Below are 111,802 nucleotides of genomic sequence, written 5' to 3' on the forward strand. Positions count from 1 at the left end.
GGGAGTCTTTTGCATGGGATGAAATTGACCGCCAACCGCGCAGGCTGTTGGCAGTTCGTAAATTGGAGAGATTCAATAATGCCCGGCTTCCCCTCAGCGCAAGAAAAAGAGCAGGCGCCCGAACCGGCGCCCGTGGGGGTCTATGTGCATGTGCCGTTTTGCGCGACAACTTGTGATTTTTGCGCCTTTTACCAGACCGTGCCGCGAGGCGACGCCGTGGTCCGCTACCTGGAGGGAATTGAGACCGAGGCCGGGTTGGTGAACTGGCCCGCGGCCACCGGTCCGGGGTCGGGCGCCCGACGGGTGACGACGGCGTTTTGGGGTGGGGGCACGCCCGGTCTGCTCAAGGCGTCCGAGCTGGAGCGGCTGGGGCGGACCATGCTGCTGTTTTGCGGTGCCCAGCCCACGGAGTGGAGTGTCGAGATGGCCCCGGCCACGGTCACGGCGGAGCGGCTGGCGGTGCTGAAGGCGCTGGGCGTGACCCGCATTTCGCTGGGGGTGCAGAGTTTCGACGACGCCCTGCTCGACGCGCTCGGCCGGCAGCACACCCCGGCCCAGATTTACCGGGCGTATGATCTGATCCGGGCGGCGGGTTTTGCCACCGTGAGCATGGACCTGATGTTCGCGCTGCCGGGCCAGACCGAGACGCAGTGGCGGGCGGATCTTGACGAGGCTCTGCGGCTCGCACCGGACCACCTGTCGACGTACTGTCTCACTTTCGAGGAGGACACCGCGCTCTGGGTGAAACTTTCGCAGGGCAAGGTGAAGCTCGATGCCGACAAGGAGGCGCTGTTTTACCAGCACACGTGGGACTACCTCGCGACGCGGGGCTATGCCCAGTATGAGGTCTCAAATTTCGCGCGACCCGGGCAGACCTGCCGGCACAATCTGAATACCTGGCACATGATGGAGTGGGTCGGCCTCGGTCCCTCCGCGGCCAGCCAGTATGAAGGCTGGCGCGGGTCGAACCCCGCGGACCTCGCGCGCTGGCTGGACGATGTGGCCGCGGGCCGTCGCGTCACCAGCGACCGGGTGGCGCTCACCCCGGAGCTGCTGGCGGCCGATGCCGTGATCTTTGGCCTGCGCATGAATGACGGGGTGTCGTTGCCGCGCCTGCGCCGGCGGTTCCCTTCCGCGCCTTGGGTCGGGCTCGAGGACTTGATTCCCCGTCTGCTGCTGGATGGTCTGCTCACCGCCACGGCGGAAGGCCGCATCCAACTGACCCCGCGCGGCCGGCTGGTGGCCGACGCGGTGGGAGTGGAGGTCATGGAAGCTTTCGAGGCGGTGCCGAGGGGGGCGGAGAAATGAGGGGGCGGTCCGAATGTCTCGCTCCCACAAAGGGAAGACATCTTATCCTGTTTGCTTTGCTCGCTCTCACCGCCTGCCAGCAGACGACCTCGGCGCCTCCTTATGAACCGCTCGTGGCCCGGCTCTTTCTTGAAACCCGGCCCGGTGAGGCCGGCATCACGGTGCGGCTGCCGGTGAGTGGCGTCGGGATCACGGTCGCGGCCAAGCCAGTGTTCGTCGAATATGATGTGCGCGACGCCGAGGCGGCCCGCGTGGATCTGGGGCCGTGCCTGTGGTTGCAGGTTACGCCCGCGGCGGCGCGCGATCTCTACCGCTTGTCGGTCTCCGCGGTGGGCCGTCGGCTGGTGCTGTTGCTCAACGACGAGCCCGTCGGGGTGCACCGGATCGAGCAGGCGTTGGCGGACGGCAGGTTGCTGGTTTTCGTGGAGCGGCCCGACGCCGAGCTGCCCGCCCTGGTGGAACGGTTGAAACGAACGACCGCCGACATCGCTGTTGCGGCCGCAAACAAATGATCCCAATGCCTGCAGACGGTATGGTCACCCCAAGCAAAAGAAACGCAGATTCCGGTCCGGGCCTGCCCACCGGCATTTTGCCCCGCGCACGCGGCACCCTCCGGGTTTTGATTCTGCTGGTGGGGGCGGGTTTGGCCGTCACGGGTTCCGCCCAGCGGGTCGAGATCAGCTGGCCGACGCCGAATCCCGCGTGGGAGCGCGGGCGCGCCTTCGACGCGTGGGTGCAGCCCACGGTCTCGGGGCAGGCGACCTCCGGGCTCTGGGGTTCGGTGCGGAGCAACGGCACGCAATTTCATGAGGGCCTCGACATCAAGCCGATGGGGCGCGACCGCAACGGCGAGGCGACCGACCCGGTGATGGCGGCGATGGATGGGGTGGTGCGCCACGTGAACACGCGGGCCGGGGACAGCAGCTACGGGAGGTATGTGGTGCTCGAGCATCCGGGCGTTACGCCGGCGGTCTACACGCTTTACGCGCATCTGGCCAAGGTAGAGCCCGGCCTCCGCACGGGCCTGACAGTGCGCCGTGGGCAGACCCTCGGCCTCATGGGGCGCAGCGCCGGTGGTTACGCGATCCCGAAGGACCGGGCGCACCTGCATTTCGAGATCGGACTGCGGCTGACCGACGATTTCAGCTCGTGGTTCACGTGGCGGAAATTCGGGAGTCCCAACCAGCACGGCCTGTACAACGGCATGAACCTGATGGGCATCGACCCGCGGGATTTCCTGGAGCGTTGGCGCAGCCGGCGGGTGGATAATTTCGCCCAGTTTTTCGCCGGCCGCGACTCGGCGGTGCGGCTGCGGGTCGTCACGACGCGCGTGCCGGACTTCATCCGGCGTTACCCGGCGCTGTTGCGCAAGCCGATGGACGGCCTCGTCGGCGGCTGGGAGGTGCAGTGTGATGTGACCGGCCTGCCCTTTGCCTGGACCCCGCTCAGTCCGACCCAGGTGGCGGGCCAGCGCGCCGGCACGGTCGAGATTTTGGACGTGGACAGTGCCGCGCTGCGTTCCTTCCGCGGCAAATCCCTCATCCGCACGCGCGGGGGTAAACCCACGCCGGGGCCGGACCTGACGACCATGCTGCAGCTGGTGTTCGGGTTGCGGTCGTGAGCGGAAGGCCGGGTTTGCGGGGCTCCCCCGCGGTCAGCGGCCGGCCTAAAACGGGATTGAACCTCAGCCGGCGGATCGGGGTATAAAGCCTTCTATTCAAGACAGGCGGGGTTCGGAGACCCCGCGCTACAATTTAGGCGCGGCCGGGGCGATGGGCGTGACGATGAATTCGCTCACCTTGGCGGGGACGTAGTATTGTTGGGCGAGGGCGGAGAGTTCGGCGGCGGTGATGCTTTCGTTGTCGGAGTAGCGGGTGCGGCTCCAGTCGAGGCGCTCGGGGAATTCCTGGGCGGCGGCGAGGACACTGCCGAGCCAGTAGCCGTTGGTGCGGGCGGATTCGCGGAGGGCGGTGAGCACGGGCTGGCGGGCGCGTTCCAGTTCCTCTTCGGTCACGCCGCCGGCGTGGAGGTCGGCGGCGACTTTCTTGATGGCATCCGCGATGAGACGGGTGTCGGCGGGGGCGACGGTGGCGTCGGCGATGAGCCAGCCGTAGCCGGGGTAGGTGTCGCTGAGGTCCGGGGCGGCATTGGGGCTGTAGGTGCCGGCCATTTTCTCGCGGATCTCGACGCGTAGGCGGTCGGCGAACACGTCGTTGAGGAGACGCAGGCGGCGGGAGAGCTTCACGTCGCGGGCGTCGGTGGCGGGCCAGTAGAGGCGCACGAGTGCCTTGGGGATCTCGGAAGTAATGGTGTATGCCTTGGCCAGCGGCTCCGCGGGCGGGGTCAGGCGGCGGGCCTCGGTGTAGGCGGGTTTCTTGTCGCGCTTGGGCAGGGCGCCGAAGGTGCGGGCGACGGCCTCGATCGCGGCGTCGGGTTCGAAGTCACCGACGAGGGTGATCTCAACCGGGCCGCGGGCGAACTGGGGCGCGAGCCAGGCCTTGAGCTCGTCGAGGGAGCGCGCGAGCAGGACCTCGCGGGCGGGCAGGCCGAAACGCGGGTCGCCGCCGGCGAGGAGGCCGGCGACTTCAAGCTGGAGTGGTCCCTCGGGCGTGTGGGGGAGGCGTTGGTAGAGCTGCTCGGCGGCCTTGTGGACCTGGCGGAGGGACTCGGGACGGAAGCCAGGATCGGTGACGTAGGCGCAGAAGAGCTGGAGTTGGAGGAGCAGGTCGGCGCGGTTGGTGGTGGCACCGAAACTGAAGGCGTCGCTTTGGGCCCCGAAGGACAACCCGACGGTACGGCCGGCGAGGAGGCGTTGCAGGTCGTCCACGCTGTGCCGGCCGAGGCCGCCGGTGGTGAACGCGACATTGGCGAGGAGCGGCAGGCCGGGCTGATCGGCGGGCGCGGTGAGCGTGCCGCCGCCGAGGCGGATGTTGAGGCGGATGCGGCCCGCCTCGAAATCGGTGGGCTTGAGGTTGAGGCGGACGCCATTCTTGAACGCCAGGAGGGTGGCGCCGAGGTCCGTGACCTCGGTGCGCTCGTCGACCTTGCCGGGTTTGCCGAAGTCGGTGTAGGCGAACGCGGCCGCCGCGATCTTGGGCGGCGCGGCGACGACGGTGCGGGTGCTGGCGGTGTAGGCGGCGGCGATGTTTTGCGGCGCGCGCGGGATCTGGACGTTGCCGCTGACGAAGAGCTTGCGGCCGGCGGCCTCGGCCCAGGTGGCGCGGAGGTCGGCGGTGCAGGCCTCGGGCGTGAGGGTGGCGAGGGCGGGCTGGTAAAGGCGCTGGTCGGCGATGGGGTGGGTGGGGACCGCGTCGTCGATGAGACTGCCGGTGAGGAAGTCGGCCAGGCCGTTGGAGCGGCGGGTGGGGGCGGTGCGCACGGCCTGCTCCAGGTTGTTGGTCATCTCGGCGACGACCTCGGCCAGTTCCTCGGGTTGGAAACCGTGTTCCAGGGCGCGGCGGAGTTCCTGCTCGGCAACCGCGAGCGCGGCGGTCCACTGGTCAGGCCGGCAGTTGAGCTCGATGGCGGCGTTGCGGAACAGGTCGAACTGTTCGCTGATGCCGACGATGCCGCTGAGGAACGGGGCGTTTTCCGCCTTCGCCAGGATGGAAAGGCGGCGGTTGAGCATGCGGAGGGCCAGCGTGCGGGGGAGGTACTGCAGGCGGTTGGCCGCGGTGTCGGGCTCGAACGCGTAAGGGACGACGGTCTGGATGGAGACGTTGGTGCCGCCGGCCTCCATCTCGGGATGGAGCTGGGCCTCGATCGTCGCACTGGGGTTGACCAGGCCGAGGCGCGGCTCGGGGGCGCGGGAGCGCGGGCGGTGACGGCGCCGAGGATCTCGCGGACGACCGGCTCGACCTGGAGGGGTTCGATGTCGCCGACGAGCACGAGGATCATGCGGTCGGGGCGGTACCAGCTGTCGTAGTACTCGACGAAGCGTTCGCGGCCGGCGGTGCGGAGGACCTCCTCCGTGCCGATGGGGAGGCGCTGCGGGAGGCGGGTCTCGGGCACCAGGAACTCGAGCTCGGCCATGAAGGTGCGGAGGGCGACCGAGTCGCGGGCGCGTTTCTCGCTGAGGATGATGCCGCGCTCCTTGTCGATTTCCTGCGGGTCGAGGAGCAGGCCGTCGGCGACGTCGGCGAACCAGGTTAGGGATTCGCGCAGGGTCTCGGGCTTGGTGTCGGGCAGTTCGAGCTGGTAGATGGTGCGGTCGAAACCGGTGGAGGCGTTGGTGTCGCCGCCAAAGTCCATGCCGAGCTTCTGGAAGAACTCGATGACATTGGCCGCGGGGAAGCGCCGGCTGCCATTGAAGGCCATGTGCTCGAGGAAGTGGGCCACGCCGCGCTGGTTCTCATTCTCGTGGAGCGAACCGGCCTTGATGGCGAGGCGGGCGCTGATGCGGCCCTGGGGCTCGGCGTTGCGGAGGAGGGCATAGCGGAGGCCGTTGTCGAGCCGGCCCCACTTGATGCCGGGATCGGCGGGCAGGTCGCTGGCCTGGTGGGCGAAGTCGGCGGCGGACAGCGTCGCGAGCGGCAGAAGGATCAGGGCAAAGGCCAGACGCGCGGCGCGGGCGGGAAAGGAAAGCAGCTTCATGCGGGGCAAATTGACAGCAGGACGGGCCGGAAGTGCAAGGTCGGGTTGGAAGGAGCGTGCGCCACCCGGTCGGGACGGCGCGGGCTGGCACGGTCCGTCCAAGTGCCGGGACCAGAGCAACATGTTGCCGGCCAAGTCCCGCAAAATACGCCGGGACTTTTGTGTGGCCAAGGGCCGGGGCCGCGACCTTGCTTGGCGGGATGAAGACGAAAGCCAAAGCCCAGCCCAAACCCGAACTCGTCAACGCCAAGCTGGCCCGCAAGAAGGGCCCGGTTTCCCGGTTCATCGCCCACAATTACCGGCACTTCAACAGCGCCGCCCTGCTCGACACGGCGAAGGGTTATGAGACCCACCTGCAGGCGGGGGGCAAGATGCTCGTGACGCTGGCCGGAGCGATGTCCACGGCCGAGCTGGGCATCACGCTTGCCGAGATGATCCGACAGGACAAGGTCCACGCCATCGTCTGCACCGGCGCGAACCTGGAAGAAGACATCTTCAACCTGGTCGCCCACGACTATTATGAGCGCGTGCCGCATTACCGGCACCTGACGGCTGACGACGAACAGGCCCTGCTCGACCGGCACATGAACCGCGTGACCGACACCTGCATCCCCGAGGGCGAGGCCATGCGCCGGATCGAGGCCGCCGTGGCGGAGGAGTGGGTGGCCGCCGACCGCGCGGGCCAGAGCTTTTTCCCGCACGAGTTCATGTTCAAGATCCTGCGTTCCGGGAAACTGAAGAAGTCCTACCAAATCGACCCGAAGAATTCCTGGATGCTCGCCGCCTGCGAGAAGAACCTGCCCATCATCGTGCCCGGCTGGGAGGACTCAACCCTGGGCAACATGTATGCCGGCCGCGTCATCACGGGTGAGATCACGCGGGTGCACACGGTCCGCACCGGCATCGAGTACATGGCGTGGTTCGCCGGCTGGTACACGAAGACGGCGAAGCGGCTGCGCACTGGTGAGGGTTCGATCGGGTTCTTCCAGATCGGCGGCGGCATCGCGGGTGACTTTCCGATCTGCGTCGTGCCGATGCTGCACCAGGACCTGGGCCGCCGGAGCGTGCCGCTCTGGGGCTATTTCGCCCAGATCAGCGACTCGACCACGAGTTACGGCAGTTATTCGGGGGCCGTGCCCAACGAGAAGATCACCTGGGGCAAGCTCGGGGCGAAGACGCCGCAGTTCATCGTCGAGAGCGACGCCACGATCGTGGCGCCGCTGATCTTCAGCTGGGTCCTGGGCCACTAAAGCGACCTGAATTGAACCCCAGAGGCACAGCGTTCATGGAGAAGTCTGGTTTGCGCGGTGACCTCCGTGTCTCGGTGGTTGGATCAAATTGACCGCGCTGCCACCCGTGATCTGGATCTACCGCATCCTTGTCCTGCCGGGGCTGGTGCTTGCGGTGCCGTATTTTCTCTGGCTGATGCGGCGGCGCGGGGGGCATGTGGAAAACCTCGGCCACCGCTTCGGCGGGACCGATCCGTTGCCGCCCAAGGTGGCCGGGCGCAAGCGCGTGTGGCTGCAGGCCGTGAGCGTGGGGGAGATGCTTGCCATCGCCCCGCTGCTGGAAGCCTTCCGGCGCGAGGGGAACGCGGAAGTCTACCTCACCACGACGACCAGCACGGGGTACCGGCTGGCGCAGGAGAAGTACGCCGCGCTGACCATCGGCATCGGCTACTTTCCGTTCGATTTCTGGGCCTTCAGCGAGCGTGCGTGGTGGCGGGTGCGGCCCGACCTGTGCATCCTGATGGAAGGCGAGCGCTGGCCGGAGCACGTGCACCAGGCCGCGCTCCATGGCGTGCCGGTGCTGAGCATCAATGCGCGGCTGTCCGACCGGAGCTACCGGCGCCTGATGCGCTTCCGCTCCGTGGTCGGCCCGCTCTCGCGGGGAATCACCCGCACGCTGTGCGCGGCGCGGCGCGATGAACAGCGGTTCAAGCTGCTGGGTTTCCCGGCGGAACGGCTCGTGACGACGGGCAACATGAAACTCGATGTGGACATCCCGCTGCTCCCGTCCGCCGAGCTGGCGCGCCTGCGGCATGAGCTGGGCCTCGGCGACGGATTGGTGCTGCTCGGTTCCTCCACCTGGCCGGGTGAGGAAGCGGCGCTGCTCGCGGCCCTGCAGTCCGCCCGCCGCCGGGGACTGGTCGCGTCGTTGCTGCTGGTGCCGCGGCACTCGGAGCGGCGGGAGGAGTTGCGGGCCCTGCTGGATGGGAGCGGTTTCACCTTTCACTTCCGTTCCGTCGGTCCGGCGCCCGGTCCCGTGGATGTCGTGGTCGGCGACACGACCGGCGAGTTGCGGAAGTTCACGCAGCTGGCCGACCTGGTCTTCGTGGGCAAGAGCCTCGCCCCGCACGACGGGGGGCAGACGCCGGTCGAGGCGGCGATCCTGGAGAAACCGTTGTTGCACGGCCCGCACATGACCAATTTTCGCCAGATTATCCGCGGCCTGACCGAGGCCGGCGCCGTGCGGAAGGTCGAGACCCACGAAGAACTAACCCGGGTGGCGGTGGACTTGCTGGCCGATGAGGCGCAGCGAAAAGCGCTCACCGCATCCGCCCACGCCTGGCATGAAGCTAACCGCGGCGCGACGGAGCGGACGGTGGCGGTCATCCGGGAAATGCTCAGGCGCTAGGAGGCGCCCGGGCTCACCTAGGGGCACAGCGGCGCACCAGGCCAGATGTTCACCGCACCGTCGCGGCGGCGGCCCGGCTGGGCATAGCGGCCGGCCGGGTGGTGGCGGCGGGCGGGGTGGGCGACGGGAGGCCCGGGCTGTGTTCCAGCACCTGCCGGGCGATGGTCCGAGCCGCGGTGGGTTGGGCGAGGGACTGGAGGTTCCTGCGCCAGTGCCGCCAGAGGGCGGCATCGTGGGCGAAGGCGCGGTGGAGCGTGGCGGCAATCGCGGGCGGCGTGGTGGCGAGGGCGCCGGTGTCGTGCCGGCGCAGGAGCTCGTAGTTGCCCTCCTCCTGTCCGGGGACGATCTGGCTGACGATCATCGGGCAGTGGGCATTGATGGATTCCTGGGTGGTCGCGCCGCCGGCCTTGCTGATGACGACGTGGTGGGTCATCAGCAGCTCGGGAATGCGGTCGGTCCAGCCAAGGATCTGGGCCGACGCCGGGGCATCGGCGACGAGCGCCTCCAGTTCCTGGCGGAGCTTGAGGTCACGACCGGCGGTGAAGGTGATCTGCCAGCCGCGGTGCTGGAGCAGTTCGCGGGCGATGGCGAGGGCCGCGCTCCGGCCGGAGTTTATCATGAAAAGGATCCGGCGCGGGGTTGCCGGCGAGGGCTCGGGCGGCTGCCACAGACCGGGCCGGTCGGCGAAAGCGGAGGCGACGGGAAAGCCGCTGACGTGGACCCGTTCGTCCCGCACCCCGCGGGCACGGAGGAAGGAGGCGGAGTCATGATCGGTCACAAACCAGCCGGCGGAGGGCGGCCGGTACCAGAGCGAGTTGATTGTGAGCGCGTCGGTGATGACGGTGTAATGCGGGCAAAAAACCTGACCATCGGCGCGGAGGCGCGCGAGCAGCCACGCGTAGACCGGGTACGTGGAGACGATCGCCGTGGGTTGCTTTTCCGCGATGAGGCGGCCCAGCAGGTGGCGATGACTGCCGAGCGTACGGAACAGCGCCGGGGCCCGGGACGACTCGTCCAACCACCGGTAGATGCGGCTCCAAAGATCGGGGGCCGTGTTGATGAGCCCGAGGTAGCCGCGGCGGGAGAGGTCATTGAGGCGGGGGGCGCGCAGGGCGAAGAGATCGACCAGTTCAGCGGCGACGCCGGGTTGTTCGTTGAAGGCCGTCTGGAGGGCGCGGGCGGCGCTGTTGTGGCCTTCGCCGTAGCCGGCGGTCAGGATAAGGATGCGTTTCATGGGGGAGAGGCGGGTGCGGCGCTCGTGAACGCAGGGTGCGGGGCACGGCGTTCACGGACTGCCGCTACCGGCCGGGAGGAGATTCAGCGCATGGCCGCCATGATCGCAGCGGGGGCGGCGGCATCGAAGGGGAAGGGCAGGGGCTCTTCCCCTTCAGTTTCCGTCTCCATCGTCTCGCGGGCGGGCATGGGGAACTGGGCGGTGAAATCCTTGAACGTGATGAGTTCGAAGCGGCCGTCGTGGTGCTCGACGATCGCCGTGAGGGATTCAACCCAGTCGCCGGAGTTCAGGTAGTGGATGCCGCCGATCCGTTTGTCGGCCGCGGTGTGGATGTGGCCGCAGATGACGCCGGTGCAGCCGCGCTGGCGGGCGAGGGCGGCGACCTGTTCCTCGAACTTGCCGACAAAGCTCACGGCTTGCTTGACCCGGGCCTTGATGGCCGCGCTGAGCGAGAAGTACTCCTTGCCGCGCAGCTGGCGGAACCAGTTGTAGGCGCGGTTCACCCGGAGCAGCATGGCGTAGCCCATGTCGCCGAGGTGGGCGAGGAAGACCATGTTCTTCACCACCCCGTCGAAGACGTCGCCGTGCAGCACGAGGTAGCGGCCCGAGGCGGATTCGAGCACATAGTCCTCGACCAGGCTCAGGCGGTCGAAGCGCATCGGGAGCAGGCGGGCGAGAAAATCATCGTGGTTGCCGCGGAGGTAGACGACATCCGTATCCTTCTTTTGCACGAGGGTGAGGACGCGGCGCACAAAGCGCGTGTGGGCCTTGGTCCAGCGGCCGTCCCGGCGCAGGCGCCAGCCGTCGATGATGTCGCCGTTGAGCAGGAGGCGCTCGCAACGGACGTGCTTGAGGAAGTGCGTGACCTCGTCGGCCTTGGCGTGGGGGGTGCCGAGGTGAAGGTCGGAGAGGATGACGGTGCGGACCTTGAGGGCGGGTTTGCTCATGAGGAGGAGGCGGAAGGCTGGGGGGCGAGCGTGGCGGGCCCGGTTCCGGCCGGGAGCGTGCGGTGGAATTCCTCGGCGGCCTCCAGGAGGTCGGCGACGAAACGATCCACGATGGCATCCCAGGTCAGGAGGCGCGCGGTGGCGGGGCCGGCGGCGGCACAGCGGGCGCGCAGGGCGGGCTCGCGGGCGAGGCGGTCGGCAGCGGCGAGGTAGGCGGTCTCGTCGCCCACGGGGGCCAGCAGGCCGTTATCCCCGGGGCGGATGAATTCGTGCGCGGCGGCGTAGTCGTAGGCGACGACGGCGAGGCCGCTGCCCAGCGCCTCGGTGACCACGTTGCCGAAGGTTTCGGTGATGCTGGTGTGCAGGTAGATGTCACCCGAGGCATAGTGCCGGGCCAGGCTTACGCCGGTGTAGAACCCGGTGAAAACAGCATCCGGCCGCTCGCGCTGGCAGGCGGAGAGGAGCGGGCCGTCGCCGACGATCACGAGCTTCGCCCGCGGTTGCACGGCCTTGATGGCGTCGAAGGCGCGGAAGAGCAGGGGATAATTTTTTTCGGCGGCGAGGCGGCCGACGTGGATCACGGCGAGTTCGCCCGGACCGACCCCCCAGGCGGCGCGGAGGGCCTCGTCGCGCCGCGCAGGATTGAAGAGGGTGGTGTCCACGCCGCGCGAGAGCAGGCGCAGGTTGCGGTAGCCCTCGTGCTCGAGGCGGGCGGCCAGGTCGCGGGTGGGGACGAAGGTGCGCAGGGTGCGGTTGTGCAGGTGCCGCAGCCAGGCGGCGACGACGGGCTTGAACCAGCCGATGCGGTAGTCGCGGGTGTACTGGTCGAAGTTGGTGTGGAAGCTCGAAGTGACCGGGATGCCCATGCGGCGGGCCGTCGTGATGGCCGAGGCTCCCAGCGGGCCCTCGGTGGCGACGTGCACCAGATCGGGGCGGTTGAGCGTCCAGAGCTTGCGGAGGCGGCGCGCGGCCGGCAGGCCGAGGCGGAGTTGGGGGTAGCCGGGAATGGGCACGCCGGGCAGGCGGATCTGCCGGCAGGCCAGACGCTGAGTGACCGAAAAGCGGGGAGATTCGTGCCGCTGGCGGGGGCGCACGATCGTGATCCGGTGGCCGCGGGCGGCGAGGCCGTCCACCAAGCGGCCGAGCGTCATGGCGACGCCATTGATTTCAGGTGCGTAGGTTTCGGTGACGATGATGAGGTTCAATTGGGTTGGCCCGGACGGCGGCGACCTGCCAGCCGTCGAGCACCCCGCGATCATGAGGGGTTGGTGTGAAGAACCCGTGGCGGAGAGGTGACGATCCGGTTAAACGACCCGTAAAAACAGCCATCGGGAAAATAGGCCAAATAGGTGTTGCACGCCCGTTGGCGGGGTTTCTAGGGTCCCTCTTTTAGTTTGATGCAATCCCACGGTCCCAAACGCATCTACACTCCGCAGTCGCTGGATTTCTGGTTTGGTCGCATGGAAATCGAGTGGGAGGGGCAATTTGACGCGACCCATGTGGAGCGCGGCCATGGCATGTACCGCGACAGCGAGATCCGTGAGGTTGAGCTGGGGGCCAAGGACGCCATCATCCACCGCCGGGTGGACAAGAAGGAGGAATACGCGGTGATCGAGTGGGAAGGGGACAGCATCAAGGTGCGTTCCTCCTCGACCGACCTGGTGCTCGCCAACGCCATCGCCGTGGCGGGGTTGCACGAGATCGAGGAGCTGCTGGTCGATGAGATGTCCGCCCTGCTGCCGGACGGCGCGCCCCGCGGGGGTGCGCGGGTCAGCGGCAACGGCGCCACCCATGCGGCCAACGGCCAGAACGGGCACGCCGCCAAGCCGGACAGCAACCTGCCCGCGCGCGACCTCCTGCTCAGTTTCACGGCCAACGCCGACGGCCTGGTGTTTCTCGCCTACTGGAAGAACGGTCGGAACCGGATCCCCGCCCTGGGCAACACCACGCATCATCCCAGTGCCGCCGAGCGGGCCAAGCTGATCGCGCTGGCCACCTACGCCCGCAAGGCCCACTTCCGGTATAATCAGGCCACGCATGCGTACGCGCTCGACGCGCTGGCCGACATTCCGGGTTTCATCCGTGATCTGCTGCCCCACTGGAAAAAGCAGTTCGCCATCGAGCTCGATGGGAAGGTGGACAACATCAAGCAGGGCGCCCGGGTCATCGAGATCGAGGCCGTGGCCGACAAGCGCAGCGGCTCCGCCGGCGGCTTGAACCTGCGCTGGATCTTCCGGGCTGGCGAGAAGCTGCTCACCGACGAGCAGGCCGCCGCCTTGCTCAAGCACGGCCGCACCCCGATGCTGCTGCCCGACCTCGGCATCGTCACGATGCAGCCCGAGAAGTGGGAGAGCTACCAGCAGTGGAAGCGCAACCTCGAGGAGACCGCGGTGGGCGGCGAGGTCCCGCCCTACCTGATTTTCTCCCTCTTCAACGACCGGCGCATCAAGGTGACGCTCGGGCCCGAGATCGCGGCCTGGCGGCAGAAGGTGCTGACCGCCCCCGCGTCGCCGCCGGTGATGCCGGATTTTCTCCGCAATTACCAGCGCCGCGGCGTCGAGTGGATGCACCACCTGTGCGAGACCGGCTGCCACGGCCTGCTGGCCGACGAGATGGGCCTGGGCAAGACGGCGCAGATGATCGCGCTGCTGCGTTCCCGCCCGATGGGCCGGAACCGGCACATCGTGGTCTGCCCCGCGAGCGTCGTGCCGGTCTGGCGCGAGGAGATCGCGCGGTTCTACCCCGACGCCACGGTCGAGATCCTGAAATCCGGCCATGATTTCAAGCAGCACAAGTCCTACTGCATCTGGCTCGCCAGCTACACGCAGCTGCGCAAGCACCGCGCCCTGCTCGACCAGACCGATTTCGGGTATGCCATCCTCGACGAGGGCCAGTTCATCAAGAACCCCGACGCCAAGGTCACGCAGGCCTGCTTCGCACTCCGGGCCGAGCACCGCCTGGTGATGACCGGCACCCCGCTGGAGAACCGGCAGCTGGACCTGTGGTCCATCTTCCGGTACCTGCTGCCGGGCCTGCTCGGATCGCGCTCCGGCTTCGAGTCGGCCCTGATCCAGGACCGGGACGGCACGATGAACCGCCTGCGCCAGCAGGTCGCGCCCTTCATTCTGCGGCGCACGAAGAACGAGGTCGCCACGGAGCTGCCGCCCAAGGTGGAGATGGACCTGCTCTGCCCGCTGACCGAGGTGCAACGCGCCGAGTACGCGCGGATCTGCACCGAGGGCCTCGCCCGCCTGGGCGAGGACATCGGCCTGGCGCTGCGGGAGAAATCCTTCGGCTTCCTCGCCCTGCTCACGCGCCTGCGGCAGGTGTGCTGCGACCCCGACCTGCTGCCGTGGCTGCACTCGCCGCTGACGGACAGCGGCAAACTCCAGCTGCTCGTCGAGAAGCTCACCGAGATCGTGGCCAGCGGCCACAAGGTCGTCATCTTCTCGCAGTTCGTGACCCTGCTGGACCGCGTGCGCACCGCGCTCGACCAGCATTACCCGGACCTGCCCCGGTACGAGATCACGGGCATGACGGTGGACCGGCAGAAGCCGGTGAAGGATTTCCAGTCGGCCCAGGGCGCGGCGGTCATGTTGGTGAGCCTCAAGGCCGCCGGCACGGGCATCACGCTCCACGCCGCGGACTACGTGTTCCTGCTCGACCCCTGGTGGAATCCCGCGGTCGAGGACCAGGCGATCGACCGCGTGCACCGCATCGGCCAGACGAACACGGTGTTCGTCTACCGCATGGTCACGGCGGGCACGATCGAGGAGCGCATCCAGGCGCTGAAGGGGGAGAAGAAGCAACTCTTCAACCAGGTGGTCGGCGGGCACAGCGGGGACTTCGAGTGGACGACGCATTTCAGCTCCCTCAACAGCCTGATCCAGCTGAGCGCGGCGGACGCCGCCGAAGCGGAGACGACCTACGGCCCGGCGGCCCCGGTGGCGCCCGAGGCGCCACCGGTCGCGGGCGTGCAGGGGTAAGCGTCCCCGGCGAGTCGCCGTGGCGCCGGTGCTTTCCGGGTGGAGCGCGGGCAACGCACCGGCGGGAACGGGTTTCCCCGGGAACAAACCTTGCAGGATCGCGTCAGCTTGGTGACCATTGTCCCGCGTGAAGGAAGTCGTGCCGCAAATCTACCGCCGGTTGCTCCGTCTGCTGCGCTGGCGTTTGTGGATCATCGAGAAGCTGCGGCCCTCGCCCTGGCAGGAGATGCTGGCCTACGCGGCGGTGGCGGGCATTCTCGGGGCGCTGGCAGCGCTGCTGTTCCGGCATGGGGTCGAGATTATCCATTACGTGATGACCGGCACCGGCAGCGGCATGGTGGATTCTTTCCGAGAACTGGAATGGTGGCAGCGGCTGGCGATTCCCGCCGTCGGCGGCCTGATGGCCGGGCTGGTCCTGTTGTTCGGCAAGCGCCTGCACCGGGGCCAGAGCTCGACTGACTACATGGAGGCGATCCTGATTGGCAGCGGGGAGCTGCCGGTGCGCGCGACGCTGGTGAAAAGCACCGCGGCGATGTTTTCCATCGCCTCCGGCGGCTCGATCGGCCGGGAGGGCCCGATGGTGCAGCTCGCCGCCGTGGCGGCCTCGCAATTTGGGCGCTGGCGGCAGCTGTCGGCGCCTCAGTTGCGCCTGCTCGTGGCCTGCGGCGCGGCCTCGGGCATCGCCTCGGCGTACAATGCCCCGATCGCCGGTTCATTCTTCGTGGCGGAGATCATCCTGGGCACGATCGCGATGGAGAGTCTCGGCCCGCTGGCGGTAGCCGCCGTGGCGGCCACGCTTACCGTGCGGACGCTCTCGGATGCGCACACGCTCTACACCGTGCCGGCGTTCACGCTGCATTCGCTTTGGGAGATCGGACCCTTCCTGGTGCTCGGGGCGATGGCAGGCGTGGTGGCGCCGTGGTTTCTCCGTTCGTTGCGGCAGGCCGAGCAGCTGTTCGCCGCGACTAGCCTGCCCGTGCCGCTGCGGCTGGCGCTGGGCGGCCTGGTGGTGGGCGGCCTGGCCGTATGGGTGCCCGAGGTTTGCGGCAACGGCTACAGCGTGGTGCTCGCGATCCTGAACGGGCATCTCATCTGGCAGACGCTGGTGCTGGTCCTCGTCTGCAAGTGGGTCGCGACCGCCGCGTCGTTCGGGTCGGGCGCGCCGGGTGGCGTGTTCACGCCCACGCTCTTCATGGGTGCGGCCATGGGTTATCTCTTCGGGTTCGGCGTCAACCAGGTGTGGCCACAGGGGGCGGCGGACCCCGGCGCCTTCGCCCTCGTGGGCATGGGCGCGCTGCTGGCGGCGGCCAGCCATGCCCCGGTCATGGCCATCATCATGTTGTTCGAGATGACGCTGAGCTATGACATTATCATGCCCCTGATGGTCTGCAGCGTGGTGGCGTACTACACCGCGCGGGGCATCGAGAACCAGTCCCTCTACAGCGAGGCGCTGAAGAAAAAGGCGGCGGAGGCGCCGGAGCCGGTCACGTTGCCCGGGTCGGTGGCGGATCTCACCCGCTCGCCAACCTCGTCCGTCACGCTGACGGCGCGTTTTGAGGACATTGCCCGTCAGTTTCTCTCATCGCGCCACGAGTCGATCTACGTGACCGATGCGGAGGGCAAATACGCGGGCCTGATCTCCTTGCATGACATCAAGCCACACCTCAACGACGAGGCCGTGGCCACACTCGTGATCGCGGAGGACCTGCGCCGGGATGATGTGCCGAGCGTCGCCCCCGCGGCGACCCTGGCTGACGCCCTCCGGCTCTTTGCGCAACAGGCGGGCCAGACACTGCCGGTGGTCGATCCGGCGACGGGCCGGCTGACGGGTGTGTTGGTCAAGAACGACTTGCTGCTCGCGCTGCTGGAAGGCCGCGGGGCGGAGAAGCGCGGCGCCACCCGGTCGCCCTGGCAGGGTAGTTGAAGCAGGCGGGCTGACCACCGGCGGGTTTGGGGCAAGTGGGTGTTGTTTCCCGCTTCGTCACACAGGCGTCACGAAACCGTAACATGGCGCCCCTATGATCCGAACGCGTCCCGGCATTCCGTCGGGCAAATCCAAGCAATACCCAACGAACATGTTCAACCTGAAATCCAAACTGACCGCCGTGCTGGCCGCCCTGCTGTGCGCCGGCACCGCCCTCGCGCAAGACAGCGGCCCGCTCATTGACATCCTGGTCAAGAAGGGCCTGCTCAATGACCAGGAGGCCGAGGATCTGCGCGCCGAACTGGTGAAGGACTTCGCGGCGAACACCTCCGCCGGCAAACTGAATCTCTCCTCGGCCCTCACGGAACTGAAGATCGCCGGTGACGTGCGCATCCGTTACGAAGGCCGCGGTGGCGAACTGGTCAACGGCACCGACCTCGCCCGCGATCGCCTGCGCTATCGCCTGCGCACCGCCCTCACCGGCAAGCTCCTGAATAATTGGGGCTTTGGCCTCCGGCTCGAGACCGGCGGCGGCAACCGCTCCTCGAACGTGACCATGGCGGATGACGGCGGTCCGTATGCCAAGACCAATGACGGCATTTTTGTCGGCCAGGTCTATGCGACCTGGGCTCCGACCTCCGAGTGGACCTTCACGGCCGGCCGCATGGCCAACCCGCTCGTCACGACCTCGATGGTCTGGGACGGTGACATCAATCCCGAGGGTTTCGCGGAGCAGTATCGCACGCGTCGGGGCGACAATGAATTCTTTGTCACCTTGGGTCAGTTCGTCTACGGCACCTCGGGCACCCAGAACCCGTTCCCGGTCATCACCAACGCCAACATCGCCGGCACGGAGGATGTGTTCCTCACCGCCTGGCAGGGCGGCTACAAGCGCTACATCAAGGGCGCGACGACCTTCTTCCAGATTGCCCCCGTGGTTTACAGCTACATTGGCGCCGATCAGCGCGCGAACGTCGCGGCCTTCAACGGCGCGATGAGCGCCACCAATGCCGCGCCGATCAATAACCTTTATGTCGTGGAAGTGCCCATGGAGTACAACTGGGTGGCCCAGAACGGCGTGGCGCTGCGCGCGTTCGCCGATGTGGCCATCAACTTGGACGCTGATTCCCGCGCCCGGAAGTTCGGTCGCGCCGACCTCGATGGCGAGGACAAGGCGTTCCATGTCGGGCTCCAGTACGGCAAGGCCTCCCTCCCGGGCGAATGGGATGCCCGTGTGATCTACCAGTCGGTCGGCGCCTTCGCGCTCGACGCCAACCTCGTGGATTCCGACCTCTTTGACAGCCGGACCAACATGGAAGGCTTCATCGTGGGCGGCAACTATGCCCTCGGCGCGGCCACCCAGCTCAGCCTCACCTATGCGGCGGGTGACCGCAAGACCGACGCGATCATCGCCCCCGGCTCCGGTGATGTGGGCGCCAACAACCTGCTCAAGGACTTCTGGCTCCTGCAGGTCGATCTGAACGTCAAATTCTAACCCGTTACACTCTTACTTCATGAAAAAGACCATCCTACTTCTTACCGCTCTGCTCGCCGCCGGCTCCGTCCAGGCCCAGAAGCTCGTCATCAAGGGCTCCGACACGCTCGGCGCCAAGCTCGTTCCGATGCTCGCCGAGGACTACAAGGCCCGCAATTCCGGCGTGGCATTCGAAATCGCCGCCGAAGGTTCCACCACCGGCATCTCGGCCATCATCGACACCACCGCCCAGATCGGCATGTCCTCCCGCCGCGCCAAGCCGACGGAGTCCTCCGCGGCGCTCGCCAAGGGCGTCACGCTGAAGCCCACGATCGTCGCTTACGACGGCATCGGCGTGATCGTCAACGCCGGCAGCCCGCTCGCCAACCTGACCAAGCGCCAGGTCGAGCAGATCTTCACCGGTGACATCACCGACTGGTCGCAGGTCGGCGGCGCCCCGGGCAAGATCTCGATCTACACCCGCAACACCTCGTCCGGCACCTACGCCGACTTCAAGGAACTGGCCATGAAGAAGCGCGACTATGCCGGTTCTTCCCAGAAGATGGCGGGCAACGAGCAGATCGCCGCCGAGGTGGCCAAGAACCCGAGTGGCATCGGCTACGTCGGCCTGGCCTACCTGCACAGCCCCGGTGTTAAGGTTCTCTCCATCGATGGGGCCACCCCCAGCGAAGATTCCGTGCTGGCTAAGGCTTATCCCTACGCCCGCCCGACGTTCTACTACACAAACGGCGAGCCGACTGGCGAGGCCGCCAAGTTCGTCGATTTCACCCTGAGCGACGAGGGCCAGCAGGTCGTCCGCAAGGTCGGCTTCGTGCCGGTCCGCAAGCTCTGATTCAGGGGTAACTTACGAAGTATCTTGCCGCCCGCAGTCGCAGACCGGCTGCGGGCGTTTCTTTAGCCCGGAAACGGCGCCACGTGCGCCGGAATCCGCCCGGGCGGCCAGGATCGGCCGCTTACGGGCTGCATTGTCACAGAACTGTAACCTAGGCCGGTTGACCGTCTCCCGGCCCGATCGCGACACTCCCGCACGCCCTTTCGCATGCCATCCGAAAACGCCACCGCCACCGCCCCCGGGCGGGTGCCCACCCGCCAGGCCCTGCTCACGAAACGAGGAGGCTGGTTTTTCGGGCTCACCGGCGAGCAGATCGCAAAGCTCCTGTTCCAGGGCAATGCGGCGATCTCGATCGTGGTGCTGGGGCTCATCACTTTCACGATCTTCCGTGATGCGGTCACGTTTCTGCCGCAGAATCAGGACAATCTCCGCATCTACCGCCTGGCCGGCTTGGAATTCGTGGACATCCTGCGCGGGCAAGTCACCGAGCACAGCACACTGTCCCGCTACCTACTGAAGATTCGCTCGGACGAGCAGCAACGCCTGAGCAAGGCGGGACAGGATTTCGCGGCAGTGAACGCCCAGCTGGCCGGATTTGACGCCCTCGCGAACACTTTTGCCGATGCCGCATTGGAGCACGAGACGATCCTCGGCGAAATGACGGACCACGTCAGCGCCGTCAAAGACCGCTACACGGTGGCGTCTGACTTGATGCAGGCGCGGCAAAATCTCCTCGCGGCCGCCGCCCAGGACCCGGCACGCGCCGCCACGTTGCAGAAGCAGGCGGAGGCCTATGAGATCGAGCAGATTGATTTTACGGCGGAGATCGCCCCGCTGGTGGCCCGGCGTCCTGAGGTGCAGGCCGCCAACCAGAAGCTGGAGCTGGCCCTGCAGCAGGCGACTGCCTCGATCGCCCAGCTGACCGACGCGAACCAACGCCTTGCCCTGGCCCGCTTTCAGGAGCACCTGGCCACGTATCGGGCGAGCATCGCCTCGACCGAGGAGCGCATGCTGGCTTGGGACCAGGCCAAGCCGGTTGGCTGGCATGAGTCCCTGAGCGCCTTCCTGTTCGGCCGCCGGTGGCTCACGGCCAGCTTCTGGCAGGACTGGTATGGGGTGATCCCGCTCTTCATGGGCTCGATGATCATCGCGGTGCTGGCCCTTAGCATCGCCATCCCGCTCGGGGTTGCGGCGGCGGTATACGTCAACCAGGTGGCGACCTCGTCTGAGCAAAAATTTATCAAGCCCACGATCGAGTTCATCGCCGCCATCCCCAGTGTGGTGCTCGGATTCTTCGGCATCGCGGTGTTCGGTGAGACGCTGCGTCGGGTCTCCCAGGTGGAGTGGCTCAGCTGGGTCCCCGGCTTCCCGATGCTGGAGCGCCTGAACGCCACGACCGCGGCCTGCCTGCTCGCGCTCATGGCCATCCCCACGATCTTCAGCCTGGCCGAGGATGCGATCAACAACGTGCCCCGTTCCTTCAAGGAGGCGTCGCTCGCCCTCGGTGCCACCCGGCTCCAGACGATCATCCGCATCACGATCCCGGCGGCGCTCTCCGGCATCATGGCCGCCATCCTCCTGGGCTTCGGCCGCGTGGTGGGCGAGACGATGGTGGTCCTGCTTTGTGCCGGCAACCGCATCGAGATTCCTGATTTCTCGGCCGGGCTGGGGGCGATTTTCCAGCCCGTCCACACCATGACTGGCATCATCGCCCAGGAGATGGGTGAGGTGGTGCGCAACAGCATCCACTACCGCGCGCTATTCATGGTCGGCGTCGTGCTTTTCCTGATCTCCCTCCTCATCAACTGGCTGGCGCAGAAGATCGTGCGCCGCTACCGCATCTCCATTGGCTGAGCCCATGAACAAGCCCGCCACCGCCGCCCTGATCTTCGCCCGCCCGACCCCCGCCAAACGGGCGGAAAAAGGGGTCTTCTGGCTCCTCCGGCTGAGCACCTACTTTGTGCTGGCCTGCGCCGTGTTCATCTTTCTGGACATCGGCATCAAGGGCGGAGCGGTGGTCTTCCAGACGAAGGCCCCGTTTATCAACGTGCCCTTCCTGACCCAGTCGCCGGAGACGCTCAACGTGGTCGAACTCGACGGCCAAAAGGTACGCATGGGCGACCACGCCTTCCGTGAGTTCAAGGAGAAGAACCCCGAAAAACTCGCCGGGGTCGCGGTCGAGACCTACGTCTACTCCGCGGGCGGCATCTTTCCCAACATCGTCGGCACGGTGTTGCTGGTCGGTGGCTCCATCCTCATCGCCCTGGTGCTCGGCGTGCTGAGCGCCATCTACCTCAGTGAATACGCGACCGATGGTGCTTTCGTCCGTTTTCTGCGCCTCTCTATCGTGAACCTCGCCGGCGTGCCGTCCATCGTCTACGGCTTGTTTGGCTTCGGCATGTTTGTGATCGCGCTGGATTTCGGCGTCTCGCTCCTCGCGGGCTGGCTCACACTCGCCTTCATGGTGCTGCCGATCATCATCACCGCCTCGGAGGAGGCCCTGAAGGCCGTGCCGAAGGGGTATCGCGAGGGGTCGCTCGCCCTCGGCGCCACCAAGCTGCAGACGATCCTCACCAATGTTCTGCCTTACGCGCTGCCCGGCATCCTGACCTCCTCGGTGCTCTCGATCGCCCGGGTGGCCGGAGAGACGGCGCCCATCATGTTCACGGCGGCGTTTGTCGTGCGCGATGAACTGCCTTGGCAGGTCAAGAATGCAACGGATTTCCTGTTCCAGGGCGTCATGGCGCTGCCGTACCACATCTACGTGGTGGCTTCCAAGATCCCCCAGAACGAGTACACGCGCGATGTCCAGTATGGCACGGCGTTCGTCTTCCTTTTCACCGTGGCGGGCATCGCGATGACTTCCATCGTGCTGCGCGCTCGCCTGCGTAAAAAATACAAATGGTAACCACCCTCATGCCCGAACCCACCGACTCCCCCGTCACCGTCCGCCAGGTTGCCGTGCCGACGCAGATCGGGTTTTCCCCGGCCAAGTCCCCCGCCGCGCCCGGCGTGCCCCGCCCGATGATCGAGATCGACGACGTCGATTTCTTCTACGGGACCAGCCAGGCCTTGCACGACATCACCCTCAACATCGCGGAGAAGGAGGTCACGGCCTTCATCGGACCGTCCGGCTGCGGCAAGAGCACGCTCCTGCGCTGCCTCAACCGCATGAACGACCTGATCGATGGCACGCGCATCGGCACCGGCCAGATCCGCATCGACGGCGTCGATATCTACGACCCGCGCGTGGATGTCATCGAGCTGCGCAAGCGGGTCGGCATGGTCTTCCAGAAGTCCAACCCGTTCCCCAAGTCCATCTACGAGAACATCACCTACGGCCTCCGGATCCAGGGAGAGAAGCGCAAGACGCGGCTGGACGAGGTCGTCGAGAAGAGCCTCCGGGGCGCCGCCCTCTGGGAGGAGGTCAAGGACCGCCTGCACCAGAGCGCGCTCGGTCTTTCCGGCGGCCAGCAGCAGCGGTTGTGCATCGCCCGGGCCATCGCCGTGGAACCCGAGATCATCCTCATGGATGAGCCCTGTTCGGCGCTGGATCCCATCGCGACCGCCAAGGTGGAGGAGCTGATCCACGTCCTGAAAAAGGATTTCACCATCGTGATCGTGACGCACAACATGCAGCAGGCGGCCCGGTGCTCCGACCGAACGGCCTTCTTTTACCTGGGCAAACTGATTGAATACGCCGAGACCCGCACCATCTTCATGAATCCGGGCAACCCGCAGACCGAGGCGTATGTCTCGGGTCGCTTCGGCTAAACCACGATGATCGGAGCGAGCAGTGAGTGTGACTAGCGAACATTCACTTATACGCTGACAATAAAACCAACCGGTCCACCCTAACTGCATCCCGCACCTTCCTTATTTCCCATGAAACGTTTCTTCGATTCCGAGTTGGAAAGCTTCCGGTCCAACCTCCTGCAAATGGGGGAGCGCGCCATCGACCAAACGCGCTTGGCCATGCGTGCGCTGACAGAGTCCGACCTCGCGCTGGCCGACAAAGTCATCGCCGCCGACGACGAGATCGACCGGTTGGAGGTCAAGATCGACGAGGAGGCCATCCGCTACATGACCCTGCGCGGCCCGGTCGCGTCGGAGCTCCGGTTGGTGGTGGTGGGCATGAAGGCCTCGCACGATCTCGAGCGCGTGGGTGACGAGGCCACCAGCATCGCGCGCCGCGCCCGCAAGCTGGCGATCGAGCCCCGCATCGAGCTTTACTCCGATTTTCCGCGCATGACCAACATCGCCCTCGAGATGCTGCGTTCCGCGCTCGATTGCTTTGTGCAGGAGGACCAGCAGAAGGCGCTGGCCGTGATCCGGCGCGACTCCGAGGTCGATAATCTCAACCGCCTGGTCTATCGCCGGCTGACCAGCTACATGCTGGAGAAGCCCGATACGATCGCCCGCGCCCTCGAGCTGATGTTCATTTCCAAGTCCATCGAGCGCATCGCCGACCACGCGACCAACATCGCGGAGGAGATGGTCTTCCTGGCCGGCGGGGAAGACATCCGGCACAGCCACATTGCCAAGGCCTCCGCGCCGTTTCTGGATACGACGCCGCCCATGTGATCCGCCTTCGCCCTCTGGGCGGCAGCAATTTGTAGGGCGGGGTCGCCGAACCCCGCCTCGAACGTGCTATTGCAATCGACGCAAGGCGGGGTTCGGCGACCCCGCCCTACATCAAGGCAGCCTTAGGCTTTCGCCTTGTCCGTGTAGAGCGCGACCAGCGCGGCGCCGATGGCCTGGGACAGCTCGCCGAGGGTGGCGGGCAGGACCTTGAGCTTCTCGGCCTGTTTCGGCCAAAGGTAGGGCAGGGCGCTTTCGCGGATGATCCGGAGGTAGCGCTCGCGGAACTCCGGGGTCGTGGCCTCGGGATCGATCAGGCCGCCGCCGATGACGACGTACTCCGCGTCCACGGCGACGAGCAGCGATGCCATGTGCAGACCCAGGGCCTTGGCCTGGAAGTTGAAGATGTCGATCGCGAGCGGGTCGCCCTTCTGGGCCAGCGTCCGGAGCGAAAAGGCCTTTTCCTTGATCGGGGCGGGCGAGGTGTGGAAAGGGTGGGTGGGATGCTTCGGGAGGAATTCCTGGAGCAGTTGGGGCAGGCCGGAGATCGTGGTGTAGGGCTCGATGCAGCCCCAGTCGCGGCCGCAGCCGCACTTGAGCGGCTTCATGCCGCCGAGCAGTTGGAGGATCGCGGGCATGTGACCGCCTTCCATGCCGTTGAGCGTGTCGCCCTCGAGCGGGAGCCCGTTGGCATCCACATAGGCGACGCCGAGACCGGAGCCGGGGGCGAGCATCAGGACCGTGGCCTTCGAGTCACCGCGGACACGCTGAGCCTCGCCCACGCCGCCGTAGTTGCCGTCATTGCCGACGACCAGCGGCACCGCCCGGCCGGCGGCGGCGGCGATGGCCGCGCTGTAGTCCGCATGAAAATTCCAGCCCTCAAAGCTCTTGGGGAGGTTGGAGGCGCGGCCCATGATGCCATAGCCGAGGTAGGGGCCGGGGATGGCCAGACCGACGCCCTTGACCTGATCCCAGCTGAGCTGGTTGTCGGCGAGGAAGCCAACGACTCCATCCACCCAGCCCTTGATCACCGCGGCCGTGCCGGCCTGGGAGTTGGTCGAGCTCTGGCGGAGCTTGGTCGAAATGATCGTGCCGTCGGCCCAGACGCCGCCGGTCTTGGAGGTGGTGGCGCCGCTGTCGGTGCCGAGAAAGATGCCTTGGGAAGGGGAGCTCATGGAGCGCGGAGGTTCGCTTTTCGCGCACCTCCGCGCAAGTAACAAGTGGCAGGGGGACGAGCTTGGGCCCCGTCGGGGGTCCGCCTCACTTCATGCCGAAGTGCTTGCAGACGATTTCGGTCAGGAAGCCGATGAGGCCGCAGACGGGGAGGGTGAAGATCCAGGCCCAGACGATGCGCTCGACGATGCCCCATTTCACGGCGCCGAAGCGTTTCATCGCGCCCACGCCCATGATGGAGGTGGAGATCGCGTGCGTGGTGGAGAGGGGGATGCCCCAGTGCGAGGCGGTTTGGATGACGAGGGCCGCGGTGGTCTCGGCGGCGAAGCCGTGCACGGGCTGGAGCTTCACCATCTTGTGGCCCATGGTGCGGATGATGCGCCAGCCGCCGGCGGCGGTGCCGGCGGCCATGACAAGGGCGCAGGTGATCATGACCCAGCGGTCGACCGCGAACTCGGGCGTGCGGAGGAACGCGGCCCAGACCGGGAGGCTGTCGAAGGCGCCGCTGCTGGTGCCGGTGAACAGGGCCAGCGCGATGATGCCCATGGTTTTCTGGGCGTCATTGGTGCCATGGCTGAATCCCATCCAGGCGGCGCTCACAAGCTGCAGCTTGCCGAATACCCCGTTGACGATGCGGGGGGTGAAACGGTGGACCACCATGAGGAGCAGGAACATCAGGAACGCCCCGCCGACGAAGCCAACCACGGGCGAGACGAGCATGGGCATCACGACCTTGGGCCAGAGTCCGGTGGCCGCGCCCTTGGCGTTGGTGCTGGCCCAGACGAGGACGTTCCAGTCGCCATCGGCCGAGGCGAGGGCGGCGCCGCACAGGCCGCCGATGAGGGCGTGGCTGGAGCTGGAGGGCAGGCCGAGCCACCAGGTGATGAGATTCCAGATGATGGCGCCGACAAGGGCGGAGAAGATGGTGGCCATCGTCACCACGCTCGTGTCCACGAGGCCCTTGCCGATGGTGGTGGCCACGGCGGTGCCGGCGAGGGCGCCGATCAGGTTGAAGAAGGCCGCGAGCCAGATGGCCTGCCGCGGGGTGAGCACCTTGGTCGAGACAACCGTGGCGATGGCGTTGGCGGCGTCGTGAAAGCCGTTGATGTACTCGAAAATGAGCGCCGTCAGGAGGACGATCAGGAATATGGTCATGGGGCGCGGCGGCGGTCGGCGGCAGGCGGGCTCAGGAGTACTTCAGCATGATCTGAAGCACGATCTGGCCGGCGTCGCGGGCGCGGTCGACGGCGGCCTCCACGAGATCGTAGAGCTCCATGAGAATGACGACTTCCTTGGCCTCGTAGGGGCCGTTGTAGAGGTCCTTGACCAAGGCGAGCATGACCTTGTCGGCCTCGCCCTCGGCAAACTGGAGGCGATTGTTCGCTTCCTGGATCCGCTCGAGGTTCACGCCCTTGCGCAGCTGCTTGACCATGAAGTCGACGGCCTCGACGGCCTCGACCAGCAGCACGATCTGGCGCTGCATGCTCTCGCGCGGCACGCGGGCCGGGCAGATGGTGAGGCGTTCGACGAGCTTCTCGACGGTCTTCGGGATGCGGTAGAGGGCAAGGGAGAGGGCCTCGATGTCCTCGCGTTCAAACGGGGTGACGAAGGTCTTGCAGAGCTCCTCGGTGATCTTCTGGGTGATCCGCTTGTCCTTGCGGCGGGCGTTGATGATGTCGTGGATGTTCGACGCGCTCGCCGAACTGTCTTCCCGCAGGATCTTGGCCAACAACTGCGTGCTGACGCGGGCCTCCTCGGCGCTGGCTTCAAGCAGATCGTAGAATTTCTCTTCCTTCCCCAGGAGCTTCTTGAACGAGATCATGGCCCAAAACCGAAACGGGAACAGCCCGGTGAGGCGAGGTGATATTTAACAAATGTTACAGCGCCTTATTTGTAAAATATTGCGCGTTAGTTGTGACCGTGGGTGGGGGCGCACCCGTTTGTGGGTATCCTTGCCCGATGTCGGGCCGGCGCATGAGTCGCGCGGCGCCATGCCGGACTAAAGTGGGGAGTCGTTCCCCGGGAAAAAGTGGGGCGGTCAACGGGATTCGAACCCGCGACCCCAAGAATCACAATCTTGTGCTCTAACCAGCTGAGCTATGACCGCCGTAAAATGAGGAGCGGCGAACATCCATATGGCCGCGAGGTATGTCAACAATTTCTCCCGCGGGATTCCCATTGCGGACGGGTCCGGGGTGGATTCCCTCCTATCCTTATGGCCCGTCTGCGTTTGGTGACCTTCAATCTAGCCCACGGTCGCGGTCCCCTGCCGGTCCACCAGAGCCTGCGTACGACGGCCCGGATCCGCGCCAACCTGCTGAAAATCGCCGCGCTGATCAAGAAGTTGGGCGCGGACATCGTGGCCGTCCAGGAGGTCGACGAGAACTCGCGCTGGAACGGGAGTTTCAATCACCTGACCTTTCTCAGCGAACATTGCGGCCTGCCCTTCACGGCGATCGGGCTCACCAACCAGCGCAGCGGCCGCTATCCCCTGAATTACGGCAACGGCGTCCTGTCGCGCTGGCCGGTCAAACATGCCGAGACCCAAACCTTTGGCCGCCGTCAGCTGGGCGACAAAGGGTTCCTCTATGCGGAGATCGAGCTTGGGCCCGACCGGCACCTGCCGGTGATCAGTCTGCACCTGCATCATACCTCGCGCCGGCAGCGCCTGCTCCAGGCGGGTATCCTGATGAAGTTCATGACCGAGCGCGCCGTCCGGCGCGGCGGCCGCTGGGTGGCCCCGCCGATCCTGTGCGGGGATTTCAACAACCCGCCGCACCGGCCCGATGCCACGGCCATGCTGCTGGGATTCTGCGAGGCATCGAACAACTACACGCTCCTGCCGAAGCGCGGGCGCACCTTTCCGGCGGCGCTGCCGGCCCTCCTCCTGGACTTTATCCTGCTGCCCGAGGAGTGCCGGCCGGTGCACAGCGAGGTGGTGCGCAGCTACGTGTCGGACCACCGGCCTGTGCTGGTTGATTTCGACCTGGATTAGGAGCGGCTCCGCGCAATTTACACTCGACCCCCGGGGGCGGCCGGCCGACGCTCCGCGTTTCATGGATCGCATCGCCGAGACCTTCGCCCGCCTCCGTCGTGAGCAACGCGCCGCCTTCGTCGCCTACCTCTGTGCGGGTGACCCCGATTTCGACACCTCGCTGGCCGCCTGCCGCGCCGTGATCGAGGCCGGGGCCGATGTGCTGGAGATCGGCGTGCCGTTTTCCGACCCGCTGGCGGACGGGCTCACCAACCAGCTGGCCGCCCAGCGCGCCCTCGACGGGGGCATGACGGCCGCGCGGGTTTTCGAGCTGGTGCGCCGCCTGCGGGAGACCAGCCAGGTGCCCATCGTTTTCTACACCTATTACAACCTGGTGTTCTCGAACGGCGTCGACGCCTATGTGCGCGCCGCGAAGGAGGCCGGCGTGGATGGCATCCTCACGCTCGACCTGCCGCCCGAGGAGGCCGGCGACGTGCAGGCTGCGTGTGCGGCTCATGGCGTGAAGACCGTGTTCATCGTCGCCCCCACCACGCCCGCCGCGCGCCTGGCGGTCATCGGCGCGGCCGCGACCGGTTTCATCTATTACGTGTCGCGCGAGGGCGTGACCGGCGTGCGCGACCAGGTGGCCACCAACATTCCCGAGGCCGTCGCCGCGATCAAGCGGCACACCGCGCTGCCGGTGGTCGTGGGCTTCGGCATTTCGACGCGCGAGCAGGTGCGACAGGTCGCCGGCACGGCCGACGGCGTCGTCGTCGGCAGCGCACTGGTGAACGTCATCAAGGCCGGCCTGGCCGACCGCGCCGCGGTGCCCGCGCGGCTGCGGGCCGTGGCGCAGGACTTGGTTGCCGGAACCCGCTGAGTGTGCTCCAGTCGCCCGTGCGTGAATAAAGTCCTGCTCATCGACGACAACTCGGCCGCCAACGACATGTTGTCGCGGATGGTGCCCCGGTTCGCCGACGGCCCGTGGGTGCTCGAGTGGGCCGACACCTACGCCACCGGCCTCAAGATGCTGCTCTCCGGCCGCTATGTCGTGTGCCTGCTCGACTACCGCCTGGATGACGGGAAGGACGGGTTGCAGCTGCTGCGCGAGGCGCGGGCCGCCGGCAACACCACGCCGACGATCTTTCTCACGGCCGACACCGATCCCACGCTGGATGAGGCGGCGTTGCAGGCCGGGGCGATGGATTTCCTCGTGAAGGCGGAGTTCACCCCGCGCATGCTGGCGCGCTCGGTGCGTTACGCGCGCAAGCTCGGCGACACCCTCGAGCAGCTCCGGTTGCTCGCGACGCATGATGCGCTCACCGGCCTGAAGAACCGCCGCGAGTTCGAACGGCTCATGGCGGAGGAGTGGCAGCGCTGCGCGCGTTTCCAGCGCTCCTTCTCGCTCGTGATCTGCGACATCGATCATTTCAAGCGGATCAACGACACCTACGGCCATGCCGCCGGTGACGCCGTGTTGCAACATGTAGCCGGCCTGCTCCGCGGCCAGCTGCGCACGGTGGATCAGCTCGCCCGCATCGGCGGTGAGGAATTTGCCATCATCATGCTCGAGACCGGGCGCGATGACGCCGTGCAGACGATCCAGCGCCTGCTGGTCCTGTTGGGTGAATCACCCTGCACCCTCGCGGACCATCCGGAGCCGGTGACGGTCACCCTGAGCGCCGGCCTGGCCACGATGCCGGAGGATGCCGACACGCAGCAAGGGTTGTTCGAGGCCGCCGACAAGGCGCTCTACACGGCCAAGCGCACCGGTCGCAACCGGCTCGTCACGGCTGGCGGCAAACTGGCCGTCAAGTGACCGCCTGACCGGCGGGCACCACGATGCGCAGACTGCGCGGGCGGACGGAGATTTCCAGGCGCGAGATCTCGGCGCGGGGTTCGCCATCGGTGTGGATCCAGCCCGGGCGGGCGCGCTCAATCACGAAACGTTCGCCTTCCCAGCGGCGGACCGATGCCGTGCGGTAGAGCGAGCCGTTGAACAGCCGCCACAGCAGCGGCACGGCATTGTGCAGGCCGACCGAGGGCACGGCGGTGACATTGAGCCGGCCGTCGTGCACCGAGGCACCGGGGGCGATGTAGGCGTTGTTGCCGTATTGGGAGGAATTGGAAATCGCCAGGGTGAAGGCCTCGACCTCGTCGCGGCCGCCGGCGTGGTGGATGGTGTAATGCTCGGGGCGGTGGGAGCGCCACGCGGCCACGCCGGTGCGCAGGTAGCCGGAGAACCCGCGGGAGGTCAGGGTGGCGAAGCGGCTGGCGATCACGGCTTCAAAGCCGAGGCCGGCCACGCAGAAGAACGGGTCGGCATTGACCATGCCGGTGTCGATGGCCACCGGCCGGCCGGTCAGCAGGGTGCGGAACGCGCCGCGCCCGGGATCCCGGATGCCGAGGTGACGGCCAAGCCCGTTGCCGGAACCGCAGGGGATGAGGCCGAAGCTAACGGGGGTGTCGATCAGGGCGCAGGCGACCTCGTTCATCGTGCCATCGCCGCCGATGGCCACCACCAGGGTGCAGCCCTCGTCGACCGCCCGCCGGGCCAGCTCCGTGGCATGCCGCGGCCGCTCGGTGTCGACGACGCGGGCATCCCAGCCATGTTCGGCGATAAAGGCCGCGGCGCGGTCGCGGAGATGCGGGTTGCGCCGGTTGCTGCCGGAGTGGGGGTTGAAGATGAACCGGGCTTTCAATCAGGGCGGATGAACCCCGCAGGCTGACAATTCGGGGCGGGATGGCAAAAGGAGTTTTGCAACAATTCGGGGACGCCGTTTCCATGGGCCGATGCCCCGTCCGATCCACGTCCTCACCGGTTGCACCGCCGTCGGCAAGACCGAGCTGGCCCTGCGGTGGGCCGAGGCCCACGGCGCCGAGATCGTGTCCTGTGACTCGCTGTTGTTCTACCGGGGGGCCGACATCGGCACGGCCAAGCCGTCACCGGCCGAGCTCGCGCGGGTGCCGCATCACCTCGTGGACTGCTGCGATCTGGCCGACCGGATGGATGTCACCCAATACGTGATCAGAGCACGGAAGGCGGTGATGGAAATCCTGGCCCGCGGCCGGCAGGTGTTGGTGACCGGGGGGAGTGGATTTTACCTCAAGGCTTTCTTTGCCCCGGTCGCCGATGAGGTGGCGGTGGCTCCGGATATAAGGGAGGGCGTGAGGCAGCGGCTGGCCAGTGCCGGGCTGGCGTCCCTGGTGGAGGAATTGCAGCGGTTGAATCCCGCCGGGCTGGGCGGCTTAGATATCCAGAATCCCCGCCGGGTGACCAGGGCCTTGGAGCGGTGCCTCGCGTCGGGGCGGACGCTGGGTGAACTGCAGGCCGCCTTTGACGCGCTGCCTTCGGCCTTTGCGGATTTGGAGGTCAGGTTGTGCCAACTGGTGCGGGAGCCCGCCGAACTGGACGCACGCATCACGACGCGGGTCGAGCAAATGGTGCGGGCCGGACTGGTGGCGGAAGTCCGCGGACTCCTGGAACGCGGCGGGTTGAAGGAAAATCCGAGCGTAGCGGGGGCGATCGGTTATCGGGAAACCATCGATTTTCTCGAGGGCCGGTTGGCGGAAAGCGACCTGACCGCGGTCATCGCGCGCAATACGCGGGCGCTGGTGAAAAAACAACGCACCTGGTTCAAAACGCAGCTGCCGGTCCACCCACTCGTGCCGGCGGACTCAGCCGACCCGGGGCGGCTCTTTGCGGCGCCAGTTTAACCAGAGGGTGAGCAGGGGGGCGGCGATGAAAGCGAAGAGGAGGTAGACCCCGCCGATGGTCACGGGGAGGCCGACCGGACCGGTGCTCCAGCGGTACGCCCGGGCGACGGCGCGCACCTGTTCCTCGGATTCACCCGCCGCCCGCATCCGCGCGACCTGCCAGTCAAGGTGGAGGTCGGGGTAGTCGCGGTTGATAAATTGCAGGTAGAGGGACAGGAAAATATAAACGCCCATCGCGGCGACGAGCGCGGTGAGCAGGCCGCGGAGCAGGCCCTGCCAGACGGGAAGCCAATAGCGGTTGGCCTCGTGCAGTTGCTGATGCAGGGCGCGCCACAGCGCGACGATCAGGATGACCTCGGCCCCGTAGTTGGCGAGGTGGCCCAGGCCGATGTGCTCGGTGTGGAGACCCAGCGCCCAGGCCAGGAGCAGCCAGAGGCTCGTCGCGACCGCCGCCAGGAGGCCGTATTTCAGCGGAGGCGACACGTCAGGGGTTGGCGGGTTTGGACTGGCCGGCTTGGATCTGGCGCAGGATCAGGTCCTCGGCGGCGGAGGTCTGGGGCGGGGGTGGCGCAGCCGGGAGACCGGCCGGGGCCGACGGGGGCATGACTCCGCCCCCTTGGGTTTGGGCAATGAGCTGGCGGGCGGCGTTGACGTTCTGGCCGGTGGGGAAGCGGGTGATGTATTCCTGCCAGATCTCGACGGCCCGCCCGGGCTGCTTGAAATCGTCGAGAAAGAGACCGCCCTGGTTGAAGAGGCTGAACTCGTGTGTGGGGCTCATCTTCTGGGCCAGGTTATATTGGACGAGGGCGTCATCCGGCTTGCCGGCGAAGCGGTAGGCGTTGCCCAGGTCGGTGCGGATGTCCGCGTCGTCGCTGCCCTGGCGGATGGCGGATTGGTAATGCTCGATGGCCTGGGCCCAGTTCTGGTGGTCGTAATAGAAATTGCCGAGGGTGCGGGCGGCCTGGGGCGGAGTCTGGCCGGCGGTGAGATCCACGGCCGGCCGGTGGGTGGTCGGATCCGGGTTGGCCGGAGCGCTGGTCAGGGACGCCATGGTGCCGGCGGGCGCGGGACGGCGGACAATAAAATAGGTGAGGGTGCCCCCGAAGAGCGCCCCGAACAGGGCGATGATCACAATCGTGGACCACGAAGAGGCCGCGGGGGGAGGAGGGGTCTTTTTGCTCATGCGCACCCGCGAGCTGAAGGTACGGACAAGGTGATGGCAACGCGTGAATCCGGGGGCGGGTGCCCGGATGGGAGGTGGCGGCGGTCCATGACCGCCGCTACAGGCGCCGAAGTTGTTCCGGGGTCAGCGACCCCGGCTACAAGGTATCAGGGAAGCTCAACCGCGTAACGTTGCAGGGAGCTGCCCTCGATGCGGTGGAGGGCGGCGATGGCGGTGTGCAGCGTGGCCTTGGCCTGCAGCTCGTTCACGCGGGCGGATTCCAGATCGTCCTGCGCCTCGAGGACGCGGCGGCTGGTGGAGAGGCCGGCGTCGAACTTGGCCTTCTCGAGCTCGTATTGCTTCTGGCTGAGGGCGGAGGCGAGGGAGGCGATCTTCACGCTCTCCAGGTTGGTCTCGACGGAGCGCACCGCGCTGCGGACCTGGAGCTCGATGGTTTGCTCCGTCTGCCGCAGGCGCGACTGTTCGCGGCTCAGGGCGGCGAGGCTCTGGCGCTCGCGGGCCCGGTCGGATTTCTGGCCCCAGGGATAATTGAAGGCGAAGTCCACCTGCCAGGCCTTGTTCTGCCGGTCAAAGGCGTCGCCGAAGGCGTCGGAGGTGCTGCCGTTGGTGCCGCTGAGACCGAGCGCGGCGCCGACAGTGAGGTCGGGCCGGGCGGCATCCTTGGCGAGTTTCAGGTCGATGCGGAACTGCTCGATGGCGGCCTGGGAGGAGAGATAGTCGGGCTGGTTCTGCTTGGCCATCGCGTAGGAGGAGGCGAAGACGGGGGCGGCGGCGGTGACTTCCTTGAAGCGAACGGTGCCGAGCGCGGCGTCGAGCTCGAACTGGCCGATGAGGGCGAGCAGGCCATCCTGGCGATCCTTGACGGACTGCTCCGCGAGAATGACGCTGCGGTGGGCGTTGGCCACGCCGACCTCCGCCTGGAGGACATCGAGGTCGGTGGCGACGCCGGTGTCGCGGCGGGTCTTGGCCTCATCGAGCAACTTGTTGGCGAGGGTGAGGGAGAAGTTGCGGACGGCGAGCTGCTCGCGGGCGTAGGCCAGGTTGTAGTAGGCGTTCTCGGTGTCCTGGATGATGTCGAGGACACGGGCCTTGTACTCGAGGTTGGCCCGGGCGAAGCCGATCTCGGCGCGCTCGATGCCGGCGCGGTTGATGGCGAGGCCGGCGCCGTTGAGGAGGGACTGGCGGACGGAGAGGGTGAGGTCGGCGGCGTAGGCGGGATTGAGAAGGGGGGCCGGGTCGGAGGAGCTGCGGTTAAGGCGGCTGCTGGCGCTCACGGTGGTGCCGGTCTGGAGGCGCTGGGTGACGCCGACGCGCAGGTCGGTATCCTTGCTCTCGAAGCCCGGGGCGGTGTTTTCCCCGGTGGAGCCGGTGACCGAGAGTTGCGGTTCGAAACCGCCGCGGGCGACGACGATGCTGTCCTGCGCGATCTGCGGGGCGAAGCGGCTGATCTCGAGGTCGAAATTCTTCTGGAGGGCGCGGGCGATGCATTGCTCCAGGGTCAGCTCGGGACCGGCGGCCTCGGTGGTGGCGCCGGGGACCGAGGTGGGCACGCTGTCCTGGGCGCGGGCGGCCGAGCACAGGAGCAGGGCGGCCAATGATGAGGCGGTGAGACGGCGAAGGAGCTGGGTCATGAGAGGGAAAGGCTGGTCAGCGGTACAACACGCGAACGGCGACCAAAGTTTAAGCTTTTTGTGACGGTGGCAAACCACGAAGGTTTCCCGGACAACAAAAAGCCACCGCAGGGAGGCGGTGGCAGTGAGCTCTTATCCGGGCGGTGTTTAGGCGGGATGAGCGGCTTGGGGCGGGCAGGGGGACTTAGGGGGTCGCCGCTTCAGGGCTGTTCTTGGCGAGTTCCGCTTCCACGAGACCGCCGAGGATGGCGTTTTCGTTGCTGCTGGAGGCAAAGCTCATGAGCTGGGTCTGGACCTCCGCGTAACGCGGGTTGGCGGGGGTGAGGTCAGGCAATTTCTTCTCCTGGACATAGACCAGCAGACCCTTGTCCCCCGAACCAATGAGGTCGGAAACCTGGCCGGTTTCCAGGGAACCCAAGGCCCCCATGGCGGGCTGGGGAAAGTCCTGCGGCGGCTGGCGGAGGGTGAAGGAGGCGTAGGTCTTGACCTCAAGTTTTTCGTCCGCGGCCGCGGCGGCGAAGGCCGCCGGGCTCCCGGCCGCCTGCAGGCGGGCCTTGAGGGCGTTGCCGCGCTCGATGAAGAGACGGCGCTTTTCGGTGGTGCGATAATCGGCCAGGGCGCGCTCGCGGACTTCCGCGAAGATGGGCTGGTAGGCGGGCAGGCTTTCCTGCCACAGCATCACCACAAAGCCATCGGGAGTGGGGAGGGCGTCGGAGAAGGGGCGGTCCTTGGTCAGGCGGGCAATGGCCTCGGCGTAGCTGCCGAGCCAGGTGCGGTCGGCCGGGGGGGCATCGGGCGCGAAGGGCGGGATGGCCACGGGGGTCAGGCGCACGCCGGAGAGGAAGGCGGCCAGCTCCGGGGCGTTGGGGGCGAATTTCTTCTCGAAGAGGGCGACCGTCAGGTTGTTGGCGGCCTGGGAGGCGAGCTTGCGGCTGGCGAGGTCGCGGAGGGTGGACTCGACCTCGGCGCGGACCTTGGGGAAGTTGTCGGCCCCGGCGGCGTCGAGGGCGGCGTCGGGTTTGCCGGCCTCGGTCGGCACCGGGAAGCGGCTGGGATTGGCGGTATAGAAGGCGCGGAGCTCCTCCTCGGTCGGGCCGACGGGCGGGGCGAAGGCGGCGGCCTTGAACTCGACGAGGCTCATCCGGGGACGGGCGGGTACGTCATAGCGGAAGGCGTTTTCCTCATGAAATTTTTTCAGGACCTCTTCCGACGGGTTGATGGCCGGGGCGAAGCTGGCGTAGTCGAGGGAAGCCACCTGGACGGTCCAGGTGGAGTCGATGCGGGAAAGCTGCTGTTTCACATCCGACGGGAGCACGTAGCCGGGGCCACCGACGATCTTGACGAGCGCCTCGAGGCGGGTGTCGTCGCGCAGGACGCGGGTGACGCCGGCGGCGGTAAAGGGGCTGCCGCTGGACTTGAGGGAATCGCCGAAGCGGGTGTAGACGGACTGGTCAAACTCGCCCTTCTCGTTCTGGAAGGCGCGGAGGGTGGTGACATATTTCGCCACCTGCTCGGAGGTGGGGACGGGCAGGTGGAGCTCGTCGGCGAGGGCGAGGCCGGCGACACGCTGGAGGGCGTACTGCTGGAGTTGGGCGCCTTGGAGGGCGGGGTAGCCGGCCCGGAGGTAGCCGCTGAGCTCACCATCGGTGAAGACGCGGCTCGCCTGTTCCTGGTTGGCGAGGTTGACGTTGAAGAATTGCTGCTGCCGGACCTTGACGTCGGCCATGCCGATGCCGGAGGACTGGCTGTAGATGAACACCATCGGCAGACCGATGATGATCAACATCACGAACATCACGAGGGGGATGTGCTTCTGAAAGTACTTTTGAATCCAGGAAATCATGGGGGAAAGGGTAAGAGCCAATAGAAGGCCTCCCTCCTCTGTCAACAGGCGAAGCGGCGGGGAGGGGGAGGAGGGTGCGGGTCCCCGCGGCCGGCTCAGTCCAGGGCGGCGCGGATGACCGCGGCCAGGGCGGCATAGTCCCCGTCAGACAGCAAAACCTTCGGGTCTGGCATCATGGTGAAGGTCGTGCCCCACGAGGGACCGTCGACGTACTTTGGCACCAGGTGGACATGCAGGTGGGGGAGCTTGTCGGAGTAGGCCCCGTAATTGATCTTCGCGGCGCCGAGCGACGTGCGCATCGCCTTGGCCGCGCGGGCGACATCGGCGGTGAACCGGGCCAGCTCCGGGGCGGGCAGTTCGTAGAGCTCGTTGACGTGGCCGTGATAGGCCACGACGCAACGGCCGCGGTAAGTCTGCTCCTTGAAGAGGTAGAGGGTTGAGACCGAAAGCGGGGCCAACTCGATCATCAGGTCGTGCAGGCGCTGGTCCTTGCGGCAATAGAAGCAGTCGGGGAGGGTGCTCATGGGGCCAGCGTGGGCCGGGCGTTGCCACCTGTCGAGGCCGGGGCGCGGGGCGCGGAGCGGACCGGCCGTTCGGCCTCAGGCGCGGCTGAGGCCGGCAAACTGCTCGGCCGAGATCGTCAGGGCCCGGCCGAAGCCGGCGACAAAGCGGAAGGTCTGCGGTTCAATGACGACGAGAGAAAAATCCTGAAACGAGAACAGCCCTTCGCTTTGGGGCAATTTGGCCAGATAACAGGACCGGGCCTCCGCATACGCGGGGTCTTCGGGCGGGCACAAGCGGGCGCGGCCTTGCACACTGACGCGAGGGAGGGCGAGGGGAGAGGTGGTGGCGTCGGGCGTGGCTATCACGAGCAGGCCGACGGCCGGGTTGGCGATAAGGTCCCCTGTGTGGGCGGCCAGACGGCTGACATGAATGACAAAGCCGCGGCCCCCGGGCAGGAGGGCGAAAGGCACCATGGAGCCGGCGGGCTCGCCCTGATGGAGCGTGGAGAGCGCCGCGACCGGTTGCTTTTCCAGCAGGGTGAGGAGGAGGTGGGTGTCGGAGGCGTCCATCGGGAAGGGAAACGGGGGCCGGGCGCAAAAAAGCCGGATCTGTGGCAGACCCGGCTTGGTGGGTGGGTATACCGTGGCTCAGGCCAGCTTGGCGCCGCGGGCTTGAGCGGCGCGGATAAGGGCGTCGGCCATATCGCTCGGGGTGATGGCGCACTCGATGCCGCATTCCTTGAAGATCGCGATCTTCGCGGCGGCGGTGTCTTCGGCGCCGCCGACGACGGCGCCGGCGTGGCCCATGCGGCGGCCGGCCGGGGCGGTGGCTCCGGCGATGAAACCTGCGACGGGTTTCTTGCAGTTCGCCTTGATCCAGCGGGCGGCCTCGGCTTCGGCGCTGCCGCCGATCTCACCGATCATGATGATGCCCCAGGTGTCGGGGTCGTCGTTGAAGAGCTTGATGACGTCCAGGTGCGACGTGCCGTTGACCGGATCGCCGCCGATACCGACGGAGGTGGTCTGGCCGAGGCCCTTGGAGGTGAGCTGGAAGACGGCCTCGTAGGTGAGGGTGCCGGAACGGGAAACGACGCCGACGTGGCCCTGCTTGTGGATGTAGCCGGGAGCGATGCCGATGCGGCAGCCGCCGGTGGAGTCCTTGCCTGCGCCGGGGGTGACGATACCGGGGCAATTGGGCCCGATGAGGCGGGTCTTGCGGCCGGCCAGGGCGCGCTTGGCGGAGATCATGTCCTTGATCGGAATGCCCTCGGTGATGGCGACGCAGAGATCGAGCTCGGCGTCGGCGCACTCAAGGATGGCGTCGGCCGCGAACGGCGGCGGCACGAAGACGGTGGAGACGGTGGCACCGGTGGCGGCGACGGCGTCGCGGACGGTGTTGAAGATCGGCACCTTGTGGCCGTTGTGCTCGAAGAACTGGCCGCCCTTGCCGGGGGTGACGCCGGCGGCGATCTGGGTGCCGTAGTCGAGCGAGAGCTTGGTGTGGCGCGCGCCGAATTCGCCGGTGATGCCCTGAACGAGGACCTTGGTTGCGGGAGTGATGAGAATGGACATGGGAGAGGGGCGGTGGACGGTTAGGCGACGAGCTTGACGATCTTCTGGGCGGCGTCGGCCATGGTGTCGGCGGACTCGATCTTGAGGCCGGACTCGGCGAGGGTCTTCTTGCCGGCGGCGACGTTGTTGCCCTCGAGGCGGACGACGAGGGGGATGGTGAGGGCGAGCTCGCGGCTGGCGGCGACGACGCCGGTGGCGATCGTATTGCAGTCCATGATGCCGCCGAAGATGTTGACGAGGATGCCCTTCACGTTCGGGTCGGTGAGGATGATCTTGAAGGCGGCCGTGACCTGGTCCTTGGAGGCGCCGCCGCCGACGTCGAGGAAGTTGGCCGGGCTGCCGCCGAAATGCTTGATGATGTCCATCGTGCTCATGGCGAGGCCGGCGCCGTTGACGAGGCAGGCGATGTTGCCGTCGAGGGCGATGTAGGAGAGCGAGTATTTCGAGGCCTCGATTTCCTTGGGGTCCTCCTCGTTGAGGTCGCGGAGGGCGACGAGCTCGGGGTGGCGGAAGAGGGCGTTGTCGTCGAAGGAGACCTTGGCGTCGAGGGCGAGCACCTGGCCGGTCGGCGTGGTGATGAGCGGGTTGACCTCGACCATGGCGGCGTCGGTTTCCCAGAACATGCGGTACAGCGAGGTGATGAGCTTCACCGCGTTCTTGAAATAATCGCCGGAGAGGCCGAGGCGGAAGGCGAGTTCGCGGGCCTGGTAGCCCTGGAGGCCGACGGCCGGGTCGACGATGATCTTGAAAATCTTGTCGGGGGTCTCGTGCGCGACCTTCTCGATCTCGACGCCACCCTCGGTGGAGGCGACGATGACGGGGCGGGAGGAAACGCGGTCAAGCAGGATGGCGAGGTAGTATTCCTTGGTGATGTCGCTGGCCTGGGTGAAGTAGATGGTCTGGACCTTGCGGCCGGCCGGACCGGTCTGGGCGGTCACGAGGGTGTTGTTGAACATGGCCTTCGCGAAGCCGAGGGCGTCGGCCTTGGTCTTGGCGAACTTAACACCGCCCTTGAAGCCGTCGGTGAACGTACCCTTGCCGCGGCCACCGGCGTGGATCTGGGATTTCACGACGACCGGGGCGTCGGGGAGTTGGGCCAGCGCAGGTTCAAATTCGGCGGCGGTGCGGACGGCGACGCCCTTGGGGACGGCGACACCATATTTCTCGAACAATGCCTTGGCCTGATACTCGTGAATATTCATGGAAAGAAAGGCCCGATTTAGCCACAAAGCCGGGGCAATTGACACAAAAAAGATTCCGCAAGTCTTGGCGGATACATGCCGCAGGGCGGGATTGCCTTCCGGACGGGACCGGGCAGGCTGGCGCCCATGCAATCGCATGAGCTGCTCAAGGAAGTGCTGAAAAAGACCAGCGCGAAACAGGTCGCGGCCGACATGGGCCTGTCCCTCTCGCTCATCTACAAGTGGGCCGAGCCCCCGCAGGACGAGACCGGGAGCGGGGCCAACAATCCGCTCGATCGCATCGAGCAACTCCTGCGCATCACCAACGATGCCCGGATTGCGCAGTGGGTCTGTGAGCGCGCCGGCGGCTTTTTCATCACCAATCCCAAGGCCAAGCCACACCCCTACCAGTTGATTCCTTTCACGAACAATATCGTGCAGGAATTCGCCGACATGCTCGGCGTGATTGCCGTGGCGGCGGCGGACAACACCGTGACGAAGGATGAGGCCAAGGCCATCCGGCGCCGCTGGGAGGACCTGAAATCGGTGACGGAGGGATTTGTACACAGTTGTGAGGAAGGAAATTTCCGCGCGCTGCAATCGGGCATTACGAAGTCTGATGCAGCCCGGACCGCGGATTAGCAGATTATCGATCTGATCCGGCTGGTGAGCGGCAGACCGCGCGCATGAGTCGGATTCATCCGCCGGTTTTCTCCTCTGAAAAAATGAGGAGATGAAAACGATTCATGGATCGGCGATGCGGCCATGAATGGAACAAACCCTTTATGACAATGGCGTGACGGAGGGGTGGCAGGGGAGTTGCTAAATTGGGTGTCTGAACCGCTTCACGGCCTCCGGGCCGGCGGAGCGGGGCAAGACAACACAAACCCAGCAATCAAACCTACAGCACTCATGACCAAGCAATCCCTCAGACTCGCGGGTTGGGCCACCGCCCTCCTGTCCCTGGCCGGCACGGCCGCCGCCGACATCAAGTTGAACGAGAACTTCAGTGTCTCGGGCTACGTCAGCGGCACCGCCTTCTACCAGGATGACGATCTCGCCGCCGGCGGCAGCGCCGACGACTCCTTCATGGACGTCGACGCCGTCAAGCTCAGCAGCATCGCCTCCTTCGAGAAGCTCACCGGCACCGTGAGCCTGCATACCTTCAACACATCGGACCTGGTGGTCCTCGATGCCTTCGCGACTTACTCGCTCGACGGCGGCAGCTCCGTCACGGTCGGCAAATTCCTGAGCTACCTCGGTTACGAAGCCTTCGACTACCCGAACATGCTGCAGATCTCGTACGCCAACAACAGCGGCTTCTCGGGTTACATCCCTGCCTACCACTCCGGCGTGCGCTACGACTTCTCGGGCGAGGGCGTCAGCGGCGGTGTTGCCGTGCTGGACTCCGTGAATCCCGGCGCCGGTTACTGGAAGGGTGACGGCGACCTCGACAATGGCGCCGGCTTCGAGGCCTACCTGAAGTTCTCCAAGGGTGACGCCAGCCTCTTCACCGCCATCGCCTACGATGACGGCGCGAACCTGACGAATGACGACCTGTTCACCTTCGATGTGTGGGCCCAGACCAAGGTCAGCGGCGTCACGCTCGCCGCCGAGTACTGCTACTCGCAGCTCAGCGCCCCGGCCGGCGACACCGACGGCTACTTCTGGCTCCTGCTCGCCATGGGCTCGCTCAATGACAAGTGGACCCTCACGGGCCGTCTCAGCGGCGGCGAGGAAGAAGGCGCCGGCGATGCCGAGTACGTCAAGGCCACCATCTCCCCGGCGGTGACGATCACCCCGAACCTCGGCGTGCTCTTCGAATACAGCTATTTCGACTACAAGAACTACTGGAAGGATTCCTCCAGCTTCTTCGCGACCCAGGTCATCTTCAAGTTCTGAGTCGGGCCTGACCGCCCCTGCGCGGAGCCGCGTCCTCGCGCCGCCCGCTGTTTATTCCTCCCCCCGCCGGTGCTCCGTCCCAACCGGAGCCGGCCGGGTCCTTCCACACCCACATTCGATTCCTGTTTCACCATGCTTAAATCATCCCGTTACCTCCTTGCCGCGGGCGCGCTTCTCGCGACCGCCGTTACCCAGGCTGCCGATACCGTCAAGGTCGGCGTCCTCCACTCCCTTTCCGGCACGATGGCGATCAGCGAGACCTCGCTGCGTGACGTCCTGCTCTTCACCTTCGACGAGATCAACGCCAAGGGCGGCGTGCTCGGCAAGAAGATCGAGCCCGTCGTCGTCGACGGTGCCTCGAACTGGCCGCTCTTCGCCGAGAAGGCCACCCAGCTCCTCGAGCAGGACAAGGTCGCTGTGACCTTCGGTTGCTGGACCTCGGTGTCCCGCAAGTCCGTGCTGCCCGTGTTCGAGAAGAACAACGGCCTGCTCTTCTACCCCGTGCAGTACGAGGGCGAAGAGGAGTCGCAGAACGTAGCCTACACCGCCGAGGCCGTCAACCAGCAGGCCACGCCCGCGGTCGACTACTACCTCGCCGAGGGCAAGAAGAAGTTCTACCTGCTCGGTTCCGACTACGTCTATCCGCAGACCACCAACCTCGTGCTCCTCGAGTACCTCCTCTCCAAGGGCGTGCCGATCGAGAACATCGGCGGCGGTTTCCGCAAGGACGAGTCCGGCAAAATCATCTCCGCCGGCAAGTACACGCCCTTCGGCCACACCGACTACCAGCAGATCGTCGCCGAGATCAAGCAGTTCGCCGCCTCCGGGGACGCCTGCGTGATCTCGACCCTGAACGGCGACACCAACGTCCCGTTCTTCAAGGAATACGCCGCCTCCGGCCTCACCGCCGAGACCTGCCCGGTCGTCTCCTTCTCGATCTCCGAGGATGAGTTCCGCGGCCTGCCCGCCGACCAGCTCGTCGGCCAGCTCGGCTGCTGGACCTACTTCCAGTCGATCGATTCCGCCGCCAACAAGAAGTTCGTCGCGGACTTCCAGGCCTGGCTCGCGAAGACCGACGTCCCCGGCATCGTCAAGGAAGGCCGCGTGACCTGCTCCCCGATGGTGCTCAGCTACGTCGGCGTCTACCTGTGGAAGGCCGCGGTCGAGAAGGCCGGCACGTTCGACGTGGACGCCGTGCGCGCCGCGTTCAAGAGCGGACTCTCCTTCGACGGCCCCGGTGGCACCGTCACCTCCCAGCCCAACATGCACGTCACGAAGAACGTCTTCATCGGCGAGACCAAGGCCGACGGCCAGTTCAAGATCGTGAAGTCCTTCGCCAACGTCTACGGCGAGCCCTGGCTGAAGGGTAAGTTCAAGTAAGCACCAAGCACTTTGTTTGTAGGTATTGGACGCGGGGCGGGTATTCATGCCCGCCCCGCTTGCTTGGCATGAATCTAGCAACGCGAATTGCCCCACGCATGAAATTTTTTCACCGCCTGCTGCTGCTCTCCCTCTGCGTTCTCGGGACGAGCCCGCTGGCGGCCGAATCGGCCCGCGCCATCATCGTCAAGGCCGTGCAGGCCAAGGATGCCGCGGAGCAACGCACCCTGATTTCCTCGCTCCTGGGCGAGCCCGACGAGGCCATTCCCGACCTGCTCGTCGCCTGGCGCAGCGACCAGCTTTTCCTCTACCAGGCGCCCGATGGCACCACCGTCCCGGTCCAGCTCACGGGCGACAAGGACGCCGCCGGCGCCCGGGCCGCACTCAAGATCATCGACGGGCAGCCGCTCACCGATGCCGCGGGCCAGCCACTGCGGCTGACTCCTGCCGGCCTGACCGCCGTCGACCACACCAGCGGCCTGCGCCGCGTGATGAAGACCGTGCTCGATCTGCTCGACGTGGTTTCGCCCGATCCCCGCAAGCGCCTGAAGGCTGTGCAGACCATCGCCCTCGCGCAGGATGCCAGCAAGCTGGAGGTCCTCTCCGCCCGCCAGCCGCTCGAAACGGACGCCCAGGTGCTCCGGGCCTTGCGCGAGGCCGTGGCGCTGATCCGGCTGAAGGATCCGAGCGATGAGGTTAAAATCACCGCCCTCGCGGACCTGAAGCTGTTGTCGACTCTATCCAGCACCGACTTCATCCAGCGCGCCTTGAAGGAGGCGGAGGAGAAGAAAAACGCCCCCGTGGCCGCCGCCGCGCGCTCGGCGCTTACTTCCGTCGAGGCGCACCGTTCCACGGTGGATTTTCTGGGCACCCTGTTTCGCGGCGTCAGCCTTGGCAGCATCCTGCTTGTCGGCGCGCTCGGCCTGGCCATCACCTTCGGCCTGATGCGCGTCATCAACATGGCGCACGGCGAGATGATTGCCGTCGGAGCCTACACGACCTACCTCGTGCAAAACATCTTCGGCACGGGCATCACGATCCCGTTTTTCGGTTTCAGCCTGCCGATCCCCGGCCTGGGGCTGACGGGCGCGGCCTACCAATGGTATTTCCTCGCGGCCATCCCGCTCAGTTTCATCGCCGCGGCGCTGGTGGGCATCGGGCTCGAGCGCAGTGTCATTCGTTTTCTCTACCGGCGCCCGCTCGAGAGCCTGCTGGCCACGTGGGGGGTGTCACTCGTGCTGCAACAGGTTTTCCGACTGATGTTCGGCGCCAACAACGTCCAGGTCTCGAGCCCGGTCTACCTCAGCGGCAACTGGACGGTGAACGACGTCTTGCTCGGCTGGAACCGTGTCTTCGTGATCGGCTTCGCGATCCTGATCGTGTTCGGCATGTGGCTGGTGTTGTCGAAGACCTCCCTAGGCCTGCTGATCCGCGCCTCCATGCAGAACCGCACGATGGCCTCCTGCATGGGCGTGCGGACGGAGCGGGTGAATATGCTCACCTTCGGCCTGGGCAGCGGCTTGGCCGGCCTGGCCGGTGCCTTCCTCAGTCAGATCGGCAACGTCGGCCCCTCTCTGGGGCAGAATTACATCATCGACTCCTTCATGGTCGTGGTGGTCGGCGGGGTGGGGAGCATCGCCGGCACGATCATCAGCGCCTTCACCATCGGCGGCCTCGACCAGGTGCTGCAGCAATACCTCCCGCACTGGGCCCCCGGCCTGGCCTGGGTGCCGGGCATCGGCAGCTTCCTCCAGAACCTCGCGCAGGACGCCGCCGTCTTCGGCAAGATCCTCGTGCTGGGCGGCATCATCCTCTTCCTGCAGTGGAAGCCCGCCGGGCTCTTCGTCACCCGCAGCCGCAACCTCGATGAGTAATCCCGTACCCGCTCCCGCCTCCTGGTTCGCGCGCCACCGGCTCGAGTTGAGCGTGGTCACCGGCGTGGCCGTGGTGATGATCGTGCTCTTCCCGCTGCTCCATGCCTACGGGGTCGTGAGCGATTTCACCATCCGGCTCTGGGGCAAATATCTCTGTTATGCGCTGCTCGCGATCTCGGTGAACCTGCTCTGGGGCTCCACCGGCCTGCTCAGCCTCGGCCAGGCCCTCTTCTTCACCCTCGGTGGCTACATGCACGGGATGTACCTCATGCGCATGATCGGCGATCTCGGCCAGTACAAGAAGCCGATTCCGGACTTCCTCGTCTTCCTCGGCTGGGAGCGGCTGCCGGCCTTCTGGGAGCCGTTTGCCAGCTTCCCCTTCGCCCTGACCATGGTCTTTGTCCTGCCGGGCGTCATCGCGTACATCTTCGGCTACCTGGCCTTCCGCTCCCGCATCAAGGGCGTGTATTTTTCGATCCTCACGCAGGCGCTGACCTATGCGGCCTCGATCATGTTTTTCCGCAACAACCTGCTCCTCGGCGGCAACAACGGTTTCACGGATTTCAAGTTCATCCTCGGCTACGACCTGCTGGCCTCGCCCACGCAACGCGGGCTGTACATCGCCACCGCGGTCACCCTGCTGGTGGTTTACCTCTTCTGCCGCTGGCTCAGCCAGACGAAGTTCGGCCTCGTGCAGCAGGCCATCCGCGACGGCGAGAACCGCGTGCTCTTCAGCGGCTACGCGACGGCCCACTACAAGCTCTTCATCTTTGTCCTCGCCGCGCTCATCGCCGCCGTCGGCGGCGCGCTCTACGTGCCCCAGGTCGGCATTATCAACCCGGGCGAGATGCAGGCGGACAAGTCGCTCGAGGCCGTCGTGTGGGTGGCGGTGGGCGGGCGCGGCACGCTGCTCGGTCCGATCGTCGGCGCGGTCAGCATCAACGCCCTGAAGAGCTGGGCCACGCGCGCCTATCCGGACCTCTGGCTGATCATCCTAGGCGGCCTGTTTATCCTCGTCGTGCTTTTTCTGCCCGGTGGGTTGGTCAGCCTGCCCGCCCGCCTGAAGGCGTTCTGGGCGAAATTCCAGACGCCCAAGGGTGACGCTGGGGCGCCGACGCCGGTGCCGAACTCCAAGACCTGACCTGCCATGCCGCACCCGATTCTCACCGTCGAGGATGTCTCCAAGACCTATGATGGCTTCAAGGCCATCTCGAATCTCAATTTCTACCTCTATGACGGGGAGCTGCGGACGGTCATCGGACCCAACGGCGCGGGGAAATCCACCTTCTTCGACCTGATCACCGGCCGGGCCCAGCCCGACAAGGGCAAGATCGAGTTCGGGGCCGATCCCGCGAGCCATCATGACCTCACCCGGCTGAACGAATATGAGATCAACCGGCTCGGCATCAGCCGCAAGTTTCAGACCCCGAGCGTCTACACCGAACACACGGTGTGGGACAACCTCGTGCTCTCCATGAAGGGACCGCGCGGCGTCTTCGCCTCGCTCTTCAAGCGCATGACCTCCACGGAGCACGACCGGCTCGACGAATTGCTCAAGCTGGTCCGGCTCGATGCCAAGCGCGATTGGAAGGCCGGCCTGCTCGCCCACGGCGAGAAACAGTGGCTGGAAATCGGCATGCTCCTCGCGCAAGAACCCAAGCTGCTCCTCGTGGACGAGCCGGCCGCCGGGATGACCGATGAGGAGACGCACCGCACGGGCGAGTTGCTGATCAGCCTCTCCGGCAAGCACAGCATCATCGTGGTCGAACACGACATGGCCTTCGTCAAGCAGATCGCCCGCGACGGCAACGTCACCGTGCTCCACCAGGGCACCGTCCTCTGCGAGGGCAAGTTCGACGAGGTCCAGTCCAACCAGAAGGTCCGCGAGGTCTACCTCGGCCGCGGCAAACACGGAACGAGATGAAAACAGTCCAGTATATCTTCAGAGACACAGGGGCAGGGAGAAATTCATCCGAGCCATTTGCTTCTCTGTATCTCGGTGCCCCGGTGCTGCAATCATGAGTGCCTTGCTTCAACTCTCATCGGTCGAAACCTACATCGGGGGTTCGCGCATTCTCCGCGGGGTCGATTTGGAGATGAATCCCGGCGAGGTCGTCGCCCTGATGGGGCGCAACGGGGTGGGGAAGACCACCACGCTGCGCTCGATCACCGGGGTGTTGTCGGTGCGCTCGGGCTCGATCCTGTTCGACGGCAAACCGATCGAGAAACTCTCCATCGACGTCCGCGCCCGGGCCGGCATCGGCTACGTGCCGCAGGGGCGCGACATTTTTCCGCACATGACCGTGGAGGAGAATCTACACATCGGCCTCGTGGTGCATGGGCGCAAGGGCGCCGACGCCAAGGCGGCGCTCGAGCGGGTGTATGATCTGTTCCCGGTCCTCAAGGACATGCTCAAGCGCAAGGGCGGCGTCCTATCCGGAGGCCAGCAGCAGCAGCTGGCCATCGGCCGCGCCCTCCTCACGAACCCCAAGCTGCTGATCCTCGATGAGCCGACCGAGGGCATCCAGCCCTCCATCATCGACCAGATCGGCGACACGCTGAAGAAGCTCAAGGCGCCCGCCGCGCCCGCTGCCGTCATCGACCAGGCGTCCAAGGACGTGGCCGAGATCACCTCGGCGGTCAAAAAGCTCAAGGAGACCCACGCCCTGGCCATCCTGCTCGTGGAGCAATACGTGGATTTCTGCCGGGAGGTGGCCGACCGCTTTTATGCCATGGACCGCGGCGTGGTCGTGGTCTCAGGTCCCATCGCCAGCTTGACCGACGAGGTCGTTAAAGAGCATCTTCAGGTCTGACCCGCCGCCCATGCACCTCACCCCCCGCGAACGCGAAAAGCTCCTGATTGTCACCGCGGCCGACTTGGCCCGCCGCCGCCAGGCCCGCGGCCTCAAGCTCAATTATCCCGAGTCCATCGCGATCATCACCTACGAGATCATCGAGGGCGCGCGTGACGGCAAGTCGGTGGCCGAGCTCATGAGCTACGGGACCACCATCCTCAAGGCCAGTGATGTCATGGAAGGCGTGGGTTCCATGATCCACGACGTGCAGGTCGAGGCCACTTTCCCTGACGGCACGAAGCTGGTCACGGTCCACAATCCCATCCGTTGAAGCCATGATTCCCGGCGAGATCATCACCGCGCCCGACGCGCCCGCTTTCGACGCCAATACCGGACTGAAGACCCTGGTGCTCGACATCACCAACACCGGGGACCGGCCGATTCAGGTCGGCTCCCACTACCATTTCTTCGAGACCAACGAGGCGCTGACCTTTGACCGGCCCGCGGCCCGGGGTTTTCGCCTTAACATCCCGGCCGGGACCGCCGTGCGCTTCGAGGCCGGCGACACCAAGCGCGTCGAGCTCGTCGCCCTGGCCGGTCTGCGCGAGGTCTATGGCCTGCAGGCCAAGATCAACGGCAAGCTGGACGCCAAGCCCAAGGCCAAGGCGAAGGCCAAACCCGCCAAGAAACGGAAGTAACTGCCATGCCCCTGAAACTTTCCCGCCGCCAATATGCCGAGATGTTCGGCCCCACCGTCGGCGACCGCGTGCGCCTCGCCGACACCGACCTGTTTGTGCAGGTGGAGCGCGACCTCATCGCCGAGGGCGGCGGTTACGGCAACGAGATCAAGTTCGGCGGCGGCAAGGTCATCCGGGACGGGATGGGCCAGTCCTCCACCGCGACCGACGCCGAGTCCCTCGACCTCGTCATCACCAACGCCACGATCCTCGATCCCATCCTCGGCGTCATCAAGGCGGACATCGGCATCAAGCACGGTCTGATCGTCGGCATCGGCCACGCGGGCAATCCCGGCATCCAGAGCGGCCTGGGTTCGATTTTCGTTGATCCGCGCACGAAGAAGAAAAACCCGATGATCGTCGGCGCCGGCACCGAGGTCATCGCGGGCGAGGGGAGTATCATCACGGCCGGCGGCATCGACACGCACATCCATTTCATCTGCCCGCAGCAGATCGACGAGGCCATCAGCGCCGGCATCACCACCATGCTCGGCGGCGGCACCGGCCCGGCGCACGGCACCTTTGCCACGACCTGCACGCCCGGCATCTGGAACATCCACCGCATGCTCGAGGCCGCCGAGGCCTACCCGATGAACCTCGGTTTCATGGGCAAGGGCAACTGCGGCACCGCCGCCCCGCTGAAGGAGCAGATCCTCGCCGGGGCCATCGGCCTGAAGCTCCACGAGGATTGGGGCACGACCCCGGGCGCGATCGACACCTGTCTCGGCGTGGCGGACGAGCTGGACGTCCAGGTGGCCATCCACACCGATACGCTCAACGAGTCGGGTTACGTGGATGATACGATCAAGGCCTTCAAGGGCCGCACGATCCACACCTTCCACTCGGAGGGGGCCGGCGGCGGTCACGCCCCGGATATCATTCGCGTCTGCAGCGAGCCCAACGTCCTGCCGTCCTCAACTAATCCGACCCGTCCCTTCACGGTCAACACGATCGACGAGCACCTCGACATGCTCATGGTGTGCCACCACCTCGACGCCAAGATCCCCGAGGATGTCGCCTTCGCCGAGTCCCGCATCCGCCCGGAGACCATCGCCGCCGAGGACCGCCTGCACGATTTGGGTGCGATCTCGATGATGTCGTCCGACTCGCAGGCTATGGGTCGCATTGGCGAGGTCATCATTCGCACCTGGCAGACCGCCCACAAGATGAAGCAGCAGTTCGGCGCGCTCTCCGGCAAGTTGCACCCCGCCGCCGACAATTTCCGCGCCCTGCGTTATCTGGCGAAGTACACGATCAACCCCGCCATCGCCCACGGTATCTCGCACATCGTCGGTTCGCTCGAGGTCGGCAAGCTGGCCGATCTCGTGATTTTCAAACCGGCGCTGTTCGGCGTGAAGCCCGAGGTGGTGCTCAAGGGCGGATTCATCGCCTGGGCCAACATGGGTGATCCAAATGCGTCGATCCCCACGCCGCAGCCGACGTTCTACCGTCCGCAATTCGGCGCCGCGGGCAAGGCCCTCACCTCAACCAGCCTCACTTTCGTCAGCGCCGCCTCGCTCCGCAGCAAGATCGGTCCGAAGCAACTCGGCCTCGCCCGGCGCCTGGAACCGGTGAAGTCCTGCCGGAAGGTGGGGAAGAAGGACATGGTGCTCAACGACGCCATGCCGAAAATCGAGGTCGATCCCGAGACCTACACGGTCAAGGCCGACGGCGTCCACCTGACCTGCGAACCCGCCAAGGTGCTGCCGATGGCGCAGCGGTATTTCCTGTTCTGAGGTAACAGCGGCTAGCCAGTCGGGGCCGTCGTGAGTTTCAGCCCGATGATCGAGATGATCAGCAGGCCGAGGAAGAACGTGCGCGCCGGCGTCATGGTTTCACCCAGGAATAAGACGGCGACCAAGGCGGTGCCGGCTGCACCGATGCCGACCCAGACGGCGTAGGCGGTCCCGACGGGCAGCTGTTTCACCGCCAGACTGAGGAGGAACATGCTGCCGGCCAGCGTCGTGATGAAGAACAGCGTGGGCCAGGCGCGGGTGAAACCGGCCGTCGCCTTGAGGCTGCTCGCCCAGCAGACTTCGAGCAGGCCGGCGACGATGAGGATGAGCCACGAATTCATGGGGGTGGAAGGGTTGAGGGTGAATGCCTGAACCCATACGAAGGACCAAGCCCGGCCGGGTGTCGAGCTGCCGGAGCGGCGCAGGTCGGGCTTGCGTGTCTGGCACGGGGGAAGCTTTGATCCGTCCCTCCATGCTGCAGCTGATCCACGCGCCGATAATCGAACCTGACGCCAGCCTGGGTGAGTTCCTGCTCGCCGTGGAGCGCATCACCCTGGCCAAGCGGATCTGGCGGGGCACGGCGGCGGATGGACAGGAATTTGGTTTTGAACTCGAGCGGGCGCTGCAACCCGGCGACACCTTCTGGCAGACGGCCGCGGCGCGGTATGTGGTGCAGCAGATTCCGGAGCCCGTGCTGGAAGTATCGCTGGACGTGGCGCCCTCGGCGGCGGCCGGAATCGGCTGGGCGGTGGGCAACCTGCATCTGGAGCTGCAGGCGGAGCCCGCACGGCTGCTGGCGCCGGATGAACCGGCGGTGCGGCAGTTGTTTGAGCGTCTGAAGGTGCCATTCAAACCGACGACCGCGATTTTCCGCCCGGGGCGATTTGCCCGGGGCGCGGCTTCCACCCATGAACTCGGACCGAGCCACAAGCATTGAAAAAAACGCGCCCGGAGGTCGCGTTCCACCTACGGGGAAACGCGTTCGTGGCACGGCGGTGGAGCGCGTTGCCCCCAACGCGCTGGGCACGCCCGAAGCGCCTTGGGGGCAAGGCGCTCCACCTGATGGGGCCTGGATCGTGGGCCTGTTGCAGGCCGGGGATTCGTTTTATCCGACGGGGAGCTATGCGCACTCGTTCGGGCTGGAGGGGCTGGTGCAGGAAGGTGTGGTCCATGATCGCGCGACGTTGAAGGCATTTTTCGAACTCTCGACACTGCCGGCGTTGCGGCAGGCGGAGTTGCCGCTGGCGGCGCAGGCGTGGCGGGCTCTGGGTGAAGGGGATTGGGCCACGCTGGGGGAGCTTTGTGTGCTTTCGTCGGCGTTGAAGACGGCCAAGGAGGCGCGGCTGGCCTCCGACAACATCGGGCGGCAACGCACCGAGTTGATGGCGACATTGAGGCAGCACCCGCTGGCCGTGGAATTCATGCGGCGCGCGGCCGCAGAGGGGTGGCCCTATTCGGCGGCCGTGGCGTCGGCCTTGGAAGGACGAGTGCTCGGGGCGCCGCTGCCGGCGGTGCTGGGCGGAATTTATTATGCGACAGTGGCCTCGCTGCTCTCGGCGGCGATGAAGCTCCTGCGTCTCGGCCAGAATGCGAGCCAGTCGCTGCTGACCGAGACCCTGGCCGCGGCGCCGGGGATCATCGCGGCGGCGCAGCAGGTGCCGCGCGCAGAGATCGGCTGGTTCAACCCCTGGCTCGACATCGCCGCGGCGCGGCATGAGCGGGCGGACTCGCGGATGTTTATCTCCTGAATATAGGCCCTATAGGTCCCATAGGGCCTATGAGGCACAATATCCAAACCCTCACTTAATTCACGCACTTCCATGAAACGCCCTCCAAGAATCGGCATCGGTGGTCCGGTGGGTTCCGGCAAGACGATGCTTTGTCTCAAACTCTGCCAGCAGATGCGCCAGCGCTGGTCCATGGCGGTTGTCACCAATGACATCTACTGCTCCGAGGACGCGAAGTTCCTCATCCAGCACAGCGCGCTGCCGGCGGAGCGCATCGCCGGCGTCGAGACCGGCGGTTGTCCACACACGGCGATCCGCGACGACACCACCATGAATGAACAGGCCTGCCGGACGCTGGAGGCGACGTTTCCTGATTTGCAGCTTCTGCTGGTAGAGAGCGGCGGGGACAACCTCACGGCGACCTTTTCGCCGGAATTGGTGGATGCCTTCATCTATGTCATCGATGTCGCCGAGGGGGACAAGATCCCGCGCAAGGGCGGACCGGCGATCCGGTTCAGTGATTTGCTCATCATCAACAAAATTGACCTGGCCCCGCTGGTCGGCGCCGACCTCGGCGTGATGGACCGGGATGCGAAGATCCAGCGCGGGGCACGGCCATTCCTGTTTTGCGATTTGAAGCGGGAGCACAACCTGGCTGCGGTGATCGAGTGGATCGAGCGGTCGGTGCTGTTCGGCCAGAAAGCCAAGGCCAAGGCGTGATTGGCCACAAAAAGCACAATAAGCGCAAAAAATGAAACAGCCTGAATCATGAACCGGCCGTTTCATTCAGCTTTCGTGATTTTTGCGCTTTTTGTGGCGACCCGCTGATTGCTCATGGCGATATTTTCCGGACATCTTCGAATCGAGGCGGCGGCCCGCGCGGGCGGAAAGACCGCGCTGGCGGCGCAGTCGTTCCGGGCGCCGTATCATCTGAGCAAACCCTATTGGGATGCGGAGGCGGAGACCTTGCTGGTGCAGGTGGTGAATCCCACGGCGGGCATCCTCGAGGGCGATTCGCTGGAGTCGGCCATCACGGTGGGGCCGGGCGCGGCGGTGCTGGTGACCACGCCGAGTGCGAGCCGGGTGTTCAAGATGCGGGACGGGTCGGCGGTGTGCCGGCAGGCCGTCACCGTGGCCCAGGGCGGCTGGCTGGAGGTGCTGCCCGAGCCATTGGTGCCGCACCGGGGCTGTCGCTACCGCCAGACCACGCAGGCCGCGGTGGAGCCGGGCGGCGGGCTTTTCCTGGTCGACCTCTTGATGCCGGGGCGGATCGCGCACCGCGATGAGGCGTGGGTGTGGGAACGCTTGAATTTGGAAACCGAGGTGCGGCTGGGTGGGGAGCTGATCCTGCGGGAGCGCCTGGACATGGGCGGCGCGGAATTGAAGGCCCTGGCGGCCCTGAGCGGTTCCGGACCGAAGGCCTGTTTTGGCAACGCGGTGTTGATCGCGGAGGGTGCGGCCACCTGGCTCCCGGAGGTGGCGGGCCTGCATGGGGACGGGGTCTGGCTGGGCGTGAGCGCCCTGCGGCGCGGCGGCTGGAGCATCAAGTTCGTGGCCCGCGACAGCATCCGGCTGCGGGCGACGCTGAAGCGACTGCGGGAGGTCCTGGCGGGGTTTTATCCGCGGATGGCGTGTGATCCGCGGAAATTGTAGGGCGGGATTTCCAAATCCCGCCTTGGGTCTAATATGATGCCGCGCCCGAGGCGGGGTTCGGCGACCCCGCCCTACAAAGTGCGGTCAGTCGCGTTTGACGCGCACGGAGCGGGCAGCGGGACGGCCCTTGACGAGGCGGCGGACGCCCCAGGCGGCGGCGACCAGGAGGGAGATGCAGGCGATCGTGGCGAGAGGGTTGGCCGTGAGGTGGCCGAAATCCCAGACGAAATCATGGTCCCCATCATGGCCCGGATGCGCCTGGGCGACGGCCGGGAGCAGAAGGGCGGCGGCGAGCAGGACGGAGGGGAGGCGGAGGGTTTTCATGGGTGGGAAAAAGCAGATTGCGGGCCAAATTTCAAATCGCGGGGGCGGGGAGATGCTTCTGGAGGAAGGCGGCCTGGAGGGCGGTCAGTTCCTGCAGGCCGGACTTGGCGAGGGCGAGGAGGGTTTCGAGCTGCTCGTGGGAGAAGGTGGATTCCTCGCCGCTGCTTTGGACCTCAACGAACTGGCCGCGGCCGGTCATGACGACGTTGGCGTCAACCTCGGCGTCCTTGTCCTCAAGGTAGTTGAGATCGAGCAGGGCCTCGCCCTTGAAGAGGCCGACGCTGACGGCGGCGACGGAATCGACGAGCGGGTTCTCGGCGATTTTGCGGGCGTCGAGGAGCTTCTGGATGGCGAGGCGGGCGGCGAGGTAGGCGCCGGTGATGGAGGCGGTGCGGGTGCCGCCGTCGGCCTGGAGGACATCGCAGTCGATCCAGAGGGTGTGTTCGCCGAGCTTCTGGAGGTCGAGCACGGCGCGGAGGGAGCGGCCGATGAGGCGCTGGATCTCGACGGTGCGGCCGTCGATGCGGCCCTTGGCAATGTCGCGGGGCTTCCGGTCGAGGGTGCTGTAGGGCAGCATCGAGTATTCGGCGGTGAGCCAGCCGCCCTTGACGCCCTGCTGTTTCATCCAGGACGGGACCTTGGACTCGATGGTGGCGGCGCAGATGACGCGGGTCGAACCGAAGCCGATCAAGACGGAGCCGGAGGCGTAGGGGGCGATGCCGGGCTCAAGCGTGAGCGGGCGGAGTTGGGCGGCGAGGCGTTGGTCAGAGCGGAGGGCGGACATGAAAATCAGGGACGCTCGCCGTCGGTCTCGTCGGACTCGACCTCATCGGGGAAGGGGGAGGCGGAGGCGACCTTATGGCTGGTGGTGCCGGCGGCGGCCTGCTCGGCCATGTGGGCGATGAGACGCTCGTTGAAGGTGCGGGCGGGGTCGTGGCCCATGATCTTGAGGGCCTGCACAAGGGCGGCGACCTCGACGAGCCGGGCGATGTCGCGGCCGGGCCGGACGTAGAACTCGATGTGCGGGACCTTTACGCCGAGGATGTTGTAGTAGTTCTCCTCGAGGCCGGTGCGTTCCTCGATGACATCGGCCGACCACTCGCGCAGGGAGACCACAAGGTCGATGCGCTTGTCGAGGCGGATGCTCTTCACGCCGAACATTTCGGCGATGTTGATGATGCCGATGCCGCGGCACTCCATGTAGCCGCGGTTGAGGGGGCGGGAACTGGCGAGGAGCTCGCGCTCGTCCATCAGGCGGATGCAAGTGAGGTCGTCGGCCACGAGGGAGTGGCCGCGCTCGATGAGGGCCAGGGCGCACTCGGACTTGCCGATGCCGGAGTCGCCGCGGATCATCACGCCGATGCCCTTCACGTCGAGCATGGTGGCGTGCTCGGTGGTGGTGGGCGCGAACTCGTTGTCGATGCACAGCGTCGCGGCGTTCACGAAGTTCATCGTGATGAGCGGCGTGCGGAAGATCGGGAGGTTCATCTCCTCCGACACGGCGAGCATGGGGTGGGTGGCCGTGTAGTTGCGGGTGAGGATGATGGCGGGGATGCCGCGCTTGGTCATCTCGCCGAAGATCTCGATTTGTTGGCGCTGGTTGATCGTCTTGAGGTAGGTCATCTCGGCGGCGCCGAAGACCTGGATGCGCTTGTTCGCGAAATATTTGAAGAACCCCGTGAGGGCGAGGGCGGGGCGGTTGATCGAGCCCTCGCGGATGAGGCGGTGGAGGCCGCTGGCGCCGTTGAGCAACTCGAGTTGCAGCTTGTCCCGGTAGGTCTCGAAGAAATGCGCTACGGTGATGCCGTTGATGGCTTTGGCGGGCATGGGGGCGGGGAAGCGATCGGCTTCAGGCGTTAAGCTATAGGCAAGAGTCTGTGGGGCGGAAGCTTAAAGCTTGCGGGTGGGGTCAGGGCCGGGGTCAGAGGTTGAAATCCTTGCCGAGGTAGATCTCGCGGGCCTGGGGGTCGTTGATGAGGAAGTCGTGGGTGCCCTCGGTCATGACCTGGCCCTTGTTGATGATGTAGCCGCGGTCGACGATGCGGAGGGTTTCGCGGACGTTGTGGTCGGTGATCAGCACGCCGATGCCGCGCTGCTTCAGGTCGAGGATGATCTTCTGGACCTCGGCGACGGAGATGGGGTCCACGCCGGCGAAGGGTTCGTCCATGAGGAGGAACTTCGGCCGGGTGACGAGGGCGCGGGCGATCTCGAGCCGGCGGCGTTCGCCGCCGGAGAGGGTGTAGGCCTTTTGCTTCGCGAGGTGGCTGAGGCTGAGTTCCTCGAGGTGGTGCTGGACCAAGGCGGGGCGGTCGGCGGCGGACACGCGCAGGGTCTCGACGATGGCGAGGATGTTCTCGGCGACGGTGAGCTTGCGGAAGATGGAGGCTTCCTGCGGGAGGTAGCCGACGCCGAGGCGGGCGCGGCGGTGCATGCGCAGGTCGGTGGCGTCCGTGTCACCGATGAAGACGTGCCCGGAGGTGGCCGGGACGAGGCCGACCACCATGTAGAACGTGGTGGTCTTGCCGGCGCCGTTGGGGCCGAGGAGGCCGACGACCTCGCCGGCGCGGATGCGGAGGTTGACCCCGTTGACGACGGAGCGGGTGCCGTAGGTTTTGACCAGGCCTTCCGTGCGGATTTCGGTGGCGGTTTCGATGCTCACGGTTGCGCGGGGGGCGGGGTGGCCGGGGCGGGCTCGTTGGCGGGGGCCAGTTTCTTGTCCAGGTCCACGCCGAGATCCTTGATGGGCGGGCCGGTGAACCGGGCGTTCTTGCCCCGGATCTGGCGTTCGCCGCGGAGCATCTCGAGTTCGTCGCCGGTCCAGGTCCAGTTGACGGAGCGGTCGACGACGACGGGCTGGCCGGTGAGGATGATCTTGTTGTCGCCGGGCAGCACCTCGGCGCGGCCGCAGGCGGCCTCGCGGTCGCCCTGGATGATGCGGACGTTGCCGGTGGCGACCATGGACTTGAAGCCCTCGATCTTGCCGATGGTGGCGGTGGGATCGGCCTTGCGCAGGGCGATGATCTCAAGCCGGTCGCAGGAGAGGCGGAGATTGGTGGCGGTCACGACCACGCGGCCGGTGAAGACGGAGGTGGTCTCGGTGTCGGCGCTGCGCCAGTCGAACTGCTCGCTCTCGATGACAGTGTTGGCGGGCTCGACCGACTGGGCGGGGAGCCGCGCGGCGAGCAGGCCGAGGCAGAGGAGGGCGGGAAGCGTTTTCATTGGAGGATATCCTTCAGCTGGGTGTGGAGGACTACGCGCACGTTCCGGGTGATGGAAACTCTTTTCGCGGCGTGATCGTAGGTCCACTGGCTGCCGGAGGCCTCGAAACGGTCGTTGATGATCCGGATCGAATCCTCGCCGCTGACCAGGCGATCGCCGAGCCGGATCCGCGCGGACGGGCTGAGGATGAGGGTCTCGACCTTGTCGTCGGCGTCACCGGTGAAGATCGTGAGGTTGAGCTCACTCAAGTCCACGAGGCCCTCGGCGGCGTAGCGGGCCTCGGAGCCGCGCACCAGCCAGGAGCGGTGGCCCTCGGGGGTGAAGTCGGGGAGGCGGAAATTGATGATCGGTTTGTCCGTGGCGAGCCGCGTGGTGGAGGCGGAGAGCGCGCCGGCGGCGAGCAGGGCCAGGAGAAGGAGGCGGGAAAACGGGGGCATGACGGCCTTAGGGACCCCGGGAAGCGAGGATATGTTCACACACTTCGCGGACGGCGCCGAGGCCGGCGGCGCGGCGCGGGACGAGGTCGGCGACCTTCAGCGCGGCCGGCATGGAGCCCGAGGGGGCGACCCCGATGCCGGCCCAGTTGATGGCGGGGGCGTCGATGTCGTCGTCGCCCATGTAACAGACCTGGCTCGCGGCGAGGCCGAGCTGGCTGGCGAGTTCCTGCAGGGCCATGAGTTTGTCGGTGCGGCCTTGGATGACATGGGGCACTTTGAGCTCGGCCGCGCGGGCGGAGGTTGCCTCAGAGGGACGGCCGGAAATCCACGCGACGGCGAGGCCGGCCTTGTGGAGGCGGACGAGGCCCATGCCATCGAGGATGGAAAACTGTTTGGACTCGGTGCCGTCGGAGTGGATCTCAACCGTGCCGTCGGTCAGCACGCCATCCACATCCATCGCGAAGAGGCGGATGGCGGCCCAGCGGGCGGGGGAGACGCGGGATTTCGTGCGGGGGGATTTGGCCACGGGTGGAGGTGTGCGGGAGGTTGCCGGGTATTTCCGCCTGCGGGAATCCTAAAGCGCGGAAATCGGGGGGGCGATGGTTGAGGTGTGGGAGGGGCTTTATGCCCCGACTTGGCCCGCGAGCTGTCGGGGCATAAAGACCCTCCCACAGTCGAGCCGAGACTGGCTCGGGTTTGCGGGTTAGGCGTGACTTCAGGATTCGGCAGCCAGGAACCCGGCGGCGAGCTGCAGATCCCCCTCCGTCAACTGGTGGCCCGTGTCGAGCCAGTGGAGATCGACCGACGCACCGGCGCGGCGGAACATCTCAGCGAGGCGCGGGGGATGGTCCACGGGCACGATGGGGTCGTGACGGCCGGAGAGCAGGCTGATCCGCTTGCCGGTGAGATCGGGCAGCTGCTTTGGCTCGAGCACGACCATCGGGCGCAGGAGGACGGCGGCGGTGAGCGATTCCGGGCGGAGCAACAGGAGCGAGGCGGCGATGTTGGCGCCGTTCGAGTAGCCGAGCGCGGCCAAGCGGTTGGGATCGAAGCCGTATTCGCGAGCGGCGGCGGCGACGAAGTCGGCGAGGGCCTGGGTCCGTTGGGCGACATCCTTCAGGTCGAACACGCCCTCGGCGAAGCGGCGGAAGAAACGCGGCATGCCGTGTTCGCTGACGTCGCCGCGCGGGCTGAGCAGGGGCGAGCCGGGGGCCAGCTGACGGCCGAGCGGGAGGAGGTCGTTTTCATTGCCGCCGGTGCCGTGGAGGAGGAGCAAGGGCGGGGCCTTGGCGCCGTCGCCCGGCTCAAAGCGGTGGAGGTAGGAGAGGGAGGACATGGTGGTTGGGTGTTCACGTGGGCCAGTCTGCGGGCGGGCGCTGATGGCGCGAGCAAGCTGGCTGGCCCACGGGAAGGGCTCAGGAGAGTTTCGGCAGGGAGGCTTCGATCTCGGCGCGGTGGGGCTCGAGGTGCGGCGGCAGGGATAGTTTCGTGCCGAGGGTCTCGACGGGTTCGTCGATGGCGAAGCCGGGTTGGTCGGTCGCGATCTCGAAGAGCACTCCGCCTGGTTCGCGGTAGTAGATGGATTTGAAGTAGGCGCGGTCGATCACCGGGCTGACCGACAGGGCGCCCTCGAGCAGCGTCTGGCGGGCGGCGACTTGGGAGGCGTCGTCGGGGGTGCGGAAGGCGACGTGGTGGATCGTGCCGGCGCCGTTCAGGCCGCGGGGGATGGCGGGGTCGGTGAGCAGGTCCACGTAGGTACCCGGACCGCCTTCGGCGATGGTGTAGCGGGCGCGGTGGCCGGCTTGCGTCTGCAGACGGTAGCCCATCTGCGCCTCGAGGACGTGCACGGTCGCGCTGGTCTCGGCGAGGGCGAGGGTGGAACTGTGGAACCCACGGATCGCGTGTTCGGCCGGAATTTCGGTCGAGGGGGTGGGCGGACGCGGATCGGCCTCGGTGCTGGCGACGAGTTCGAGGCGCAGGCCGTCGTGATCCTGAAACGGCAGGACCTGATCATTGAAGCGGGTCTCAACCGGGTAGGTCGTGACCTTCAGCCGCGCGAGACGCTCCTGCCAAAACGGCAGGGAGGTGGCGGGCACGGAGAAGGCGGTCGCGTAGGCCTGGCCGCGACCGGGGCGTCCGCGAGGCAGGCCGGCCCAGGGGAAGAAGGTGAGGGCGGTCCCGGGGGCGCCGCTGTAATTGCCGTAGTAGAGATGATAGGTGCCGGTGTCGTCCTGGTTGACGGACTTTTTGACGAACCGCAGACCGAGGACCTGGGTGTAGAAGTGCACGTTGCGCTTCACGTCAGAGGAGATGGCGGTGATATGATGGAGACCAGTGAGGTTGGATTTCATGGCGATTATGGTTTGATGTTAAAGTATAGGCTAAAACGAAATCAGGCTTGGCGGCCGATCTTCTTGCAGAGGCGGCCAAGGTCGGAGAGTTCGGTGGAGGAGAGGGTGGCCATCTCACGGGTGACGTTGGCGACGACCTTGGGGAAGAGGGCGGTGATGAAGGTCTGGCCCTTGGGGGTGAGCTTCACGACCACGAAGCGGCGGTCGGCGGGATCGCGCTCGCGCAGGACGTAGCCAGCCTTCTCCAGGTTGTCCACGACGAGGGTGAGGTTGCCCCCGCTCTTGAGCAGTTTCTCGGCTAGTTCGCTCTGGCAGAGGGGGCCGATGTGGTGGAGGGATTCGAGGACGCCGAACTGGGTGATGGTAAGCTCGGGGGGCAGGACGGCGTGGACCCGGGCAGAGACGGACTCGGCCGCGCGCTGAAGCTTGATGAAAGCGTTCAGGGCGTTGATCTCATCGATCGGGCCGCGGTGTCTTGTTCCCATAGGACAGACAGTCCACTATATTGCTACAATGTCAAATCATTCCTTTAAGCGACTGACTAAATGAAGCTTAAGTCGTTGCCATTGTGAGGTCACTGCCCGCGGCGACCACTCGGCTTAGGTCGGCGCAAGCACCGACCGCTCAGCAGCGAATACCGTGAAAACCTGCGATGCTGGGTCTCAGGCGTCGATCTTGTTGATCCGGGCGAGGTGGCGGCCGCCTTCGAACTCGGTGGCGAGCCAGACTTTGACGATCTTGAAGGCTTCCTCCTCGGTGATGGTGCGCTGGCCGAGGGAGAGGCAGTTGCCGTCGTTGTGGGAGCGGTTCCAGATCGCGACCTGTTCGTTCCAGCAGAGACCGCAGCGCACGCCTTTCACGCGGTTGGCCACGATGGCCTCGCCGTTGCCGGAGCCGCCGAGCACGATACCGCGCTCCACCTCACCGCGGGAGACGGCCAGGGCGACGGGGCGGATGTAATCCGGATAGTCGCAGGGGGCGTCGGAATTCGTGCCGCAATCCCGGACGGTGTGGCCCTCGGCCAGGAGCAGGGCCTTGATCTTCTCCTTGTAGGCGTAACCGGCGTGGTCGGATCCGATGGCGATGGTGAACTTTTTCATGGGGATGGTGCGTCGCGAATGAACCCGGGCGGCTTGCGGCTGTCGAGACTTGGATCACTGTTCTGAGTCACAAAACCATGCCTGCCCTGCGTATCATTTCTGTCTCCGGTTTCATGATTGCCGCGGTCGTTTTCGCGGCGGGCTGCGCGTCCTCGACGCCGCAATCCCGCATCGATGCCAACCGGGGGGCCTATGCCGAATATCCCCCGGAGGTGCGCCGCTTCATCCGCGAGGGTCGGGTGGATGTCGGGTTCACCGCCGAGATGGCGGAGATGGCGCTGGGTCGGCCGGGCCGGAAGCTCAGCCGGCAGGAAGCGGACAACGAGACCTCGGAAATCTGGATCTATTATCGCAACCGCCCGCGCGTTAGCGTGGGCATGGCGGTGGGCAGCGGCGGATACACGGGCTCCAGCACCGGCATCAGCATGAGCACGACCCCGGATCCCGACATGGAGTCCATGCGGCTGATTCTGCAGGATGGGCACGTTACGGCGATCGAGACGGTGACGCGGTGAGGGGGCTTGTAGGGCGGGGTCGCCGAACCCCGCCTTCGATCACTATATTGCAACCGAACCATGGCGGGGTTCGGCGACCCCGCCCTACAGCTTATTCCGCCTCAATCACGCGGAGGAACGCGGCGGTGTCCGAGAAATCGGGGAAGAGCGCGGTGGGGGCGTGGGCGGCGAGTTGCTCGAGGGAGAACGTGCCGGTGGCCACAGCGATGGTGCGGGCGCCGATGACCTTGCCGCAGGCGATGTCATGCGGGGTGTCGCCGATGATGAAGGTGTTCTCCGGCGTGAAATCCACGGCGTGGTGTTCCCGGGCGCGGCGCAGGGCGTGCGGGCCGAGGTCGTTGCGGCGCGGGCTGTCGTCGGCGAAGGCGCCGAATTCGAAATAATGCCAGACCTGATGGTGAGTGAGCTTGAGCTCGGCGCCGCGGCGCAGGTTGCCGGTGAGCAGGCCCTGGGCGATGTCATTGCGGTGATGGATGGTTTCCAGGAGATCCAGCACGCCGGGGAGCACGACCCCAGGTTGGCCGTGGGCCAGTTCCAGGGGCAACTGCGCGAGGTAGGCCTCGAGATAATCGTGGGCGTTCTGCGGCGTGTCCGGCAGCCCGACGTGGCGGAAGACCTCGCCGGTGATCCAGCTGTCGGTGCGGCCGGCCCAGTCGATCGAGCCGAGGTCGACGGTCACGCCGAAGCGTTTGGTCAGCGCCTTCTCCATGGCGCGGACGCCGGCGCCGTGTGATTTGATGAGCGTGCCGTCGATGTCCCAGAGCAGGAGTTTTTTCACGGAGAGCAGGAGACCACGAAACACCCGAAAGACACGAAAAAAGGTGGGGAAACGAGGCGCCGATGGTTGCAGGGGGAAAGTTTGGCTCGAATCAGTCAGCTAAAGTGTTTTCTTCGCGGTTCATGACGATTGCCGAAGCCGCCCGGATTCTGGAAGTGTCCATCGATTCCACCCCGGTGCAGATTGAGGTGCGGTTCCAGCAGCTGCGGACCGCGCTCGAGGACCGGATCGCCAAGGCGCCAACGCCTGGCCTGAAGGCGAAATACCGGGAATCGCTCGACGAGATCACGGCCGCCTTCGAGATACTCACGCTCGCTGCAGATACTTCAGCGCTGCCCGTGCTGAAGAAGGAGTCCGGCGGGAAGCTGGAGGCGGGAGGGCCCGCAGCAAAGGGAGCCGCCTGGGCTGGAGCCGCGGCGATACCGACGGGCGGTTCCGGTAGCCAGTCCCATGCCCCCAGTCACTCGTCCGCGCGGAAGTCGAGCGGACGCGAGTTCCTGATTGTGGTCGTGATCGCCGTGATCGTGCTCGGGGCGGGCGGTTGGTGGGTCATGAAGACCCGCGCCGAGAATGTGGAAATGACGCGGATGGCGGCGGAGGCGAGGGACGCGGCAGAAGCTAGAGTGGCCGCGGAGAAGCGGCAGGCCGAAGAAGTCCGGCTGGTGGCCGAGGCGCAACGGAAGACTGAGGCAGAGGAGAAGGCGCGGGCGACCGCCGCGGCCCAGACCGAGCAGGAGAGGGTCGGCAAGCTGCAGGTTTCCCTGCAGGCGGAATTGGCTGAAATACGCACTCTCTGGGAGATCTTCGAGCGGACAGAGCGTGACGCGGAGAAGGCGGCGAGTGAGGCGAAGAGTGACCTCCGGAGCCTGCGCGACGCCCCGGTGGGCCGTCTGCGTCAGGCGGAACTTCGGGCGGAGTCGACCGCAGACTACGCCCGCTGGCTGGCTGACCGGTTAATGCGGCATCCAGCCCGTACGATCCGGGCACGGGCCGAGCAGTTGGTCTCAGCCAAGGCGGTGGACGAAGCCCTGCCGCTGGTGGAAGCAATCAAGCGCGAACTGGCCAAGCTCGACGATGAGCTCCGGAGTGAGCAAGAACGGCAGCTGACGCTCACAGGGTCGTTACAGCTGGCGTCCAATCCGACCGGCCTGGCTTGGAGCCTAGTCGATGCTTTTGGGCGAAGTCACACTGGGATCACCCCCGCTCGGGTAACCGATCTCGGACTGGGCTTGGCGCGCGTCACCTTCCGCCGGTCCGGCTGGCCGGAGCAAACGCTCACGGCGGAAATAACACGCGGACGAGAGGCCGGCCTCACGGTTGCATTTGAGTCGGGATCACTCCGGCTAGAAAGTGAGCCTGCGAGTGCAGAAGTGCTGAGCGACGGCCTGCTGCTAGGCAAAACCCCTTTAGTCTTAAATGAGGTGCGAACGGGGATTCTCGAACTAAACCTCCGTCTAAAGGGGTATGTGACTAAAACCATTCGGGGTGAGGTACACTCCGGAGAGCGGCTGCTTTTAAAAGAAGTTTTGGCCAGAGTCCCGCGGCCGGTGGAAGGTCAAGCCTTCGTGATTCCTGGTTTGGAACTTACGATTCTCCCGGTGGCTGCAGGCACCTATTTGATGGGTGCAGCCAAGGGTGGAAGTGAGGATGAGAGGCCGGTCACGCGCGTCACCATCAGTCGCCCCTTTTGGCTGGGACGCACGGAGGTGACGCAGGCCCAATGGCGCGCAATTATGGGCAGCAATCCGAGTTTCTTCAAAGGCGACGATCTTCCGGTGGAACAAATAAGCTGGGACGAGGCGATGGAGTTTTGCCGCAAGCTGACAGATCGGGAACAAGCGGCGGACCGACTGCCCGATGGCTTTGCCTACACGCTGCCGATGGAGGCGCAATGGGAGTATGCGGGGCGCGCGGGCATGACGGGGGGTGACATGGGCAATCTCAATGAGATTGCATGGTATTCAGCCAACACTACTCAGACGCAATCTGCCGGTCAGAAGCGAGCCAACGCCTGGGGCTTTTGCGACATGCTTGGCAATGTGATGGAATGGACATGGGGTGAACCCTACGCTTACCCGGGCGGCAGTGTGACCGACCCCATGGGGAATCCTTCGGGCACGATTCGCGTCACCCGTGGCGCAACATGGAGGGCCGATCCCGTCAACTGCCGCTACAGCTTGCGATTTCCCTTACCGCGTGATTACCGCGGCAGTGGAATCGGCTTCCGCATCGCCCTCAGTTCCATTCAGAGATAGACGTGGCCTTTGGCGACGTATTCGACGGCACAGGCAGTAAACTATGAAGCAGCTTTGATGTCGGCTCGGGCGGGCTGGCGGAGGGCGGTGAAGGCGGTGCCGCCGAGGATGAGGGCGGCGCCGACGAGCTCGTGGACGAGGAAGCGCTCATCGAAAAAAGCCACGCCGCCAGCGGCGATGCCCAGGGGGACGGTCATCTGCAGCAGGGAGCCCTCGGCCACGCTCAGGTCGCGGAAGGCGCGGGTCATGGCGAGCTGGCCCACGGCGGCACAGACGCTCGCCACGGCCGTGACCGCGAGGCCCAGGCCGGTGATGGGTTGCAACTGCAGGAACGCAGGGATGCCGCAGAGTACGAGGCCGTAGACACACTGGGCGGCGAAGATCGTGGAGGAGTGTTCCGTGGCATGGAGCTGGCGGATGGTGACGACCACCCATGCGGAAATGAGGGCGGCGACCACGGCGAGTCCATCGTAGAGACCCGGGGGTGTGCCGGTGCTGAGGACGTTGGTGAGCAGGCCCAGGCCGACGAGCGCCAGTACGCCGCCGGTAATGAGGGAGGGCTGGAGCTTTTCCTTCAGGACCCACGCCGCGAGCAGGGCGCCCCAGATGACGTAGGTGTTGTTGATGAAGGTGGCGCGGCCGGCGCCGAGTTTAACGACGCAGAGGTAGGTGAGGTACACGCCGATGCCGCCCATGAGGCCACGCTCGATGAGCTTGCGATTGCGGAACAGGTTAGCGGGCTGCCAGTCGTGCCGGTAGACCACGGCGACGACGCCCAGCCCCACGATGAAGCGGGCGCAGGAGACGAGCCAGATGTTCGCAAAGTGCAGGTCGTTGAGGGCTCGCACGAGCAGGACGTTCGCGGTGAAGGCCGCGGCGGACAGGAGCATCAGGGCCAGGGCACGACGGTGGACGGAGGCGGACATCGGGAGGGCAGGCGGCCGGTCGTGGATGGCCGCCGGACAGCGTCTGGGATCAGAGCGCGTGGAGCGCGGCCTTGTTGACCGCGAGCGCGGCCTCCTTGACCGCCTCGCTCATCGTCGGGTGGGCGTGGATGGTGCGGGCGAGGTCCTCGGCGCTGCCGCCGTATTCCATGTGGGTGACGATCTCGCTGATAAGTTCACCGGCGTTTTTGCCCAGGATCTGGGCGCCGAGGATCTTGTCCGTCTTGGCGTCGGCGATGATCTTGACGAAACCATCGGCGGCGTCGTTGGCGTGGGCGCGGGCGTTGGCGGCGAAGTTGAACTTGCCCACGTTGACCTTGAGGCCCTTGGCCTTGGCGGCGTCCTCGCCGATACCCACGGTCGCGATCTCCGGGTCGGTGTAGATGATGGCGGGCATGAGGTCCCAGTTGATGTGGCCGGCCTTGCCGGCGATCCACTCGGCGACGGCGACGCCGTCCTCCTCGGCCTTGTGCGCGAGCATGGGACCGTCGATGACATCGCCGATGGCGTAGACGCCGGCGGCGTTGGTCTTGAGGTGGGCGTCGACCTTGATGCGCTTCTTGTCGGTGAGCTCGACGCCGGCCTTGGCCAGGTCGAGGCCGTCGGCGTAGGGGCGGCGGCCGACGGAAACGAGGACCTTGTCGGCGGGGAATTCGAGCACTTTGCCGTCGCGCTCGGCGGTGAGCTTGCCTTGGGCGAAGCCGGTGACCTTGGCGTTCACCTCGATCTTCAGGCCCTGGGCCTTGAGGATGCGGGTGTAGTTGCGGATGATGTCGGCGTCGGCCGCGCCGCCGATCTGCGGGAGGAACTCGACGACCGTGACGTCAGCGCCAAGGCGGGCCCAGACGGAACCGAGTTCCAGGCCGATGGCGCCGCCGCCGACGACCACGAGTTTTTTGGGGACGGCCGGGAAGGAGATGGCGTGGTCGGAGGAGACGATTGTTTCCCCGTCAAACTTCAGGAACGGCAGTTCGACCGGCGCGGAGCCGGTGGCGATGACGATGTGCTTTGCCGCGTAGGACTGGTCGCCGACGGCGATCATGCCGGGGGCGGTGAACCGGGCTTCGCCGGTGATCACGGTGATCTTGCGGGCCTTGGCGAGGAGGGCGATGCCGCCGGTCATCTTCTCGACGATGCCGGTCTTCTTTTTGAGCATAGCGGCCACGTCGAGGGAGACGCCCTCGAGCTTGATGCCGTGTTCGGCCGCGTGGTGGCGGGCGAACGCGAAGTGTTCGGAGGAGGCGAGCAGGGCCTTGCTGGGGATGCAGCCGACGTTGAGGCAGGTGCCGCCGAGGGTGGCGCGTTTCTCGACGAGGGCGACCTTGAGGCCGAGCTGCGCGGCGCGGAAGGCGCACACGTAGCCGCCGGGGCCGGCGCCGATGACGATGAGGTCGAAGGAATCCATAATGGGAAGTAGCGAGTAGTGAGTAGCGGGTAACGGGTAGCGGGTAGCGAGTAGAAGAGTGGAGTGGCCCGGTATGCTCGCACCTCACTCCCCACTACTCGCTACTGATTTCAGATCCCGATGGCGAGGCGGGCGGGGTCCTCGATGAGCTGTTTGACCTTCACGAGGAAGGTGACGGCCTGCTTGCCGTCGACGAGGCGGTGGTCGTAGCTGAGGGCGAGGTACATCATCGGGCGGATGACGACCTGGCCGTTGACGGCGACCGGGCGTTCGTTGATGGCGTGGAGGCCGAGGATCGCGCTCTGCGGGGCGTTGAGGATCGGGGTCGAGAGCATCGAGCCGAAGATGCCGCCGTTGGTGATGGTGAAGACGCCGCCCTCGAGGTCGGCGAGCGTGATTTTGCCGTCGCGGGCCTTCTTGGCGGCCTCGCCGATGGCCTTTTCAATGGCGGCCATGTCGAGCGATTCGCAGCCCTTGATGACCGGGACCATCAGGCCCTTGTCGGTCGAGACGGCCATGCCGATATCATAGTAATGGTTTTGGACGATCTCGTCGCCGTCGATCTGGGCATTGATCCCGGGGACGTCCTTGAGGGCCTGGACGACGGCCTTGGTGAAGAAGGACATGAAGCCGAGCTTCACACCGTGGCGCTTGGTGAAATCGTCCTGGTATTTCTTCCGCAGCTCCATGACGGCGGACATGTCGACCTCGTTGAAGGTCGTGAGCATGGCGGCCTGCGACTGGGCCTGCACGAGGCGGGCGGCGATCGTCTGGCGGAGCTTGGACATCTTGGTCCGGGTCTGCCGGGCGGAAGTCGCGAGCGAGCTCGCTCCCACAGGGGCGACTGATTTCGCAGTCTGAGCCTCGCGGGGTGAGGGCACCCCGCCTCCAATTGAGGCGGATGGCGGCGGGGTCGCCGTCGCTCCAGCGGGCGCGGGCGAAGCAGCGAGCATGTCGCCCTTGGTGACGCGGCCGGCCTTGCCGGTGCCGGTGATGTTGGCGGGGTCGATGCCGGTTTCGGCGGCGAGGCGGCGGACGGCGGGGGACCCGCCTTCGCCCTCTGGGCTACGGCGCGGTTCGTCCTGTGGCTTTGCCACAGTCGAAGCGGCGGCAGTGGCGGCCGGGTCGATCGTGGCGACGACCTGGCCGATTTTCACGTCGGTGCCGGCGGTGAGGCTGAACGAGATGCGGCCGGCGGCCTCGGCGGTGCCCTCGGAGGTAATCTTGTCGGTCTCGAGCTCGAAGAGCGGCTGGTCCTTTTTGACGATATCGCCGTTCTGGACGTGCCACTTGGCGAGGACGCCGGAGGTGATGGATTCGCCCATCGGGGGGATTTTGACTTCAATGGCCATAGGGAAAGGAGTGAGTAGTGGGTAGCGAGTAGTGAGTAGGGCGGGTAGCGGGAGGCGGAGAGTGGTTTGCGATGCTCGCTACTCACTACCCGCTACTCGCTAGTTGGGCTTCAGGCGGTGAAGGCGCGGTTCAGGAAGTTGGCGAGCTGGGCGCGGTGGAGGGCGAGCAGGCCGACGGCGGGCGAGGAGGCGGCGTCGCGGCCGGCGTAGACCGGCTTGCGGCCGAAGATCTCCTCGAGCTGGGGGGCGAGGAAGGACCAGGCGCCCATGTTCTGCGGTTCCTCCTGGCACCAGATGAGGCGGGCATCGCGGCCGTACTCGTCGGCCAGCTGGCCGAGGCGGTCGCGGTGCAGCGGGTAGAGCTGCTCGATGCGGATGATCGCGGTGTGCGGAATCTTGTTTTTCTCCCGGTAGTCGACGAGGTCGTAGTAGACCTTGCCGGAGCAGAGGATCAGACGGTCGCACTTTCCAGAGTCGATCGGGTCGTCGATGATTTCCTGGAAGTTGGCCTGGGTGAAGTCCTCGAGCCCGGAGACGGCGGCGGGATGCCGGAGGAGGGACTTGGGCGACATGATGACGAGCGGCTTCTTGAAGTCGCGCATCGTCTGGCGGCGGAGGGCGTGGAAGAGCTGGGCCGGCGTGGTGAGGTTGGCCACCTGGATGTTGTTCTCGGCGCAGGCCTGGAGGAAGCGCTCGAGGCGGGCGGAGGAGTGCTCGGGGCCCTGGCCCTCGTAGCCGTGGGGCAGGAGCAGGGTGATGCCGCTGCAGCGCTGCCACTTGGATTCGCCGCTGGTGATGAACTGGTCGATGACGACCTGGGCGCCGTTGACGAAGTCGCCGAACTGGGCCTCCCAGATGCAGAGCATGTCGGGGTAGTCGAGCGAGTAGCCGTAGTCGAAGCCGAGCACGGCGGCCTCGGAGAGGAGGGAGTTGTAGACGCAGAACTTGCCCTGCTGTTCGGCGATGTGGTTCAGCGGGGTGTATTTCTCGCCGGACTCGGTGTCGTTGAAGACGGCGTGGCGGTGGGTGAAGGTGCCGCGCTCGCAGTCCTGGCCGCTGAGGCGCACGGGGGTGCCGTCGAGCAGGAGGGTGCCGAAGGCGAGAGCCTCGCCCATGCCCCAGTCGTAGGGACCGCCGTTCTGGTGGGCCTCGGCGCGGCCCTCGATGAAGCGCTTGATCTTGGAATGGATCTTGAAGCCGGCGGGCACGGTGGTGAGCGCCTGCACCACGCGGTCGAGCGTGGCCGCGGGGACCGCAGTGGCGACCGGGGTGTGCTTGAAGACGGGTTGGAAGATGGCGTTGGAGCCCTTGAAGGCGTCGGTCGGCGCGCCGCTGGCGGTGGTGGTGCGGCGCTTCTCGGATTTGGCGGACTCGCGGGCGCGGGCCTTGGCGAGGTTCTCCTCGAGGGCGGCGGAGTACTCGGCCTTGATGGCCTCGCCCTCGGCCTCCGAGAGGGCGTCGGCGGCGACGAGGGAGCGGGTATAGAGCGCGGAGACCTGCTTGTGGGCCGCGATCTTGCGGTAGAGCATCGGCTGGGTGAAGGACGGCTCGTCGGTCTCGTTGTGGCCGTGCTTGCGGTAGCAGTACATGTCGACGAAGACGTCGCGCTTGAATTGCACGCGGAAGTCGACGGCGAGCTGGGCGACCAGGCAGACGGCCTCGGGGTCGTCGCCGTTCACGTGGAAGATGGGCGCCTCGACGAGCTTGGCGATGTCGGTGCAGTAGTGGGTGGAGCGGGAGTCGCGAGGGTCGGTGGTGAAGCCGATCTGGTTGTTGATGATGAAGTGGACGGTGCCGCCGGTGCGGTAGCCCGGGAGCTGGGAGAAATTCAGGGTCTCGGCCACGATGCCCTGGCCGGCGACGGCGGCATCGCCGTGGATGAGCAGGGGCATGACCTTGCGGCGTTCCTTGGCGTCGCCGCGGATGCGCTGGCGGGCGCGGGCCTTGCCCTCGACCACGGGGTTGACGATTTCGAGGTGGGAAGGATTGGCGGCGAGGCGGACCTCGACCTTCTTGCCCGAGGTGGTGGTGAGGATGGACTCGTAGCCGAGGTGGTATTTCACGTCGCCGTCGCCGGCGACGGTGTCGGGGATGTAATTCTCGGAGAACTGCTCGAAGAGGAGGTCGAACGACTTGCGCATGACGCTGCACAGGACGTTGAGGCGGCCGCGGTGGGCCATGCCCATGACGATTTCCTCGACGCCGGCGCCGGGGCAGTGGTCGATGACGGCATCGAGCGCGGCGATGATCGTTTCGCCGCCCTCGAGGGAGAAGCGTTTCTGGCCGACGTATTTCGTGTGGAGGAATTTCTCGAAGAGCTCGGCCTTGTGGACGCGGCGAAGGATGCGGACCTTCTGGGGCTTGGTGAACTTGGGCTGCAGGCGGGTGGACTCGATGCGCTCCTGGAGCCAGCGACGCGCGTCGGTGTCCTGGATATGGGCGTACTCGACCCCGATGTGGCCGCAGTAAGTCTGCTGCAGGGTGGCGATGATGTCGCTGAGCTTCATCTGGGCGCCGCCAAGGTAGGTGCCGGTGTCGAAGACCGTGTCGAGGTCGGCCTCAGTGAGGTTGAACTGCGCCAGCTGCAGGCGGGGCTGCGGGGCGGGCGGGCCGCTGAGGGGATCGAGGTGCGCCTGGGTGTGGCCGAGGGCGCGGTAGGCGTTGATGAGGTAGTGGACGTGGGCCTGCTTGAGGCTGTCCACGATGTTGACCTCGCCGACCTTGGCGGCGGCGGTGGGGGTCAGGTGGCCGCCGGCGAGCGTGAAGCCCTGGAAGAAGGCGCGCCAGGTCGGATCGACGGAGTTGGCGTCGTCGAGCCAGCGTTGGTGATATTCCTCGATGAGCGCGGCATTGGCACTTTCGGAAACGGAAAGGTGATTCATGGAAGGTGAAAGGGATCGCCGCTTGCCTATCACGAAATCGGATAGTAGCTGCGGAAGGTGCAAGGAAGCATCCCGCCGAAATCGAGACAAGTGGATTCCCGGTTCCGCGGGGAGGTGATTCCCGCATTGGTATGGATTTAAACGCTTGGTTAAGATAACTTAATAAAGACCTAAGGTCATGGCTGACACTCAGATCAAAGACGCGCTAATCCGGTTCAACGATGCGATAAAGTCCGCTGATGGGGCTGCCCTCTCGGCGGCCCTGAATGACGTGGAGGCACTGCTGGCGGCGCACCGCGAGGGGATGCACCCGCAACTGCGGCATTTTTTGGAAGGACGCAGCTACGCCAAGGCGCTGGCCTGGCTGGGGGCGGGGGATCAGTTGGCGGCCCGGCCGGCGTCGCCTCCGGGAGGCTGCGGGGGAGGGCACGCATGAGCGCGGAAAAGAAGATTTCCACCGATGGAGGTCAGGGTCTCGGGACCAATCCGTTCGCGGCGCTGAGCGGTTCCGGTTTGCCCCAGGCGGTTCCGGGGCGGGTTGAATCCGGCAAACCGGGGTCAGTGACCCCGGCGACGGCGCCGGCCAAGAATCGCGGGCGCGTGGACATCAAGCGCACGACCGCGGGGCGCGGCGGCAAGACCGTGACGCTCGTCACCGGGTTTGTCGGCATCGGCCTGCCGGAGAAGGAGTCCTTGGCGAAGAAGATGCGTAACGCCTGCGGGTGCGGGGGGACAGTCAAGGACGGCGAGATCGAGATCCAAGGGGACCAGCGCGAGAAGATCGCGCAGATCCTGACCGAGGCCGGATTCCGGCCGGTGTTTGCGGGCGGCTAAGGGCTGGTCGGGCGGGGCCGGATTCGTCTCAGACCACGTCAGGAATGACCCAAGGCGCCCGCTGGGTTTCCTTAAGGTGAAAGCGGGCTCGTTCCAGCACCGTTTCCTGGTCGGCGCCCTCGACCGCAGCGATACCTTCTTGCGCGGCATCGATCTGCAGCCAGGGGCCCAGGGTCAGCGCGTGCTGCTCGAGATCGAGGCCATGCACGCTGAGATGACGTTGCAGGTCGGTGAGCGCATCAAGGGCGGACGGGAATTCCGCCAGCGCCGCGCGGGCGGCGGCGGCGGTGGCGGGCCGACCGACGCGGTGTGAGATGTTGCCGAGATGACACAGCCGGGTGGATTCGTGCCCCGTCAGGATCGGCGCGGCGAGGTCCGCCGTGCGCTGGGAGCGGACAGCGGCCAGGAAATTGGCCAGGTGGGCTTCGCCGCCATCACCGGTGAAGCGCCGGATCTGTTTGCCGTTGGTATCGTAGGCGGCGCTGCCGGTATACCCGCTGAGGAAGCCGCCCTCGCAGATCACGGCGATGCCGTTGGGTCCGCTCATTTTGCGGAACGGGTCCATGTAGTTCACCCCAGGGCGGGCAGGCAGCCCGCGGCCCTCGAAGAGGATGGGCACGCCGGCGCCAAAATCATAGACGGCGAGATGGGTGTTGGGGGTGGTGGCGACATCGTCCACCAGGACATGGCCGCCGAAGCTCATCACGCGCTCCGGGAGTCCGCCCTGGCCGGTGAGGCGGCGGGCGAGGTCGATGACGTGCGGGCCGTTGTTGCCGAGCTCCCCGTTGCCCGTGCGCCAGTCCCAATGCCAGTCGTAGTCGAGGCGGCGGCGCTCGAGCGGCACCATCGGGGTCGGCCCGCAGAACATGTCGTAGTCGAGCCAGTCCGGATACCAGGGCAGGCGCCGGCCGATCGACTCGCGGCGCTTGTAGCAGATTGTGTGGACGTATTTCAGCGCGCCGAGGTGGCCGGCCTGCAGCCAGGCGATGGCCTCGGGCCAGCCGGTGTCGGAGCGGTACTGGGTGCCGGCTTGGACGATGCGGTTGTAGCGGGCCGCGGCCTCGACCATCTTGCGGCCCTCCCAGACCGTGCGGGACACGGGTTTCTCCACGTAAACGTGCTTGCCGGCCTGGCAGGCCCAGATGGTGAGCAGGGCATGCCAGTGGTTGCTGGTCGCGATGACGACGGCGTCGACATCGGAGCGCTCCAGCAGGCGTCGGGCATCGGTGGTGGCGAAGACCGTGATTTCCCGGGCCTTCAGTTTCTCGACCTCGCGGGCCAAGGTGCGGGGATCGACATCGCACAAGGCCACCACGCGCACCCCGGGGAGCGTGAGCAACTGTTTGATGTGCTCGGCGCCCTTGTCGTTGATGCCGATGACGCCGACGCGAATGGCCTCGTTGGCGCCGGCTGGCTGTGACCAAGTCGAGGCGAGCAGGCGGTGGCCCAGCCCGGCCCCAAGGGCCAGCGCGCTGGATTTCAGGAAGTGGCGGCGATCCAGGGTGGGCATGCCGTCATAATTATAATCCAAGTGACCCAAGCAAGAGCGGAGAACCGGCCCGGCGGAATGACGAGGGCGGGCGGCGCCGCAGGCTCAGGCGGCCAGGCCGGCGGCGAGGGCCAGGGCGCTCTTCGCCCGATTCATGATGTAGAGGTGGTAACCCGGAGCGCCGTGGGCGAGGAGATCGCGGATCTGGGACACGGCCCATTCGTTGCCGACTGATTCGAGGATCTCGGGGACCTCATGGGCGGCCTCGAGGCGCTTGATGAGGGTCGCGGGCAGGGTGGCGCCGCACATCTCGGTGAAGCGCTTGATCTGCTTGAGGGACAGCACGGGCATGATGCCGGGCACGATCGGGATGGTGATGCCGCGGGCGCGGCACCGGTCGACAAAGCGGTAATAGACGGCGTTGTCGAAGAAGAGCTGCGTCGTGATGAAAGCCGCGCCGGCATCGACCTTGTGTTTCAGGTTGTCGAGATCGACTTCGAGGGACGGGGCCTCCGGATGTTTTTCCGGGTAGCCGCCGACGCCGAGGCAGAAGTCAGGATGGCGGGCCATGAGCAGGGCAACGAGGTCGCTGCCGTAGCGCAGGCCATCCTGATAGGGTACGAACTCCGTCTGGCCCTTCGGCGGGTCGCCGCGCAGGGTCATGATGTTGCGGTAGCCGCCGGCGTGGAGTTGGTCGGCGACGGCGTGCAACTCGTCGCGCGTGTGCCCGACGCAGGTCAGGTGGGGCATGACGGTGAAGCCGATTTCCTCGCGCAGCAGGCGGCTGACTTGGGCGGTGCGTTCGCGGGTGCTGCCGCCGGCACCATAGGTTACGGAGACAAAGTCGGGCGCGATGCGTTTCAGGGTCAGGGCCGTCTCACGCAGGGCGATGACGCCGGCCTCATCCTTGGGCGGGAAAAACTCCAGGGACCGCAACGGGCGTTGCAGGGAGAACAGGGTGGAGATGGAGGTATCCGGCAGCATGAGAAATCAATACATGCGTATTCGATGATATGTAAAGCCTCGTTTCGAGAGGGGGACTCGGGCGGTCGGGATCAGCCCGGGACGGGTGGGCTGGCGGGGGCGGCTTCGCGGGCCTTTTCGGTCTTGAGGCGGAGCTGGCCGCAGGCGGCATCGATGGCGTGGCCTTTCTCGCGTCGAAGGGTGACCGAGACCCCGCCGTCGAAGAGGATACGGGCGAACTTCTCCTGGCGGGCGAGGCTGGGGCGTTTCCAGGGCAGGCCCTCGACGGTGTTGTACGGGATCAGGTTGACGTGGGCGTGGAGGTCGAAAGCGATGTCGCGGAGCTTCTCGGCTTGGTCGAGCGAGTCGTTGAGCTCCTCGATGAGGATGAACTCGAGCGTGACCATGCGGCCGCGTTTTTCGGAGAACTCGCGGACGGCAGGCAGGAGCTCGGCGAGCGGCCATTTCTTGTTCACCGGCATGATCTGCTCACGGACTTCGTCGGTGGCACCGTGCAGGGAGATGGCGAGGCGGAGGCCGAGGGGTTCGTCGGCGAGCTGCTTGATCTTGGGCACGAGGCCGGAGGTCGAGAGCGTGATGCGGCGGGCGCCGAACCCCAGGCCCCATTCGGCATTGAGGATCGTGAGCGCACGCATGATGGCGTCGTAGTTGTGCAGCGGCTCGCCCATGCCCATGACGACGAGGTTGTCGAAGGAGACGAGCTCGGCACGGGCGCGCGGGGTGCGGTCGTCCTCCTGGCGGCAGACCTGGATGAGCTGGTGCACGATCTCGCCGGCGGAGAGGTTGCGCTTCAACCCGTCAAGGCCGGAGGCACAGAAGCGGCAGCCCATGGCGCAGCCGACCTGGGTGGAGATGCAGATCGTCTTGCGGGAATTTTCCTGGCCGACGCCGAGTTGGGGGGCGCGGATGATGACGGTCTCGATGAGGGATTTGTCGCCCAGCTCAAGCAGGAGCTTGTCGGTGACGTCCTCGGACTGCTTGGTGAGGACGAAGGCGGTGGGTTCGAGGTCGAAGGTGTCGGCGAGCCACGTGCGCAGCGGGACGGAGAGGTTGGTCATCTCGGCCCAGGTGCGGACGCGCTTCTTGTAGAGCCACTCCATGATCTGGCGCGCGCGGAACGCCGGGTGCCCGTGCTGGGTGAGCAGGGCGGTGAGCGAGTCGAGGGTCTCGCCGTGGAGGCTGGGTTTTGCGGGGGTGAACGCCATGGGTGGCAAATTGGACTTGGACAGGATTGGGAGCTTTGCGCAGAGTTCAAGATAAGCATGAATCTCCTGCACCGGCACATCCTCGCGAACGTCTTCCTGACGTGTGCCGCGTCGGTCGGACTGTTCGCGTTCGTGCTGATGCTGGGCAACGCGATGAAGGACCTGCTGGGGCCGATGCTGGCGGGCCAGCTGGCTCTGGAGACAGTCGTCCGGCTCGTGGCGCTGCTGGTGCCCTTCGTGGTGTATTACGCGCTGCCGATGGGCATGCTGACGGGCATCCTGCTCGTGCTCGGGCGGATGTCCTCGGACCGCGAGATCACGGCAATGCGGGCGTCGGGGCTGAGTGTCGCGTGGCTGTCGGCGCCGATCATTTTCCTGGCGCTGCTGGGGGTGGTGTTGTCGCTGCTGATCAACTTCCAATTCATGCCGGTGGCGCGGCTGGCGTATCAGCGCGAGTTTGCGGAGGCGGTGCGGCAGAATCCGCTGAGCTTCATCGTTCCGCGGACCTTCATCCGCGATTTTCCCGGGGTGGTCCTGTACGTGGGCGAGAAGGACGGGGAGAGGCTGAAGGATTTCTGGATCTGGGAACTTGATGGCCAGAACCGCGTGCGGCGCTTCGCGCGGGCGGAATCAGGGCTGCTGGATTACAGTGACGACAACAGCACGCTGGTGCTCACGCTGGAGCGGGCGCAGGTCGAGGTCCGGGACCCGAAGGATCCGGAGAATTTTTCCAAGCACATGATCAGTCCCGGGTCGGACGTGCTGCCGATCGACCTGCCGGTCAGCCGGCTGGCGGGCGACCGTTCGGTGAAGCGGAAGCTGAAGTGGCTGACTTTCCCGCAGCTGCTAGCGGAGTGGGCGCGGCTGAAGCAGCCCGACGCCACGGTGCCGGCGGCGGAGCGGGCCCAGCAGCTCATGCGCGTGCAAATCACGATCCAGGAGAAGGCGGCGATGGCGTTCGCCGTGCTGTCGTTTGCGCTGATTGCGATTCCCCTCGGCATCAAGATTTCCCGGAAGGAAACCTCGGCCAACCTGGGACTCGGGCTGCTATTGGCAATGGGCTACTATTTTGCGACCATCATGGCCGGCTGGCTCGACAACCGGCCGGAGCTGCGGCCTGACTTGATCGTGTGGTTGCCCAATATCGTGTTCCAGGGGATCGGTTTGTGGCTTTTTTATCGGGTGGATCGTTCCTGATCACCTCCGACCTTCAGCTGGTAACTCCCGTCCGTCCTGCGCCGTCTTCCCCCGTGTGTTCCAAGTCAGTCACCTCACATGGTTGAAGAATCGTTCGATTTCGCCGGTTGCCTCGAACGGGTGCGCAGGCGCGACCAGGCGGCCTGCCGGCAGCTTGTGGAGCAGCTTTACCCGCAAGTCACCCGCATCATCCGTTGTCATCTGCCCCGGCGGGTCGCCGAGGAAGATCTTGCCCAGGAAGTATTCATGAAGATGTTCACGCGGCTCGACCAGTACCAGGGGGCGGTGCCATTTCCGCACTGGGTCTCGCGCATCGTGGTCACGACCTGCATCGACCAGTTGCGCGCGCAGAAACGCCGCCCGGAGTACCGGTGGGCTGATCTCCCGGAGAGCCAGGCCGAGGTGTTGGACCACGTGTTGACGGACGAGCGCGACGCCCGGCCGGGTGACGCGCTGGCGGCGCGGGAGCTCGTCGACCGCTTGCTCGGGCAGCTCAAACCCGACGATCAGGTGGTCATCCGGCTGCTGGATCTGGAGCAGAAGACGCTGGCGGAGATCAGCGCGCTCACGGGCTGGAACCAGACCCTGATCAAGGTGCGCGCGTTTCGGGCCCGTCGGAAATTGCAAAAACTTTTTCAGGAACTACAACAGGAGGAGAAGAAATGAACGAATTCGACCAGCAATGGCACAAACTCACCGCGCTCGCGCGCCAGGCCCCGGGCGACCCGGGCGCCGGGCTGCCTCCCGGCTTTGCCACACGGGTAGCGGCGCGGGCGGCCGGGTCGCCGGTCGCCGGGCCCTGGTTTGCGCTTGAGCGTTTCGCCCTGCGGGGGTTCATCGCGGCCGCCGTGTGCGGCGTGGCGGCCGCCGCCTACGGCCTGCCGAGCCTCTCGACCGAACCGATCGACCTTTATGCCACCGGCACGGCCGACACCGTGGCTGATCTGCTGGATCTTTCCTAAATGAACAAACCTTGGAAAATCATCCTCGTGCTGCTTGGCATCTTTGCCGCCGGCGGCGTGACGGGCGGGTTCGTGACCCTGAAGGTTTGTCGCGACAAGATCGCCAACCGGCCGGTGCCCGAGGAATGGGAGCCCAGGCACCTCAAGAAGCTTTCCGACCGGCTTGCCCTTACGCCGGAGCAGCGGGAGCAGCTGCGTCCGATTATCCGCAGCCGCATGGAGGATCTGAACCGGCTGCGCAACCAGTCCATGGGCGAGACCCGCGTAGTGGTCGAGGCCATGCAGCGGGAGATCAACGAAAAGCTGACGCCGGAGCAGCGGATCAAGTTCGCCGACATGAACCGCGAAATGCGCGAGATGCGCGATGCACGTGAGCGCCACGAGCGGGAAAAGAAGGCGAAAGCCGGGCACGCCAAGCCGGGGCCCGAGGGAGCGCCGCCGGCCAAGCCCCCCGCGCCCTGAACGCATGGGCCAACCCGGGGCAGGGCCCCTCGCCGCGGAATTTCCGCGGCTTTTTTATTTTGGTTGAAAGGGCAGGGGTGGGGCGTACGGTCCGCCTTGGCCAGGCGCCATGCATGGGCAGGCGCGTGAACCCCGCCAGGGCCGGAAGGCAGCAACGGTGACGACGTCCTCCCAGTGCCGTGGATTGCCTGGCCACTTTATTTTCGATCCTGGATTCCTGATTTCCAGCGGCACGGCCCGAGCGGCGAGGTCAAACTGAACATCAGGCTCGCCTTTCTGTTTTTCTGACCTCTGATTTCCGGCTTCGCGCATGTCCGGCTCCTACCAAGTCATCGCCCGCAAGTGGCGTCCGCAGACCTTCGACGACGTCGTCGGGCAGGACCATGTGGTGCGGACGCTCAAGAACGCCATCGCCCGCAACCGGATCGCGCACGCCTACCTGCTGGTCGGCCCGCGCGGCACGGGCAAGACGAGCACCGCGCGCATTTTCGCCAAGGCACTCAACGCCGCGGGCGGACCCAACGCCGATTTTGACCCCGCCGATCCGATCGCCACCTCCATTGCGGAGGGCCGGTGCCTCGATGTGATCGAGTTCGACGCCGCGTCGAACACCCAGGTAGACAAAGTGCGCGAGTTCATCATCGACACCGTCGCCTACGCGCCCGCCGAGGGGCGGTTCAAGGTCTACATCATCGACGAGGTACACATGCTCTCGGCCGGCTCGTTCAACGCGCTGCTCAAGACGCTGGAGGAGCCCCCGGCGCACGTGAAGTTCATCTTCGCCACGACCGATCCCCAGAAGATGCCGGCCACGGTCATCTCCCGGTGCCAGCGGTTCGACCTCAAGCCGATCCCGACCGAGCTGATCGTGCAGCGGCTGAAGAAGATCGCCGGCAGCGAGAAGATCAAGGTGAGCGACGCCGCCCTGGCCAGCATCGCGCGCATGGCCGATGGCGGCATGCGCGACGCCCAGTCCATTTTTGACCAGATGATCTCCTTCTGCGGCGCCGAGATCGGCGAGGCGGACGTGCTGGATGTCTACGGCCTGGTCTCGGCGGCCAAGATCGCCGAGCTCGGCGCGGCGCTCGCGGCGGGCCAGCACAAGAAGATCGTGGCGATCGTGGACGATTGCGACGAGAACGGCCGTGATCTTTACCGGTTGCTCGTGGACCTGCAAACCCACCTGCAGGGCGCGTTGCTAGATTCGATCGCCAAGGGCGGCCAGAGCGAGGTCCTCGGCACCCCGATGACCACCGAACAGCTCACGCGCCTGCTGGACGGGCTGCGCGAAGGGGAGAACGCCGTGAAGCACGGCCTGTCCGAGAAGGTGAATTTCGAGGTGGCGCTGCTCAAGGCCGTCGAGGCCAGCCGCGCCCGGGCGATCGACAGCCTGATCCGGGAGATCGCCACGCTGGCCGACGGCCTGCCCGCCGACGGCTCAAAAAAAAACGACTGACGCGGCCGGCTGAGACGCCGACGGCCGAGGATGCCGGAGCGCGGCCGGGGGACGGGGACGCGGCGGCGCCGGTTGCCGATGCCCCGCTCGGGCCCACCTCCGAGGAAGAAGCGGCGTTCCTGGCTCAGGAGCGGGAAATGGGCATCGTGACCCCCGCTCTGACGCACACGGAAAACGTGCCGGAGGAAAAGGGCGACCTGCCGCCGATGGACGACCTGGTGAAGCGGATCCCGATGCCGGCCCGCGACCTGATGGAGGAGCTGTTCCGGGCGAAATTTGTGACCGTGAAACGGATCCCGCAATCTGCGCTCAAGTGAGCTCCTAACCAACGGGCCAGGTGTCGCCGATCGGGGCGAGGCCGTGATGCGGGTGGAGATACAGGTAGGTCTGGGCTGAGCTGGCGGGCGAGGGTGGGGCGAGCAGGACGTCGACGCGTTCGTAGAGACCTTCGTCGAGGCCTTCGAGCCGGTCGAGCTCGGCCAGACAGGCGTCGTCCACGGTCCACAGTTCGCCCGTTACCCCAAGGGTGTCGCCCGGGGCTCGGACCATGCCGGGGTAGTCGCCGAGCGAGTAGAGGATGAAGCCGGGCTGGGTGCGCGCGGGACCGATATAAACCTGGCCCGCGAGAAAATGGTGGTTCGAGCCCCCGCGTTTCAGCGTGCCGTAAACGAAGAGCGTGGTCATGCCCCGAGTGCCTCGACGACGAGGGCGGTGATGTTGTCCCGGCCCGAACGCTCGAGCGCGGCATCGATCAGCCGCTGGGCCACGGGCCCAGCGCCGGGGGTGCGGATGATCTCGTCAAGGTGACGGTCCCACAGGCCGTCGATGAGGCCGTCGGAGCAGATGAGAAAGCGGTCACCGGGGACGCAGGGCAGGACGCCCAGCTGGGGTTCGATGATCTGGTGGCCGGCGCCCAGGGCCTGGTTGAGGGCGTTGCGGCCGGGGTGGTCGCGGGCTTCGCGTTCGTTGAGCTGGCCGTTGCGGCGGAGCCAGCCCACGTGGCTGTGGTCCTGGGTCAGCTGGATGATGCCGCCGGCGGCGGGCAAGTGATAGATCCGGCTGTCCCCGATGTGGCCGAAATAGAGCCAGCCGGGGGTGACCCAGGCGAGACTGAGCGTGGTGCCCATGCCGCGGCATTCCTCGTACGACTGGCCGAGTTTGAGCAGGTCGTAGTGGATGGCCTTGAACAGCTCCGCCAAGGTGAAGTCATATTGGCTGGCCGGGCCAGGCGCGGCGGGGCGGAAGCCGCGGGGCATGAGCTTGGTGATCTTGTCGACCGTGATGCGGCTGGCGAACTCGCCCGACTTGGCCCCGCCCATGCCATCGCTGACGGCGAAGACAAAATCCGTCTTTGCCCAGGAGGCTTCGCCGTTCTTGCCCAGGTAGTGGACCTCCTGACCGTCGAAGGTGAGGGCGAGGAAGGTGTCCTCGTTGTTGGTGCGCACCTTGCCGACATGGGAGAGGCCGGACCAGCGCAGGGCGGGCGGTGGCGGGGTGGCGATTTCGTCCAGCAGGGCGGCGAATTCAAAATCGATGATGCAGAAGCGCCCGTCTTCCTTGCGATACGTGATGTTGCGGATCTCCGGGTCGTCGTGCCGGACCCCGAAGGTTTCCAATTCTCGGAACAGTTCCTGGAGCCGCTCGGGACCGATGTGGTCCACCCGGGCCCCGCAGTTGGTGGTGGTCATGTTCAGCGTGGCCGGATCGGCGGTGATCAGGCGGGGCACGAAGCCGCAGCCGCGCTGTTCCAAGTGCCGCAACACCCTGACCTCGTTGGCGAACCGGGCGTAGGCTTGGTGCCCCCGGAAAGTCTTGTGGACCTGGCCATCGTAGCCAATCCGGACGAGCGCGCGTTTGGTATCCTTGACCTCGTGCATGGTGGTGAAGCCGTAGGATTTACCGCACTTTTGCCCGACGCAAGGGGCGAGTGGCGCACAGGGTCATCGGCTCTGGCATAAGGCTAAATAGCACTTCCCTCTGGCATGTAAGGTGCTTTTTGTCCGCAGTATGGTGTCGCGGCTTACCGTTGGCTCCGTTTTCGTCGTCACGGAATTCTTTCACGCCATACGTCCAAACCTCAAACAAACTCATCCGATCCATGGCCAAATACAAACTGGAATACATCTGGCTCGACGGCTACACGCCCCTGGCGAGCCTCCGCAGCAAGACTCAAATCAAGGAATACGCCAGCTTCCCCGCGCTCACCGATCTGCCCGCCTGGGGCTTTGACGGCAGCTCGACGCAGCAGGCGGAGGGCAAGAGCTCCGACATCGTGCTCAAGCCGGTGGCGGTCTTCCCGGACAGCACCCGCAAGAACGGCGTGCTCGTGATGTGCGAGTGCTTCCAGCACACCGGCGTGGCCAGCCCGTCGAACTCCCGCGCTACGATCCCGGATGATCCGGACACCTGGTTCGGCTTCGAGCAGGAATATTTCTTCTACAAGGACGGTCGTCCCCTCGGTTTCCCGGAGGGTGGCTATCCCGCGCCGCAGGGCCCGTATTACACCGGTGTCGGCTACAAGAACGTGGGCTGCGTCGCCCGTGAGATCGTCGAGAAGCACATCGATATCTGTTTGGATGCCGGCATCAACCTCGAGGGCATCAACGCCGAGGTCGCCAAGGGCCAGTGGGAGTTCCAGATCTTCGGCAAGGGCTCCAAGAGCGCCGCCGACCAGATGTGGGTCGCCCGCTATATCCTGACCCGCCTGGCCGAGACCTACGGGATCGACATCGAATGGCGCTGCAAGCCCATCCTGGCGCCCTTCCAGCAGCCCCTCGATTGGAACGGCTCCGGCATGCACGCCAACTTCTCCACGAAGTTCATGCGTGAAACCGGCGGCAAGGAGTACTTCGAGAAGCTCATGGAAGCCTTCAGCAAGAACTGCAGCGAGCATATCGCCGTCTACGGCCCGGAGAATCACCTCCGCCTCACCGGCCTGCACGAGACGCAGTCCATCGACAAGTTCAGCTACGGGGTCGCCGATCGCGGCGCCTCGATCCGTGTCCCCCACAGCTTCGTCAACAGCGGCTACAAGGGCTACCTCGAGGACCGTCGTCCGAACTCCGCCGCCGACCCGTATCTCGTGGCCGGCCGGATTCTCAAGACGATCCAGTCCGTCCCGACCAAATAAGCGCAGGGTTTCCCTGGCTCTTCCCTTCAGCCGCCCGGCCATGTGCCGGGCGGCTTTTTTGTGGCTCCCCGCGGGCAAGCCGTATTCAAAGCGGACCGCATGACCGTGCCGGCCCAACCCCGCAGCCCCACCGCCTCACGTATGAGCGGGGGCTCGAATGGGCCGTGGTGGTCGGACTGGCGCTGACTCTGGCTTGGACGACTCTCTGTCTGGGCGGGTATCTGGCCGGCACGATGGTGTGGACCGCCGGTGCGGTGGGCACGCTCACGGTCTTGGGTGGAATCGGGTGGATGGCCGGTCGCGGCCCGGGGCCGCGCACGCTCCATCTGGCGTGGTTGATCCCGCTGCCCTTCCTGTTGTACGCGCTGGCGAGCACCGTCTGGGTGGCGCCCGCGCCCTGGCTGGCGTGGCGCGAGTGGCACCTGTGGTTCCAGGCCTGGCTGGTGTTCGGCCTCGTGTTGCATTGCGGGTTGGGGCGGGCGCAAACCTGGACGCTGGTCGGCACGCTCGCGTTGCTGGTACTGGTGGGTACGGGCATGGCCGCTTATCAGCGGTTCGTCGATCCCACCTGGATGATGCTGGGACGGACCCAGGCGGCGCAGTTTGTCGGGCGATCGGCGGGCATGTTTGGCATTCCCAATAGTTTCGCGGGGTTGATCGGTTTGCTGCTCCCGGTCTGTCTGGTGCTGCTTTTTTCCCGGGTGGTGCGACCGGCCGCGAAGATCCTATGTGCCTGGCTGGCGTTGCTGCTTTTGTTTGCCTTGGTCCTTACGGGCAGCCGGGGTGGGTGGATCGCCCTCGGCCTGGCCCTGTTGGCCTGGCCCTTCCTCGGAACTGGCGACTGGCGCCGCCGGGTGTGGGGCGGGCTGGCCGGCCTCGTGCTGGCGGCGTCGGCCTTTGGCTTGCTCCACCGGTATAGTGATGAAGCGAGGCAGCGACTTGAACCGTTGCTGGACGGCCGGCTCGAGGCCAGCCGTCCGATTCTCTGGCGGGCAGGTTGGCAGATGTGGCAGGAGGCACCGTGGTTGGGCCGCGGGGCGGCGTCGTACAACGTATTGTTCGAGCAATATCGTCCGCGCGGATTTCACGACGAACCGCGATGGGCGCATAACGACCACCTGAATACGCTCACCGATTACGGGCTCGTCGGTTTTGCGTTGTGGGCGGGTGGGGGGGCGGTGCTGCTTTGGCGCGGTGGACTGGCCATGCGCCGGGCGCGACGCGAGGGCCGGGGGGGCGACCTCCTGCAACACTGGCGCTGGCGGCTGGGTCTGTTGCTGGGCCTCATGGCCTTCGGGCTGCACCTCGGCGTGGACTTTCACACGAAGATTCCCGCCCTGATCCTGGCCGCCGCGGTGATTTCCGCGCTGCTCGTCCGCGATGACCCGGCGTGGCGGCGCCCGTGCCGACCGGTTATGGCGGTGGCGGGCCTGGCCCTGCTGCTGGGCGGGGTGATTTTCTGGAGTGGGACCAGGGCGATACCGGCTTACCGGGCGGAAGATCTGCGGAGCGAGGCCCGGCGCAGCATTGATCGGTTTGCCCGGACGGGCGAGGGGGAGTTGCGCCGCCTGATTCCTGCGGCCAAGGCGGATTTTATCCGCGCGGTGCGCATCGATGCCGCCAACGGCCAGGCATGGTCGGATCTGGCCTATGCCACGGTGCAAGGCTGGCACGCGCAGGGTGGCGATTTGGTGACCTTGGGCCGGTATGCCGAATTGGCGGCGGATGAGGCGCTCGACCGCTGTCCCTTGATCGCGGAATTCTGGGTGCGAAAAGCCGTGGCCCTCGATATCCAGCGCGGCCGCCCGGAGACGGAATCCTGCTACCGGCGCGCCTTGGAACTGGCCCCGAACTTTGCCGGCTGGTGGTTCTACTATGCCTATCATTTACAGGCTTTTCCCAATAAAAAGGCCGAGGCTTTGGCCGCCGCCGAGAAGGGATTAACTCTTGACCGGTATTATCGCGGCGGAGAGGCTCTTCAGCAGCAGATACTCAGGCGCCGCTAACCGAAATCCGACGAGGCTTATGAAAATCTCCGCATTGTTCCGTTTCCTGTCTGTTGCATTTGTTGCAACCGCTTTGTCTTTGAGCGTCCACGCCCAGACAGAGCCCGGTCAGATCCTGGCCGCCAAGGTCGAGGGTCAGGTTCTGAAGGTGGCCGCGGATGGCACGAGCAGCCCGCTCGTGGCGGGGACGAAACTCGCCGAGACCGACACCATCACCACGGCCAAGAATTCGAGCGTGGTGCTGGTGTTCATGAACGGTTCCTCCGTCAAGCTGGGGCCCGAGTCACGGCTGGCCATCGATGAATTCAAGATGGATCCGTTGGCCGAGGACATCGAGCCTTCGAAACTCCAGGCCGAGCCGTCCGTTTCGAAAACCACGCTTAACCTTTCCTACGGTGAGATGGTCGGCGACGTGAAGAAACTGAACACCTCCTCGAGCTATTCCATTAAGACACCGGTCGGCGCGGCCGGTATCCGCGGCACGATTTACCGCGTGGTCTTCCGGCCCACCTCTGACGGCAAGGCCTTCTTCACCGTCCAGACGGCCGAGGGCCGCGTGGTGATGGAGGGGGTCACGGCGGGTGAGATTCCGATCGAGGCCGGCAAGGAAGTCGTGGTGGAGATCGATGTGCCCGACGTCCCGGGTGGCGAAGCGGCTGCGCCCGTCGTGGTGACCCAGGATATTCCGGCGGCCACCTCGGCTCTAATCGCCACCGAGGCGCAGACGATCACCCAGACCGTGCAGGCCACCACCTTCACGCCGACCCCGCCCGAAACTCCCACGCCGCCCCCGGCTACGCCGGCCGAGACGCCGGCGGAGACGCCACTGGCGCCGGTGATCCCGCCGACTCCGCCGGGGCCGGACCTCACCCCCGGGGCCTGAGCAAAGGCCCACGGCTGACTTTCGCACCCGGTGCCCAGGCACCGGGTGTTTTTTTTGCCGTCCTGAATCTGCTTTAATTCAACCTGACCGACATTACTGTCCGCGCTCGTGGCGCAGCCCAAAAAGAGATTCGATTGGAAAGTCCTGCTCCTGCTGCCCGTGCCGCTGCTGTGGGGCTGGCTCGATACCACGGGTGACTTGCAGCGCCTGGAGAATTTGTTCCTCGACCAGCGTTTTCGTTTTCGCGGCAACCTGGCCGCCCCGGTCAAGATTTTCTACGTGGATGTGGACACCCGCGCGGTCCAGCGGATCGGGGAGCGCCCGTGGAACCGCGCCCGTTTTGCCGAAGCCGCGCAGTATCTGTATGAACACGGCGGGGCCAAGTCGGTCGGGTTCGATTTTGTCTTTTCCGCTTACGGACACTCGGAACTCGTCAACAAGGACGAGGCGACCAAGGGCAACCTCGTGATGGCCCGGGTGGCCCGCAAATACCCGCAGACCATCCTCGCGGCGCAATACACCCGCGGCGAGTCGGCGACGAGCACGGCGGTGCTGCGCGACATGCCCTTGCGGCGGCATGGCTTTACCGACCGGGAGAAAAACGCGGCGCCCGAACTACCCCAGTATCCCATCATGGGTTCGACCCTGACCGCCTCCTGGGGTACGATCGGCCTGATTGATCACGATTCCGAACTGGCCGGCGACAACACCCCGCGCTGGGCGGTGATGTTCACGGAAACCGCCACGACCAACTTCTGGCACCTGGCGTTGCAACTCGCCTGCCTGGAACTCGGGGCGCCGCCCGGCTCGGTCCGGCGGACCGGTGATTTTCTGGAAATCGTGGCCAAGGACGGGGCGGTGCTGCGGCGCATCCCGCTCACGCACCAGCAGCTCGTGGAGATCAACTGGTTCTCGGAGTGGGACAACCAGGTCTATAATCCGCGCAGCAGCATGGCCGACGTGCTGATTGCGGGTGAAATGCTCAAGACTGGCAATGAGGCGGAGCAGGCCCAGGCCCGGGAGTATTTCCAGCGTTTCGTCGGCGCCACGGTGCTGGTCGGGCCGGTCGACCCCCTGTTGCAGGACCTGGCCTCGACCCCGTTCGATTGGGATCCCGTGCCCAAGGTCGGCATGCACGGCAACCTCATCAAGACCATCATCGCGGAGAAATACCTGCAACGCACCCCGCCCTGGGTGATGTGGGTCTCGGTGTTCGGCCTCTCCTTCGTGGTGACGGGGTTCGCGGTGTCGGGGGGCGCCCGCAGTCTCTTCGCCAAGGTGCTGGCCCTGCTGGTCCTGGGGGCGTTCGCGATGGTCTGCTTCTACCAGTTTTCCGAAAGCCATCTCATCCTTCCGATGGCGGCCCCGCTGGGCGCGGCCTTTTCCACGGGCTTCATCGCCACCCTGTGGCAGCTGGTGCAGGAGGAGCGGCAGAAGGGTCGCATCAAAAACATGTTCGGCACCTACCTCGCGCCCGAGCTCGTCAACCGGATGGTGGAGTCCGAGTCGGATCCGCAGCTCGGCGGGCACGAGGAAGTCATCACCGCGTATTTCTCGGACATCCAGTCGTTCTCGACGTTTTCCGAGCTCATGCCGGCCTCCCAGCTGGTCGACCTCATGAACGAGTACCTCACGGTGTGCACCGACATCGTGCAGGAGGAGAAGGGGACGCTCGACAAATACATCGGCGATGCCGTCGTCGCCATCTACGGCGCGCCGTTGCCCGTGCCCGACCACGCCTACCGGGCCTGCGTGGCCACCATCCGCGTGCAGAAGGGCATCGAGGAGCTGCGCAAAAAATGGCGGAGCGAGGGCCAGAAGTGGCCGCCGATCGTTCACTACCTGCGCGCCCGCCTCGGCCTCAATACCGGGTCGGCCATCATCGGCAACATGGGTAGCCGCTCCCGCTTCAGCTACACCATGATGGGCGACAACGTGAACCTGGCCGCCCGCATGGAGTCGGGCGCCAAGTCGCTCGGCGTGTACACCATGATCACCGAGGCGACCAAGCTGGAGTGCGAGAAGCACGGCGGCGACAAGGTCGTGTTCCGCTTCCTCGACAAGATCGTGGTGAAGGGCCGCACGCTGCCCGTGCCCGTCTACGAGGTGATCGGGCTGCGTGACGAGGTCAGCCAGGCGACCTTTGATTGCCTCGGCCTCCATGCGCAGGCGGTGGCGTGTTACCTTCGGCAGGACTGGGATGGAGCGCTGGCCTTGTTCGGCCAAAGCGCGGCGCTCGAGCCTTACCAGCCCAGCAAGGCGCATTACATCGAGAGCAACCCGTCGCTCATCATGACCGAGCGCTGCCTGTATTTTAAGAAACACCCGCCGGCGCCCAACTGGGACGGGGTGTTCACGATGAAGGAGAAGTGAGGGGGGGGCGGCGGATTCCAGCCAAACAAAAAGCCGCGTCAGGTGACGCGGCTCGAAAGGAAGGGGGCGGATGAGCCGGCGCTTACTTCAGCGCGGCGAGGTAGTTCGCCTCGGCGGCGTCCCAGTCGACCACGTTCCAGAAGGCGGCGATGTAGTCGGGGCGGCGGTTCTGGTAATTCAGGTAGTACGCGTGCTCCCAGACGTCGAGGGCGAGGACGGGCTTGCCCTCGATGCCGGCGACGGCCTTGCCCATGAGCGGGCTGTCCTGGTTGGCGGTGGAGCCGACGGCGAGCTTGCCGCCGTTGACCACGAGCCAGGCCCAGCCGGAGCCGAAGCGGGTGGCGCCGGCCTTGGCGAAGTCTTCCTTGAACTTGGCGAAGCCGCCGAGTTCGGCGTCGATCGCCGCGGCGAGCTTGCCCTTGGGGGCGCCGCCCTTGCCGGGGCCGAGGATGGTCCAGAAGAAGAAGTGGTTGCTGTGGCCGCCGGCGTTGTTGCGCACGCCGCCGCGGATGGCCTCGGGGACCTTGGAGAGGTCGGCGATCAGGACGTTGACGTCGAGGGCCGCGAGCTCGGCGTGGTCCTTCAGCAGGTTGGTCGCGTTCGTGATGTAAGCCTGGTGATGCTTGCCGTGATGGATCTCCATCGTCTTCGCATCGATGTGCGGCTCGAGGGCGTTGCTGGCGTAGGGCAGGGGGGGGAGTACGTAGGCCATGATGTTCGTGGGTTGAAGTTGAGTTAAGTTGCACGGCGGCAAGGCGGCGTCAACTGCCGGCCTTGTCATCGGAGCGGGGTGGGAAAGTGGGAGAAAGGCGCGGTGCAGAGACCTCGCCCTGCACTCAATCCTCGGACCGCTTGAGCTTGAAGTATGCCTGGATCAGCTCGAGGCAAGGTTGCTCCAGCAAACCGCGGCTGATCTCGAGGTGGTGGTTCACCTGAGGGAGGGTGTTCAGGTCGGTGGCGCCGCCGAGGCAGCCCATTTTCGGGTCGGACACGGCGAAGACCACCCGCTTGACCCGGGCCATAAGCGAGGCACCCGCACACATGGGGCAGGGTTCCTTGGTCACGTAGAGGGTGGCTTGATTGAGCCGCCAGTCCCCGATGGCTTGGGCGGCCTGGCCCAGGGCGAGAATCTCGGCGTGGGCCGTCGGATCGCGGGTGCTGTCGCGCTGGTTATGGGCGGAAGCGATCACCTCGCCGCCCAGCTCGATGATGGCCCCGATGGGCACCTCGTCTTCCCGCCAGGCATCCAGGGCCTGGTTGTAAGCCAGCCACATATAAAACTCGTCGTTTCGCTCCAGCTGCGACGGGAAGACCTTCGGAAAAGGGCAGGGCGGGGCGGAGCGGGAGGGTTGGACCATGGGAAGACGGCTAAAACGATAGCCTTGACTTAGGCGCGGGAGTGCGGTGTTACAACAGCTTTTAAACCATCTGCATGCAGCAATTCTCCGTTTCCCTTAACCACTATGTCTGACGGCAAAGCGATTGAAGTCGAAGGCAAGATCATCGCCGTCCTCCCGGGAACGATGTTTCGCGTGCAACTGGACAACGGCCACATCGTGCTGGCCCACATCTCGGGCAAGTTGCGCAAGCACTTCATCAAGATCGCCGCGGGCGACAAGGTGAAGATGGAGATGAGCCCCTACGATTTGGACAAGGCCCGCATCACGTTCCGCCTCCGCGATGTGAACGCCCCGCCGCCGCCGCCCCCGGGTGCGCGCCGGAACAACCGCCGCTGAGTCAGTCGCGCGGCTGCGAGCATGAAAAAGCCGCGTCCCGTATCGTCCGTCAAGGGACCACCCATGCCCCCGGCCCCGGCCGGCTTTGCCGACGGCATCGACGATTTTCTGGCCTACATCGAGCTGGAGAAGGGCCTGGCGCGCAATACGGCCAAATCTTACGAGAACGACCTGCGCCAGGCCGCGCACTGCCTCAAGCGCCTGGGCGCGGGGCAATGGACCAAGGTCACCCCGCAGCACCTCGCCGGCTGGCTGCACTGGCTGAGCGACGAGGATTTCAGCGAGTCCAGCCAGGCCCGCAAGCTGGCGGCCATCCGCATGCTGTTCCGGCACCTGGTCCGCCAGGGCCAGCGGCCGGATGACCCGGCGGCGCTGCTCAGCGGCCCGAAGTTCCGGCGCAAGCTGCCGCAGACGCTATCGCGCGGCGAAATGGAGCGCCTGCTCGCGGCTCCTGCGGGCGGCGATGCGTATGCCGTCCGCGACCGGGCGATGTTGGAACTGTTTTATTCGAGCGGCCTCCGCATCTCCGAGCTTTGCGGCCTCTCCCTGCAGCAGGTGGATCTGGAAAACGGTTTCGTGCGCGTTTTTGGCAAGGGATCGAAGGAACGCGTGGTGCCGCTGGGCGGCCAGGCCCGGGACGCGGTGCAGACTTACCTCCTCTCCGCGCGGCCCCGCCTCGTGAAGCCGCGCACCGGCAGCGAGCTGTTCATCAGCGAGCGCGGCAAGGCCATCTCGCGCAAGACGCTTTGGGTGATCGTGAAAAACAGCGCCAGGCGCGCGGGCATCGAGAAACCGGTGAAGCCCCACCTGCTGCGGCATTCCTTCGCCACGCACCTGCTCGGCGGCGGGGCCGACCTACGCGCCATCCAGGAAATGCTCGGCCATGCCAGCATTGGCACCACGCAAATCTACACCGCGGTCGAATCCTCGCGCCTGCTCGACCAGCACGCGAAGCACCACCCGCGGAATAAGCGGGGCGGGAAGTAGGGCCGGTCTTCGACCGGCCCCGCCGAGCGTGAAATCGAGCCAGCCGGAGACTGGCCCTACCTCGCGGCTACCCCAGCTTCTGCTTAAAGAACGCCACCGTGCGTTCCCACGACAGCTGGGCGGCCGCCTGATCGTAGCGGGGCGTGGTGTCGTTGTGGAAGCCGTGGTTCACCGCGGGATAGAAATGGGCCTCGTGGGCCACCCCCGCCGCCTTCAAGGCGGTCTCGTAATCGGGCCAGCTGGCGTTCACGCGGGTGTCGAGTTCAGCGAAATGCAGGAGCAGGGCCGCCTTGATCTTCGGCACGTCGGTCAGCGTCGGGGCGCCGCCGTAATAGGGCACCGCGGCTTTCAATCCGGGCAGGCGGCAGGCGAGGGTGTTGGACATCCAGCCGCCAAAGCAGAAACCGACGACCCCCAGCGAGCCGTTGCAGTCCGGATGGGACTGCAGGAAATTCGCGCCCGCCACGAAATCCTCGGTGATCTTGTTGCGGTCGAGCTTTGCCTGCTGGGCGCGGCCTTCGTCGTCGTTACCCGGATAACCGCCGACCGGCCACAGCGCATCGGGCCCGAAGGCCACGAAGCCGGCCAGAGCAGCGCGGCGGACCACGTCCTCGATATAGGGATTCAGGCCGCGGTTCTCGTGCACCACGAGGATGCCCGGGAGCCGGCCGGTGGCGCCGGCGGGCTTGGCGAGGAGGCCGCGCATCTCCCCGCTGCCATCGGGCGAGGGATATTTCAGGTAAGCCGTGGTCACGCGGGCATCCTCGGCGGGAACCTGGGCGGCGAAGACATATTTGGGGCTGAGCATCTCCAGCAGGGCCGCGGCGGTGAGGCCGCCGACGGCGAACTTGCCCGCCCGTTCCAGGAAGACCCGGCGGTCAATCTGGCCGTGGACGTAATAATCGTAGAGGTCGAGCAGCTCCTGCTCGAAGTGGGTGGCGTTTTTGCGATCCATGGGCGTGGTGATCAGGGGTTGGGGCGGAGCAGGCCGTGGGCCATCTCCGGCCGGGGGATGCCGTCAGAGGGTGCACCGGTCGGCAAAAAGTGCAATCGTCCGCGCGTCGCAGACTCACCGATCCCACCAGAGCGCAGCGGGCCAGGCATAGCTGCCGGGCTTGATGAAAAACGCGGGTCCGTCGCCGCCGATGGGTGCCAATACGGCTACGTCCCCGATCACCTGCGTGGCGCTCAGCCGGGTCCAAGGCAGGGCGTGCAGAATCGCCGCCGCGGTCGCGCCCCCCTCGATCATCAGGCGGGTCACCCGGGTTGCCCCGAGGACGCGGAGGACAGTTTGGGTCAGCTGGTCAGACAGGACGGCCGGTGGTTGGGCCTGGCTGGCGGGTCCGTCCCCGATGCCGAGCAAGACGGTACCTTTGGCCGCCAACGCCTGCGCAATCGCGGAGGAGTCGTGCGGCAGTGAGAATCCCGGGACGCCCTGCGTGGCGGCTTCCCGGCTGCGCTGGGACCAGGCCGCGGTGCTGCCACAAACCAGGAGCGTCGGTCCCGCGGCGGGAGCGGCCACGGGAGCGGGGGCCGGGGGGCTTGTCCGGAGGATAAGCAATGCGGTGAAGAAGTCGGCCCCGCCCACCGGGAGGGTGGCCGAATCGACGGCGGTGGCCTGTTGCAACACTTCGTCGGGCGAGCCGATATCGGGAATCTTCAGATCGTTTCGGTCGCCATCGAGCAGATCAACGACCCGGGAGGTGGTGCGCGGATGAGTGGGATCATGCGCGAAGCTCGTCTCGTGCAGGGGCCGGCCGGCCACAAAATAAAGACCGTCGCGAATGACCCGGTCACGCGAGGGATTGGCGGGCACGAGCAGAAGGCGGGTCAGGCCAGTCGCCTGCACGACGGCACGGGCCTCGGCCAGCACCGAGCCGCGCAGCACGGAGTCGCATTTCTTGAAAATCCAGTCGGGGCGGGCGGCGGCGACGGCGGTGGCAATGACGGACACGCGCCGGGCGGCTGCGTCGGCCGGCAGCAGCCGGGTGTCGGTATCGACGCAGAGGACGGCCGCCTCGGTGGCGGGATGGAAGACCGATTGCACTTCCGCCGTCAGCCCCCGTAGCCGTGCGATCCCGGCCAGTTCGGCGGCGCCGCTCAGGTCGTCTGCCAGGACGACGATCATGCTTCGGGTGCGCTGAGCCGGGCGGCGAGCCGCACCGCCTCGATCAGGCTGTTGGCGCTGGCCTGACCCTGCCACGCGATGTCGAAGGCCGTGCCGTGGTCCACGCTGGTGCGGATGACGGGCAGACCGAGGGTGGTGTTGATGGCGGAGTCGAAGGCCAGGGCCTTGAGCGGAATATGGCCCTGGTCGTGATACATGCAGATGAACGCGTCGGTGGCCTGGCGGCGCCGGGGGAGAAAGGCGGTGTCCGGAGGGAGCGGGCCCTCAATCTGCAGACCTTGGGCGCGGGCGGCCTCGATGGCCGGCAGGATGAAGCGTTCCTCCTCGCGCTGGCCGAAGAGGCCGTGTTCGCCGGCATGTGGATTCAGGCCGCAGACCACGAGCCGGGGAGCATGGCCGCGGATGCGTCGCATGGCGACGGCGGTGAGCTCGATGACGTCGAGGATGCGTCGCACGCTCAGCAGGCCGGGCACCTCGTGATAGCCCACATGCACGGTGGCAAAGCTGCAGGTGAGCTCGGGTGAGGTGAGCATCATGCAGGAGCGCGGTGCCTGCATGCGCTCGGCGAAGATTTCGGTGTGGCCGGGATACTTGTGGCCGGCGGCGTGCAGGGCCTCCTTGTTCAGCGGACCCGTCGCGACGGCGTCCACCTGGCCGGCGAGGCCGGCCGCAATGCTGGCGAGGACATAGCGGAACGCGGCATCGCCACAGCGGGTGTCCACGCGGCCGGGGATGAGGGTGGCCGCATCCAGGCAGCGCAGGTCAAGCACGGTGGGCACGACCGGCGCGGCGAGTTCCGTCACCACCGGGGCGGTGAAGGGAAGATGCAGTTTTTCGGCCACGCGACGCAGCACCCCGGCATCGCCGAAAACGACCGGGGTGCAGACCTCGGCCAGAGTGGGCTCGAGCAGGAGGCGGAGACAGATCTCCGGGCCGATGCCGGCGGGGTCGCCTAGGGTGACGGCGATGCGAGGAAGGCGGGCGGGGCGCATGCGGGGGGAGCAGCAGGAGACGGCAGTGTCGGCCGGCTGCCAATCCCAAACCCCGCGGCGGGAAATTGGTTTGTTCGCCCCCGCCCCCGCTGCCATGGATGAGTCATGAGCGATTCGACCAAACTGGCGGTGGTAACGGGAGCGAGTGCAGGCATCGGCCGGGAGATCGCCGTCACGCTGGCCCGACACGGTTGGGATGTGGCGTTTTCGCATCTGGGGGAACAGGCGGACGCCGTCGAGACGGAGAACCTCATCCGGGCGGTGGGGCGGCGAACTTTGTCCGTGCGAGGCGATGTCGGGGTGAAGGACGACGTTTGGGCTTTTTATGCGTCGGTCGAAAACGCCTTCGGCCGGGCGCCGGATGTCTTGGTGAACAATGCCGGCATCCAGACCTGGGCGCCGTTGCTCGAGCTGGCCGAGGCGGATTGGGACCGCGTGATCCGGACGAATCTGAAGGGCTGTTTTCTGAACACCCAGCGGGCGGCGCAACGGATGATCCAGCACGGAATCCGGGGGGCGATCATCAACATCGGCTCGGCGTGCAACCAGATCGCCTTTCCCCGGCTGGTGGACTACACCGCGTCGAAGGGCGGCATCGAGCAATTCACGAAGGTGTCGGCGCTGGAGCTCGGGCCGCACGGCATCCGGGTGAACTGCGTGGCCCCGGGGGCGATCGAACACGAGCGCACGAAGACGGAGGCGCCCGACTACGCGAAGCATTGGGGTGAGATCACGCCCCTGCGCCGGGTGGGGACGACTGTGGATGTGGCCAAGGCCGTGCATTTCCTGGCGACGGCGGAGGCGGATTTTATCACGGGCCAGACGCTGTTCGTGGATGGCGGCGCGTTCTCTGTGCCGAATTGGCCGGCCAGCTATGCCGCGCGCTGACCGCGGGCGGGATCAAAACTGCCGGGCGATGGCCTCGACGGCAGCGTGCAGGTCGGCGGGCAGGGGGCCGCGGCGGAAGGAGGCCACGTTTTGGTCAACCTCGGCCGGTTGACAGGCTCCGGCAAGCACGGTGCTGAGGCGCTCGTCGGCGGCGACAAAGCGCAGGGCGAGTTCGGCCATCGGCAGGCCGGATTCACGCTGCAGTTTTTGCAGGGCGGCGAGCTGAGCGTCGGAGCGCGGGCCGAGGTAACTGCCCTCGGTGGCCCAGCCCTCGGGGAGAGTGTGCACGAAGGTGAAAAGCCCCGCCACAATCACGGCCAGACCCTTGGCGGTGGCGACGGGCAGGATGTGTTCGCGTGCGGTGACGTTGAGCGGCGTGTAATTGTAGGCGACGAGGACAGCGTCGAGGCCGTCGACCTCCTGGAGGACGCGGCCGAGGTGGCGCGCGTGGTTGCCGGTGACGCCGATGTGGCGGCACAGGCCGCGGGCCTTGGCCTCGCGCAGGAATTGGATGACGGGGGCGTGGGCGAAGTTGAGGCTGGCCTCCGGATCAAGCAGCCGGCCGGGGCGGACGTCGGAGCGATCGCTCCACCAGTTGTCCCAGTCGGCCTCGTGCACCTGCAGCAGGTCCACGGAGTCGCGGCGGAGCAGGCGCAGGTTCTCGCGCAGTTGGACATGCATCGCCTCGACCGAGCGGAAGTGCCGGGCCTCGCGAAAATAACCAATCTTCGTGGCGAGATAGTGCGGCGCCGCCGGCGCGGCGAGCGCCTCGCCGAGGATGGCTTGGGAAGCGCCTGAGCGATACATCACCGACGTGTCGAAATAGCGGACGCCGAGTCCGAGGGCGTGCCGCACGGTCTCGACGGACCGGTCGAAGCCGGCAAAACCAACAAAACCGCCACCGAGCCCGAGGGCCGGCAGGGATTCTCCGGTCCGGCCGAAGGGGCGGGTGGGCAGGGTGGGCATGGCAGGGTTGGGTTTCAAATCCGGTAGATCCGCGCGGCGTTGTCGTGGAAGAGGGCGGTCTGCTCGGCCGGGCTGAGATGGGCGACAAAGTGCCGGGCCAGTTCCAGCCATCGCACGTAGCCGCAAGCCAGTTTGGCCACGGGCCAGTCGCCGCCGAAGAGCAGGCGCGAGGGGCCGAACGTCTCAAGCAGATGCGTGACGTAGGGCTGCAGCTGAGCGGGCGTCCAGTTGTCGTGATCGGCCTCGGTGACGAGGCCGGAAAGCTTGCAGACGAGATTCGGAAAACCGGCGAGCGTGCGGATGTGATCGCGCCAGGGATGGAGGAGGCCGGCGCGGAGGCCCGGTTTGCCGCCGTGGTCGAGAATGAAGGTCACCTCCGGGCACTGGCGGACCAGTTCGATCACGGCGGGCAGCTGCGGGTGTTTGCAGCAGATATCGAAGCTCAGACCAGCGGCGGGGAGCTGGCGCACCCCGGCGATGAATTCCGGGCGCGCGCAGTAATCGAGGGAGGCGTGCTCAAAATGATGGCGCACGCCGCGGACCAGGGGGTGTCGGCGCAGCTCGGCGAGGTCGGCGGTCGTCCGGGCCCCGGCGTCGATGGCAATCTTGGCGACGATGCCCGCCAGCCGTGGTTCCTGGGCGGCCAGGCGCTCGACCCAGTGCACCTCGTCCAGCCAGGGCGCCCCGCACTCGACGAAAACGATCTTCGCGGGCAAATCGTCCGCGGCCTCGTTCACAAGCGTTTGCGGTCCATGCGCATGGGCGATCGAAGGCACCTCATGCAGCCAGGTGTAGGGCTGGAGGACCGCCTGGTCCCAGAAGTGCATATGGGCATCGATGAAACGCATGGACGGGGGCGGCGGGGGGTGGTGGCACCGTGGTCGGGCGCAGGGGGGAGTCAAACGCGGTCCTTGGCTTTCATTAGAACGGTCGGAATATCTGTAACCGTCAGCCTTATTCCCGGGTTCTAACGCCGTGCACCCCCTGATCCCCTTCGCCGATTTTCGGCAGATCCTGCGCCGGCTCGTCCGCGAGCGTGGCTTCACGCTGACCGTTTTGCTGACGCTGGCGCTTTGTATCGGCGCCAATGTCGCCATCTATGCCGTGGTCGATGCGGTGCTGGTGCGGGCGCTGCCCTATCCCGAGCCCGACCGGCTGGTGACGGCGGTGAACGCCTATCCCGGGGCCGGCGTCGAGCGCGCGGGGTCGTCCTTGCCGAACTACTATGACCGGAAGGAGGCGATCAAAGCCTTCGCCTCGACCTCCGCCTGGCAGGGTGGCAACGCCATCATCGGCGGGACCGGCAACCCGCGGCGCGTCTCGCGCGACCGCGTGACGCCCGAGTTTTTCGCCACCCTCGGCGTGCCGCTCGCCATGGGCCGTACTTTCACGGAGGAGGAGATGTTCTACAAGGACAGCGCCCGCATGATCCTGACCGACGCCTTCTGGCGGAGCCAGTTCAACGCGGACCCCGAGGTGCTCGGGAAGACGCTGATCGTGGACTCGCTGCCCGTCACGGTCATTGGCGTGTTGCCCCCGGGCTTCCGCTATCTCTCGAGTGAGGCGCAGTTTTTCGTCCCCCTCGCGTCCAGTGACGATGATCGCAAGCCGGACCGCCGGCATTCGAACAACATGCAGCAGGTCGCCCGGCTCGCCCCCGGGGTCAGCCTGGAGGTGGCCCAGGAACAGATCAACGCCCTCAACGCGCAACAGATTGCCGACGACCCCTTCGCCAGCCTGCTGAAGGGCGCGCGCTTCCGGACGGACGTCTATGCGCTGCATGCGGACACCGTCCGCGAAATCAAGCCGGTGCTGCTGCTCCTGCAGGGCGGCGTCTTTTTCCTGCTGCTGATCGGCGGGGTGAATTTGATCAACCTGCTGCTCATCCGCGCCAGCGGCCGCACGAAGGAGCTGGCGGTGCGCCAGGCGCTGGGGGCGGGGAGCGGCCACATCGCGGGGGAAGTGGCCTTTGAAACGGTGTTGCTGGCGCTCGGCGGCGGCCTGCTGGGCCTCGTACTTGGCGCGGTCGGGGTCCGTCTGCTCGGAACCCTTGGCACGGACCAGCTGCCCCTCGGGGCGAACATCACCTTTGATGCCCGGCTCGCGCTCATCTCGCTGGGAGGATCGCTGCTGCTCGGCCTCCTCCTGTCCCTGCCGATCATCTGGTTCAGCCTGCACTCCCGGCTCGCGGTGGTGCTGCAGACCGAGTCGCGCGGCGGCACGGTCAGCCGGGCGGCGCAGCGGTTGCGTCACGGCTTCACGATCGCCCAAGTCGCGCTGGCCTTCGTGCTGCTTAGCGGGGCGGGCATGCTCGGCCTCAGCCTGCAGAAGCTGATCGGCACTTCCCCGGGATTCCGTCCGGAACAGGTCCTCACCGGTAACATCGCTCTGCCGTGGAAGGGGTATCCGGAGAACGAGCCGCGCCTGGCCTTCATGGAGCGGCTGCTCGCGGAGCTGCGCGTCCAGCCCGGCGTGCTGTCCGCCGGCCTCGTGGCTGGCCTGCCCATGGGCGGCAACATCAACAACAGCGCCACGTCGATCGAGGGCCAGGATCCGGCGGCGGCGGAGACTGTGCGCGCGCACTACATGTCCCCGGCGGCCGGGGAATACTGGCAGGCCATGGGTATCCCGCTGCTCGAGGGCCGCTATCTGGAGGACGCGGATAACCACCGCGATCTGCGGGTCTGTCTGGTCGACCAGGACTTCGCCCGGCGTTACTGGCCGGGCCAGAGTGCGCTGGGCCGGCGCATCTCCAGCAATCCCAAGTTCGATGAGAAGGAGGCGTTCACGATCGTCGGTGTGGTTGGCAGCGTGAAGCAGAGGGAGTTGGCCGAGACGGCCGCGCAGGGTGGGATCTATTTTCCGATGAAGGCGAATTACACGCCCAACGGCTTCACCGTCGTCCTGCGCACCGCGATGGAGCCGACGGCGCTGGCGCCCATGCTCCAGAAGGTCGTGCTCAAGCTCGACCCCGAGTTGCCGGTCGATGAGCTCAAGCCCATGCAGACCTGGATCGACGAGAGCATGGTGGCACGCCGTTCGCCGGCGCTGCTGGCCGGCATCTTTGCCGCGGTGGCCCTGTTGCTGGCGGCGGTCGGGACCTACGGTGTGCTGGCCTATGCGGTGAACCAACGGCGGCGCGAGATCGGCGTGCGCATGGCGCTGGGCGCGCTGCCCGGCCAGGTGCGGGCGCAGTTCCTCGGGCTGGGGGCCAAGCTTCTGCTGGCCGGGATCAGCCTCGGCATCCTCGGGGCCTGGGGTGCGGGCCGGGCCATGCAAACGATGCTCTTCGGCGTCGGATCGGTGCATCCGGGCGTCCTGGCCGTGACCGCGGTCGTGATGGTAACCGTGGTCCTGCTGGCCACTTTCCTGCCTTCGCACCGGGCCTCTCGCGTGTCGCCGATCGAGGCGCTCCGCGATGATTGAGGCCGGGCCGGCAACCTGACCGGGCGGATCTTTGGGGGCCTGGCGCGTTTTTTGGGGCGCGTCGGTGCGGGGTTGCGCCGCGCCGGAAGACCGCTCTAGGTGGGATCCGCATGAAACCTGTTTCTACCCCCTGGTGCCTCGTCCTCAGTTTCTTCCTGTCTTTGCCGGCCTGGGCCCAGACGGCGGTGGTGCCGTTCAGCGCGCCGCCGACGGAGGCCACGGTGAAGGCGTCGCTGCCGGTGATCGCCGTGGCGGGCAACCGCTTCGTCAACCCGCAGGGGGAGACGGTGGTGTTTCGCGGCCTGGCGACCTCGGACCCGGCGGAACTGGTGAAAAAGGGCCAGTGGGGCCGGCGTTATTTTGAAGAGGCGAAGAAATGGCACGCCAACGTCGTGCGCATACCTGTGCATCCGCGTGACTGGCGCAACCTGGGCGAGGCGGAATACCTGAAGCTGCTGGACCAGGCCGTGCAGTGGTCAGGCGAGCTCGGGATGTATGTGATCATCGACTGGCACACCATCGGCAACATGCTGACGGGCGTCTATCACCTGCCGATGTACGTGACCTCGCGCGACGAGACTTTTCGTTTCTGGTACACCATCGCCGAGCGCTACAAGAACAACCCGGTGGTGGCGATGTACGAGCTCTACAACGAACCGACCAACCGCGACGGCAACATGGGTCCGATGCCCTGGGGGGATTACCGCCGCCTGATCGAGGAACTGACGGCCATGGTCCAGACCATCAATCCGCGGGCCATCGTGCTCGTGGCCGGCTTCAACTGGGGTTACGACCTTTCGCAGGTCCGCTACGACCCGGTGCGCGCGCCCAACGTCGCCTATGTGACCCATCCTTATCCGCAAAAACGACGCGAAGACTGGGAAACCAACTGGCAGCGCGATTGGGGGCAGGTGGCGGACAAGTACCCGATTGTCGCCACCGAGTTCGGGTTCATGCAGGAAGGCGAGCGCGGGTCGCACGTACCGGTGATCGGCGACGAGAAATACGGCGAGGCCATCATTGCCTTCTTCGAGAAGCGCGGCATCTCCTGGACGCCCTGGGTCTTTGACGCCCAGTGGACGCCCAACCTGATCGCCGACTGGGATTACACCCCCACCCGGCAGGGGAAATTCTTCCGCGACAAGATGCAGCAGCTGAACAAGTGACCGGGCCAGGGCGAGTCCCGCTTCCGGCGGGACTCAGTCCTTCTTCTTCAGGATCTTCTTTTTCTGGGCCTCGAATTCCTTGTCCGAGAGGATGCCGCGCTTGCGCAGGTCATCGAGCTTCAGCAACTCCGTGTAATAGTCGCCCGGCGCGGTGGGCAGGACCGCGGGCGCACCGGTGAGGGCGGGCGGTGGGGTGGCCGGTGCGGCCAGTTCGGGGTCGCCGGCGGTAAGGGGCTTGAAGACGATCCGGGCGGAGGCGAAGCCGCTGCCGAAGCGCGGCCGGTCGGTCCGCACGGAAACGATCTTGGCCACCTTGTCCTGCTGCGCGCAGTAGGCCTGGACGTCACCCTCCGCCTCGCGTCGGAATTTCGTCACGTCGCGGTCAAATCCCGTGGTGGCCCGGCGGGTGATGGCGTAGGTGCCGTCGCCGAGGTTCTCGAGCTTGGACTCGGAGGCGGCGTGGAGGGCGGGGGTGAGCAGGCCGAGCAAAATCAAGGCCACAAACCGGGGCAAGGGTGGGGTACGCATGCCGAAAAGCTCGGAGGGTCGTCCGGGGAGGTCAAGTTTGGTCAACATGACAGGGAATGGCACCCTGCTTGGCACCGTTTAGGCTTCACTTGGGGCCATGGAGCAACCGACTACCCCGGACGTTATTCCCGCTGGCACGAAGACCATCTGCATCGGTCTGACCTGCTGGCGCTGGCAGAAGACCAAGGCCCAGACCATCCGCGGGCTGGCCCATCGTCTGGGCGTCACGGTGAAACTAACCGAGCGCATCCACGGCCTGCGGCGGGACATCGACGCGCAGGTCTCGGGCAAGAACACCGACCGGTTCATTGGCGAATTTGTCCGCAATTGTTAGTCCGGCCGGCCGTTGACTCATGATTCGGGTGGGGTATCCCGGGGCATGACATCGCGTGTTTCTGGTCTTGGGCGCGCCCTTTCCCTCGGGCTCAGCCTGCTGCTGCTGGCCGGTTGCCAGACTCCTCAGGGCGCCTCGGCCGACAAGGCCGCCAAGGTCCCACGCACGGCCAGCGAGGATTCGGGCCTCGAACTCCTCCCGGAGCAGGCGGCCTACGATGTGCGGCATGTCGAGGTGGCGTTGCAGGTGTTCCCGGAGAAAAAGACCATTGCCGGCACGGGGACGCTGACGGTCGCCGTGCTTTCGGCCCTGGACTGGTTGGTCGTAGATTTGGATCCGCGGTTGAAGGTCAGTGCCGTGCGGCTGAGCGAGGGCGAGGGCCCGGCCGCCGCGGCGATTTTTGAGCACCGGGGGCCGCGCTTGTGGATCGCCCTCGGGCGGACCCGCGCAGCCGGCATCACCCTGAAGGCGGCGATCGACTACGCGGGGGCGCCGCGCGAGGCCGTGCGCGCACCCTGGGACGGCAGCTTCGTGTGGGCCAAGACCAAGGACGGGCAGCCGTGGATTGCCACCGCCTGCCAGGGCGAGGGCGCCGACCTCTGGTGGCCGTGCAAGGATCATCCCTCCGAGAAGCCCGACGCCTTCACCCTGCGCATCCGCGTGCCGGAGCCGCTGGTGGTGGCCGCCAACGGCCGGCTGGTCGAGGTCGTGCCGCACGGCGACGGCACCCGCACCTACCACTGGCACACGGACTACCCGATCAACAACTATGGCGTCGCCCTGAACATCGCGCCTTACGAGACCGTCACCGCCGATTACAAGAGCGTGGCCGGTGAGACGGTGCCCGTGACCTACTGGGTGCTGCCGGAGAACCGAGCCGAGGGGGAGAAAATCCTCCCCGAGTTCATCGCCCACCTGAATTTCTACGAGCGCACGCTCGGGCCCTATCCGTTCCGCGGCGAGAAATACGGCGTGGCCGAGACCCCGCACCTGGGCATGGAGCACCAGTCGATCATCGCCTACGGCAACAAGTACAAGGGCGGCACGCATGGCTACGACTGGCTGCACCACCATGAACTCGGCCACGAATGGTGGGCCAATCTCGTGGCGGTCGCCGACTGGCGCGATTTCTGGATCCACGAGGGCCTGTGCACCTACATGCAGGCGCTCTACGCCGAGGAACGGGAGGGCGCGATGGCCTACCACCACGCGATGTACGATAGCCGGCGCCGCATCAAGAACGAGCACCCGATGGTCCCCGCCGGCACCTCTTCGATGGTCAAGATGTCCGACACGCTGGGCAACGAGGTCTACATGAAGGGTTCGTGGATCGTCCACATGCTGCGCTACCTCGTGGGCCGGGACCAGGCCGGGGAAGTGCTGCGCCGCTTTGCCTACCCGACCGAGGCCGCCGCGCGCTCAACCGATGGCAGTGCGTGCCGCATCGTCACGAGCGAGGATTTCATCCGCACGGCGAACACGGTCACGGGCCGCGACCTCGGTTGGTTTTTCAATTTCTATCTGTACCAACCGAAGCTGCCGAAGCTGGTCGCGGAGATCGAGGTCGACAAGGTGGTGCTCCGCTGGGAAACGCCGGAGGGTTATCCGTTCCCCATGCCGGTGGAGGTCGAGGTGGACGGCCGCCTCGAGCGAATTGAAATGCCCGGCGGCCGCGCCGAGTTGGACGCGGCTCGCTACGGCAAGGCCAAGCTAGATCCCAACCTCTGGATCCTGAAGGAAACGCGGCTCATGGACGTCATGCCACCGCGCTGATGCCCCCGGCTCAGACCTTCTGTTCCTTCCATTTGCCGCGCCGGAAGAGCACGGCGCTCCAGACGGTCAGCGCCGTGAAGGAGACCGGGACCGCGATGTAGACCCCGAGCGGCCCGAGAGCGGCGGGACCGGCGAGCACCCAGGCGAGCGGGACCTGGCCGAGCCAGAGGCAAAAGAAGTTAAGCCGGGTGGGGGTCCAAGTGTCGCCCGAGCCGTTGAAGGTCGCCTCGAGGCACATGCCCGCGGCGTAGAGCGGGAAGGCGAGGCTGATGATCCAGAGCGCCCGCACCGCCTCGGGGAACACGGCCGGGTCGGTGGTGAAGAGGCCGACGATGAACCGGCTGAAGACGATGAAGACGAGGCCGACGGCCCCGAGGAAGATCACGTTGTAGCGCGTCGCGATGCGTACCGCCTCCTCGGCGCGATCGGGGCGGCCGGCGCCGAGATTCTGTCCGACGAGGGTGGCGCCCGCGTTGGCCAGGCCCCAGGCCGGCATGAGGGCGAAGATCACCACCCGGATGGCGATGGTATAAGCGGCAAGCACGGGGCTGCCGAAGGTGGCGAGGATCTTGAAGAGACCGACCCAGCTGGTCGTGGCGATGAGCATCTGCGCGATGCCGTGGCCGGACGTCCGCAGGATGGTGACCAGCGATTCGCGATGCGGCCGGAGGTCGGGCAGGGTGATCTTCACGCGGCCCGCGCGGGCGGTGAGGTGCCAGAGCTGGTAGAGCACGCCGATCCCGCGGCCGATGTTGGTGGCGACCGCCGCCCCGGCCACCCCCATCTCGGGGAACGGGCCCCACCCGAAGATGAAGCATGGATCGAGGATGATGTTCAGGGCGTTCGCCAGCCAGAGGGTGCGCATGGCGATGACGGCGTCGCCGGCGCCGCGGAAGATCGCGTTGATCAGAAAAATCAGGAAGACCGTGATGTTGCCGCCAAGCATGACGCGGGCATAGCCCGAGCCGAGGCTCACGATCTCCGGGGTGGCGCCCATCAGGCGCAGGATGTCGGGGGCGAACCAGCCGAGCCCGAGGCCGAGGGTGGCGGCCACGCCCGACCCGAGCACGAGGATCTGGCCGGCGGCTTGGGCGGCGAGGGCCGGGTTGTTCTCGCCGATGCGGCGGGCGACGATGGCGGTGGCCGCGAAGGAAATGCCCAGGGCCACGGCGTAGACCAGGGACATGACCGACTCGGTCAGGCCCACGACGGCCACTGCGTCGCTGCCCAGCCGCGAGACCCAGAAGACGTCCACCACGGCGAAGAGCGATTCCATGGACATTTCCAGCACCATGGGCACCGAGAGCAGGAGCACGGCGCGGTTGAGCGGCAGGGTGGTGAAATCGCTGTGGGTGCCTTTGACGGCCTGCCAGACGCCCGTCCAAAACGAGACGGGCGCGCCGGTTTCAGGGGCGGCGGGAGGGGAGGAGGTGTCGGACATGGGCGTGGAAGAGGGGCGGAACCTAAGCTACGAATCAGCCGTCCCGCGGCGGACAGGTTTCACTCAGGCCAGGATGAAATGCAGGACGAGCACCCCGGCCAGGGCGGTGAGACCGGCAATGCCGGAGGCGACCGTGACCACGCGATACCCCTGAGGGACGGTCAGGCCAGACATCTGGGTGATCACCCAGAAAAAGCTGTCGTTGACGTGAGAGACCATCATCGAGCCGCCGGCGATCGCGAGGGTGGCCAGCACCGGACCCAAGCCGGCCGACAGGCCGAGGGCGGGCAGGAGCGGGGAGACGAGCGAGGCGGTGGTGATCATCGCCACGGTGGAGGAGCCAATGGAGGTTTTGAGTCCTGCGGCGACGATGAAGGGCAGCACAAGGTTGAAGCGGCCGAGGGAGAGCGTGGCGAGGGCGTCGCCGACGAGCTTCGCCAGCGGGGTTTCGCGCAGCACCGCGCCGAAGGCTCCGCCCGCGGCGGTGATCAGGATGATGGTGCCGGCATCCCGCAGGCCTTCCCCGCTCCAGTCGCCGAAAGTGGCGCGACCGTGCCGGCGGACGACGAACCAAGTCAGGAACACGCCGAGGATGAGCGCGCTGTTGGGATTGCCGATCAGGCCCAGGATGTCGCGCAGGGCCCCAGTGCCCGAGGGGCGCGTGGGAAGATCGGCAACCGACTTGGCGGCGATGAGCAGCACGGGTAGGAGAATGGGCGCGAGCGTGGCGAAGGCCGGGGGCGCCGGAACCGTGGAGGCGAAAGGGGTGGGACCGGGCGCGGGCGGCTCGACCTGCAGGTTTTTGCCGACATGACCGGCATACAGGTAGGTGGCGAAAACCACCGGCACCGCAATGAGCAGCCCATAGAGAATAACCAGCCCGAGGTCGGCGCGCAGTTCACCGGCGGTCGCGATGGGACCCGGGGTGGGCGGCACGAGGCAGTGGGTCGCGTAAAGACCCATGCTCAGGGCCACGGCGAAGCCGGCCATGGACTGGCCGGTGCGCCGGGCCAGCGAGCGGTTCAACGGGGAGAGGATCACGTAGCCCGAGTCGCAGAACACGGGAATAGAGACGATCGCGCCCGTGCAGGACATCGCCAGCAGGGCGCGACCCTCGCCGATGACCCGAAGCAGCGCATTGGCCAGCACGAGCGCGCCGCCGCTACGCTCCAGTGCGGTGCCGATGATGCAGCCACAACTGATGACAATCCCGATGGCGCCGACGGTGCGGCCGAAGCCGCCAGTGAGGGCGGTCAGCGCTTGCTCGGGGCCGAGACCGCTCGCCAGGCCCACCCCGTAGGCGGTGACCAGCAGGGCCAGGAAGGGATGCAGCTTCCACCGGGTGGTCGCGATAACGATGAAGGCAATGCCCAGCGCGAGGACAGCGAATAGCAGGGGGCCGGAAACCATGGGGTGCGCGGACGATTGGCCAGGTCCGCCCGGGGATCAAGCCAAGGTTGGGTCCAGACCCACGAGCCCTCCGGCTGCCCGGGGAGGGTTTTACTCCATATCGATCCACGGCGCGATCAGGTAGGGTGGGGCATGCCTCTTCTCAATGTCGTTATCACCCTGGTGGTCGTCGGTGTCATTCTCTGGCTCATCAATGCCTACATCCCGATGCAATCCACCATCAAGAGCATCCTCAACGCCGTCGTCGTGATCGTGGTCGTGCTCTGGCTGCTGTATGGCTTCGGCGTGATCAGCGGCGGCGGGGACATCCGCATGCCGAAGGTGAACTGAGGCACGCGGGGTCAGCGCACCCGGCGGCCCGCGGCTAGCGTTTGGCTGGCTTCAGCTTGAGGACCGGTTTGATCGCCTCGAGCAACGCGGCCTCGTTGAAGGGTTTCATCACCGTGCCGGCTGCGCCCATGGTCAACAGCTCGGCGATCAGCGGCCGGTCGGCCGGCGACGTCAGCATGATGACGGGAATGTCCGCGAGTTCCGGCGCCGCTTTCAGGCGCCGCAGCGTTTCCCAGCCCTCCATCACGGGCATGAGGACGTCGAGGAGGATGAGGTCGGGCCGGGCGCGCTCGATCGCAAAGAACGCGTTGAAGCCGTTGCTGGCCTCGTCGGTGTCGCACTGGAAATTCGCCAAGGCCTTGGCGATGAACAGGCGCAGGGCCTTCGAATCATCGATGGTGAGGATGAGGGGGCGGGGCACGCAGCGAAGAGAAGCGAGATTTGGTCACGAATGAACACTATTCTGAGCAACAAGGCCGGATGGGACTCAGCCGCCTAGATCCGGGTTATTCGCGGGAAGAATCGCTCACTCTTCATATTACTCTTACGGCGCGACGGCGGGGACGGGGCGTTGGGCCTGGCCGTCGGGGGTGACGGCTAGGTTGCTGGTCATGACGTAGACCACCATGGCCACACCGATTAAGACCGCCCCGATCCAGAAGAATGGGCTGCGCTGGATCCGTTTCCAGGCGGGCTGGCGCGAGTGGTGGTCAACGAGGTGGGGGCCGCCGTCGCGGGGAGGGAAGGGTTGGCTCATGCCTGAAGGACAGCACCGGCTGACCAAGGTCGCCGAATTTTGTCACCATTCCGCCGGCTTCAGGCCTTGGCCGGGCCGCCGAGCAGGCGGGCGGGGAGGAAGAGCAGCGCCTTGATGAAAGCGAAGGTGGCCCCGACACACACGCCGACCAGCCGGAAGGGCAGGGCGATGAGCCAGACCAGCGGGGCCAGCACCAAGGCCAGCAGGGCGACGGGCCAGCAGACTACGAGGAGGAGACACCAGAGGAAGAAGATGCCGATGACTTTCATGACCTAAGAACCCCGCGCGGCGGGGGAAAGTTGCGGCGCAAACCGACTTCAGCCCACCCAGGTACGGGCGTTGTAGAAGAGCTTCATCCAGGGGCTGTCTTCCGGCCAGTCCCGGGGGGACCAACTCATGCAGGCGGAGCGGAAGACGCGTTCGGGGTGGGGCATCAAAATCGTGACGCGGCCGGTGGTCGTGGTGAGCGCGGTCATGCCCAGCGGGGAGCCGTTGGGGTTGAGTGGGTAGTGCTCGGTGACCTGGTGGTGGTTGTCGACGAAGCGGCCGGCGACTAGCCCCGAGGCGCTGAAGGCCTCGGCGGCCGCGCGGTCCGTGAACTCGGCGTAGCCCTCGCCGTGGGCGACGGCGATCGGGAGGACGGACCCCTCCATGTCCTTGAAGAGGATGCTGGGGCTCTTGGCCACCTGCACGGAAACCAGGCGCCCCTCGTAGCGCTCGCTCTGGTTTTGCACGAAGCGGGGCCAGTGCTCCGCGCCGGGGATGATGGACTTGAGGTTGCTCATCATCTGGCAGCCGTTGCACACGCCGAGCGCGAAGGTGTCCTCGCGGGCGAAGAAGGCGGCGAACTCGGCGCGGGCGCGCTCGTTGAACAGGGCGCTCTTGGCCCAGCCCTCGCCGGCGCCCAGCACGTCGCCGTAGCTGAAGCCACCGCAGGCGGCCAGGCCCCGGAAATCCATCAAGCTGACGCGGCCGCTCAGGATGTCGGTCATGTGCACATCCACGGCGCGGAAGCCCGCGCGGGTGAAGGCGGCGGCCATCTCGACCTCGCCGTTCACGCCTTGCTCGCGCAGGATCGCGACAGCCGGGCGGGTGGCGTAAGACTTGAGGCCGGCAACCTGCGCCGCGGCGGCAAGGATGTCGAAGGTGACGACCGGGCGGATGCCGGGGTTGGCGGGATCCAGCCGCAGGGCCTGTTCCTGGTCGGCGGCCTGGGGGTTGTCGCGCAGGGCGGCGATGCGGTGGGTGACGTCGGACCACCAGCCGCGGAGGGTGACGAGGCTCTCGTTGAAGAGATCCTTGCCCGACTGCCGCACCCGCAGGGCGCGGTGGGTGTTCAGCGTGCCGATGCGGGAGACGCAGGCCTTCAAACCGTGCTCGCGCAGGACGAGGTAGACGTCATCGAAATCCTCCTCGCGGATCTGGAGCACGGCGCCGAGTTCCTCGTTGAAGAGGGCGGCGAAGGGATCGTGCAGGTGCGGGAGATCGAGATCCACGCCGGTATGGCCGGCGAAGGCCATCTCGGTGACGGCGGCGAACAGGCCGCCGTCGGAGCGGTCGTGGTAGGCGAGCAGCTTGCCGTCCCGGCCGAGTTGCTGGATGGCGTGCCAGAAATTCTTGAGGTCCGTGGCGCTATCCACGTCGGGTGTGGCTTCGCCCATCTGGGACACGACCTGCGCGAGGATCGAGCCGCCGAGGCGGTGCTTGCCGCGGCCCAGGTCGATCAGGAGGAGGACGGTGTCGCCGAGATTTTGACGGTCGCTCGCCTCGCCGGCGTCGGAAACTCCGGGCTCCGCGACCCCGGCTACAGGATCGTAACGGAGCTGCGGGGTCAGGGTCTGGCGGATGTCGGTCACCGCGGCGAAGGCGGAGACGATGAGGGAGATGGGGGCGGTGACGCGTTGTTGCCGGCTGCCGTCCTGCCAGACGGTGGACATGCTCATCGAGTCCTTGCCGACGGGGATGGTGATGCCGAGGGCGGGGCAGAGCTCAAGGCCCACGGCCTGCACGGCGGCATAGAGGTCGGCGGCGTCGCCGGGGACGGCGGGGGCGGCCATCCAGTTGGCGGACAGGTTAACCTTGCCGAGGTCGCCGATCTGGGCGGCGGCGAGATTGGTGAGCGCCTCGCCGACGGCGAGGCGGGCCGAGGCGGCAGCGTTGTTGACGGCGACGGGGGTACGCTCGCCCATGGCCATGGCCTCGCCGGTGTAGACGTCGTAGGTGGCGGCGGTGACGGCGCAGTCGGCGACGGGCACCTGCCAGGGCCCGACCATCTGGTCGCGGGCGATCAGGCCGCCGAGGGAGCGGTCGCCGATGGAGATGAGGAAGGTCTTGTCGGCGACGGCCGGGTGCTGGAGCACGCGTTTTGCGGCCTCGAGGATCGTGACCCCGCGCAGGTTGAGCGGGTGCTGCGGCCGGGTGAGGGTGGTTTCCTGGCGGTGCATGCGCGGCGGCTTGCCGAGCAGGACCTCGAGCGGGAGGTCGATGGGCGTGTTCGAGAAATGCGGATCCTCGACGACGAGGCTCTTCGCCTCGGTCGCCTCGCCGACCACGGCGAAGGGGGCGCGCTCGCGGGCGCACAAGGCGGTGAACTGGGGCAGGCGGGCGGCGGGAACGGCGAGGACGTAGCGTTCCTGGGACTCGTTGCACCAGATGGCGAGCGGCGTCATGCCGGGCTCGTCGTTGGGGAGCTGGCGCAGGTTGAATTTGCCGCCGCGGCCGCCGTCGTTGACGAGCTCGGGCAGGGCGTTGGACACGCCGCCGGCGCCGACGTCATGGATGAAGGAGATGGGGTTGTCCGCGCCGAGGGCCCAGCAGGCGTCGATGACTTCCTGGCAGCGGCGTTCCATCTCCGCGTTGTCGCGCTGCACGCTGGCGAAATCGAGATCCTCATTGCCGTGGCCGCTGGCCATCGAGCTGGCGGCGCCGCCGCCGAGGCCGATGAGCATGGCGGGTCCGCCGAGGACGATGAGCTGGTCCCCGGGGTTGATCTTGCCCTTCTGGACGTGCTCCGCGCGGATGTTGCCGAGGCCGCCGGCGAGCATGATCGGCTTGTGGTAGCCGCGGAGTTCGGCGCCTTTGGCGCCGGGGACTTCCTGTTCAAAGGTGCGGAAATAGCCGTTGATGGCGGGCCGGCCGAACTCGTTGTTGAAGGCGGCGCCGCCGAGCGGGCCCTCCAGCATGATGTCGAGGGCGGAGACGATGCGGCCGGGTTTGCCGTGGTCCTGTTCCCAGGGGCGGACGGCACCGGGCAGGCGGAGGTGGGAGACGCTGAAGCCGACGAGGCCGACCTTGGGCTTGGAGCCGCGGCCGGTCGCACCCTCGTCGCGGATCTCGCCGCCGGAGCCGGTGGCGGCGCCGGGGTAGGGAGAGATGGCGGTCGGGTGGTTGTGGGTCTCGACCTTGCAGAGGATGTGGATGTCCTCGTCGTGCGCGGCGTATTCGTGGGTGAGCGGGTCGGCGAAGAAGCGGCCGCCGCGCGAGCCGGTGAAGACGGCGGCGTTGTCCTTGTAGGCCGAGAGGATGCCGTCGCTGTGCAGCTTATAGGTGTTCTTGATCATCTGGAACAGCGACTGGTCCTTGGCGGAACCGTCGATTTCCCAGGTGGCGTTGAAGATCTTGTGGCGGCAGTGCTCGGAATTGGCCTGCGCGAACATCATGAGCTCGATGTCATTCGGGTCGCGGCCGAGCTTGGTGAAGGCGGCGACGAGGTAGTCGATTTCGTCCTCGGCGAGGGCGAGGCCGAGCTCGGCGTTGGCGACGACGAGGGCGGCGCGACCGGCCTTGAGCACGGGAACGGAACTCAGGGGGCGCGGCTGCTCGTGGCGGAAGAGCGCGGCGCAGGCCGCGAGGTCGCCGAAGACCGCCTGCGTCATGCGGTCATGCAGCTTCGCCTGCAGGACCTGGAGCTGGGCGGCGTCGAGGCTGGTGAGGGGGAAGGTCGGGGCCGCGCCGCCGAAGTCGATGGTGTAGGCGATGACGCGTTCGATGCGCGTGATGGCCGTCAGTCCGCAGAGCCGGGCAATGTCGGTGGCCTTGGAAGACCACGGCGAGATGGTGCCGGGGCGGGGGGCCACGACCTGGACGAGGCCGCTGAGCGGGGTGGTGGCCCGGCGGGGGCCGTAGGTCAGGAGCTTGGTGAGGACGGCCTGCTGATCCGGGGTGAGTTCACCCGCGACCTCGGCGACATGGACGAACTCGGCGCTGACGGCTTGGGCGGGCAGGCCGGCGGTGACGAGGTCCGCCAGGAGTTTTTGCAGGCGGAAGGGGGAGAGGGCAGGCGAGCCGCGAAGGATCAGCATGGTCGGAAACGGGATACTCATGAACCGGCCGGGCGCGTCAAGCGGGGTAACGGGGAGGTGCCCAAGGATTCCGCCACAGATGACACGGATTTACACGAATGCAGGTGAACCGGGGTTCTGATCCGTGCCCATTCGTGAAATCCGTTACCCAAAGGCATGGTTCGGGGAGGTGGGCGGAGAAAGCCGTTGACGAAACCCCGGGGCTTGGCGGAATAAACGTCTTTAATGCTGTGACACATCCCGCTGCCCGTCCCAAGCCCAGTAAAAACCTTCCGGCCGGGCGCAGTGTGACCAAAGGACAGGGCCTGATGAACCCGAAGGAGCCGCAGTCATGAGCGAATTCATCTCCCACGAGTGTGGCATCGCGTTGGTGCGGCTGAAGAAGCCGCTGGCCTACTACCAGGAAAAGTACGGCACCCCGCTGTGGGGCTTCAACCAGCTGTTCCTCCTGATGGAAAAACAGCACAACCGCGGCCAGGATGGTGCCGGCGTGGCCTGCGTGAAGTTCGACGTGCCGGCCGGCGACCCGTACATGTTCCGCGAGCGCAACGTCGAGACCAACCCCCTCGACAAGATCTTCCAGGCGCTGCTCACCCGCTACAACCAGCTGGTGGCCGACGGCGCGGTGCACCCGGAGTTCACGGAGACGGCCAAGCAGAAGTTCGATTTCTGCGGCGAGCTCTACCTGGGCCACCTGCGTTACGGCACCTCGGGCGGCTACAACCTCAGTTCCTGCCACCCCTTTTTCCGCCGCAGCTCCTGGCCGACCCGCAACCTGATGCTGGCGGGCAATTTCAACCTGACGAACACGGCGGAGCTGAACGACAGCCTGATCGCGATCGGCCAGCACCCGATCTTCGCCACCGACACCCAAGCCATCCTCGAGCGCATCGGCTTCTGCCTGGATGATGAGCACGAGATGCTTTACCGGGAATTGCGCAGCCAGGGGCTGCCCGGCGATGAGATCTCCCGGCGGAT

General features: G+C 66.3%; 108 protein-coding genes, 1 tRNA gene and 1 other RNA gene (2 of these 110 only partly in view). 55 read left to right on the forward strand and 55 right to left on the reverse strand.

The window, feature by feature from the left end; all coding sequences use genetic code 11:
• Positions 1-15 carry the 5' portion of an IPT/TIG domain-containing protein gene (locus tag Verru16B_RS11345; RefSeq protein ID WP_069962391.1) on the reverse strand. The gene continues 894 nt to the left of window position 1, outside the view, so the window shows 15 of its 909 coding nt (coding positions 1-15); its start codon is at positions 13-15; its stop codon lies off the left edge, out of view.
• Between the two features lie 63 nt (positions 16-78).
• On the opposite strand from Verru16B_RS11345, the gene hemW reads away from it, so the two are divergent.
• From hemW to Verru16B_RS11360, 3 genes are all read left to right on the forward strand, one after another.
• A complete protein-coding gene (gene hemW, locus Verru16B_RS11350; RefSeq protein ID WP_069962392.1) occupies positions 79-1,308 on the forward strand; it encodes a radical SAM family heme chaperone HemW in 1,230 nt (409 codons plus the stop codon).
• Between the two features lie 56 nt (positions 1,309-1,364).
• Entirely contained in the window at positions 1,365-1,820 is a 456-nt protein-coding gene (locus tag Verru16B_RS11355) for a hypothetical protein (RefSeq protein ID WP_083270294.1), read from the forward strand.
• Between the two features lie 77 nt (positions 1,821-1,897).
• Positions 1,898-2,929 (forward strand): M23 family metallopeptidase, encoded by a 1,032-nt coding sequence (locus tag Verru16B_RS11360; RefSeq protein WP_237023398.1) that lies wholly within the window; start codon positions 1,898-1,900, stop codon positions 2,927-2,929.
• A 126-nt stretch (positions 2,930-3,055) separates the two neighbouring features.
• Here the strand turns inward: Verru16B_RS11360 and Verru16B_RS18880 are convergent, their stop codons facing one another.
• Both Verru16B_RS18880 and Verru16B_RS18885 read right to left on the reverse strand, forming a co-directional pair.
• Positions 3,056-4,711, reverse strand: coding sequence for a M16 family metallopeptidase (locus Verru16B_RS18880; protein ID WP_237023509.1), 1,656 nt, complete (start codon positions 4,709-4,711; stop codon positions 3,056-3,058).
• Positions 4,708-5,901, reverse strand: coding sequence for a M16 family metallopeptidase (locus Verru16B_RS18885; RefSeq protein ID WP_237023399.1), 1,194 nt, complete (start codon positions 5,899-5,901; stop codon positions 4,708-4,710). Before Verru16B_RS18885 ends, Verru16B_RS18880 begins: the two co-directional genes overlap by 4 nt.
• Before the next feature lie 200 nt (positions 5,902-6,101).
• Here Verru16B_RS18885 and Verru16B_RS11370 point away from each other — a divergent pair, with 200 nt between their 5' ends.
• Positions 6,102-7,151: a deoxyhypusine synthase family protein gene (locus Verru16B_RS11370; protein WP_083270296.1), complete on the forward strand. Its 1,050-nt coding sequence runs from the start codon at positions 6,102-6,104 to the stop codon at positions 7,149-7,151.
• A gap of 88 nt (positions 7,152-7,239) precedes the next feature.
• Positions 7,240-8,538 (forward strand): 3-deoxy-D-manno-octulosonic acid transferase, encoded by a 1,299-nt coding sequence (locus Verru16B_RS11375; RefSeq protein WP_237023400.1) that lies wholly within the window; start codon positions 7,240-7,242, stop codon positions 8,536-8,538.
• A gap of 49 nt (positions 8,539-8,587) precedes the next feature.
• On the opposite strand, the gene Verru16B_RS11380 is transcribed toward Verru16B_RS11375, so the two are convergent.
• From Verru16B_RS11380 to Verru16B_RS11390, 3 genes are all read right to left on the reverse strand, one after another.
• Positions 8,588-9,772: an MGDG synthase family glycosyltransferase gene (locus tag Verru16B_RS11380; protein WP_069962395.1), complete on the reverse strand. Its 1,185-nt coding sequence runs from the start codon at positions 9,770-9,772 to the stop codon at positions 8,588-8,590.
• 83 nt (positions 9,773-9,855) lie between these two features.
• Positions 9,856-10,719, reverse strand: coding sequence for a UDP-2,3-diacylglucosamine diphosphatase (locus tag Verru16B_RS11385; protein ID WP_069962396.1), 864 nt, complete (start codon positions 10,717-10,719; stop codon positions 9,856-9,858).
• Positions 10,716-11,924, reverse strand: a complete 1,209-nt coding sequence (locus Verru16B_RS11390) for a glycosyltransferase family 4 protein (protein WP_218918780.1) — start codon at positions 11,922-11,924, stop codon at positions 10,716-10,718. The genes Verru16B_RS11385 and Verru16B_RS11390 overlap by 4 nt, the downstream gene beginning before the upstream one ends.
• Before the next feature lie 192 nt (positions 11,925-12,116).
• Here Verru16B_RS11390 and Verru16B_RS11395 point away from each other — a divergent pair, with 192 nt between their 5' ends.
• From Verru16B_RS11395 to phoU, 8 genes are all read left to right on the forward strand, one after another.
• On the forward strand, positions 12,117-14,705 hold the full coding sequence (locus Verru16B_RS11395) for a DEAD/DEAH box helicase (RefSeq protein WP_069962398.1): 2,589 nt from the start codon (positions 12,117-12,119) through the stop codon (positions 14,703-14,705).
• Between the two features lie 139 nt (positions 14,706-14,844).
• A complete protein-coding gene (locus Verru16B_RS11400; protein WP_157772389.1) occupies positions 14,845-16,629 on the forward strand; it encodes a ClcB-like voltage-gated chloride channel protein in 1,785 nt (594 codons plus the stop codon).
• A 151-nt stretch (positions 16,630-16,780) separates the two neighbouring features.
• Complete coding sequence (locus tag Verru16B_RS11405; protein ID WP_069962400.1) at positions 16,781-18,124, forward strand: putative porin; 1,344 nt, start codon at positions 16,781-16,783, stop codon at positions 18,122-18,124.
• Positions 18,125-18,143: 19 nt separating this feature from the next.
• Entirely contained in the window at positions 18,144-18,956 is an 813-nt protein-coding gene (locus tag Verru16B_RS11410; protein ID WP_069962401.1) for a phosphate ABC transporter substrate-binding protein, read from the forward strand.
• 207 nt (positions 18,957-19,163) lie between these two features.
• Positions 19,164-20,810 (forward strand): phosphate ABC transporter permease subunit PstC, encoded by a 1,647-nt coding sequence (gene pstC, locus Verru16B_RS11415; protein ID WP_069962402.1) that lies wholly within the window; start codon positions 19,164-19,166, stop codon positions 20,808-20,810.
• 4 nt (positions 20,811-20,814) lie between these two features.
• Entirely contained in the window at positions 20,815-21,864 is a 1,050-nt protein-coding gene (gene pstA / locus Verru16B_RS11420; protein ID WP_069962403.1) for a phosphate ABC transporter permease PstA, read from the forward strand.
• A 116-nt stretch (positions 21,865-21,980) separates the two neighbouring features.
• Entirely contained in the window at positions 21,981-22,730 is a 750-nt protein-coding gene (pstB, locus tag Verru16B_RS11425) for a phosphate ABC transporter ATP-binding protein PstB (protein ID WP_069963718.1), read from the forward strand.
• A gap of 111 nt (positions 22,731-22,841) precedes the next feature.
• Positions 22,842-23,540: a phosphate signaling complex protein PhoU gene (gene phoU / locus Verru16B_RS11430; RefSeq protein WP_069962404.1), complete on the forward strand. Its 699-nt coding sequence runs from the start codon at positions 22,842-22,844 to the stop codon at positions 23,538-23,540.
• Positions 23,541-23,662: 122 nt separating this feature from the next.
• On the opposite strand, the gene Verru16B_RS11435 is transcribed toward phoU, so the two are convergent.
• The 4 genes from Verru16B_RS11435 to Verru16B_RS11450 all read right to left on the reverse strand — a co-directional run bounded on the left by Verru16B_RS11435 (position 23,663) and on the right by Verru16B_RS11450 (position 26,817).
• Positions 23,663-24,712, reverse strand: coding sequence for an ROK family protein (locus Verru16B_RS11435; RefSeq protein ID WP_069962405.1), 1,050 nt, complete (start codon positions 24,710-24,712; stop codon positions 23,663-23,665).
• 85 nt (positions 24,713-24,797) lie between these two features.
• On the reverse strand, positions 24,798-25,865 hold the full coding sequence (locus Verru16B_RS11440) for an inorganic phosphate transporter (protein ID WP_069962406.1): 1,068 nt from the start codon (positions 25,863-25,865) through the stop codon (positions 24,798-24,800).
• A gap of 31 nt (positions 25,866-25,896) precedes the next feature.
• The gene (locus Verru16B_RS11445; protein ID WP_069962407.1) at positions 25,897-26,532 is read right to left on the reverse strand and encodes a DUF47 domain-containing protein; all 636 of its coding nucleotides are present in this window, start codon (positions 26,530-26,532) and stop codon (positions 25,897-25,899) included.
• A 208-nt stretch (positions 26,533-26,740) separates the two neighbouring features.
• Positions 26,741-26,817: transfer RNA gene (locus Verru16B_RS11450), tRNA-His, on the reverse strand.
• Between the two features lie 108 nt (positions 26,818-26,925).
• On the opposite strand from Verru16B_RS11450, the gene Verru16B_RS11455 reads away from it, so the two are divergent.
• The 3 genes from Verru16B_RS11455 (at position 26,926) to Verru16B_RS11465 (ending at position 29,503) form a co-directional block, all read left to right on the forward strand.
• Complete coding sequence (locus Verru16B_RS11455) at positions 26,926-27,705, forward strand: endonuclease/exonuclease/phosphatase family protein (protein WP_069962408.1); 780 nt, start codon at positions 26,926-26,928, stop codon at positions 27,703-27,705.
• Positions 27,706-27,766: 61 nt separating this feature from the next.
• On the forward strand, positions 27,767-28,564 hold the full coding sequence (gene trpA / locus Verru16B_RS11460; protein ID WP_069962409.1) for a tryptophan synthase subunit alpha: 798 nt from the start codon (positions 27,767-27,769) through the stop codon (positions 28,562-28,564).
• Positions 28,565-28,585: 21 nt separating this feature from the next.
• On the forward strand, positions 28,586-29,503 hold the full coding sequence (locus Verru16B_RS11465) for a GGDEF domain-containing protein (RefSeq protein WP_069962410.1): 918 nt from the start codon (positions 28,586-28,588) through the stop codon (positions 29,501-29,503).
• Here Verru16B_RS11465 and Verru16B_RS11470 read toward each other — a convergent pair.
• Entirely contained in the window at positions 29,496-30,386 is an 891-nt protein-coding gene (locus Verru16B_RS11470) for a diacylglycerol/lipid kinase family protein (protein WP_069962411.1), read from the reverse strand. The genes Verru16B_RS11465 and Verru16B_RS11470 overlap by 8 nt on opposite strands.
• Before the next feature lie 91 nt (positions 30,387-30,477).
• Between Verru16B_RS11470 and miaA the strand changes: the two genes are divergently transcribed.
• Positions 30,478-31,401, forward strand: coding sequence for a tRNA (adenosine(37)-N6)-dimethylallyltransferase MiaA (gene miaA / locus Verru16B_RS11475; protein ID WP_069962412.1), 924 nt, complete (start codon positions 30,478-30,480; stop codon positions 31,399-31,401).
• Here miaA and Verru16B_RS11480 read toward each other — a convergent pair.
• The 8 genes from Verru16B_RS11480 to sucC all read right to left on the reverse strand — a co-directional run bounded on the left by Verru16B_RS11480 (position 31,363) and on the right by sucC (position 39,335).
• Positions 31,363-31,884, reverse strand: a complete 522-nt coding sequence (locus Verru16B_RS11480; protein ID WP_069962413.1) for a DUF4199 family protein — start codon at positions 31,882-31,884, stop codon at positions 31,363-31,365. The two genes, miaA and Verru16B_RS11480, sit on opposite strands and share 39 nt — an antisense overlap.
• 1 nt (position 31,885) lies before the next feature.
• The gene (locus tag Verru16B_RS11485) at positions 31,886-32,584 is read right to left on the reverse strand and encodes a tetratricopeptide repeat protein (RefSeq protein ID WP_069962414.1); all 699 of its coding nucleotides are present in this window, start codon (positions 32,582-32,584) and stop codon (positions 31,886-31,888) included.
• A 146-nt stretch (positions 32,585-32,730) separates the two neighbouring features.
• Entirely contained in the window at positions 32,731-34,215 is a 1,485-nt protein-coding gene (locus Verru16B_RS11490) for a TolC family protein (protein WP_069962415.1), read from the reverse strand.
• Positions 34,216-34,399: 184 nt separating this feature from the next.
• Entirely contained in the window at positions 34,400-36,058 is a 1,659-nt protein-coding gene (locus tag Verru16B_RS11495; protein WP_069962416.1) for a peptidylprolyl isomerase, read from the reverse strand.
• 95 nt (positions 36,059-36,153) lie between these two features.
• Positions 36,154-36,582: an HIT family protein gene (locus Verru16B_RS11500; RefSeq protein ID WP_069962417.1), complete on the reverse strand. Its 429-nt coding sequence runs from the start codon at positions 36,580-36,582 to the stop codon at positions 36,154-36,156.
• 75 nt (positions 36,583-36,657) lie between these two features.
• Positions 36,658-37,131, reverse strand: a complete 474-nt coding sequence (locus Verru16B_RS11505) for a HugZ family pyridoxamine 5'-phosphate oxidase (protein WP_069962418.1) — start codon at positions 37,129-37,131, stop codon at positions 36,658-36,660.
• 78 nt (positions 37,132-37,209) lie between these two features.
• Positions 37,210-38,133 carry a succinate--CoA ligase subunit alpha gene (sucD, locus tag Verru16B_RS11510; RefSeq protein WP_069962419.1) on the reverse strand — a complete coding sequence of 308 codons (924 nt, stop codon included), beginning with the start codon at positions 38,131-38,133 and terminating at the stop codon, positions 37,210-37,212.
• Positions 38,134-38,153: 20 nt separating this feature from the next.
• Positions 38,154-39,335 (reverse strand): ADP-forming succinate--CoA ligase subunit beta, encoded by a 1,182-nt coding sequence (gene sucC / locus Verru16B_RS11515; protein WP_069962420.1) that lies wholly within the window; start codon positions 39,333-39,335, stop codon positions 38,154-38,156.
• Positions 39,336-39,461: 126 nt separating this feature from the next.
• Between sucC and Verru16B_RS11520 the strand changes: the two genes are divergently transcribed.
• The 10 genes from Verru16B_RS11520 to ureC all read left to right on the forward strand — a co-directional run bounded on the left by Verru16B_RS11520 (position 39,462) and on the right by ureC (position 49,738).
• Entirely contained in the window at positions 39,462-39,956 is a 495-nt protein-coding gene (locus Verru16B_RS11520) for a phage regulatory CII family protein (protein WP_069962421.1), read from the forward strand.
• A gap of 270 nt (positions 39,957-40,226) precedes the next feature.
• The gene (locus tag Verru16B_RS11525; RefSeq protein ID WP_069962422.1) at positions 40,227-41,216 is read left to right on the forward strand and encodes an outer membrane beta-barrel protein; all 990 of its coding nucleotides are present in this window, start codon (positions 40,227-40,229) and stop codon (positions 41,214-41,216) included.
• Between the two features lie 132 nt (positions 41,217-41,348).
• Positions 41,349-42,596, forward strand: coding sequence for an urea ABC transporter substrate-binding protein (gene urtA, locus Verru16B_RS11530; protein WP_069962423.1), 1,248 nt, complete (start codon positions 41,349-41,351; stop codon positions 42,594-42,596).
• A 98-nt stretch (positions 42,597-42,694) separates the two neighbouring features.
• Positions 42,695-44,470 (forward strand): urea ABC transporter permease subunit UrtB, encoded by a 1,776-nt coding sequence (gene urtB / locus Verru16B_RS11535; RefSeq protein ID WP_069962424.1) that lies wholly within the window; start codon positions 42,695-42,697, stop codon positions 44,468-44,470.
• Positions 44,463-45,611 (forward strand): urea ABC transporter permease subunit UrtC, encoded by a 1,149-nt coding sequence (gene urtC, locus Verru16B_RS11540; RefSeq protein WP_083270301.1) that lies wholly within the window; start codon positions 44,463-44,465, stop codon positions 45,609-45,611. Before urtB ends, urtC begins: the two co-directional genes overlap by 8 nt.
• 6 nt (positions 45,612-45,617) lie before the next feature.
• Positions 45,618-46,394, forward strand: a complete 777-nt coding sequence (gene urtD / locus Verru16B_RS11545) for an urea ABC transporter ATP-binding protein UrtD (protein ID WP_069962425.1) — start codon at positions 45,618-45,620, stop codon at positions 46,392-46,394.
• A 94-nt stretch (positions 46,395-46,488) separates the two neighbouring features.
• Complete coding sequence (locus Verru16B_RS11550) at positions 46,489-47,283, forward strand: ABC transporter ATP-binding protein (protein ID WP_069962426.1); 795 nt, start codon at positions 46,489-46,491, stop codon at positions 47,281-47,283.
• 10 nt (positions 47,284-47,293) lie between these two features.
• Complete coding sequence (locus tag Verru16B_RS11555; protein ID WP_069962427.1) at positions 47,294-47,596, forward strand: urease subunit gamma; 303 nt, start codon at positions 47,294-47,296, stop codon at positions 47,594-47,596.
• Between the two features lie 4 nt (positions 47,597-47,600).
• A complete protein-coding gene (locus Verru16B_RS11560; protein ID WP_069962428.1) occupies positions 47,601-47,963 on the forward strand; it encodes an urease subunit beta in 363 nt (120 codons plus the stop codon).
• Between the two features lie 5 nt (positions 47,964-47,968).
• Positions 47,969-49,738, forward strand: a complete 1,770-nt coding sequence (gene ureC / locus Verru16B_RS11565) for an urease subunit alpha (RefSeq protein ID WP_069962429.1) — start codon at positions 47,969-47,971, stop codon at positions 49,736-49,738.
• An 11-nt stretch (positions 49,739-49,749) separates the two neighbouring features.
• Here the strand turns inward: ureC and Verru16B_RS11570 are convergent, their stop codons facing one another.
• Entirely contained in the window at positions 49,750-50,079 is a 330-nt protein-coding gene (locus tag Verru16B_RS11570; protein WP_069962430.1) for a DMT family transporter, read from the reverse strand.
• A 131-nt stretch (positions 50,080-50,210) separates the two neighbouring features.
• Here Verru16B_RS11570 and Verru16B_RS11575 point away from each other — a divergent pair, with 131 nt between their 5' ends.
• The 4 genes from Verru16B_RS11575 (at position 50,211) to Verru16B_RS11590 (ending at position 53,118) form a co-directional block, all read left to right on the forward strand.
• On the forward strand, positions 50,211-50,675 hold the full coding sequence (locus tag Verru16B_RS11575) for an urease accessory protein UreE (protein WP_069962431.1): 465 nt from the start codon (positions 50,211-50,213) through the stop codon (positions 50,673-50,675).
• 139 nt (positions 50,676-50,814) lie between these two features.
• On the forward strand, positions 50,815-51,486 hold the full coding sequence (locus tag Verru16B_RS11580; protein ID WP_237023401.1) for an urease accessory protein UreF: 672 nt from the start codon (positions 50,815-50,817) through the stop codon (positions 51,484-51,486).
• Between the two features lie 72 nt (positions 51,487-51,558).
• Entirely contained in the window at positions 51,559-52,185 is a 627-nt protein-coding gene (gene ureG, locus Verru16B_RS11585; RefSeq protein WP_069962432.1) for an urease accessory protein UreG, read from the forward strand.
• Between the two features lie 114 nt (positions 52,186-52,299).
• Positions 52,300-53,118 (forward strand): urease accessory protein UreD, encoded by an 819-nt coding sequence (locus tag Verru16B_RS11590; RefSeq protein ID WP_237023402.1) that lies wholly within the window; start codon positions 52,300-52,302, stop codon positions 53,116-53,118.
• Positions 53,119-53,202: 84 nt separating this feature from the next.
• Here the strand turns inward: Verru16B_RS11590 and Verru16B_RS11595 are convergent, their stop codons facing one another.
• From Verru16B_RS11595 to rpiB, 11 genes are all read right to left on the reverse strand, one after another.
• On the reverse strand, positions 53,203-53,442 hold the full coding sequence (locus tag Verru16B_RS11595; RefSeq protein ID WP_069962433.1) for a hypothetical protein: 240 nt from the start codon (positions 53,440-53,442) through the stop codon (positions 53,203-53,205).
• 31 nt (positions 53,443-53,473) lie between these two features.
• Positions 53,474-54,226, reverse strand: a complete 753-nt coding sequence (gene rph, locus Verru16B_RS11600; RefSeq protein ID WP_069962434.1) for a ribonuclease PH — start codon at positions 54,224-54,226, stop codon at positions 53,474-53,476.
• 5 nt (positions 54,227-54,231) lie between these two features.
• The gene (hprK, locus tag Verru16B_RS11605; RefSeq protein ID WP_083270303.1) at positions 54,232-55,269 is read right to left on the reverse strand and encodes an HPr(Ser) kinase/phosphatase; all 1,038 of its coding nucleotides are present in this window, start codon (positions 55,267-55,269) and stop codon (positions 54,232-54,234) included.
• A 94-nt stretch (positions 55,270-55,363) separates the two neighbouring features.
• Complete coding sequence (gene lptB / locus Verru16B_RS11610) at positions 55,364-56,101, reverse strand: LPS export ABC transporter ATP-binding protein (RefSeq protein ID WP_069962435.1); 738 nt, start codon at positions 56,099-56,101, stop codon at positions 55,364-55,366.
• Complete coding sequence (locus Verru16B_RS11615; protein WP_069962436.1) at positions 56,098-56,661, reverse strand: LptA/OstA family protein; 564 nt, start codon at positions 56,659-56,661, stop codon at positions 56,098-56,100. Before Verru16B_RS11615 ends, lptB begins: the two co-directional genes overlap by 4 nt.
• Positions 56,658-57,098 (reverse strand): LPS export ABC transporter periplasmic protein LptC, encoded by a 441-nt coding sequence (gene lptC, locus Verru16B_RS11620; protein ID WP_069962437.1) that lies wholly within the window; start codon positions 57,096-57,098, stop codon positions 56,658-56,660. The genes Verru16B_RS11615 and lptC overlap by 4 nt, the downstream gene beginning before the upstream one ends.
• Before the next feature lie 7 nt (positions 57,099-57,105).
• Positions 57,106-57,624 carry a KdsC family phosphatase gene (locus tag Verru16B_RS11625; RefSeq protein ID WP_237023403.1) on the reverse strand — a complete coding sequence of 173 codons (519 nt, stop codon included), beginning with the start codon at positions 57,622-57,624 and terminating at the stop codon, positions 57,106-57,108.
• Positions 57,625-57,813: 189 nt separating this feature from the next.
• Positions 57,814-58,434 (reverse strand): alpha/beta hydrolase, encoded by a 621-nt coding sequence (locus Verru16B_RS11630; RefSeq protein ID WP_069962438.1) that lies wholly within the window; start codon positions 58,432-58,434, stop codon positions 57,814-57,816.
• Between the two features lie 79 nt (positions 58,435-58,513).
• A complete protein-coding gene (locus Verru16B_RS11635) occupies positions 58,514-59,449 on the reverse strand; it encodes a ring-cleaving dioxygenase (protein ID WP_069962439.1) in 936 nt (311 codons plus the stop codon).
• 41 nt (positions 59,450-59,490) lie between these two features.
• A complete protein-coding gene (locus tag Verru16B_RS11640; RefSeq protein WP_069962440.1) occupies positions 59,491-59,934 on the reverse strand; it encodes a MarR family winged helix-turn-helix transcriptional regulator in 444 nt (147 codons plus the stop codon).
• Positions 59,935-60,111: 177 nt separating this feature from the next.
• Entirely contained in the window at positions 60,112-60,549 is a 438-nt protein-coding gene (rpiB, locus tag Verru16B_RS11645; protein ID WP_069962441.1) for a ribose 5-phosphate isomerase B, read from the reverse strand.
• A gap of 77 nt (positions 60,550-60,626) precedes the next feature.
• Here rpiB and Verru16B_RS11650 point away from each other — a divergent pair, with 77 nt between their 5' ends.
• On the forward strand, positions 60,627-61,064 hold the full coding sequence (locus tag Verru16B_RS11650; RefSeq protein WP_069962442.1) for a hypothetical protein: 438 nt from the start codon (positions 60,627-60,629) through the stop codon (positions 61,062-61,064).
• 91 nt (positions 61,065-61,155) lie between these two features.
• On the opposite strand, the gene Verru16B_RS11655 is transcribed toward Verru16B_RS11650, so the two are convergent.
• Complete coding sequence (locus tag Verru16B_RS11655; protein ID WP_069963723.1) at positions 61,156-61,842, reverse strand: HAD family hydrolase; 687 nt, start codon at positions 61,840-61,842, stop codon at positions 61,156-61,158.
• Positions 61,843-61,964: 122 nt separating this feature from the next.
• On the opposite strand from Verru16B_RS11655, the gene Verru16B_RS11660 reads away from it, so the two are divergent.
• The gene (locus Verru16B_RS11660) at positions 61,965-64,097 is read left to right on the forward strand and encodes an SUMF1/EgtB/PvdO family nonheme iron enzyme (protein WP_069962443.1); all 2,133 of its coding nucleotides are present in this window, start codon (positions 61,965-61,967) and stop codon (positions 64,095-64,097) included.
• A gap of 41 nt (positions 64,098-64,138) precedes the next feature.
• Here Verru16B_RS11660 and Verru16B_RS11665 read toward each other — a convergent pair whose 3' ends face one another.
• From Verru16B_RS11665 to Verru16B_RS11680, 4 genes are all read right to left on the reverse strand, one after another.
• On the reverse strand, positions 64,139-65,023 hold the full coding sequence (locus Verru16B_RS11665) for a DMT family transporter (RefSeq protein WP_069962444.1): 885 nt from the start codon (positions 65,021-65,023) through the stop codon (positions 64,139-64,141).
• A 49-nt stretch (positions 65,024-65,072) separates the two neighbouring features.
• A complete protein-coding gene (gene lpdA / locus Verru16B_RS11670) occupies positions 65,073-66,446 on the reverse strand; it encodes a dihydrolipoyl dehydrogenase (protein ID WP_179947396.1) in 1,374 nt (457 codons plus the stop codon).
• A 110-nt stretch (positions 66,447-66,556) separates the two neighbouring features.
• Positions 66,557-67,798 carry a 2-oxoglutarate dehydrogenase complex dihydrolipoyllysine-residue succinyltransferase gene (gene odhB / locus Verru16B_RS11675; protein WP_069962446.1) on the reverse strand — a complete coding sequence of 414 codons (1,242 nt, stop codon included), beginning with the start codon at positions 67,796-67,798 and terminating at the stop codon, positions 66,557-66,559.
• A 110-nt stretch (positions 67,799-67,908) separates the two neighbouring features.
• Positions 67,909-70,680 carry a 2-oxoglutarate dehydrogenase E1 component gene (locus tag Verru16B_RS11680; RefSeq protein ID WP_069962447.1) on the reverse strand — a complete coding sequence of 924 codons (2,772 nt, stop codon included), beginning with the start codon at positions 70,678-70,680 and terminating at the stop codon, positions 67,909-67,911.
• Between the two features lie 178 nt (positions 70,681-70,858).
• Here Verru16B_RS11680 and Verru16B_RS11685 point away from each other — a divergent pair, with 178 nt between their 5' ends.
• Both Verru16B_RS11685 and Verru16B_RS11690 read left to right on the forward strand, forming a co-directional pair.
• Positions 70,859-71,116, forward strand: coding sequence for a hypothetical protein (locus Verru16B_RS11685; RefSeq protein ID WP_069962448.1), 258 nt, complete (start codon positions 70,859-70,861; stop codon positions 71,114-71,116).
• 125 nt (positions 71,117-71,241) lie between these two features.
• Entirely contained in the window at positions 71,242-71,514 is a 273-nt protein-coding gene (locus tag Verru16B_RS11690) for a translation initiation factor (protein WP_237023405.1), read from the forward strand.
• Between the two features lie 28 nt (positions 71,515-71,542).
• On the opposite strand, the gene Verru16B_RS11695 is transcribed toward Verru16B_RS11690, so the two are convergent.
• The 3 genes from Verru16B_RS11695 to rlmN all read right to left on the reverse strand — a co-directional run bounded on the left by Verru16B_RS11695 (position 71,543) and on the right by rlmN (position 75,192).
• The gene (locus tag Verru16B_RS11695; protein WP_069963724.1) at positions 71,543-73,024 is read right to left on the reverse strand and encodes a Gfo/Idh/MocA family protein; all 1,482 of its coding nucleotides are present in this window, start codon (positions 73,022-73,024) and stop codon (positions 71,543-71,545) included.
• Between the two features lie 84 nt (positions 73,025-73,108).
• Positions 73,109-73,987, reverse strand: a complete 879-nt coding sequence (gene metF / locus Verru16B_RS11700; protein WP_069962450.1) for a methylenetetrahydrofolate reductase [NAD(P)H] — start codon at positions 73,985-73,987, stop codon at positions 73,109-73,111.
• 71 nt (positions 73,988-74,058) lie between these two features.
• Positions 74,059-75,192 (reverse strand): dual-specificity RNA methyltransferase RlmN, encoded by a 1,134-nt coding sequence (gene rlmN, locus Verru16B_RS11705; RefSeq protein WP_069962451.1) that lies wholly within the window; start codon positions 75,190-75,192, stop codon positions 74,059-74,061.
• A gap of 57 nt (positions 75,193-75,249) precedes the next feature.
• Between rlmN and Verru16B_RS11710 the strand changes: the two genes are divergently transcribed.
• The 7 genes from Verru16B_RS11710 (at position 75,250) to Verru16B_RS11740 (ending at position 79,586) form a co-directional block, all read left to right on the forward strand.
• Complete coding sequence (locus Verru16B_RS11710) at positions 75,250-76,389, forward strand: LptF/LptG family permease (protein ID WP_069962452.1); 1,140 nt, start codon at positions 75,250-75,252, stop codon at positions 76,387-76,389.
• 78 nt (positions 76,390-76,467) lie between these two features.
• Positions 76,468-77,055, forward strand: a complete 588-nt coding sequence (locus tag Verru16B_RS11715) for an RNA polymerase sigma factor (protein ID WP_069962453.1) — start codon at positions 76,468-76,470, stop codon at positions 77,053-77,055.
• Entirely contained in the window at positions 77,052-77,351 is a 300-nt protein-coding gene (locus Verru16B_RS11720; RefSeq protein WP_069962454.1) for a hypothetical protein, read from the forward strand. The genes Verru16B_RS11715 and Verru16B_RS11720 overlap by 4 nt, the downstream gene beginning before the upstream one ends.
• Positions 77,352-77,813 carry a hypothetical protein gene (locus tag Verru16B_RS11725; RefSeq protein WP_069962455.1) on the forward strand — a complete coding sequence of 154 codons (462 nt, stop codon included), beginning with the start codon at positions 77,352-77,354 and terminating at the stop codon, positions 77,811-77,813.
• Positions 77,814-77,911: 98 nt separating this feature from the next.
• Positions 77,912-78,010, forward strand: an RNA gene (gene ffs, locus Verru16B_RS11730) — signal recognition particle sRNA small type.
• 113 nt (positions 78,011-78,123) lie between these two features.
• Entirely contained in the window at positions 78,124-79,269 is a 1,146-nt protein-coding gene (dnaX, locus tag Verru16B_RS11735; RefSeq protein ID WP_069962456.1) for a DNA polymerase III subunit gamma/tau, read from the forward strand.
• Between the two features lie 146 nt (positions 79,270-79,415).
• The gene (locus Verru16B_RS11740; protein ID WP_157772390.1) at positions 79,416-79,586 is read left to right on the forward strand and encodes a hypothetical protein; all 171 of its coding nucleotides are present in this window, start codon (positions 79,416-79,418) and stop codon (positions 79,584-79,586) included.
• Between the two features lie 4 nt (positions 79,587-79,590).
• Here Verru16B_RS11740 and Verru16B_RS11745 read toward each other — a convergent pair whose 3' ends face one another.
• Positions 79,591-79,953 carry a gamma-glutamylcyclotransferase family protein gene (locus tag Verru16B_RS11745; RefSeq protein ID WP_069962458.1) on the reverse strand — a complete coding sequence of 121 codons (363 nt, stop codon included), beginning with the start codon at positions 79,951-79,953 and terminating at the stop codon, positions 79,591-79,593.
• Positions 79,950-81,146 carry a protein phosphatase 2C domain-containing protein gene (locus Verru16B_RS11750; RefSeq protein ID WP_083270307.1) on the reverse strand — a complete coding sequence of 399 codons (1,197 nt, stop codon included), beginning with the start codon at positions 81,144-81,146 and terminating at the stop codon, positions 79,950-79,952. Before Verru16B_RS11750 ends, Verru16B_RS11745 begins: the two co-directional genes overlap by 4 nt.
• A 221-nt stretch (positions 81,147-81,367) precedes the next feature.
• Here Verru16B_RS11750 and Verru16B_RS11760 point away from each other — a divergent pair, with 221 nt between their 5' ends.
• From Verru16B_RS11760 to Verru16B_RS11775, 4 genes are all read left to right on the forward strand, one after another.
• Positions 81,368-82,399: a glutamine synthetase beta-grasp domain-containing protein gene (locus Verru16B_RS11760; protein ID WP_069962459.1), complete on the forward strand. Its 1,032-nt coding sequence runs from the start codon at positions 81,368-81,370 to the stop codon at positions 82,397-82,399.
• 164 nt (positions 82,400-82,563) lie between these two features.
• Positions 82,564-84,405 (forward strand): O-antigen ligase family protein, encoded by a 1,842-nt coding sequence (locus Verru16B_RS11765; RefSeq protein WP_069962460.1) that lies wholly within the window; start codon positions 82,564-82,566, stop codon positions 84,403-84,405.
• A gap of 79 nt (positions 84,406-84,484) precedes the next feature.
• Complete coding sequence (locus Verru16B_RS11770; RefSeq protein ID WP_069962461.1) at positions 84,485-85,288, forward strand: FecR family protein; 804 nt, start codon at positions 84,485-84,487, stop codon at positions 85,286-85,288.
• A 108-nt stretch (positions 85,289-85,396) separates the two neighbouring features.
• Positions 85,397-87,661: a CHASE2 domain-containing protein gene (locus Verru16B_RS11775; protein ID WP_069962462.1), complete on the forward strand. Its 2,265-nt coding sequence runs from the start codon at positions 85,397-85,399 to the stop codon at positions 87,659-87,661.
• 82 nt (positions 87,662-87,743) lie between these two features.
• On the opposite strand, the gene Verru16B_RS11780 is transcribed toward Verru16B_RS11775, so the two are convergent.
• Together Verru16B_RS11780 and Verru16B_RS11785 are read right to left on the reverse strand one after the other, a co-directional pair.
• Positions 87,744-88,373: a superoxide dismutase gene (locus Verru16B_RS11780; RefSeq protein ID WP_069962463.1), complete on the reverse strand. Its 630-nt coding sequence runs from the start codon at positions 88,371-88,373 to the stop codon at positions 87,744-87,746.
• A gap of 124 nt (positions 88,374-88,497) precedes the next feature.
• Entirely contained in the window at positions 88,498-89,019 is a 522-nt protein-coding gene (locus Verru16B_RS11785; RefSeq protein WP_069962464.1) for a nucleoside deaminase, read from the reverse strand.
• 105 nt (positions 89,020-89,124) lie between these two features.
• Between Verru16B_RS11785 and infA the strand changes: the two genes are divergently transcribed.
• Together infA and xerD are read left to right on the forward strand one after the other, a co-directional pair.
• Positions 89,125-89,397, forward strand: a complete 273-nt coding sequence (gene infA, locus Verru16B_RS11790; protein ID WP_069962465.1) for a translation initiation factor IF-1 — start codon at positions 89,125-89,127, stop codon at positions 89,395-89,397.
• Positions 89,398-89,418: 21 nt separating this feature from the next.
• The gene (gene xerD, locus Verru16B_RS11795) at positions 89,419-90,384 is read left to right on the forward strand and encodes a site-specific tyrosine recombinase XerD (protein WP_083270309.1); all 966 of its coding nucleotides are present in this window, start codon (positions 89,419-89,421) and stop codon (positions 90,382-90,384) included.
• A gap of 67 nt (positions 90,385-90,451) precedes the next feature.
• On the opposite strand, the gene Verru16B_RS11800 is transcribed toward xerD, so the two are convergent.
• From Verru16B_RS11800 to pdxA, 3 genes are all read right to left on the reverse strand, one after another.
• The gene (locus Verru16B_RS11800) at positions 90,452-91,339 is read right to left on the reverse strand and encodes a dienelactone hydrolase family protein (RefSeq protein WP_069962467.1); all 888 of its coding nucleotides are present in this window, start codon (positions 91,337-91,339) and stop codon (positions 90,452-90,454) included.
• Positions 91,340-91,453: 114 nt separating this feature from the next.
• On the reverse strand, positions 91,454-92,512 hold the full coding sequence (locus Verru16B_RS11805) for a four-carbon acid sugar kinase family protein (protein ID WP_069962468.1): 1,059 nt from the start codon (positions 92,510-92,512) through the stop codon (positions 91,454-91,456).
• The gene (gene pdxA / locus Verru16B_RS11810) at positions 92,509-93,504 is read right to left on the reverse strand and encodes a 4-hydroxythreonine-4-phosphate dehydrogenase PdxA (RefSeq protein ID WP_069962469.1); all 996 of its coding nucleotides are present in this window, start codon (positions 93,502-93,504) and stop codon (positions 92,509-92,511) included. Before pdxA ends, Verru16B_RS11805 begins: the two co-directional genes overlap by 4 nt.
• Positions 93,505-93,609: 105 nt before the next feature.
• On the opposite strand from pdxA, the gene Verru16B_RS11815 reads away from it, so the two are divergent.
• Positions 93,610-94,392: an SDR family NAD(P)-dependent oxidoreductase gene (locus tag Verru16B_RS11815; protein WP_069962470.1), complete on the forward strand. Its 783-nt coding sequence runs from the start codon at positions 93,610-93,612 to the stop codon at positions 94,390-94,392.
• A 12-nt stretch (positions 94,393-94,404) separates the two neighbouring features.
• Here Verru16B_RS11815 and Verru16B_RS11820 read toward each other — a convergent pair whose 3' ends face one another.
• Together Verru16B_RS11820 and Verru16B_RS11825 are read right to left on the reverse strand one after the other, a co-directional pair.
• On the reverse strand, positions 94,405-95,358 hold the full coding sequence (locus tag Verru16B_RS11820; protein WP_069962471.1) for an aldo/keto reductase: 954 nt from the start codon (positions 95,356-95,358) through the stop codon (positions 94,405-94,407).
• Between the two features lie 14 nt (positions 95,359-95,372).
• Positions 95,373-96,206 carry an amidohydrolase family protein gene (locus tag Verru16B_RS11825; protein WP_069962472.1) on the reverse strand — a complete coding sequence of 278 codons (834 nt, stop codon included), beginning with the start codon at positions 96,204-96,206 and terminating at the stop codon, positions 95,373-95,375.
• 127 nt (positions 96,207-96,333) lie between these two features.
• On the opposite strand from Verru16B_RS11825, the gene Verru16B_RS11830 reads away from it, so the two are divergent.
• On the forward strand, positions 96,334-98,784 hold the full coding sequence (locus tag Verru16B_RS11830; protein WP_069962473.1) for an ADOP family duplicated permease: 2,451 nt from the start codon (positions 96,334-96,336) through the stop codon (positions 98,782-98,784).
• A gap of 110 nt (positions 98,785-98,894) precedes the next feature.
• Positions 98,895-99,950, forward strand: a complete 1,056-nt coding sequence (locus Verru16B_RS11835; protein ID WP_069962474.1) for a glycoside hydrolase family 5 protein — start codon at positions 98,895-98,897, stop codon at positions 99,948-99,950.
• A 33-nt stretch (positions 99,951-99,983) separates the two neighbouring features.
• Here Verru16B_RS11835 and Verru16B_RS11840 read toward each other — a convergent pair whose 3' ends face one another.
• Positions 99,984-100,478, reverse strand: a complete 495-nt coding sequence (locus Verru16B_RS11840) for an SHOCT domain-containing protein (protein WP_157772391.1) — start codon at positions 100,476-100,478, stop codon at positions 99,984-99,986.
• 97 nt (positions 100,479-100,575) lie between these two features.
• Here Verru16B_RS11840 and Verru16B_RS11845 point away from each other — a divergent pair, with 97 nt between their 5' ends.
• Both Verru16B_RS11845 and Verru16B_RS11850 read left to right on the forward strand, forming a co-directional pair.
• Positions 100,576-100,812: a hypothetical protein gene (locus Verru16B_RS11845; protein ID WP_069962476.1), complete on the forward strand. Its 237-nt coding sequence runs from the start codon at positions 100,576-100,578 to the stop codon at positions 100,810-100,812.
• 45 nt (positions 100,813-100,857) lie between these two features.
• Positions 100,858-102,585 carry a M1 family metallopeptidase gene (locus Verru16B_RS11850; RefSeq protein WP_083270312.1) on the forward strand — a complete coding sequence of 576 codons (1,728 nt, stop codon included), beginning with the start codon at positions 100,858-100,860 and terminating at the stop codon, positions 102,583-102,585.
• A 10-nt stretch (positions 102,586-102,595) separates the two neighbouring features.
• Here the strand turns inward: Verru16B_RS11850 and Verru16B_RS11855 are convergent, their stop codons facing one another.
• Complete coding sequence (locus Verru16B_RS11855) at positions 102,596-104,026, reverse strand: MATE family efflux transporter (protein ID WP_069962477.1); 1,431 nt, start codon at positions 104,024-104,026, stop codon at positions 102,596-102,598.
• A gap of 63 nt (positions 104,027-104,089) precedes the next feature.
• A complete protein-coding gene (locus tag Verru16B_RS11860) occupies positions 104,090-105,436 on the reverse strand; it encodes a GntP family permease (RefSeq protein ID WP_069962478.1) in 1,347 nt (448 codons plus the stop codon).
• Positions 105,437-105,568: 132 nt separating this feature from the next.
• Here Verru16B_RS11860 and Verru16B_RS11865 point away from each other — a divergent pair, with 132 nt between their 5' ends.
• Positions 105,569-105,766 (forward strand): Thivi_2564 family membrane protein, encoded by a 198-nt coding sequence (locus Verru16B_RS11865; RefSeq protein WP_069962479.1) that lies wholly within the window; start codon positions 105,569-105,571, stop codon positions 105,764-105,766.
• 34 nt (positions 105,767-105,800) lie between these two features.
• On the opposite strand, the gene Verru16B_RS11870 is transcribed toward Verru16B_RS11865, so the two are convergent.
• The 4 genes from Verru16B_RS11870 to purL all read right to left on the reverse strand — a co-directional run bounded on the left by Verru16B_RS11870 (position 105,801) and on the right by purL (position 110,824).
• A complete protein-coding gene (locus Verru16B_RS11870; RefSeq protein ID WP_069962480.1) occupies positions 105,801-106,187 on the reverse strand; it encodes a response regulator in 387 nt (128 codons plus the stop codon).
• Positions 106,188-106,310: 123 nt separating this feature from the next.
• Positions 106,311-106,523, reverse strand: coding sequence for a hypothetical protein (locus Verru16B_RS11875; protein WP_069962481.1), 213 nt, complete (start codon positions 106,521-106,523; stop codon positions 106,311-106,313).
• A gap of 59 nt (positions 106,524-106,582) precedes the next feature.
• Complete coding sequence (locus Verru16B_RS11880) at positions 106,583-106,792, reverse strand: hypothetical protein (RefSeq protein ID WP_069962482.1); 210 nt, start codon at positions 106,790-106,792, stop codon at positions 106,583-106,585.
• A gap of 48 nt (positions 106,793-106,840) precedes the next feature.
• The gene (gene purL, locus Verru16B_RS11885; RefSeq protein ID WP_069962483.1) at positions 106,841-110,824 is read right to left on the reverse strand and encodes a phosphoribosylformylglycinamidine synthase; all 3,984 of its coding nucleotides are present in this window, start codon (positions 110,822-110,824) and stop codon (positions 106,841-106,843) included.
• A 331-nt stretch (positions 110,825-111,155) separates the two neighbouring features.
• Here purL and Verru16B_RS11890 point away from each other — a divergent pair, with 331 nt between their 5' ends.
• Positions 111,156-111,802 carry the start of an amidophosphoribosyltransferase gene (locus Verru16B_RS11890; protein ID WP_069962484.1) on the forward strand. It continues 1,267 nt past the right edge of the window, so only the first 647 of its 1,914 coding nucleotides appear in the window; it begins with the start codon at positions 111,156-111,158; the stop codon falls past the right edge of the window.

The organism is Lacunisphaera limnophila (assembly GCF_001746835.1).
Classification (GTDB): domain Bacteria; phylum Verrucomicrobiota; class Verrucomicrobiia; order Opitutales; family Opitutaceae; genus Lacunisphaera; species Lacunisphaera limnophila.

What these genes read in the sequence shown, in the direction of transcription:
- Verru16B_RS11525 (WP_069962422.1), top strand. Translation starts at nt 40,227, where the DNA reads ATGACCAAGCAATCCCTCAGACTCGCGGGTTGGGCCACCGCCCTCCTG.
- Verru16B_RS11835 (WP_069962474.1), top strand. Translation starts at nt 98,895, where the DNA reads ATGAAACCTGTTTCTACCCCCTGGTGCCTCGTCCTCAGTTTCTTCCTG.
- Verru16B_RS11720 (WP_069962454.1), top strand. Translation starts at nt 77,052, where the DNA reads ATGAACGAATTCGACCAGCAATGGCACAAACTCACCGCGCTCGCGCGC.
- Verru16B_RS11820 (WP_069962471.1), bottom strand. Translation starts at nt 95,358, where the DNA reads ATGCCCACCCTGCCCACCCGCCCCTTCGGCCGGACCGGAGAATCCCTG.
- Verru16B_RS11435 (WP_069962405.1), bottom strand. Translation starts at nt 24,712, where the DNA reads ATGAGCTCCCCTTCCCAAGGCATCTTTCTCGGCACCGACAGCGGCGCC.
- pstA (WP_069962403.1), top strand. Translation starts at nt 20,815, where the DNA reads ATGAACAAGCCCGCCACCGCCGCCCTGATCTTCGCCCGCCCGACCCCC.
- metF (WP_069962450.1), bottom strand. Translation starts at nt 73,987, where the DNA reads ATGCTGCCGGATACCTCCATCTCCACCCTGTTCTCCCTGCAACGCCCG.
- Verru16B_RS11395 (WP_069962398.1), top strand. Translation starts at nt 12,117, where the DNA reads ATGCAATCCCACGGTCCCAAACGCATCTACACTCCGCAGTCGCTGGAT.
- Verru16B_RS11845 (WP_069962476.1), top strand. Translation starts at nt 100,576, where the DNA reads ATGGAGCAACCGACTACCCCGGACGTTATTCCCGCTGGCACGAAGACC.
- Verru16B_RS11635 (WP_069962439.1), bottom strand. Translation starts at nt 59,449, where the DNA reads ATGAAATCCAACCTCACTGGTCTCCATCATATCACCGCCATCTCCTCT.
- Verru16B_RS11640 (WP_069962440.1), bottom strand. Translation starts at nt 59,934, where the DNA reads ATGGGAACAAGACACCGCGGCCCGATCGATGAGATCAACGCCCTGAAC.
- ureG (WP_069962432.1), top strand. Translation starts at nt 51,559, where the DNA reads ATGAAACGCCCTCCAAGAATCGGCATCGGTGGTCCGGTGGGTTCCGGC.
- purL (WP_069962483.1), bottom strand. Translation starts at nt 110,824, where the DNA reads ATGCTGATCCTTCGCGGCTCGCCTGCCCTCTCCCCCTTCCGCCTGCAA.
- Verru16B_RS11490 (WP_069962415.1), bottom strand. Translation starts at nt 34,215, where the DNA reads ATGACCCAGCTCCTTCGCCGTCTCACCGCCTCATCATTGGCCGCCCTG.
- Verru16B_RS11630 (WP_069962438.1), bottom strand. Translation starts at nt 58,434, where the DNA reads ATGTCCTCCCTCTCCTACCTCCACCGCTTTGAGCCGGGCGACGGCGCC.
- Verru16B_RS11715 (WP_069962453.1), top strand. Translation starts at nt 76,468, where the DNA reads ATGGTTGAAGAATCGTTCGATTTCGCCGGTTGCCTCGAACGGGTGCGC.
- Verru16B_RS11750 (WP_083270307.1), bottom strand. Translation starts at nt 81,146, where the DNA reads ATGCACGAGGTCAAGGATACCAAACGCGCGCTCGTCCGGATTGGCTAC.
- Verru16B_RS11760 (WP_069962459.1), top strand. Translation starts at nt 81,368, where the DNA reads ATGGCCAAATACAAACTGGAATACATCTGGCTCGACGGCTACACGCCC.
- Verru16B_RS11880 (WP_069962482.1), bottom strand. Translation starts at nt 106,792, where the DNA reads ATGAAAGTCATCGGCATCTTCTTCCTCTGGTGTCTCCTCCTCGTAGTC.
- Verru16B_RS11725 (WP_069962455.1), top strand. Translation starts at nt 77,352, where the DNA reads ATGAACAAACCTTGGAAAATCATCCTCGTGCTGCTTGGCATCTTTGCC.
- urtD (WP_069962425.1), top strand. Translation starts at nt 45,618, where the DNA reads ATGCCGCACCCGATTCTCACCGTCGAGGATGTCTCCAAGACCTATGAT.
- urtC (WP_083270301.1), top strand. Translation starts at nt 44,463, where the DNA reads ATGAGTAATCCCGTACCCGCTCCCGCCTCCTGGTTCGCGCGCCACCGG.
- urtB (WP_069962424.1), top strand. Translation starts at nt 42,695, where the DNA reads ATGAAATTTTTTCACCGCCTGCTGCTGCTCTCCCTCTGCGTTCTCGGG.
- lptC (WP_069962437.1), bottom strand. Translation starts at nt 57,098, where the DNA reads ATGCCCCCGTTTTCCCGCCTCCTTCTCCTGGCCCTGCTCGCCGCCGGC.
- hprK (WP_083270303.1), bottom strand. Translation starts at nt 55,269, where the DNA reads ATGCCCGCCAAAGCCATCAACGGCATCACCGTAGCGCATTTCTTCGAG.
- phoU (WP_069962404.1), top strand. Translation starts at nt 22,842, where the DNA reads ATGAAACGTTTCTTCGATTCCGAGTTGGAAAGCTTCCGGTCCAACCTC.
- Verru16B_RS11370 (WP_083270296.1), top strand. Translation starts at nt 6,102, where the DNA reads ATGAAGACGAAAGCCAAAGCCCAGCCCAAACCCGAACTCGTCAACGCC.
- Verru16B_RS11710 (WP_069962452.1), top strand. Translation starts at nt 75,250, where the DNA reads ATGAATCTCCTGCACCGGCACATCCTCGCGAACGTCTTCCTGACGTGT.
- Verru16B_RS11410 (WP_069962401.1), top strand. Translation starts at nt 18,144, where the DNA reads ATGAAAAAGACCATCCTACTTCTTACCGCTCTGCTCGCCGCCGGCTCC.
- Verru16B_RS11575 (WP_069962431.1), top strand. Translation starts at nt 50,211, where the DNA reads ATGCTGCAGCTGATCCACGCGCCGATAATCGAACCTGACGCCAGCCTG.
- Verru16B_RS11590 (WP_237023402.1), top strand. Translation starts at nt 52,300, where the DNA reads ATGGCGATATTTTCCGGACATCTTCGAATCGAGGCGGCGGCCCGCGCG.
- Verru16B_RS11380 (WP_069962395.1), bottom strand. Translation starts at nt 9,772, where the DNA reads ATGAAACGCATCCTTATCCTGACCGCCGGCTACGGCGAAGGCCACAAC.
- Verru16B_RS11860 (WP_069962478.1), bottom strand. Translation starts at nt 105,436, where the DNA reads ATGGTTTCCGGCCCCCTGCTATTCGCTGTCCTCGCGCTGGGCATTGCC.
- pdxA (WP_069962469.1), bottom strand. Translation starts at nt 93,504, where the DNA reads ATGCGCCCCGCCCGCCTTCCTCGCATCGCCGTCACCCTAGGCGACCCC.
- Verru16B_RS11680 (WP_069962447.1), bottom strand. Translation starts at nt 70,680, where the DNA reads ATGAATCACCTTTCCGTTTCCGAAAGTGCCAATGCCGCGCTCATCGAG.
- Verru16B_RS11780 (WP_069962463.1), bottom strand. Translation starts at nt 88,373, where the DNA reads ATGGCCTACGTACTCCCCCCCCTGCCCTACGCCAGCAACGCCCTCGAG.
- pstC (WP_069962402.1), top strand. Translation starts at nt 19,164, where the DNA reads ATGCCATCCGAAAACGCCACCGCCACCGCCCCCGGGCGGGTGCCCACC.
- Verru16B_RS11815 (WP_069962470.1), top strand. Translation starts at nt 93,610, where the DNA reads ATGAGCGATTCGACCAAACTGGCGGTGGTAACGGGAGCGAGTGCAGGC.
- infA (WP_069962465.1), top strand. Translation starts at nt 89,125, where the DNA reads ATGTCTGACGGCAAAGCGATTGAAGTCGAAGGCAAGATCATCGCCGTC.
- Verru16B_RS11855 (WP_069962477.1), bottom strand. Translation starts at nt 104,026, where the DNA reads ATGTCCGACACCTCCTCCCCTCCCGCCGCCCCTGAAACCGGCGCGCCC.
- Verru16B_RS11385 (WP_069962396.1), bottom strand. Translation starts at nt 10,719, where the DNA reads ATGAGCAAACCCGCCCTCAAGGTCCGCACCGTCATCCTCTCCGACCTT.
- Verru16B_RS18885 (WP_237023399.1), bottom strand. Translation starts at nt 5,901, where the DNA reads ATGAAGCTGCTTTCCTTTCCCGCCCGCGCCGCGCGTCTGGCCTTTGCC.
- Verru16B_RS18880 (WP_237023509.1), bottom strand. Translation starts at nt 4,711, where the DNA reads ATGACCAACAACCTGGAGCAGGCCGTGCGCACCGCCCCCACCCGCCGC.
- Verru16B_RS11555 (WP_069962427.1), top strand. Translation starts at nt 47,294, where the DNA reads ATGCACCTCACCCCCCGCGAACGCGAAAAGCTCCTGATTGTCACCGCG.
- rpiB (WP_069962441.1), bottom strand. Translation starts at nt 60,549, where the DNA reads ATGAAAAAGTTCACCATCGCCATCGGATCCGACCACGCCGGTTACGCC.
- Verru16B_RS11550 (WP_069962426.1), top strand. Translation starts at nt 46,489, where the DNA reads ATGAGTGCCTTGCTTCAACTCTCATCGGTCGAAACCTACATCGGGGGT.
- Verru16B_RS11505 (WP_069962418.1), bottom strand. Translation starts at nt 37,131, where the DNA reads ATGGACGCCTCCGACACCCACCTCCTCCTCACCCTGCTGGAAAAGCAA.
- Verru16B_RS11440 (WP_069962406.1), bottom strand. Translation starts at nt 25,865, where the DNA reads ATGACCATATTCCTGATCGTCCTCCTGACGGCGCTCATTTTCGAGTAC.
- Verru16B_RS11875 (WP_069962481.1), bottom strand. Translation starts at nt 106,523, where the DNA reads ATGAGCCAACCCTTCCCTCCCCGCGACGGCGGCCCCCACCTCGTTGAC.
- Verru16B_RS11840 (WP_157772391.1), bottom strand. Translation starts at nt 100,478, where the DNA reads ATGCGTACCCCACCCTTGCCCCGGTTTGTGGCCTTGATTTTGCTCGGC.
- Verru16B_RS11485 (WP_069962414.1), bottom strand. Translation starts at nt 32,584, where the DNA reads ATGAGCAAAAAGACCCCTCCTCCCCCCGCGGCCTCTTCGTGGTCCACG.
- Verru16B_RS11495 (WP_069962416.1), bottom strand. Translation starts at nt 36,058, where the DNA reads ATGATTTCCTGGATTCAAAAGTACTTTCAGAAGCACATCCCCCTCGTG.
- sucD (WP_069962419.1), bottom strand. Translation starts at nt 38,133, where the DNA reads ATGTCCATTCTCATCACTCCCGCAACCAAGGTCCTCGTTCAGGGCATC.
- odhB (WP_069962446.1), bottom strand. Translation starts at nt 67,798, where the DNA reads ATGGCCATTGAAGTCAAAATCCCCCCGATGGGCGAATCCATCACCTCC.
- Verru16B_RS11445 (WP_069962407.1), bottom strand. Translation starts at nt 26,532, where the DNA reads ATGATCTCGTTCAAGAAGCTCCTGGGGAAGGAAGAGAAATTCTACGAT.
- lpdA (WP_179947396.1), bottom strand. Translation starts at nt 66,446, where the DNA reads ATGGATTCCTTCGACCTCATCGTCATCGGCGCCGGCCCCGGCGGCTAC.
- Verru16B_RS11660 (WP_069962443.1), top strand. Translation starts at nt 61,965, where the DNA reads ATGACGATTGCCGAAGCCGCCCGGATTCTGGAAGTGTCCATCGATTCC.
- rph (WP_069962434.1), bottom strand. Translation starts at nt 54,226, where the DNA reads ATGTCCGCCCTCCGCTCTGACCAACGCCTCGCCGCCCAACTCCGCCCG.
- trpA (WP_069962409.1), top strand. Translation starts at nt 27,767, where the DNA reads ATGGATCGCATCGCCGAGACCTTCGCCCGCCTCCGTCGTGAGCAACGC.
- Verru16B_RS11685 (WP_069962448.1), top strand. Translation starts at nt 70,859, where the DNA reads ATGGCTGACACTCAGATCAAAGACGCGCTAATCCGGTTCAACGATGCG.
- Verru16B_RS11560 (WP_069962428.1), top strand. Translation starts at nt 47,601, where the DNA reads ATGATTCCCGGCGAGATCATCACCGCGCCCGACGCGCCCGCTTTCGAC.
- Verru16B_RS11825 (WP_069962472.1), bottom strand. Translation starts at nt 96,206, where the DNA reads ATGCGTTTCATCGATGCCCATATGCACTTCTGGGACCAGGCGGTCCTC.
- Verru16B_RS11520 (WP_069962421.1), top strand. Translation starts at nt 39,462, where the DNA reads ATGCAATCGCATGAGCTGCTCAAGGAAGTGCTGAAAAAGACCAGCGCG.
- Verru16B_RS11865 (WP_069962479.1), top strand. Translation starts at nt 105,569, where the DNA reads ATGCCTCTTCTCAATGTCGTTATCACCCTGGTGGTCGTCGGTGTCATT.
- pstB (WP_069963718.1), top strand. Translation starts at nt 21,981, where the DNA reads ATGATCGAGATCGACGACGTCGATTTCTTCTACGGGACCAGCCAGGCC.
- Verru16B_RS11785 (WP_069962464.1), bottom strand. Translation starts at nt 89,019, where the DNA reads ATGGTCCAACCCTCCCGCTCCGCCCCGCCCTGCCCTTTTCCGAAGGTC.
- Verru16B_RS11405 (WP_069962400.1), top strand. Translation starts at nt 16,781, where the DNA reads ATGTTCAACCTGAAATCCAAACTGACCGCCGTGCTGGCCGCCCTGCTG.
- Verru16B_RS11745 (WP_069962458.1), bottom strand. Translation starts at nt 79,953, where the DNA reads ATGACCACGCTCTTCGTTTACGGCACGCTGAAACGCGGGGGCTCGAAC.
- Verru16B_RS11800 (WP_069962467.1), bottom strand. Translation starts at nt 91,339, where the DNA reads ATGGATCGCAAAAACGCCACCCACTTCGAGCAGGAGCTGCTCGACCTC.
- Verru16B_RS11805 (WP_069962468.1), bottom strand. Translation starts at nt 92,512, where the DNA reads ATGATCGTCGTCCTGGCAGACGACCTGAGCGGCGCCGCCGAACTGGCC.
- Verru16B_RS11500 (WP_069962417.1), bottom strand. Translation starts at nt 36,582, where the DNA reads ATGAGCACCCTCCCCGACTGCTTCTATTGCCGCAAGGACCAGCGCCTG.
- rlmN (WP_069962451.1), bottom strand. Translation starts at nt 75,192, where the DNA reads ATGGCGTTCACCCCCGCAAAACCCAGCCTCCACGGCGAGACCCTCGAC.
- Verru16B_RS11650 (WP_069962442.1), top strand. Translation starts at nt 60,627, where the DNA reads ATGCCTGCCCTGCGTATCATTTCTGTCTCCGGTTTCATGATTGCCGCG.
- urtA (WP_069962423.1), top strand. Translation starts at nt 41,349, where the DNA reads ATGCTTAAATCATCCCGTTACCTCCTTGCCGCGGGCGCGCTTCTCGCG.
- Verru16B_RS11570 (WP_069962430.1), bottom strand. Translation starts at nt 50,079, where the DNA reads ATGAATTCGTGGCTCATCCTCATCGTCGCCGGCCTGCTCGAAGTCTGC.
- dnaX (WP_069962456.1), top strand. Translation starts at nt 78,124, where the DNA reads ATGTCCGGCTCCTACCAAGTCATCGCCCGCAAGTGGCGTCCGCAGACC.
- hemW (WP_069962392.1), top strand. Translation starts at nt 79, where the DNA reads ATGCCCGGCTTCCCCTCAGCGCAAGAAAAAGAGCAGGCGCCCGAACCG.
- Verru16B_RS11665 (WP_069962444.1), bottom strand. Translation starts at nt 65,023, where the DNA reads ATGTCCGCCTCCGTCCACCGTCGTGCCCTGGCCCTGATGCTCCTGTCC.
- Verru16B_RS11595 (WP_069962433.1), bottom strand. Translation starts at nt 53,442, where the DNA reads ATGAAAACCCTCCGCCTCCCCTCCGTCCTGCTCGCCGCCGCCCTTCTG.
- miaA (WP_069962412.1), top strand. Translation starts at nt 30,478, where the DNA reads ATGCCCCGTCCGATCCACGTCCTCACCGGTTGCACCGCCGTCGGCAAG.
- Verru16B_RS11455 (WP_069962408.1), top strand. Translation starts at nt 26,926, where the DNA reads ATGGCCCGTCTGCGTTTGGTGACCTTCAATCTAGCCCACGGTCGCGGT.
- Verru16B_RS11850 (WP_083270312.1), top strand. Translation starts at nt 100,858, where the DNA reads ATGACATCGCGTGTTTCTGGTCTTGGGCGCGCCCTTTCCCTCGGGCTC.
- ureC (WP_069962429.1), top strand. Translation starts at nt 47,969, where the DNA reads ATGCCCCTGAAACTTTCCCGCCGCCAATATGCCGAGATGTTCGGCCCC.
- sucC (WP_069962420.1), bottom strand. Translation starts at nt 39,335, where the DNA reads ATGAATATTCACGAGTATCAGGCCAAGGCATTGTTCGAGAAATATGGT.
- xerD (WP_083270309.1), top strand. Translation starts at nt 89,419, where the DNA reads ATGAAAAAGCCGCGTCCCGTATCGTCCGTCAAGGGACCACCCATGCCC.
- Verru16B_RS11615 (WP_069962436.1), bottom strand. Translation starts at nt 56,661, where the DNA reads ATGAAAACGCTTCCCGCCCTCCTCTGCCTCGGCCTGCTCGCCGCGCGG.
- Verru16B_RS11695 (WP_069963724.1), bottom strand. Translation starts at nt 73,024, where the DNA reads ATGCCCACCCTGGATCGCCGCCACTTCCTGAAATCCAGCGCGCTGGCC.